This window comes from Streptomyces minutiscleroticus (genome assembly GCF_014650875.1).
Classification (GTDB): domain Bacteria; phylum Actinomycetota; class Actinomycetes; order Streptomycetales; family Streptomycetaceae; genus Streptomyces; species Streptomyces minutiscleroticus.
On record NZ_BMVU01000017.1, the window covers coordinates 57,672 to 144,997 of the forward strand.

Consider the following 87,326-nt stretch of genomic DNA (forward strand, 5'->3'; position numbering starts at 1 on the left):
GTTGTGCGGGACGGTGTGAAGCTTGGGGCGGGCGAACCCAGCGGCCGTCACCATGTCCTCGTACGCGGAGAGGGGATGCACCTGGCCCTCGGAGGTCCAGGCCAGCATCAGGGCGGAGAAGAGGTGCGGAATCGGGTCGTCGGCGGGCCGGCCGTCGCCGGTGCTGATCGCGATGGCTACGAGTTTGCCGCCGGGGCGGACGACATCGGCCATGCGCCGCAGCAGCTGTGTGGCGCGTTCGGTGGAGAAGTGGTGCAGCACGTTGGCGACGATGACGATGTCGTAGGGGCCCTCGAGCGGTGCCTCGAACATGTCGCCGGGAATGAAGTGAGCTTGGTGGGAGACGCCGAGGCGCTGTGCGTTGGCTTCGGTGACCGCGAGGACGTTCGGCCAGTCCAGGGACCAGATATGGGCGCGCGGGTCCTTGCGGGCCAGGGTGTACCCGTAGAAGCCGTGGCCGCAGGCGACGTCGAGCACCTTCACCCGGTCGTCGGAAGCATCGGACCAGGGCAGCAGTTCGTCGGCGACGAGGTCGGCCACGGGCTGGGTGTTGAGCGTGCCGAGTTCGGCGAAGTCCTCCCAGAAAGTGTAGGAAGGCGTTTCGGCGTTGGTGTTCATGACGGTGCCGCCCTGGCGCACGGCGTCGCCGAGATGCTTGATCGCGTCCCATTCGTAATCGCTGGCGGCCAGCCGGACGGCGTCGCCGTAGTACTCGGGATGAGTGCTGACGAGGATGCGTTCGGCACCGGGGGCGAGGGTGTAGAGGTCCTGATCGGCCTCCAGCAGTCCGATGGCAGCCAGGGCGTTGAGCAGGATGCGGGTGCCGCGCGGGTCTGCCGTACAGGCTGTGGCCACCGTCTCGGCGTCGGCGGGGCCGTCGGCCAGAGCGTCGAACACTTTGAGGTCGACGCCGGCACGGAGCACGCCGGTCTTACGCACGGCGGACATCATCGTGAGCAGTTGTTGTGCTGTGACGGCGGGCGCACGGTCTTCGGTCATGGACGTCTCCCGGCTTGAGGGGGCGAACGGGTCGCTTCCGGATCCTCGGCGCGGGGGCTGGGGATTTGCTTGAGCGGCGGTGGAGATGAGAGGCATATCGCCTCACGATGCGGTAGTGACGCTGGTTACCGTCCTGCGGGGCGCCCGCATTCCGGTTGATCAAATCGGCGCAGCATTACGCATGCCGACTGTTTTGCCTGCTGAATACGCGGTACTCGCGAGCAGCATGTGGCCGATTTGCGCCGCGTTGGTGATCGAGCGGTGAAACGAGTGTCGACACCGTTCGGATTCGGCCGAACAGGTTCCTGACCGGTGCTTTTGAGCATGCAGAGGTGAAGGATCACAACAGGGCCGGAAGTGGCTGACGACCGGAGGCCCGCTTGACTCATGAAACTAATCTCATGAAACTAGTCGTGCGACTCTATTGGCGATCATTCGATCAGGGGGACCAGTGAGCTCCGACAGCGACTGCACGGCGCGTCTGAGAATTCAGGTACTTGGTTCGCTGACGCTACGCACCTCACACGATGACGATCTCATCGAGCTGCTCACCGCACCCAAGCCCCGCAAGATCATCGCCTTGCTGGCGCTCCAGGCGAACCATGTCGTGACCACCGCGGCCATGGCACGCGAACTCTGGGGCGACAACCCCCCGGCGAGCATGCAGACCACCTTGCAGACCTACATACTCCAGGTCCGCAAGCTTCTCGGGCGGGCTCTGAACCGCACCTCCTCCCAAGTGGCCCAGGACGTGCTGGTGACCAAGTTCGGCGGATACCAGCTGAACCTCCGCCAAGGCGAGGTCGATGTACATGAATTCGAACGGTTGGCCGCCGATGGGCGCAAAGCTCTCGCGAACGGATGCGACAAGGAGGCCGTCCGGCTGCTTACCGCGGCGATGGAGGTGTGGAGCGGTCCGCCGTTCGTCGACATGCAGGTGGGGCCACTGCTGGACGCCGAGATCCGGCGTCTGGAGGAGAACCGGCTGACGGCACTGATGCAGCGCAACGACGCCAAGTTGCGGCTGGCGCTGCACCACGAACTGCCCGGCGAACTGGCCGGCCTGGTGTCCCAGTATCCGATGCACGAAAACCTGCACGCCCAGTACATGCTCTCCCTGTACAGGTCGGGCCGGTGCTCCGACGCCCTCGAGGTGTTCCGCAGGCTGCGCGAGCACCTGGTCGGCGAATTGGGCCTGGAGCCCTCGCTGAAGATCCAGCGGCTGCACCGCGCCATGCTCAGCGCCGACCCGATGCTCGACGGCACCGACTTCACCGAGGTGGACAGCCTCCTCGACCGCTTCGGCGTGGGGCAGCGCCGGGCCGGCTGACTGGTGCCCTCAGCCGACGGAGAGGCGCTGTCACCGCCGCTCCGCCCTGCGCCAGTACACCCCGTATCCGTCAATGGCTTGGACGGGCTCATCGATTCCGTGTCGGTTCCGGTACTCCTCGACGGCCTTCCGGCACGGCTCGATGTTGTAGTCGTCGATGACGACGAAACCTCCCGGGGACAACCGGGGATACAGACACGTGAGCGCGTCCGTCGTCGACTCGTAGAGATCTCCGTCCAGCCGCATCACGGCCAGCGGGCCGGCGGGAGCGTCCGCGAGCGTGTCACTGAACCACCCCTCCAGAAAACGTACCTGGTCATCCAGCAGCCCGTAACGGGAGAAATTCGCGGACACTTCCTCGCGTGAAACACTCAGCACCTGATTGATCCGGTGCAGCGCCATCTCGCGGTCCAGTGGGTGGCTACCGGAATGTGTGACCGGAACGCCCTCGAAGGAATCCGCCACCCACACCCGTCGGTCGCGCACTCCGTATGCCTCCAGCACTGCGCGCATAAGAATGCACACACCGCCCCGCCACACCCCCGTCTCGATGAGATCTCCGGGAATGCCGTCGCGCAGCACCCGTTCTACGCACCACCGGACGTTTTTCAGCCGTTTCAGACCGACCATCGTGTGCGCGGCGGTGGGAAGATCTCGACCTTCCGAGCGGGTGCTGGAGTCGTATCCGTCCAGGTCCCCGTACCAGCCGACTGGCGCGTCCTCATATATCACATTGGCCAGCACCCGTTCCATCAGGTCCAGGTAAAGTTCGGCGCCATGGGAGTTCATGACATTCCTCTGTTTCCGGTCACGGCGATTGTCGGGACCTCAATGTAGGGATCCCGGCTCAAGACCTGCTCAAATTCCGTCTCCCCACAAGGGTTCAAGTCCTCCTCGACCCGTCCTGAGGCCCGGCGCGATAGGCAAGTTTCCGATGTGCCCACCCGGAACCTTGTGACGGGAAAGAGGTATTCCAGTGAAGGCCCTGATCCTTTCGGGTGGCATGGGAACGCGGCTGCGTCCGCTCACCCACGCCATGCCGAAGCAACTCATCCCCCTTGCCAACAAGCCGGTGCTGTTCCACGCGCTGGAAGCCGTCCGGGACGCCGGCATCACCGACATCGGCATCATCGTGGGCGACTGGCACAAGGAGATCAGCCGAGCTGTGGGGGACGGCAGCAGATTTGACCTACGAGTCCGCTACATTCGCCAGGAGGCCCCCTTCGGCCTCGCCCACTGCGTGCTCATCGCCCGGGACTTCCTCGGCGACGACGACTTCGCCATGTACCTCGGTGACAACGTCTTCGGCGATGGCATTGCCGAGGCGGCCGACCGCTTCCGGCACAGCCGTCCCGCCGCTCAAGTCTCCGTCACCCCCGTTGGAACGCCGCAGGAGTACGGCATAGTCGAGACGGGCCCCGGCGGCCGGGTCAGCGAACTACGCGAAAAGCCCCGCCGTCCACGGAGCAACCTCGCCGTCACCGGCGCGTACTTCTTCACCCCCATCGTTCACGATGCCGTCCGCGCAATCGAACCGAGTCGGCGCGGTGAACGGGAGATCACCGATGCCCTCCAGTGGCTGGTGGACCAAGGACACGACGTACGGGCCGTCGAGGTGACCGGCTGGTGGAAGGACACCGGCCGGATCGACGACATCCTCGACGGTAACCGACTGCTGCTGGACAGCGCCGAGTCCCGCATCGAAGGCAGCATCGACGCGGCAAGCACCGCGCTGGGTCCCGTCATCGTGGCCCCGGGCGCCCGGATCATCCGCTCCCACCTGCGCGGACCGCTGATCATCGGCGAGGGCAGCATCGTGGAGGACAGCTATATCGGCCCTCATACCTCCATCGGAGCCGGATGCGTCCTCAGCGAGGCGGGCGTCTCCGGATCGATCCTGCTCGACGGGGCAGCGGTGAGCGACGTCAACGGCATCCACTGGTCCGTGATCGGCCGCTCCGCCCGCGTGGGCGCGACCCCTGCAGGCACGGCCCGCCACCGGCTCGTGGTCGGCGACCACACCGAACTCGACGTGGTCGCATGAGGCTCCTGGTGACCGGCGGTGCCGGATTCATCGGATCGCACTTCGTCCGCCGTTTGCTGAGCGGCTCCTGCCCTGGCTACGAAACAGCGCGCCTCACGGTCCTCGACAAACTGACCTATGCCGGTAACACCGGCAACCTCCCCCTGGACGATCCGCGGCTGCGTCTGGTCCGCGGCGACGTGTGCGACCGGCAACTACTGCTCGACCTGCTACCCGGACACGACGCCGTCGTCCACTTCGCCGCTGAGTCCCATGTCGACCGCTCCATCGCGGACGCCTCCCTCTTCGCCCGCACCAACGTGGTCGGCACCCAGAACCTTCTTGACAGCTGCCTGCACACCGGCGTCCCACGTGTAGTCCATGTGTCCACCGACGAGGTGTACGGCTCCATCACCGAGGGATCCTGGGACGAGGACTGCCCGCTGCTACCCAACTCGCCCTACTCCGCGTCCAAGGCCGGCTCCGACCTCATGGCCCGCGCCTACTGGCACACACACGGGCTGAACGTCTCCGTCACCCGCTGTGCCAACAATTACGGCCCCTACCAACACCCGGAGAAAATGATCCCGCGCTTCGTCACGCGCCTGCTGGCAGGCGGCTCGCTGCCGTTGTACGGCGACGGGCACCACCGTCGGGAGTGGATCCACGTCGACGACCACTGCCGCGCCGTCCAGCTCGTCCTGGAGAAGGGCGAGCCCGGCACCGTCTACAACGTCGGCGGCACGGAACTCTCCAACCGTGAGCTCACCGGCCGCCTCCTGCACCTGTGCGGAGCCGGCTGGGACCGTGTCAGCCCGGTCGTGGACCGCAAGGGACACGACCGCAGGTACTCCGTGGACGACACCCGAATCCGCGATCACCTCGGCTTCGAACCGGCGATCCCGCTCGATGCGGGTCTCGCCGAAGTCGTGCACTGGTACCGCGACCACCGATCGTGGTGGCAGCCGCTCACTGATCCGGCCGAGGAGGGCCAATGAGAAGGCGCGTCGTGGTCACCGGCCTGGGACTGGTCGCCCCCGGGGGCATCGGCGCCAAGGCCTTCTGGGAACTCGTCAGCTCCGGGAGGACGGCCACCCGGGCGATCTCCCTGTGCGACGCCTCCCCGTTCCGTTCCCGGGTCGCTGCCGAGTGCGACTTCGACCCGGTCCTGCACGGATTCACACCCCAAGAGGTCCGCCGCATGGACCGGGCCACCCAGTTCGCCGCCGCCGCCACGGATGAGGCCGTCGCCGAGGCGGGACTGCGCTTCGAGGACTTGGACCCGCACCGGACGGGCGTCACCGTGGGCAGCGCCGTGGGCTGCACCACCAGTCTGGAACGCGAATACGCCACGGTCAGCAACGGCGGGCGCGCTTGGCTGGTGGACCACACCTATGCCGTGCCCCACCTCTACGGCCACTTCGTACCGAGCTCCATGGCGGCCGAGGTGGCCTGGCGGGTGGGGGCGGAAGGACCGGTGGGTGTGGTCTCCACAGGGTGCACCTCCGGTCTTGACGCGGTGGCCCACGCACGGGAACTGATCCTTGAGGGCAGCGCGGACATCATGGTCGCTGGCGCAACCGACGCACCGATCTCGCCCATCACCCTGGCCTGCTTCGACGCCATCAAGGCCACCACCCCCCGCAATGACGACCCGGAGCACGCCTCACGCCCGTTCGACGCCACCCGCAACGGGTTCGTGCTCGGCGAGGGCGCGGCGATGTTCGTCCTGGAGGAGCACGGACACGCCGTCCGGCGCGGCGCCCGTGTCCTCGCCGAACTCAGTGGATTCGCCTCACGTTGCAACGCCTTCCACATGACCGGGCTGCGGCCCGACGGCAGGGAGATGGCCGAGGCCATCCGCGGCGCGCTGACCGAGGCGGGAGCACGTCCCGACGACATCGATTACGTCAACGCACACGGCTCCGGAACGAAGCAGAACGACCGGCACGAAACGGCAGCGTTCAAGGCCGCCCTCGGCGAGAGCGCGTACCGCACGCCGGTGAGCTCCATCAAATCGATGGTGGGCCATTCGCTCGGCGCGATCGGGGCCATCGAGATCGCCGCCTGTGTGCTCGCGCTACGCCACGGGGTGATTCCACCGACCGCCAACCTGCATGAGCCCGACCCCGAGTGCGACCTCGACTACGTGCCTCTCACCTCGCGACGAGCCGACCTGGCCACAGTGCTGACAGTCGGCAGCGGCTTCGGGGGTTTTCAGAGCGCGATGGTGCTGTCCCGTCCTGGGGAGCACGCCGCATGACGGCCGTTGCGGTCACAGGTATGGGCATCCTGGCACCCAACGGAGCCGGAACACCGGCCTACTGGGCGGCCACCTTGAGCGGCCGCAGCGGGTTGGGCGGCCTTACCCGCTTCGATCCGTCGCCCTATCCGGTCCGGCTGGCGGGCGAGATCCAGGATCTCGACGCAGCGGCGCTGCTGCCGAGCCGGCTGCGGGCGCAGACAGACGAGCTGACCAGGCTGTCGCTGGTGGCTGCGGAGTGGGCCCTGGCCGACGCCGGGCTCGACCCCGCGGATCTGCCGGAGTACGCCGTCGGCGTCGTGACGGCCAACACGGCGGGCGGCTTCGAGTTCGGCCAGCGAGAGCTGGAGAACCTGTGGTCCAAGGGCAGCGGGTACGTCAGCGCCTACCAGTCGTTCGCCTGGTTCTACGCCGTCAACACCGGCCAGATCTCCATCCGGCACGGATTGCGGGGCCCCGGCAGCGTCGTGGTCACCGACGGCGCGGGCGGCCTCGACGCGCTCGCGGCCGCCCGCCGCCTGCTGCGCCGAGGAGCCCAGGCCATGGTCACCGGCGCCGTTGACGGCTCCCTGTGCCCTTGGAGCTGGACCGCTCTGCTGGCGGAGGGCCGGCTGAGCACCCGCGAGGATCCGGACGATGCCTACCTGCCGTTCGACTCCCGGGCGGACGGGCACGTCGCCGGAGAGGGTGGCGCTCTCCTGGTCGTCGAGGACACCGAGGCGGCCCGGGCACGCGGCGCCCGGACACACGGCCTGATCGAGGGGTACGGCACGGCGTTCGATCCGGCACCCGGCTCCGGGCGGGCACCGGGACTGCGCCGGGCGGTGACACAGGCTCTCGACGAGGCCGGTTGGCGGCCGTCGGACGTCGACGTGGTGTTCGCCGACGCGGCCGGGACACCTCAACTGGACCGTCAGGAGGCAGCCGCCCTCGCGGCCGTGTTCGGCCCGGGGGGCGTGCCCGTCACGGCGCCCAAGACGATGACGGGACGGCTGGCCGCCGGCAGCGGGCCGCTGGACGTGGCGACGGCGTTGCTCGCGCTGCGCGACCAGGTCATCCCGCCGACGGTGAACGTGTCCTGCCCGAAGGAGGAGTATTGCATCGACCTGGTCACCACGGTGCGCCGGACCCGGCTGCGCCGGGCGCTGGTACTCGCACGCGGTCACGGCGGATTCAACTCGGCAGTGGCGCTGTCGGGACCGTAGCCGGCCGCCGACCGTGCCGGTCGCAGACGCTCGGCGGCACTCGCGGTGTGCCAGGCATGGAGGGGTCGAAGGTGGGATCGCAGGTCCAATGAGACGAGGCAGGAGGGACGGGCACCCCGTCCCTCCTGCCCGATCGCCGTCCGCGCCGCGCGGGTCAGAAGCCGTCGCGGGTGACCCGCCGGCTGCGGACCTGCCACTGGGAGCCCGCCGGCACCAGGACATCCCGGCAGACGCAGGAGCGGTGCAGCCGTGGCTCGCCGCCCCGCGGCGTGGCGACGACCAGGGCGTAGCAGCGCACATGGACGCTGCCGTCGTCCTGCGGCCTGATGTCCAGCATGCCGTGCCAGTGACGGTGCGTCTCGTGCGACGCCAGCCGTTCGGTGTGGGCACGGCGCGCTCCCTCGGCCAGGGCGGCACGGCCACGGGTCGGTTCCGGCCTGCCGGGGAGGGCGAAGAGGCCGTCTTCGGTGAAGGTCTCGGCCCACGCCTCGGCGTCGCCGTCGTCGAGCAGCTGCATGTGCCGGGCGTAGAACTGTTCGACACTGGCGCGCAGCAGTTCCGGCGTCGAAGTGGGAACGGACATCTGTGATTCCTCTCGGTACGTCTTCGGCACCGCGGGCCGGTTTTCAGGACGCGGTAGGAACTCCGGGACCGAACAGGTCGGTGCGCACCCGGGCCTGCGGATTGCCGTGGGCGATGAGCCGGGTGATGCGGGAGCCGACCGGAGTGCGCTGGATGAACGAGGCGAGCCGGGGCCGCACCGCACGGGCCACCCGGCCTTGCGAAAGCATCGCTTTGGCCTGGATGTGCTGCACCTTCATCACCTGGGCGATGTCGCGGGACCGTGGCTTCGCGTAGGCGGCCAGCCGATCGGCCGTGACGTCCCCGGCACGCAGTGCGGCGGTCAGCACCGGGTGCAGTAGCGCCGCGTCCTGGAGGGCGAGGTTGATGCCCTGGGCGCCGAGCGGACTGTGGGTGTGCGCGCTGTCGCCGATCAAGACCAGCCCGTCGCGTGCCCACTCCTGGGCACGGCCGGCGAAGACGTCGAGCAGGGTGAGGTCGCCGAGGGAGACGATCCGCTCGTGCACCAGGTCGGCGTAGCCGGGAATCGCCCGGCAGATCTCGTCTCTGACGTGCGCGACTCCGCGTGCGGCCAACTCCGCGTAGCCCTTGTGCGGCAAGGTCCACCCGATCTGCAGCGTGCCGGGGTACGACGGGTAGACCAGCACCGGGCTCCCGGCGGAGCGAAAGACGCGGACTTCGCGGGGGCGCGGCCGGCCGGGGGGCAGGGGCAGTTTCAGCCACAGGACGTCAAAGGCGAATGCGTCGATGCGGTCGGTCTCGATGCCGGCCAGGCGCCTGGTCTTCGAGTAGCGGCCGTCCGCGCCGACCACGCAGGCGGCGTGGACCGCACGTCGCCTGCCCCGGCCGGTGGCGACCACACCGCGCACTCCACCGTCGCCGTCGGTTACCAGTTCCGTCACCCGGTGGCCGACGAGTTCGTGAAAGGTGTCGAACCGGCGGCACTGGCCGAGCAGTTCGGCCAGTACGTGGTCCTGAGGGATGCTGAGCAATGAGGTGTGCGGAGGAGGCAGCCGCCCATAGTCGATGTCGAGCAGGACTCGGTCTGCCTCCACCAGTTGGAAGCGGTCCAGCGAGTACCCGCCGCGCGCCAGGGCACCGGTGAGGCAGCCGAGCTGGTCCATCAGGGCGAGGCCGCCCGGTTGGAGGATCTCCCCGCGGTACGCACGGTCCAAGGAGGCGGAGCGCTCGACGAGGGTGACCCGGAATCCGGTCTTCAGCAGTAGCAGCGCGAGGGTCAGACCAGCGGGGCCGCCGCCGACGACGCAGACATCGCAATGGTCGTCGGTGGTCGGAGTGTTTGCCGTATCGGTCATGGCCAAAGCTCCCGGTCGGTGAGGTAGGCATCGATGACCCGTCGGTAGTAGTCCGGGCCGAATCCCCGCTCCCGTGTGGCGGAGGGCAGAAGCCGCCGGAGCAGGACCGTCGAGACGGCTCCCTCCGGTCGGACGTCGGTCACCTGGCGATCTGCCGCAATCGCCAACCGCATCTCGATGTGGTCGACGATGTCCTCGACGGGAACCGCCCAGCCGGAAGCGAGATTGACGACCCGGCGTGACACGCCGCGCTGTAACAGGGCGTCGAGGAGAGCAACGACGTCGTCGATACCGATGAGGTCGCGACGGGCGCCACGGTGAATCCGTACCTGGCCGTTGCGGATCTGGCCGACCAGGGAGGGCAGGAACTGGTGTGGACGCTGGGCGGACCCCACGGGGTAGGCCAGGCGCAGTACGAGATGGTCGGCCCCGGAACTGCGGACGACCTCCTCCATGGCCAACTTGTGCCGGCCGTACGGGGACGAAGGCCGGACCGGGCCGTCCTCGGCAGTCGGCTGCTGTTCGGCACCGTGTCCGTACAACCCGGCGGAGGAGGTGGAGAAGTACAGCAGCCGCTGTCCGGTCCGCAGGCAGTCACGGATGGTGTCGTAGAGCAGTGCTGCCTCCCGGGAGAATTCCGCGTCGGCCGAGCCGTCACTGCGGGAGACGCCTGCGGCGAAGGCGACGGCATGTGAGTGCTGGTCTGCCAGAGCACGGAGACCGGAGGCGAGAAAACCGCGGCCAATGATGCGCATGGCCGGCCCTACGCAGCGCGGGAGGCGGCGGGCACTGCGGCGGCTGCGAGCCGGACGCCTTCCAGCAGTTCCGCCTGCCGGACGATCCGGTCGCCGTGTGCGGTGAAACCGTCACCGGCCAGGACGGCGGTGGTGAACGCAGTGACGGTGTTCGCGAAGTGGTCGTCGGCCGGAAGCCTGATTTCTTCCGAGCGGTCCTGGCTCTCCGCCCGCAGGACCGGCTGCCAGGTGGGCGGCGGGGTGAAGGCGCGCTCCAGGGTGAGTGTGCCCGTGCTGCCCGTCAGGCGGTAGGCACACCGGTAGGGGTGCACCATGCCGAACGACAAGTGCGCGACCACCGGTCCGGCGGACAGTAAGGCCGCGCCGGACACATCCGCACCGGTGTCCGGATCGGTGACCAGGACCGTTCCCTTGGGGACGAGGTCCGTGCCACAGTGAAGCTGTGCCGCGCGTACGGTGTACGCGCCGAGATCGAGCAGAGCGCCGCCGCCGAGGTCCGGCCGGTGACGAATGTCGTCCTTCGGCAGCGGCGGGATGGTGAAGGTGGCAGAGAACGAGCGTAGTTCACCGATCCGTCCGGCATCTACGAGATCCTGCACAGCACGGTGCGCCGAGTGGTGGAGAAACATGAAGCTCTCCATCAGCAACAGTCCCTGCGTACGGCTGAGGGTGACCAGCTCACGGGCTGTGGCGGCGGTCACGGTGAGCGGCTTTTCGGCGAGGACGTGCTTGCCCGCGGTGAGCGCCTTGGTGATCCACTCGGTGCGTAGTCCGGCTGGCAGAGGCACGTACACCGCGTCGATGTCCGGCCGCTCCAGGAGGCGCTCGTACCCGGTGACGGCATCGCACCCGAACTCGGAGGCGAACCGTGCGGCCTTGTCCGCCGTCCGGCTGGCCACCGCCACCACATGGGCTCGTGGGTGGGAGACCAGGGCGGGCAGCATCTTGCGCCGTGCAATCGAGGCGCAGCCCAGCACACCGAAGCTCACGCGGTCCATGTCCACCCCTGCTCCGGAGACAGTGACTGGAGACAGGCGACGAGCGTGCGCGCCTCCACATTCACGTGACCGCCGAAACTGATGAATTGTTTCAAGTGGCCGAGCGTCAACCAGCGGTGGCTGTGCGACAGGTCCTCGTCCCGGGGAAAGGCGTCGTCGGCCTCGACGATGAGGTAGAGATTGTCCCGCTGGTGGAACCGTCCTCCCTCTTCGGATTGCAGTGCCGAGTACAGGATCCTCTCCGGGGGTGCCGACAGTACGTGCTGCAGGAAGGGGGGCGGGTCGTCGAGGTCCGTGTAACCCTCTGTGACGCACTGGACGGTGGGTGCCAGCTCCACGGTGTCGAAAGTGCCGGGCTGGGCGAGCCCTTGCACGAGTACCTGCACACCGTCGGCGGCCCTGCGGACGACGAGGGCGGCAAGGCCCTGCGGGGCGGCCAGCAGCGGCTGGGTCCAGTGAGTGACTTCGCGGTTGCCGGCGACGACGGAGACAGCCAGAACACTGAGGTGACGACCCGTCGTATGCACGATCTCGTCATCGCATCGCCGCCAGCCGTCGACCCGGGACAGCGGCATACGGGTCACCGTGCGCTCGTGCCGGGTCTTGAGTTCGGTGAGCCAACTGAGACTGGCCGCGTCGGGTTGTGTCGCTGCGGGCACGGGGCCGGCCCCGCCCGGGAGCGGCAGCGACGACAGGACGGTTCGCGCGTCCATGTTGACGAGGTTGTCCATTGCCAGCAGCCGATGGATCTGGCCCAGTGTCAGCCACCGGTAGTCGGGGTGCTCCTCCACGTCATGCATGGTCTCAACGACCATGTTGCGGTTACGTTTGCCCAGGAAGCTGTCGCCCTGCTCGGACTGGAGTGCGTCGGTCAGGACTCGGCCGCGCCGCGGCCCCGTGAAATACTCGATGTAGCGCGTGCCACGGCCCTGATGAACCTTGGTGTAGTTGCTGCGCGTTGCCTGCACAGTAGGTCCTAGCTGGAACAGCCCGATGTTCCCCGGTTCCATCTTGGCCTGCATCAGGAAGTGCAGGACACCGTCGAACTCCTTGGCGAGGATGCCGAGGATCCCCGTCTCCGGCTGATTGATGATGGGCTGAACCCAGTCGGGTGCGCCCTCCCGCCGGACCCGCAGGCCCTCCACGGAGAAGAACTTTCCGGTGTCGTGCACCAGGTTGCCGGAGTCCGGTTCGAAGGACCACCGGTGAAGCCGCGTGAACGGGATGCGTCGCACCTCGCAGGTGCCGGCGCGCCGCCGTTCGGCAAGCCACTCGGGAACGTCACCGACGTCGTCGAGCCGTGCCGACTCCGCCAGGCGGCGGACGACACGGTCCACGGAGTGTTCGCGTTCGACGCGCAATGATGTCTGAGCCATCACTTCACCTGCCCGATCGCCCTGTGGGTGTGCCGCGTGGTGTGCCGGCGCATGGCCACCGAGCGTTGTCCCGGCAGGTCGAAACAGCCTCGAACCACGGTGGAGGGCCTCGCTCCACGTCGTCTCGAGGTCCCCTCCAGCGGTGCTCTGCACAGTGGCAGACACGACCCACCTGCGCGTTCCGGGAGTCCCAGGAGGAATGACAGCCATGATGACGGTGGACGATCTGATGAAGATCATGCGAGCGGCGGCCGGCCAGGACGAAAACGTCGACCTCGACGGCGACGTTCTCGATGTGCCCTTCGCCGACCTGGGATACGACTCGTTGGCCCTGCTCGAGACGGCCGTCCGGATCGAGCGCGAGTACGGCACGCGGTTGGCCGACGATCTGGCGACGACCGCGAGGACCCCTCGAGAGTTCCTCACTCTGGTCAACGACGGCATCGGGGTGGGCTGAGATGGCGAACGGCACAACGACCCCGTGGCGGGCGAAGACGGCACTGGTGGCCGGAGGCACGCGGGGTGCGGGACTGGCCATTGCCCACGCCCTGGCGGCCCGCGGCTGCCGGGTGTATCTGGGATACGCTCATGACGAGACCGCGGCGAAGGAGGCGGTGGCCGAACTTGCGTCACTGCCCGGTCCGGTTACTGCTCTGCGGGGTGACGTCACGCTGACGAGCACCTTGCCGCGGCAGATTGCCCGGCTTCGGCAGGAGCACGGCCGCTTGGACATCTTCGTCCACAGCGTCTCCTCGTTCCACCGGATGAGCGCTGTTGCCCCGAAGCCGGAGGACATCCGCGCGGACCTTGCAACCGCGCTGGCACCGCTGACGCTGGGCGCGCGATCCCTGAAACGGGCCATGTCAGGCGGCCCGGGCCGTATCCTCGTCGTGACCAGCAACGGCTCCCGACGCGTCGTGCCCGACTACGTCAGCGCCGGCCTGGCAAAAGCAGCGTTGGAGGCGCAAGTCCGCTATCTGGCAGCGGAACTGGCGCCCTGCGGGATCACGGTCAATGCGGTGTCCACGGCCAAGCTCGACAAAGGACACGCGGACACCAGCGGGAATCCGGACGCCGAGGCAGTCGGGGCAGCACTGCAGCGGCGGACCCCGGCCGGACGGCTGACGACGCCCACGGACATCGCTGACGTCGCTGCCCTGCTCTGCGCGGATGAGGCCGGTTGGATACAGGGGCAGGTGCTCACGGCCGACGGCGGTTTGAGTCTGCTCGCCTGAGGTCCTCGATGCATGGCACCGCCATAAGGGACGGAGACAGGAACCCATGAGAATCATCGATCTGTCCACACCCGTCGACGCGTCCGGCTGGGAACCGGACCCGGTCGAGCATCAGATCTTGAGCCCCGCCGAAGGTGCTAAGCACATGAGTGAGGAGATGCGCACCCACTTCGGCGTGGAATTCGACCCGGCCGATCTGCCGGACCAGGAGTTGCTGTCGATCGACACCCTGACCCTGACCTCGCACACCGGCACCCACGTCGATGCTCCGTCGCACTATGGTTCCGTTGCCCGGTACGGAGACGGTCGGCCGCGCCACATAGACGAGCTGCCTCTGGAGTGGTTCTACGCCCCGGGCATGGTGCTGGACCTGGTTGACGCTGGACCGGGCGCCGTGGACGCGTCGTTCCTTCGCACCCGGCTGGACCGCGTCGGCCGGGACCCGGACCCCGGTGACATCGTCCTGCTGCGCACGGGCGCTGACAGGCTGGCCGGTACCCCGGCCTACTTCACCGACTTCACCGGCTTGGACGCCTCGGCCACACACCTGCTGCTGGACATGGGCGTCCGTGTGATCGGCACAGACGCATTCAGCCTGGACGCGCCGTTCCGACACATGATCAACCAGTTCCATGGGACGGGTGACAGAAGCGTCCTGTGGCCCGCCCACTTCGTGGGCCGGGACCGCGAGTACTGCCAGATCGAACGCCTCTTCGGACTTGACGCGCTGCCGGGGCCGACAGGATTCACCGTTGCTTGTTTCCCGGTGAAGATCAAGGGCGCTGGGGCGGGCTGGACCAGGGCGGTAGGCATCGTCCCGTGAACCTTCTGCGGCATGTGGCAACCAAGGTGACCGGCACCGGAGCAGGTACTGAAGCTGGTAGCCACCCCAACCGTAAAAGCCGACTCACGCATCAGCACAAGACAACGTGGCACAGGCCGGCGCCAAGACCGCAGGCTTCGGCACGGATGCCCGCCCCCCGCACGAGCGGACTGTCAGGAGGCGTACAACCGTCTGCCGGGCCGGAGGCTTGTGTCAGCGGAGACGCTTACTTGGTCCTCTGGGCTGCGTACGCCTTTGGAATCACTGATTATACCGCCGTGGCCCACTGGTCACTGTGGCGTGACCGGGTTACGCACGTCCCTGGGATCTCTCCCTGAGTGGTGGACACGCTGATACTGGATCTGCTTGATCCAGGCGAAGCGGGAAAGACCGCCGGTGGCGCCGAAGGACCACTCGGACGAGTTCAAGGCCGATGCCGTGGCCCTGCACGAGTCCGCGCCCGGAGCGACGTACAAAGGCATCGCCGCCGACCTCGGCGGCGACCGACCCGGGCCTTCGGCCATTTCACCCCCAAGCCGTGCTTCGCACACGCGCCGGTTGCGCACTACGGCTTCATGGACTCCCCCGGCCCCAGGTTCGGCTTCCCCCTCGTGGAAAGCCAGGTCCGGAACAGGTCGTCCAGTGGCTGCCCGGAGATCTCCTCCGCGAGCTGAATGAAGTCGGCGGTATCCGCATTGCCGTAGCGGTGCAGCTCCGCCCAGGTCGGCAGCAGCCTGAAGAACGCCGTGTCACCGATGCGTTCGCGCAACGCCTGCAAGGTCATCGCACCGCGCTGGTAGACCGCGGAGGCGAACATCGAGTCGCGTTGCGGGTCGGCCACCTCGGTCTGCCAGAAGGCGTTGTCGGCCGGACGGGCATCGTAAGCGGCGCGGAAGGAGTCGTGGGCGGTACGGGTGCCCTGGTGCTCGGCCCACAGCCACTGGGCGTAAGTCGCGAAGCCCTCATTGAGCCAGATGTCCTTCCAGCGCTTCACCGACACCGAGTCGCCGAACCACTGATGGGCCAGCTCGTGCACGATCGTCGTCTCGTTGCGCACGGCGGAGTAGATCGGCTTCGACTGCGCCTCCAGTGAGAACCCGGCCGCCGGCATGTCGTCGACGATCGCCCCGGTCTCCTCGAACGGATACGGACCGAAGACTTGCGACCAGTAGTCGGTGGCCGCGGCGGTGACGGCGTACACGTCCACGCTGTTGCTGCCGGCCAGCTTCGGATCGATCGCGACATGGATCGGGACACCGCCGGGTGTCCTCCCGCTCCTCACATCGAACTTCCCGATGGTCACGGTCGTGAGGTAGGTGGCCATGGGCCGGCTCTCCCGCCAGTGGGTGTAGGTCGAGTCGCCCTCGTCGTACGTGGAGAGAAGCCGGCCGTTGGAGACGGCGCTCAGGCCCTTGGGGGCACGGATCCGGATGTCGTAGGTCGCCTTGTCGGAAACATGGTCGCTGGACGGGAACCAGGTGGAAGCGGCGTTGGGTTCGCACGCCACGAAGACGCCGTCGTCGGTCTTCAGCCATCCGTAGTCGGAGCCGACGATCGGGCCGGACAGGGGGTGCGGAAGGCCACCGTAGGTGACGGTGACGGTGAAGGTGCGGTTCCCGGCGAGTGATCCGTGCGGGGTGATGCGCAATTCGTCGCCATCGTGCGTGAACGGGGCGTGTCTGCCATTGACCTCGACGCCTTTGACCTTCAGCTGCTGCAGGTCCAGGTCGAAGGAGGAGAGGTCCTGGATCGCGCGTGCGGTGATTGTCGTACGGCCGTCCAGGCGGCCCGACACCGGGTCGTACGCGATGTCGAGGTCGTAGTGACGGGCATCGAATCCGCCGTTGCCCAGCTGCGGGAAGTACGAATCGCCGATGCCGTCTGCCCCAGGGGCGGGGGCCGGGGAGGCGGCGACGACGAGCGAGGAGGCCACAGCAGCGGCAGCGGCCCGTGCGCGCGCCGAGCGGAACAGTTTCATGAGTCGTCCATTCGGGTTGACGGAGACGAGAGCAACGGAGACCTTGCGCTTCAGCGACGTCCTGCTGTCGTGCCCTCGGCCCGCTGCGGCAGGTTCTCGAAGGGACGCAGCGGGTCTGCGGTCGCGGTGGCGAGCAGGGTGCGGAAGCGGTCCGCGACGCGCTGGGCGGTTGCCGGCGTGAAGAGGTCGGTGCTGTATTCGAGGCGACCGGCGTAGCGTCCCGCGGAGAGGGTGAGGCTCAAGGAGAGGTCGAGCTTCGCCGTCGCGGTGTCGCCGAGCTCGGTGGTGACCGTGCAGCCGGGCAGGACGAGCGCGGTCCGGTCGCCCTCGTGGTAGCCGAACATCAATTGGAATACCGGGTTGAAAGCGGGATCACGGGCCGGGTTCAGCTCTTCCACCAACACCTCGAACGGCAGCGCCCGGTGGGCCATCGCCTGTCTGCTCTCGTCCCGGGCCAGGTGCACCAGCTCCCGGAACGTTGGCGCTTCGGACATCCGCAGGCGGTGAACGACTGTGTTCACGTACATGCCGATCACCGCGTACTGGGTCTCCCGCTGACGGCAGGTCATCGGAGTGCCGATGACGGTCTCGTCGCCGCCGCCCTCGGCCCGGATCAAGGCGGCGAAGGCGGCGAGCAGGACAGCGAACGGGGTCGCGCGGCAGGACCGGGCCAGCAGGGCGACCCGGTCGGTCACTGCGGAGTCGACGGTGAAGCGGACGTGGCCGCCCTCGAAGCTGCGCAGGGGCGGGCGGGGACGGTCGGCCGGGAGCGTTACCGGGGTACGGATGCCCGACAGGTGCTTCAGCCAGTACTCCCGGGCGGCGAGCAGCGCGCGGTCCGTCAGGCGAGCGGTCTGGTCCTCGGCATAGTCGGCGTACTGCTCCCGCAGTGGCGGCAGTCCGGGGGGCGACCCCGCGAGCAGGGCCGTGTAGAGGGCCGACAGCTCGCGCTGGAGGATGTCCAGGGACCAGCCGTCGCAGGCGATGTGGTGGAGCGTGAGGCACAGGCGGTGGCGGCGGGGTGCCACACGCACCAGCAGCGGGCGGATCACCGGATCCGTGCTCAGGTCGAACGGCCGCCTCGCCTCAGCGGCCGTTCGCCGGTCCGCCTCGGCCTCCGGGTCGTCGTACGCCGATACGTCCGCAAGAGGGATGCGCACTGGTGTCGCGGGGCGGACGAACTGGCGCAGGGCGCCCGACCGCACCCGGTAGCCGGTGCGCAGGATCTCGTGCCGGCGAAGAAGCTCGGTCAGGGCTTGTTCCAGCAGCCCGGCCCTGAGATCGCCGTCGATCCGGTGGACCAGCGGGACGTTGTAGACGGCCGACCCCGGATGGAGCCGGTCAAGGATCCACACCTGCCGCTGGGCGCTGGAGACAGCGCGGTCGCCTGGCTCAGCAGCCACGGGACACCTCAGCAGCCAGTCGGACGACCGTGGGGTCGTAGAGGAAGTCTCCCAGTGCTACTTCGGTGGCGAACCGGTTGTTGACCTGCGACACCAGCCGCATCGCCAGCAGTGAGTGCCCGCCCAGGGCGAAGAAGTCGTCGGTGACACCCACACGGTCCAGGCCCAGCAGCTCCGCCGTGAGCTCGGCGAGTTCCCGCTCCAGGTCGGTGCGCGGCTGTACGGCGTCGGTGTCGGGCCCCTCGGGCGGTGCCGGCGGCAGTGCCGCTCGGTCGATCTTCCCCGTTGCCGTCAGGGGCAGGGCGGAATGGACCATGAACGCGGACGGGACCATCCACTCGGGAAGTCGGCCGGCGAGGAACTCGCGCAGCCCGGCCGGCCGGGTGCCGGGAACCGCGGGCACCACATGGGCCACCAGCCGGCGTTCGCCCGCCGCGCCCTCCACGACCACGGCGAGCTGTCTGATGTCGGGGTGCCGGCCCAGCGTCGCCTCCACCTCGCCCGGCTCCACCCGGTAGCCTCGGATCTTGACCTGGTCGTCGATGCGGCCGAGGAACTCCAGCATCCCGTCCGCCCGGCAGCGCACCAGGTCTCCGGTGCGGTACATGCGCGCACCGGGCTCGGTGGCGAACGGGTCGGGCAGGAAGCGCTCTCGGGTCTGCTCGGGCTGTCCGGCGTATCCGCGGGCGACTCCGGGGCCGCCGATGAACAGCTCGCCCGCCGCCCCGTCCGCGACCGGCCGCAGTCCGGAGTCGAGAACGTAGCAGCTGGTGTTCGCTATGGGGCGGCCGATCGGCACCGACGTCGCGTCGGCAGGAACCGACTCGATCGGTCCGCAGACCGCGAAAGTGGTGGTCTCCGTGGGACCGTAGCCGTTCAGGAAGCGTGCCGGGCGGAGGTCCCGGGGGCTGCCGGCCAGCCGGCGCGCCCGGGAGGCGTCGACGACGTCCCCGCCGACCAGCAGGTTGCGCAGCCCGCGGAAACTGTCGGGCCGGTCGGTCATCACCTCGGTGAACAGCGCGGACGTGAGAAACATGGTGGTGATGCGGTGGGCGGCCAGCGCCGGTCCGAGCGCACCGGGCGTCAGCACGGTCTCGGCCGGGATCACGCACAGGGTGCCCCCGTGCAGCAGCGCGCCCCACACCTCGAAGGTGAACGCGTCGAACGACGGGTCGGCCACCTGGGCGATCCGCTCGTCGGGGCCGAAGCTCACGTAGTCGGTTCGGCAGACCAGACGCAGCACCGACCGGTGCTCGACCATGACTCCCTTGGGCCGGCCGGTCGACCCGGAGGTGAACAGCACGTACGCCAGCGCGCGGGAGTCGGCGGGCAGCGGCAGGGGGGTCGACGGCCATGCCGCCGCGAGGCGCAGTTCCTCACGGCTCACCGTCACGGTGGCCTGTGCGTCGGCCAGCATCTCCCGTTGCCGTTCCCGGGGGTGGCCGGGGCCGACGGGTACGTAGGCGCCGCCGGCCTTCAACACCGCGAGGACCGCGGTGACCATCTCGTGGCCGCGGTCCAGCAGCACGCCGACCCGCGATCCGGGCCCCACGCCCTGGGCGCGCAGCAGATGGGCCAGGCGGTTGGAGCGCTCGTCCAGTTCCGCGTACGTCACCCTGTGGTCTGCGTCGACGACGGCGACGGCATCCGGGCGCCCGCGCGCCTGCTCGGTGAAGAGCAGGGGAATCGTCGAGTCCGCCGGGAAGGGCGTCGTGGGGCCATGCAGAATGCTCACTTCGTCCGCTCCTGTTCCTTATCCGTCGGGTGCGCCTGTCCCGCCTGCGTGCGGGCGTCGTCGATGAGGTCGCCGTCGTAGCGGATGCGGCCGCCGGGGCCGGCGTACCGCGGTGGTCGCCCGCTGGTGCGGCGGATCATCGTGACGCTGTTCTGCCGGAGTTTGTGGGGCTCGAGGAGGTTGAGGATCTCCAGTTCGCCCGGTCTCGACCGCTGGAGCCCGGCCAGGTAGCGCAGGATCGCCTCGCCCTCCGGGTACGTCATCAGGTAGTGCAGGACCGCCACGCCGCCCTCGGGGTTGATGCGGTCCAGGAAGTGGTCGAGGAAGTACAGGCAGTCCCACGCGTCCACCCAGGCCAGGTCGATCGGTTCGAAGTCCGGCGGCAGCGCGGCGTCGCATGCGCGCAGCGGGGCGTCGACGATCGTGACCTGGTGCGTCAGTCCGAGGTCGTCCAGCACCTGCGCCACCTGCCGCGCGGAGGACTCCGCGATGGAGCCGTCGTCGACCGCGACGAAGACCGGGCGGTACGGTTCGAGGTAGCTCGCCGGTGCCGCCAGCGGTGGCTCGGCACGCAGCCAGGCATCGTCCAGCGGGGTCTCGCTGCTCAGGTACGAGCGGGTCTTGGCGGCGAGGGCCACTGACTCCTGCCGTACTCGGCGGCTCGTTCGGTCCAGGGCCGCAGCCAGGAACGGCGTGGTATAGCCCATGCCGACCTCCAGAACCCTGCGGGGGCGGGTGATGTCGACGAGGTTGGCCAGGAAGGGAGCGATGGTTTCGGTGCCCATGCCGGGCACACGCAGTGCGGCGACCGCCGTGTCGAAGTCAGTGGTCACCTGTCGCTCCCCGGTGGCGCAGGCCGGCCAGGCGTTCCAGACCGGCCAGGACGGTGTCGGCCGGCAGGCCGAAGTCGATCAGGCAGGCCACCTCGTCCACCCCTATGCGGCGCAGGCGCTCGATCACGCGGCGGGCCTTGGCGGGGGTTCCCAGCAGTCCGCCGTGGTCGAAGTAGCGGTCGAAGGAGCGCTGGACCAGGAAGTCGACGTCGGCGGGGCGCAGTCGCGCCGGGTCGATGCCGCGTCTTCCGTCCAGCCGTGAGCCCAGGAGCAGCCCGAGGGAGTCGTGCAGATAGCGGCGGAGCGGCTCCCCGACCAGTTCTTTGACTTCGTCCTCGTCGTCGCCCAGATAGGTGTGCACCATGAGGGCCACGTGGCCGCCGCCCGCGCTCGCGGTCCGGTACTCGGCGATATTGCGGGCGAGGTCGTCGATGTCCTGGCCCAGTAGGTGGGTGAGGATGCCGGCTCCCATGGCGCCGGCCCGGCGGAAGGTCTCGGTGTGGCCGGCGCTGGTGATCCAGACCGGCAGTTCGGGCTGGACCGGCTGGGGGTGGATGCGGACGCGCTGCTCGGCGCCGGTGCCGTCGCGGACGGTCAGGGTCTCGCCCCGCCACAAGCGGCGCACCTGCTCCGCGTGGTCCAGCACCAGGCTGCGCCGGTCGGCGTACGCCTCGGGGCGCAGCGCGAAGTCCACGGCGTGCCAGCCGGAGGCGAAGGAGACGCCGGCCCGCCCGTCGGAGAGGTTGTCCACCACGGACCATTCCTCGGCGATTCGCAGCGGATGGTGGAGCGGCGCCACGACGCTGCCCGCCCGGATCGCGACGCGTTCGGTGGCGACCGCCACCGCGGCACCGGTCACCGCCGGGTTCGGGTAGAGGCCGCCGAAGGGGTGGAAGTGGCGCTCCGGGGTCCACACCGCGGCGAAGCCGTGGGCGTCGGCGAAGCGGGCGCCGTCGAGCAGGAGTCCGTAGCGGTCGCTCTTGATCTCGTCGCTGTCGCCGGCGAAGTAGAACAGGCTCAGGTCGACGTCCGTCGACGGGACGGCATGGAGTGCGGTCGGGACGGACGGGTCAGGCGGAGACGGCATCGGTGACCTCCTCGGCGAGTTCGCGCAGCGCGGCCCTGTCGGTCTTGCCGTTGGCGTTGCGGGGCAGGGAGTCGAGGTGCAGGAAGCGTCGGGGGACGAGGTGGATCGGCAGCGCGCCGCGTAGGACGCGCAGCAGCTCGCGACGGGGGACGGGCTGCCCGGTGTAACCGGCGATCAGTTCGGTGACGCCGGCCTGGGTGATGGGCGCCACGACGGCTTCGTGCACCTCGGGCAGCCGCCGCAGCGCGGCCTCCACCTCGCCCGGCTCGATCCGGAAACCCCGGATTTTCATCTGATCGTCCAGACGGCCCAGATGGACCAGGTGGCCGCCCTCCAGGCGCACCCGGTCGCCGGTGCGGTAGTAGTGCCGGGGCTCCACCGGTCCCTCGCCGTGGTGGGCCAGGAAGCGGTCGGCATCGTCCCGGGGGTCCAGGTAGCCGTCGAAGCGCTGCGCTCCGCGCATGCACAGCTCGCCCGTCTCCGCGTCGACGAGGTGTTCCAGATGCTCGTAGGGGCGGCCTATGGGAACCGTGCCGTTGGAGGTGTGAGGCCACTGCCGTGGGTCGCGTGGCAGCCGGTACTCGGTGCAGGCGACGGTGAGTTCGGTCGGTCCGTAGAGGTTGTCGAGGGTGGAGTACGGAGCGGTCGCCCGCCAGGCGGCCGCTTGTTTGTAGGTGAGGGGCTCGCCGCAGAACACGCTGTGGCGCAGTGTGGTGGCCTTCCGGCCGGCGGGCAGCAGACCGAGCCCGGCGCTCACCGACACCGCCGAGGGCACGGAGAACCAGTGGGTGAGGCGGCGGCGGGTGGCGTAGTCGACCGGGCTGAACAGCTCGGAGCGGTCCGGTACGACCAGCGTGGCCCCGCCGCCCCAGGTGACGAAGAGGTCGAACACGGACAGATCGAAGGTCAGGTCGAAGGTGTGGGACATCCGGCAGCCCGGGCCGACCCCGAACCGTGCGATGTTGTGCTGGAGGAAGGGCAGCACATTGCGGTGCCGGATCGGTATGCCCTTGGGCCGCCCGGTCGTACCGGAGGTGAACAGGACGTAGGCCAGTCGGTCCGGCTGTGCCTCGTGCGGCGGCAGGTCCTCGCGCCGTGCGGCCGTGGGCGGTGACAGGACGTCGTCGTCCGTCAGCAGCAGGACCGGGAGACCGTCCGCCCACTGTGGCCCGCCGCGCTGCCACAGCTCCTTGTCGGCCACCACCACATCGACGTCGGCCAGCTCGCGGATGCGCCGGTTGCGGGCGGCCGGGTGCTCGGGGTGGAAGGGCACCACAGCCGCGCCGAGCCGCAGAGCGCCGAGGTACCCCGCGTATGCCACTGCGCTGCGGCCGGCCAGCAGACCGACCCGTGCCACACGGTCGCCGCAGGCGTCCCGGAGCAGGGCCGCGACCGTTTCGGCGGCGCGTCGGAGGCGGCGATAGGACACGTTCCCGGCGGGCAGTTCGACGGCCGCCGCCTGCGGGTGGCGGCCGGCCGCGGTGGCGAACATCCGGTACAGGCTGTCGCTCACAGGCCACCTGCCAGGAGCTGTGTCTGGGCGCGCACCGTAGGGTGCCGGAACAGGTCGGTGGCGCGCAGGCCACCGCCGCTGGGCAGCTCGTTGAGCTGTTCCCACAGCAGCAGCAACAGCAGCGAGTTCCCTCCGGCGTCGAAGAAGCCCACGTCGAGCGGTACGACGTCCGCGTCCACGCCGAGTGTCTCGGCCCAGGCGTCCCGGACCGCGCCGAGCAGACCGTCCCGGTCGTCCTCTCTCACCACTTCTTGTCCTCCTTTCGTCTCGTGTTCCGTCACTTCATGGCCTCCTGTGAAATCACTGCCGACACCCGGGTTCGCGGGGCGGCGGTCACCGCGTCGAGCAGCCGCTCGTAGTGCGCGGCGGCTTGCGCGATCGTGGTGGCGTCGAACAGATCGCGGTCGTACTCCCAGATGAATTCGATGTCCCGTTGCCGCTGCGGCCCGCGCCCTACGGCGGTCTGTTCCGCGTACGGGATCGCGATGACGTTCAGGTCGGCCTTGGCGCTGCCGTTGGTGAGGCCGGGGGTCACAACCGCGGTGAGACCCGGCATGCTGACCGGGCGCAGGGGTGCGTCGTGGAAGGAGAACAGCACCTCGCTGAAGGGTTGCCGGCCCGGCACCCGCGGTGGACGCAGAGCAGTGACCACGCGGTCGAAAGGGATGTCCTGGTGCGCCAGGGCGCCGAACGTGGCGTCGCGGACCCGGTCGAGCAGTTCGGCGAAGGTGGGGTCGCCCCGCAGGTCGGCCCTGAGGGCCACCGTGTTGACGATCATGCCGAGCAGCCGGTGGGTCTCGGGTCGGCTCCGGCCCGCCATTCCCGACCCGACGCAGAAGTCCTTCTGTCCCGACCAGTGGTGCAGCAGCACCTCGAAGGCGGCGAGCATCACCGTGAACAGGGAGACGCGCTGCTGTCTGGCCAGGGCACGTGCCCGGTCGGCGAGGTGTGCCGGGACGGTGAACCGGGGCGCGTCGCCGAGGAAGCGGCGCTTGGGGGTGCGAGGGTGGTCGGTGGGCAGGTCGAGATACGGCGGCATACCGTCGAGCTGCCGTTTCCAGTAGGCGAGCTGTGCCTCGGCCTCGGGTCCCTCGAGCCATGCCCGCTGCCGGGCCGCGAAATCGGCGAACTGCGGTGGCGCATCGGGCATCGGCGGTGAACCGCCGGTGACGTGGGCGGCGTACAGGGCGCACAGTTCCTCGACGAAGACGTTGAACGCCCAGCCGTCGTGAATCAGATGGTGCTCCAGGTGGAGCAGGACGGTCCGGTCCTCGGCGAGCCGCAGCAGCCGCCAGCGCACCAGGGGCAGGCGGTCCACGGGCAGGTCCGTGGCGATGGCCTCGTCGATCGCCGCCCGCGCCGCCGTCTCGGGGTCGGCCGCATCGCGCAGGTCGTCGACGGGGAGTTCGACCGGGTGCGGCGGGTGCACCAGTTGCCGGGGGCCTGCGGGGCCGTCGGTGAAGGTCGTGCGGTAGATCTCGTGCCGACGCACGACGTCGGTCAGGGCACGGGCGAGAGCTGTGGTGTCGAGTCTCCCGACGAGGTCGATCCGTGCCTGGAACTGGTAGGCACGGATGCCCGGATTGAGCCGCTCGACGAACAACAGCCGCTCCTGCGAGCACGACAGAGGTGCGTGCCAGTCGCTCATGTCCGAATCCATTTCATGCTCGTGACGCCGGCACGGCCGATCACTACTGTGAGGTCTTCGTGCCGACGAAGGGTGTGTGACCTGCGTGTCCGCCAAGCAGGGAAGCGACGACGGGCAGGGAGCCGCCCGCCGTGGGGGTGTTTGGCGTGTGCCTGACTTTCAGCGGTTGTGGGCCGCGCAGTCGATCAGTGAGACGGGCACCCAGATCGGCCAGCTCGCCGTGCCGCTGCTTGCCATCGGTGCGCTGGACGCGTCCGCCACCGAGCTCGGCTTCCTCAGCGGTGCCCGCATGCTGCCGTTCCTGGTGCTCGCCCTGCCCGCGGGCGCGTTGCTGGACCGGATCCGCCGGCTGCCGGTCCTCGTGGTCTCCGATGTGTGCCGGGCGCTGCTCCTGGCGAGCGTGCCCGTGGCGTACGCCTTGGACCTGCTCACGTTCGTCCAGCTGTATCTCGCCGTCCTGCTCGTCGGCGTCTTCACCGTGGCGTTCGATGTCGCCTACCAGAGCTATCTGCCCACGCTGGTGAGGCGCGAGGACCTCGCCGACGCCAACGCCAGGCTGACCGCCAGCGCCTCGGCGGCCGAGTTGGCCGGCCCGGCCGCTGCCGGTGTCCTGGCCGGGCTGCTGGGCGCGGCCGCGACCGTGCTGCTGGACGCCCTCAGCTTCCTCGTCTCGGGCCTGCTCTGCCGTGCCGTCCGGCACCGCGAGCCCGCACCGGAGCCCTCCGCCGGGGTTCGGAGGTCGCTGCGCAAGGAGGTGGGCGAGGGACTCGGCTTCGTGCTGCGCCACCCCGTCCTGCGCGCCGTGGCGGGCTGCGCCGCCCTGCTCAACCTCGGTTCGTCGATGCTGACGGTGCTGGTGACGCTGTACATGGTGCGTGAGCTGCACTACTCCTCCACCATGGTCGGCGTGATCTTCTCCTTGGGCGGGGCGGGATTGCTGGGCGGTGCGCTGTGCGCGGGCCGCGTCATCGACCGTCTGGGCTACGGTCGTTCCATCACCCTCGGCTCCGTGCTGTGCGGTGTCGGCCTGGCGGTGATGCCGCTGGCCTCGCCGGAGCTGAGCCTTCCGTTCCTGCTCGGTGGTCAGCTTCTGTTCGGCTTCGGCGTTCCGCTTTTCAACATCGCCCAGGTGACGCTGCGGCAGGCCCTCACCCCCGATCGACTGCGTGGGCGGATGAATGCGTCCATGCGGTTCGTGATCTGGAGCGTGATCGCGGTCGGCGGTCCCGTCGCGGGTCTGCTCGCCGAGACCATCGGCATGCGCGGGGCGATCGTCGTCGCGGCGGCCACCGGTGCCCTCGCCTGGCCGGCGTTGGTGGTCTCCCCCGTTCCGGCACTGCGCCGGCTGCCGCAGGTGCCCGAGCCGACCTGACACGCTCACGGCACTGCCACCTGTCGCCAGTCGATCTCCGCGCCGGCTGCCCAGAGCTGTCCCAGCGCGGTGAGCAGAAGCTCCGGTTCCGGACGGCTCTCGAAGACGCCCGGCAGCGTCTGCACGACAGACGCCGCCGCGGGCGGCCGGTCCGGGTGCTGCAGGGCGAGTCCGGACAGTGTCCGGCCCGGTCCCAGCTCCACCAGGAGCGGTCCGGGCAGCCGCCAGATCTCGGCCGCTTGGTCGACGAACCGGATCGCCCGGCTCAGCTGCCTCGCCCAGTAGCCGGGGCTGGTCGCCTCCTCGGTGCGCAACCAGGTCCCGGTCACGCTCGACAGCAAGGGCAGTGCGGGTGGCCGCAGCGGGAGCGTGTCGAGCAGCCTCTCCAGGGGGCCGGTGAGCGGCCGGGCCATCGGCGAGTGGAACGCGTGCGTTGTGGCCAGGCGCCGGCAGGCAAGACCGTGTGCGATCAGCTCCTGTGCGGTCTGCTCGATCGCCCCGACCGGCCCCGACAGCACGGTCTGCGCGGGACCGTTCAGTGCGGCGAGCGACACCGGCCCGCGGGCGTACCGTGCGAGCTGCTCGGGTCCGGCCATGACGGCGAGCATGGCCCCAGAGGGCAGCTCCTCCATCAGCCGGGCCCGCCGGGTGACCAGCCGCAGCGCGGGCTCGAGGGGAAGCACCCCCGCGACGCCGGCCGCGGCCAGCTCGCCGATGCTGTACCCGGCCAGCGCCGCCGGAGGCGCCCCGAGCGCGCCCAGAGCGCGGGCCAGCGCGTACTGCAACGCGAACATGAGCGGTTGCGCCAGGACCGTACGGTGGATCTCCTGCGCCTCTTCACGGCGGTCGTAGAGCGCGGCGAGGCCGGCCGGAGCCGAGCCCGTGCGGGCCGGATCTGCGGATGCGTCCGGTGGGAACAGCACCGGCCGCAGGTTCAGGTCGTGTTCGGCGCTCAACAGGTCGAAGCAGCGGTCGAGTTCGCTGCGGAACGCAGGAACGCACTGGTAGAGGCCGGCACCAAGCCCGGTGTACTGGTCGCCGACGCCGGCGAACAGAAACACGCGGGACGTGCGGTCGGCAGGGCCGGTGGTGAAGACCCGACGTGGATCGCGCCTGCGCAGTCGGCGGGCCGCGTCGGTCGGTGTGCTCGCGGCGACCGTGCGGCACAGGGACCGCCGGACCACGCGCGCCGTGTCCGGGACCGCCGGTAGACGGGCGAACCCGGTGTCGTCCAGGCCCTCCAGGGTTGTCACCAGCTCGTCGGTGGCCCTCTCCAGTTCCTCATGCGTCGGCGCGGTCAGCGTGAGCAGGCGCGCCGGCCCCGTCACGGGGCCACCGCCGCGCGCACGTCCTTGGGCCAGCCGCGCGCGTCCACACCGTGTCGGCACAGGAATGCGTAGGCGAGCCGTTCCAGGCCGAACCCCGCGCAGCCGCTGAAGACGGGTTCGCCCGTCTCGCCGGTGATGGCGAACGCCTTCGCGAAGTGCTGCTCGTGGTAGTTGAACGAGCCGACGGCGACGTCGCGTCCACCGTCCGCGTCGTCCAAGGGCAGCCGCAGCTCGTACTTCAGTTTCAGCAGCCGCTGGGACCAGGAGCGCTCCGTCGTGCCTTCCCCGAGGAAGAAGGGGTCACCGGCGACTTCGCACCGGCCGCCCAGTCCGAGGGACTCCATCAGGGCGTAAGTGCGTTCCATCAGCCTGCTGCGGCAGTCGAGGACGAAGTCCACCGGGCCCAGGAACACGACCTCGCGGATCGTGAAGTCCCACAGGCGCTCCAGTGAACGGTGGTACCGGGACTCGTGCCGGAACGACTTCCCGCGCGAGGTCACCACCAGCGACGGCGCCGGCAGCGATCCGTCCGCGTACTGGTGGTATGTGTGGAAGCACATCGTCGGCGGCAGACAGTGGTCGACCCCGCCGCCGTGCGCGCGCAGGCCCTCCGACAGGGTGGCCGCACCGCGGCCGGCCCGCCCCATGGTGTCCAGGAAACCGCGATAGCTGTCCACGTCGCCGTGCAGCCGGGACACGAACATCAGCAGTTGCGGAAAGGACTCGGCGTAACCGGTACGGAGCAGCGCGTCGGCCGGGAGCAGCGTGGGATAGCGGAATTCCTGCGCCGTGAACTCTGCCGCGGCCACGTCTCTGAGCCGTGCGTCGAGATGGTCCATCAGCGACAGGACCGGTTCGCCGACGGCGATCTGTCCCGGCCCGGACTCCGTGGCGGCGCCCATGGCCAGCAGTTCGTCGAACACGTCCCGTACCGGACCGGACGCGTCGGCGTGCCAGACCACTGCCGGCGCGGTCCTGCGCTGGCCCAGCACGTCACTCGCCACGATCACGTCCAGCTTGCGGCCGAGGTCCACCGGGTCGGTGGCGCGCGCCGCCAAGGTCACGTCGACGGCCGTGACCGCATCGCCTGAGGTGACCATGGAGAAGCCGGTGATCGCGTCCGAGGTGAAGTAGATCCGCCGGGCCAGTTCGTCGGCCAGGTCCAAGGGCACCGGCGTGGCCAAGGGAATCCTGGTCATCGCGGTTCGCCTCCCGACAGTGCGCCCCGCACGCCCAGCAGTTCGGCGAGGATGCCGCGCTGGACGGCGTTGGTTCCCGCGTAGACGGGGCCGCCGAGGGCGTCCCGCAGTTCCCGTTCGATTCCGTCGTCGGCCAGGTAGCCGCGCGCTCCGTGTACGTCGACCGCTCCCATGGCCGTCTGTACCAGGCTCTCGCTGATGAAGATTTTCGCCATCGTGGCCTCCGGCAGCGCCAGCCGGCCTTCCCGCTTCAGCCACCCCACCCGGTACAGCAGCAGGCGTGCCAGCTCCAGGCGGATCTTCATGTCCGCGATCGGGTGGGAGACCGCCTGGAACGTCCCGATGCTCCGGCGGAACTGATGCCGGGAGTTGGCGTGGCGCACCGAGGTCTCCAGCAGCCGCTCCATGGCTCCCACGTGGGCGGCGAACATGAAGGACCGCTCCCACTCGATGGCCGAGGTGAAGATGTGGTATCCGGCGCCCTCCCGGCCCAGCAGGTGCGAAGCGGGCACGGGTGTGCCGTCGAACTCGACGACGCCCATGGGCGTGCTGCGCAGTCCCATCTTCGGCAGCTCGCGTGCCTTGACGACTCCGGGCATGTCGCTGGTCACCAAGAACGCCGACAGCTGGTCCTGCGCGCGGGCAGCGCCGTCTCCGGTCCGTGCGAAGGCGACGAAGACGTCGGCGACCGGTCCGTTGCTGATGAAGCACTTGCCGCCGTGCAGCCGGTAGCCGTCCCCCTCGCGCCGCGCGGTCGTGGTCATGCTGAGGACATCCGAGCCGGCCTCGGGTTCGGACAGCGCCTGGGCGCCGATGAGGGTGCCCGCACTGAGCTGCGGCAGGAAGCGGCGCTTCTGCTCCTCGGTGCCGTGCAGCAGCAGATGGATCACGCAGGCCCACAGGTGGTTGTTGACGGCGAACACCAGTCCGTTGTCGCGGCACCCGTAGCCGAGCGCCTCCAGGGCGATGATCGTGGTCAGCGGGTCCAGGCCGCGCCCGCCGTACTCCCGGGGCACCGGCCAGCCCAGCACTCCGAAGTCGGCGCACCGCCGCCAGTCCTCCCGGGGAAAGTCGGCGGAGCGGTCGTGGGCGGCCGCGTCGCGGCCGAGTTCTTCGCGGGCGAACTCGACGATCTCCTTGCGGAGTCGCTGTTGCTCCTCGGTCAGTTCGAAGTCCATGCGGCGCCTCCCGCCGAGACCCGCCGGTCCGTCACGAACGCCGTGATCGCGTTCACCGACCAGAAGTTCGTGGAGTCGAGGTCCTTGTCGTCCACCCGGAGGCCGAAGGCCCGTTCGATCCACAGCAGCATCTGCACGGCGAAGAGCGAGTTCACGTACCCGCCGGCGAACAGGTCCTCGTCGTCGTCCAGGGGTTCGCCGTGCACGTGCCTCAGGATGAAGTCGCGTATCAGGCGCTTGTCGTCCTCGATCGTGTTCTCAGCCATGGTGTGCCTCTCCGAATCCGTAGGAATGGAAGCCCTGTTCCGTCTTCCTGCCGAGCAGTCCTGCGTCGACCAGCCGGCGCAGCAGCGGGCAGGGGCGGTACTTGGGGTCGTTGAACTCCTCGTGGAGGACCTGGAGCGACAGCAGGACGGTGTCCAGCCCGATGAGGTCGGCGGTCTCCAGAGGGCCCATCGTGTGCCCGAAGCACTCCTTGAACAGCCGGTCGACGTCGCGGGGGGTGGAGACTCCTTCGTGGACCAGGAACATGGCCTCGTTGAGGGTGAGCATCGCCACCCGGTTGGTCACAAAGCCCGGGGAGTCCGCCACGACGACATGCCGCCGTCCCGCCCCCTCCAGCAGTGCCCGCGTGTGCGCCAGGGTCGCGTCCGAGGTGTGGTGGCCGCGGATCACCTCGACCGTGGGTTTGAGCGGAGCCGGGTTCATGAAGTGCGTCCCGATCACCCGGTCGGGCCGGCCGGTGGCCGAGGCGACCCGGGTGATGGGGATCGCGGAGGTGTTGACGCCGAAGGGCACCTCGGGCCGGCACAGCGCGTCGAGTTCGCCGTAGAGCGGGCGCTTGACCGCCCAGTCCTCGGTGACCATCTCGAAGACGTAATCCGCACTGCGGAGATGTTCCAGGTCGGTGGTGAACCGGATGCGGCCGAGAACTTCCTGCGGCGGGCGGGACTTGGTCCCCGGGCGGACCAGCGGTGTGAGTCGTACGCTCGTGTCGATGCCGGTGCGTGCGGACTCGAGTGCGTGCTCCGCGATGTCCACGAGAACGACCTCGTGCCCGTGCTCGGCGAAGAGCTGTGCCACGCCGCTGCCCATGGTGCCGGCGCCCACGACGCCTATGCGGTCCACCATCGGCCTCCTTTCGTTGTGATCTCCCATACGGCGCGCAGGGCCTCCTGCCGCCTTTCGCGGAAATAGAAGTGGCCGCCGGGCAGGAGCCGGGGCTCCTCCATCGGCACACTGGTGTGTGCCGCCCAGTCGCCGGCCCGGTCCGTCCACGGTTCCCGCTCGCCGGCGAGGACGGTGACCGGCAGGTCCAGGGGGTGGCCAGGGGTGTGGCAGTAGCTCTCCAGGAGTGCGAAGTCGGCCCGGTAGCAGGCCAGGGTGTGCGCCCTCAGGGCGGGGTCGTCCCGGACGTGGTCCAAGGACTCCCCCCAGCGCCGCTCGACTTCCGCGCACAGCTCGTCATCCGGCAGAGTGCTCAGTGGGGAGCGCACCGGCCGCAGAGGGGGTGCGGGGCAGGAGGAGACGATCAACCGATCCGGCTGAGCCATGCCCCGCCGGCGCAGTTCCCGTGCCGTCTCGAACGCCACGAGCGCGCCGAGGCTGTGCCCGAGGAACACGAAGGGACCATCGAAGGAGACTTCCGACACCAGGGCGTCCACCAGCGGTCCGATCCGGGTGAAGGGGGGCTCGGCCAGGCGGGTGGTGCGGCCCGGCAGGTGCATTCCCCAGACCTGTACGCCGGGCAGGTCGTCGGACCAGCGCACGTACTCGCCGGGTGAGCCGCCGGCGTGCGGGAAGCAGTAGAGCGAGACGGCCGCTTCCGGCCGCCGGTGCCGTCGCACGGCCCACCGCGTCATCGCACACCGCCCGTGGCCACGCGCTCCACCCGGTCGGCCTGCCGCGCTCCGGCCGCCCGGTCCATGCGGTCCTCGATCAGAGCGGCGAGCCGGGATGCGGTGGGCGCCTCGAAGAGCGTGCGTGCCACGAGGTCCACCGGGAAGATCTCACGCGCCCGTGCCACGAACCGGGTGGCGATCAGCGAGTCGCCTCCGAGGTCGAAGAAGCTCTCGTCCGGCTCCACCTCGGGCAGGTGCAGGATCTCGGCGAACAGGGCGGTCACCACCTTCAGGGTCGCCGCGCCGTCGGGCAGGGCCGGCGCGGCGGAGGTGGGGGCTGCGGGTCCCGCTGCCGGTGCCTTCGTCGCCACGGTGTGCCGTTGTCTTTCGAAGGGGTACGTCGGCAGGGCGACCCGGCCGGGGCGATGCCCCTCGACCAGCGCCGACCAGTCGATGCGGGCGCCCGACAGCCACAGGCTGCCGAGTGTGCGAAGGATGTGCCGGTCCGTGTCCGGGATTCCGACCGTCTCCAGGTCCACCACGATCCGATCGGGTTCGTCCCGTGGGAGGGAGCCGGGCTGCTGGTCGCCGGTCATGGCCTGCCGCAGGTACGCGGCCCAGAACTCCGGATCCACCGCTTGGACCGGCGATGTGCTCCGCGCCCGGCCCACTCTCAGAGGCATCGCGGGAACGCGTGGGCCGGCCTGCCGCACCAGGGACGCCAGTTGTCGGGCTTCCGCCCCGTCGGCGGCCGCCGCCACCAGCAGGGCGGCGTCGGTCGGCCGGAACACTCCTGCCACGGCCGCCGCCGCCAGCGCGCCGACGCCCTCGCCCTCGACGGCGTCCGGCTGGACACCGCAGCGCTGCCACAGGCGCGCGGCGTGGTAGAGGCGCTCGAACCGGCGTCCCGTGCCGTCTTTCGTGAGCCGTTCGCCCGCCGCCGGGAATCTGAAGGTCACCGGTTCGGGGCGGGCCTCGGCCGGGGCGGTGACGAGCCGGTCCGGTTCTGCGCCCTCGAGCACGCGTATGGAGTCGGCGTGTCCCTGCACGAGCGCGAAGCGCCGGTGGCCGTGCTCCGGGCGTCCCGTCTGCAGGGTCCAGGCCACGTCCGCGAGTGGTGTCCGGGGCCTGGCGCGCAGGTGCTCGGCCAGACGATCGGTGACAGCGGCCAGGGCCTGGGGGGTTCTGGCCGACAGCGGCAGCAGGTACCAGGAGCCCGGCGGCGGTGTGGGCCGGCGGGGCGTGGGAGTCTGTTCCAGGATCACGTGCGCGTTGGTGCCGCCCACGCTGAACGAGCTGACACCCGCGCGGCGCGGCAGGCCGTCCGGCGGCCGCCACCGCTGTGTCCGGGTGACCACCCGGAACGGGCTCGCCGCGAAGTCGATCTGTGGGTTGGGCGTCTCGAAGTGCAGGCTGGGCGGAAGGACGCCGTGCTTCAGCGCGAGGACCGTCTTGATCAGTCCCGCCACGCCCGCTGCTGCATCGGTGTGGCCGATGTTGGTTTTCACCGACCCGATCCAGCAGAAGCCGCGGCGGTCGGTGTCTCGTCGGAAGGCCTGGGTCAGCGCTTCGATCTCGACCGGATCGCCCAGCGGCGTGCCCGTCCCGTGGGCCTCCACGTAGGTGCAGGTGCCCGCGTCCACACCGGCGGCGCGCTGGGCGTTTGTGATCACAGCCGCCTGTCCGTCGACGCCGGGCGCGGTGAAGCCGATGCGGTCGGCTCCGTCGTTGTTCACCGCCGAGCCACGGATGACCGCGTCCACGCGGTCGCCGTCGGCTATCGCGTCCGCCAGTCGCTTGAGCACCACGATGCCCACGCCGTCGCCGCTCACAAGTCCTCGGGCGTTGGCGTCGAAGGTCCGGCAGACGCCGTCCGGGGCCTGGATTCCCACGTCGTCGGACGGATCCGCCGGGGCCGGGTGCCTCACCGTGACACCGCCGGCCAGCGCGAGGTCGCACTCCCCGTTCAGCAGCCCCTGGACCGCGAGATGGACGGCGACCAGCGAGGTGGCGCAGGCGGCCTGCACCGCGACGGTGGGACCGCGCAGTCCCAGCCGGTGGGCGACCCGGCCGCAGAGGAAGTCAGGCCCGTTGGCCACCCGGATCTCCCAGTCGGACACGGTGGACAGCGGTCCGCGTCCGGCCGCGTCCGACGCGCGCAGGTCTCTGGTGAGTTGGGCGTACGCGTTCTCGCCGGCACCTGCGTACACGCCGACGGCGCCGCCGTGGCGCGCGGGGTCGTACCCGGCGTTCTCCAGCGCCTCCACGGCACACTCCAGGAACACCCGGTGCTGCGGGTTGATCAGTCGGGCCTCCCGGGGCGACAGGCCGAAGTAGTCCGCGTCGAAGTGCTCCGGGTCCGCCAGCAGTCCACGGGCGATCATGCCTTGCGGGGTGGTGGAGCGCGCGATCGAGTCGATCCCGCCCGTCAGGTTCTGCCAGAACTCGTCCGCGTTCCGCGCCCCGGGGAAGCGGCAGGCCAGGCCGATCACGGCCACCTGGGAGGGGATCCCGCCGTCCCGTCCCGCTTCCCGGCCCGTCGCCGTCGTCATCACGCTGAACTCGGACACATTGCCACCTCACCTGCGAAAAGATGGGAACACCGGCCCGTCGGGCCGGATCGCACCGACTGCCCCGGGCGGACCGGGGTCCGCGGACCGACGGCCCTTCCGGGCCGGCGTTTCGTCAGAACGACGTCAGTGCGTCGCCTCGTGTGGGCGCCGCGCACCTCGGTGCCCGAAGTGCCCCGGCCAGGCGCCGTACCGCCTCGGCGAGGACGTCGGGTGGCCGGGTGTACGGCAGTCGGACGTGGTCGTCCGGCGAGCCGCCCGCGACGTTGAAGTGCGGCTCCGCGGCCAGTCGTACGCCGTGCCGTCCGGCGGCGTCGGCCACCTCACGGGCGGAGATGCCTCCGGTCCTGGCCCATAGCGCGAGCCCGCCGGCGGGCACCCGGAAGGTCCAGGCCGGCAGCTCTTGGCGCAGCAGGGCCACGAGCGTGTCGCGCCCCGCGCGGGCCCGCTCCCGCTGGAAGTCCAGCACCTCGGCCTGCACGCCCGGGTCGCCCAGCAGCCGGGCGAGCACCAGTTGGTCGATGACCGGGCAGGAGACGTCGAGTCCCAGACGCTGCTCGGCCAGGTGGCGCACGGTCGGCGCATCGGCCCGGATCCAGCCGATGCGCAGTCCGCTCCAGTACGCCTTGCTCGCCGAACCGACGGTGATCACCGCTCCGGATTCGTCCGAGGCGTCGTAGGCGGCCAGTGGAGGCGGGAGCGCCGCCTTTAGCGACAGCTCGGCCACGGTCTCGTCGGCCACGAGCGTCACCCCGGCCGCCCGGGCGAGCGCGACGAGGTCACGCCGCTGCTCGTGCGGCATCAGCAGACCGGTCGGCGCGTGGAAGTCGGGGGTGAGGCAGGCCATGGAGGACTGCGTCATGTGCAGCGTCTCTCGCCACGCGGCGAGGTCCCAGCCGTCCTCGCGCAGCCGCACGGGAACCGGGCGGATCCCGGCCAGCCGTAGCGACCGCAGCATCCCCGGATGCGTCGGCGCCTCCACGACCATCCGATCACCCGGCGCGCCGAACCGCCGTGCCAGCAGTGTGAAGGCGCCGGTCGCGCCGTTGGTGACCATGATCTGCCCAGCGTCGGTGGGCAGGCCGCGCTCTGTGTAGCGGGCGGCGATGGCGACGCGCAGCTCCCACAGCCCTGCCGGGAACGCGCCGTGTCCGTCGGTGTAGGTGGAGAGCTCCGCCGCGGCACGGGCCGTTGCGCGGGACAGCCACGGCTCGGGGGCAGACATCGCGGCGACACTCAGATCGATCGGCTCCACAGCCGACGCACTGCGCGGTGCCCTGTCGGGGGCGACGAAGCTGCCCACTCCTCTTCGGCTGATCAGCCTGCCTTCGGCTCGCAGTAGCTCGTAGGCCGAGGCCACCGTTGTACGGCTCACCGCCAACGCGTCCGCCAGGTCACGTTCGGCGGGCAGCCGGCTCGTCACGGACAGCCGCCCGTCCCGCACCAGCCTCCACAGGGATGCGGCCAGCGCCCGGTAGGCGCTGTGGCCATCCGCACGCCATTCGCCGAGGAGCTCGCTCAGCTGGTGTGTGTCGATCCGGGTCCCTGCCCGCGACGGCTCCCGCCGCTCCATCTTCTCCACCTCCTCGGTACCGGCCGGGATGCTCACGCGCCGAGCGAGCCGATCTCGTCGGCCCTGTCCATGTCGGACATCTCCTCGACGTACTGCTCGAGGTCGTCGGCGAGCAGCCGCCACACCCCGGCGTATCCCTGGGCGAGCCGGGCCAGGGGCTCCTTGCAGTGCGCGGGCACTGTCGCGGCGATCCTTCGGCGTTCCCGGGCCACCAGTGCGCAGGCGTCGAGCAGACGCAGCAGGGAGCGTCCCGATTCGCTGAGGCGGAGCGAGGGGTCGCGGCGCAGCGCGTCGGTGATCCGTGCGACGTCGTCAGCAGCCACGGTCGCCGCCTTGGGCCCGGTGGGCACACGCCGCAGCGAACCGGGCCGCCTGCCGGGTACGCCGCCGGCGGGCTCCTGCCCCCGGGGCACGCCGTCCGTCGCAACGGTCGTCCGCGCCTCACCGACTGTGGACACCGCAGCCGCACCGCCTCCGGCCTCAGGCGCGGATCCCGTGCCCACCTCGACCGCAGGTACTCGGATCGCTTCTGGCCCGGCCACGTGCACGGGCCCCCTGGCCGGGGACACGCGTGCCGGGCCCGCCGGTCCCTGGCCCCGGTTCGGCACCGGGCTCTCACCGCGGCGGATACGGTTGCGTACGTCGGCGACGGTCGCCGGGGCCAGGCCCACCTCCGCCGCGATCTGCCGCAGAGAGGCGTCGGGGTTGCTGCGCAGCAGCTCGCCCGCCCGTTCCCGGCTGTGCGAGGAGTCGACAGGCCGTACCCTGCCGTCCCGCCCGACCCTGCGGTCCGACGGAGGGAGGGTCGTTTCTCTGCGTAGACGTGCGACTCGCTGCGGGGACAGGCCGGCGACGGCTGCCACGGCCCGGTCCGCCCATGTCGGACGCGAAGCCAGAATGCGTAGCGCCGCTGCCGTCCGGTCGGCTGCGGACAAGGGGCGGCCGTGTGCGGTGTTGGTCACCACCGCGAGCAGTCGGGCGTCGTCCGGCTCTCCGTCGAAGAACCGCACCGCGATACGGTCCTGTCCTCGCAGTTCGGCCACGCGCAGCCGGTGGGCGCCGTCGATGACGGTCATGCTCGCGCGATGGACCAGGATGGGCGGGAGTTCATCGGACGTCTCCGCCAGGTTGCGAATGTGCTCGGCGTCCTCACCGTGGACTCGCGGGGAGAAGCCGGTCGTGAGCATGTTGACGGGAATGTGTTCTACGGGCTGTTCCTTGGACAAGGAGTCACGCAATCGAAGCAGGTACTCCGCTTCTTCTCGCTCCATGGCCTTCCCCCTGGACGAAGCCGATTCGGTTCACGAGAAGCGGTGCTCACTGCCAGCCGTGATCTTCTTCGCCGTCCGAGAACGTGGCGGTCACGCTGATGCTCGCCTGATTCCCCTGCGGCCGGCCTTCGGCATACGCGGCCTGGGCGGTGAACCCATTCGTCACCGTGAAGAAAGCGGCGGCCACGAGTGCACCTCGTACGGCATTACGAGAAATCGAGCGGACCATTGCTCCTGCCTTTCCTCGGTAGCATTTCCTGACGGGAAAGAGATTGCCGTCTGTGGAAGTCGAGCGAAAGAGGAGTCACCGGGGTCAAACCGGCCGTGGCCTACTCAGGACATCGCACCGCCGGCCGCCGGCCCGGCCGGACCTCACGGTCCGGGGTCGGGCCGCAGCAGCGGCACCTCGGCGCGCACCAGCTCCCACTCCTCCAACTGGGGCACGAAGGAGGCCGCGTGACGCCACAGGGAGTCGGCCGCCGCCTCGGCCTCCACCAGCGAAGCGGCTCGCAGATAAAAGCCCAGGACCGGATGGGGCCGCACGTCAACGTGCACGCTGACGTGCTCGAAGCCGCTCCGACCGGTGCAGACACGGGCGATGGCCCCCGCGGCCGAAGGCGACAGCACCGCGCCGAGCGAGCGGGGCCGGAGGGATACATGGACTAGATACATGGGCGGGCCTGATTCACGTCGAACGAAAGGGACTCATTTGGACGAATCATCCATCCGTGCGACAATTTACGTTAATAGGAATATGCGCTAGACAAGGAAGATACGAATCGATTCGGTTCATTGCGACCGTCCTCTTGCTGAGTGACATCACCATCGCATAGCGTCAACCAGCCGTTTGGGCTCTCAGGCATTCCGGAGCCCGAGCTGGATGATGGACTGGGAGTTGGAGCACCTCGTAATGCTGAATTCGCTCGGACTTGACCCGGTAGCCGAATCCGTCTACCGCGCCATGCTGAACAAGCCGCAGGGGGTGGCTGATATATGCCGCTGGCTGGACCTGTCTGAGGAAGAAGTACGCAGCGCACTCGATCGCCTCAGCGCGTTGGCCCTCGTCCGCGCGTCCACCGAGGATCCTCACCAATTGCATGCGGTGAGCCCTCATGTGGGCATGGAGCTGCTGATCGCCCAGCAGCAGGCCGAACTGGCGGAACAGCAGCGGAGATTAGAGGTGAGCCGGGCGGAGGTAGCCAGATTCATTCTGGATTACGACGGGCGTCATCAGCCCGAGTCGGCTGATGCGGGCGTCACGTACCTGAAGGGTCTGGACTGCATCCGGGACCACTTGGCCATGCTCAACAGCAGAGTGTCGACCGAGCTCCTCACCTTCGCCCCAGGCGGTCCGCAGACGCCGGAGAACATGAAGGCGTCCCGGCCGCTCAACCAGCAGCTGCTCGAGCGTGGTGTGCGGATGCGCACCGTCTATCTGGACAGCATCCGGGGCGACCGTGCGACCGTGGACCACGCGCACTGGCTCGTCGAACAGGGGTGCCAGGTGCGCACGGCACCGTCCCTGCCGAACCGGATGATCATCTATGACGGGCAGTTCGCCGTGATCGCCTCCAACGCCAATGACACCGCCGCTGGAGCGGTGCAATTGAGTTCGCCGGGGATGATCACGGTGTTGCAGGCCCTGTTCGAGAGCGTATGGCAGTCCGCCGCACCGCTGGGGGAGCCTGCCCATCCGGGTCCCGGGGGCCTGACACGCCAGCAGACCGAGGCACTCAGGCTTTTGGCGCTCGGTCACACCGATGAGGCTATCGCCAAGCGGCTCGGCGTGTCACCACGCACCGCTCGTCGCATCGCCTCCGGCCTGATGACGTACTTGAACGCGCGCAGTCGCTTCCAGGCCGGAGTGTTCGCCGTACAGAAAGGATTCCTTTCCTCCCCCGTGGAGTGATGGCCCCCGGCGTACGGCGTTTCCCCGGCCCGGCTGTGCGCTCGTCACCCCACCGCCGCCGGCTCAAGGTGCGCGACGTCGTGTTGCAGGACCCCGTTCCCGGCCCCCAGCAAGCAAAGCGCCTCCTCGGCCGTCTCCGCGACCTGGATCAGCCGACGCTCGTGCACAGCGAGGAAGCCCTCGACGACCAGGTGGTCGAGCATCGCGAGCATGGGATCGTAGAATCCGTGCCGGTTGAGGACCACCACCGGCTTGGCCAGCAGCGACAGCTGGTTCCAGGTGGCGACCTCCATGAGTTCGTCCAGCGTGCCCAGGCCGCCCGGCAGCACAGCGAACCCTGAGGCCAGCCGGTACATGAGCGCCTTGCGTTCATGCATGGTGCGCACCAGGAAGACGGCGCCGGGCGCGTGGTCGGCCCGCTCGCGTTCGTGCAGGTCGCGCGGGATGACTCCGGTGACGTCTCCGCCGTGTTCGAGCACACCGTCGGCGACCGCTCGCATGATGCCCACACCACCGGCGCCGTAGACGAGGCCCAGGCCGTGGCGGGCGAGCGAGGTGCCGAAGTCCCGTGCGAAGTCGAGGTGCTCCTGCCGGGTGCCCGGGCGGGCGCCGCAGAAGACGGCGATGCTGCGGTTCTTCCTGGTCGGGTTCACAGCGTCTCCTGCGGTCCGGCCGTGCGCAGTGCGGTGCGCAGCAGCACCCGTGCCCCGGCCGCCAGGTCCTCGGGGGCGGTGTTCTCCTGCGGCACATGGCTGACGCCGCCGATGCTCGGCACGAAGATCATGCCGATTGGTGTGATGCCGGCCATGAACTGGGCGTCGTGCCCGGCCCCGCTCGGCAGTTTCTCGTGGGGCAGGCCGAGCTCGTCGGCACTGCGGACGATCGTCTCGCGCAGCCGGGGATCGGTGAAGACCGGGTCGGACCTCGTCTCGGCCACCACCTCTATCCGGGTTCCGGTCGCTTCGGCGATGTCGTGCAGCATTGCGCGCAGCGTCTCCTCGGCGTCTCCCGCGCGCCAGACGTCGGTGTCCCTCAGGTCCACCGTCATCCGCACTGCGCCGGCGATGGTGTTCGGGGTGTTCGGATAGGGGTCGAGCCGGCCCACGGTGGCCACCCGGCACAATTTCCTCTGCCGGGCGATGTGCTCCGCCGCCAGCACCACACGGGCGGCCGCGCCCAGTGCGTCGCAGCGAGCGTCCATCGGAGTGGTTCCTGAGTGCCCGGCCGCGCCCTGGATCTCCAGAGTGAGCACGATCCGTCCGGTGATCGCCTCCACGACGCCGATCCGGCTGCCGCTGCGCTCCAGTACCGGGCCCTGCTCCACATGGAGTTCGAGGTAGGCCGCCACGGACTGCTCCGGCCAGCAGGCACTGCCCAGAGCGTCGAGGTCGCCGCCGGCGAGGCGCAGCGCGTTGCGCAGCGGTCGCCCCTGGTGGTCGCACGGTTCCTCGGGAAGGTCGGTTATCCGTCCGGCAGCGGCCATGGAGCCCCAGAACGGCTGCGGGAAGAGCGCGCCCTCCTCGTTGGCGAAGGCGACCGCCACAGGTTCGTGTCGTAGGCCGACGCCGGACTCGACGAGAGTCTGGAGCACCTCCAGAGCCGCGAGCACGCCGTAGGCGCCGTCCAGCCGACCGCCGTCGACCACGGTGTCCAGGTGCGAGCCCATCATCAGCACCTGCCGGTCGGCCGTGTGCTGACCGGTGTGCCGCCGGCGCACAACGATGTTCCCCGCCGCGTCCACGGCCGGGAACAGGCCGGCGGCCCGGGCCTCGTCCATCAGATAGGCACGGGCTTCGCGGTCGGCCGCGCTGAATCCTGTGCGGGTGATGCCGCCGGTGGCGGGGTCCGCTCCTATCCGCCCCAGTTCCTCGATGCGGCGCAGCAGCCGCTCGGCGTCGATGTCGAGGGCCAGGGAACTGGCCCGTTCGACCACTGTGTGGCTCATGTGTCTTCCTCTCCCTTCCCGTAGGCGGAGTTCAGCCCAGCAGCGAGAACCGGGCTTCCGGTGGGATGTACAGACGGTCCGTCTCGGTGACGTCGAAGGCCTCGTAGAACGCGGGGATGTGGCCGAGGACGCCGTTGCAGCGGAACTCCGGCGGTGCGTGGAAGTCGTGCGCGAGCCGTTCCAGCATGCGGCCCCGGGTGCGTCCGGCCCGCCACATGGTGGCCCACGCCAAAAAGAACCGCCGCATCTGGCGCCGGTGGGGCTCCCCGCTGACGCCCAGCGATCCGAGGTGTGCGGCGAAGGCCTGCTGGGCGACAGCCAGGCCGGTGATGTCCGCGATGTTCTCGCCGAGTGTGCGTGCCCCGTTGACCCGGGCGCCGTCGGCTCCGCCGGGGGTGTATCCGTCGTACTGCCGCACCAGCAGGGCGCTGCGACGCTCGAACTCGGCTCGGTCCTCGGCCGCCCACCAGCCGTGGCGCCGACCGTGTCCGTCGTAGTGGGATCCGCGGTGGTCGAAGGCGTGCGACATTTCGTGGCAGACGATCGAGCCCAGTACGGCGATGTTGCGGAGCCGGTCGCCCGCGGCGTCGAACACCGGTGGCCGCAGCAGGGCCGCGGGGATCACCACCTGGTTCAGGCTGTGCCGGTAGTAGGCGGTGACCGACTGCGGCAGGACCTTCCAGTCCGAGTGGTCGACCGGCCCGCCCAGGCGGTTCAGTTCGCGGGCGATGTGCCAGGCGCGGGAGCGCTTGACGTTGCCCAGCAGGTCTGTGGGATCCGTGCGCAGATCCGCGCAGCCGGCCGGGACCGCCGGGGCGCCGATGTCGAATCGCATGGCGTCGAGCTTGGCCAGCGCCGCCCGCCGGGTGTCGGGCCGCATCCACTGGGCGCCCTGCAGGCAGCGGCGGTAGGTGCCGACGAGGTCGTTCACCAGGTGCCGTGCGGCGGTGAGTGTCCCGGGGGTCAGGTGTTCGCGCAGGTAGCGGTCTCCGACGACTTCTCCGAGGGCCGTCTGCACGAAGGCGCTGGCCCGCCGTGCGCGCGGCCATGGCCGCCGGGCGCCGGTGAGTTCACGCCAGTACCAGCGGAAGTGCTCGGCGAAGACCGCGCGCGGACCGAAGGGCGCCATCTCGTGCACGTACCGCCAGGCGAGCCAGAGCCGCAGCGTGTGCAGGTCCGTGCCGGCCCACCAGTCCTCGAGCGCCACCAGGAACCCCGCCGGCCGCACCCGCGCGATCGCCTCCGGGGCCGGCTCCCCCAGCCCCCGCAGCCAGTCCGCCCAGGGAAATCCGCGGTCGCGGGCGCGGAGTTCACCGACCGAGCGCTGACATTCCTCAGCGGCTCGCGGGGATGCGGGGACCGGCGAGCTGGTGTGCGGCGCTGCGCTGTCGGCGGCCGGGGCCGACGGGCGCGCGCCGGCGCCCGCGACGCCCGTGGCGGGGGGTGAGGGGGTGGCGGCTTCGGACATGTCCGCGGCCCCGTGTGCACGCATGTGGAGGTGGGCCAGGGCCGTTTCCGCGCGGACGACGTGCTCGGCGGCCTCGGCGGAGGCGGGCAGGCCGGCATGGGCGAGCATGGTGCGCACGTGCCGGGCGTAGCCGCTCAGGAGCCGTCGGTCGCCGTCGGCGCGGTAGAGCTCGGGGCGCGGCAGGCCCAGGCCGGACGCGGTCAGTGTCAGGGCGTAGCGGGAGCCGTCGGCCGGATCCACGAAGACGGAGGGCTCCAGCGCGCCGCGCACGCCCTGCGCCTGCAGCCGGCCCAGGACGAGGGCCAGCGCCCGCCGGTCGGGCGCGGTGCGGATGCCGGCCAGGTCCTCGGCCAGGGGATCCGCCTGGGACGCCTCGATGGCCTCCTCGTCCATGAAGCTCGTGTACAGGTCCGCGACCGCACGCGAGGCGCGGTCGGCGTCGTTGCCGCCTGCGGACGCGGCCCGTCGGATGAGCCGGGCGACGTCGTCCTCGACCTCCTCGGCCAGCAGCGACAGCAGCGTCGCCTCGGCGCGGTCCTCCGGCAGCACGAACGCGTCCGACCAGGGGCCGTTGGCGTATCGGTGGAAGTCGTCCTGGGGTCTCACCGAGGGATCGGTCACCAGGTCGCCGAGGCGCGGCTGCGCGCTCTCGGCCGTCGGGCGGCCGAGAGCGCAGGTGGGCCGCATCGCCCCGGTCGTCGCGTACACGGTGCTCAGGCCCCCGTCTGGCTCACGGCCTGCAGGACGCCGAGGCGGGCGAGCTGCCAGGCCGCGCGGACGGAACGGTCCTCAGGAGCGTCGGCGAGGAACTTGCCGGCCGGCAGCGAACCGCCGCGCTCCAGTGCGCGCAGGGTGTCGGCGACGGCGTCGGGCACGGCCAGCCGATGGCCGTTGACCAGCAAGGAGGTCTTGCCGTCGAGGCTCGGTCCGAGTTCGACCGGGGCCTCGGTGCGTCGCACCCGCGCCTGGGCGGTGAGAGCGTCCAGGCCGGCCAGCCGCGTGAACTCCCGCGGCCGGCCCGCACCGGCGCGGGCCCGTCCGGCCGCGGCCAGCCGCGTGGTCTCCTCGTCGGGCCGCAGCGCAGTGAGGCGGGCGCACAGGTCGGCGACCTTCTCGCGGTACCGCTCCGCCACCCGGTCGTGGTGGCCGTCGGCCGCGTCCGCGGCGGTGGTGTCGCCGAGGAACGGAACGTCGTGGAACGCCTCGTCGCGCACGAGCTCCTGGACCGTCTCCACCAGCAGGTCGCGCCAGCGCCGTGGGGCGACGGTGACCGACAGGTGCAGGGAGACCTGTTCCCTGGCGGCTGCGGCATGCGGCGTCCCGTAGGGCAGGTAGAGCATGTCTCCGGGGCGCAGCGTGGTACGCAGCGCGGGTTCACCGAGCCGGTCGGCCGGGTAGTGGACGCTGTCTCCGCGCCGGTCGGCGGGCGGCTGCCAGACCTGCCAGTCCTTTGTTCCCTCGATCTGGATGACGAAGACGTCCACCGGGTCGTGGTGCGGGGCGTACCCGTCGTGACCGGCCGGTGTCAGGAAGCCGACGATCTCGGCGGGGCAGGCGAAGGTGTCGGAGAAGGCGTCCGCGAGGTGCCGGGCCGAGGGCAGGAGGTGCTCGAGGTGGTTCCAGGAGACGGTCGCGCCGGAGCGGAACAGCTCGTAGACGCGTTCCGGTACGACGGTTTCGGCGAGTCCCGTCCCGTGGTCGCCCGTGGTGCGGGTGTAGGCCTTGCTGGAGACGCCCTGGCCGTTCCTGGCGAGGCGCACGTACGCCGGCGAAACGGCCTGCAGGGCGATGACGTCGTCGAGCTGGTCGACCGTGACCAGGTCGCGGGTCCGGTGTGCGAGCGCTCCGCGGCGCAGCAGCGGCTGTCGGTCGAAGTGCTGTGCGAAGAAGCTCTCGGTGTCGCCGACGAGGGACGCGAAGGTCCAGTCGGCAGCGGTGATCCCCACGTTCTCCGCCTCCCACGGGCGTCGGGCCGGCTCGGTCGTGTCCGGCGGGCAGTGTGTGCGCTGTCCCCGCTCGCTCCAGCGGGCCGAGAAGAAGGACTCTTCTCGGCCCGCTCAACGCGCGGTTGGGGGCGTGTGGCCGCGGCGCCGAACGTCCGGCTCGTGCCGCCCCCGGGCTGGGGGGCGGCGTTTCAGGGCGCCGCCCCCCATGCTGTACCGGGAATTACTGGATGTTGACGTAGTACGAGGTGGCCAGCAGGTCGGCGGAGGTCTCGATGAACTCGATGTCGTCGAAGCTGCGCTCCATTTTGAACTCCTTTTCTCGGTTTCTCCGGGATGTTTCCCGGCGGTGATGTAATAGTGGCCCATTTCCGGGGGGCGAGGCAATCCCTGCCGGGTGTTCAACCCCCTTTCCCGATGCGACGAATGCGGGAAGTCGATTTCTCGGGTGTTCAACTGACGCCGGGGAACGGTCGAACACCCTTTCCACGACGAAAAGGCCGTTTTTCTCCGCGCCGGCGCGGAGAAAAACGGCCTTTTCGTCGTGGAAAGGGGGGCGCGGGTCAGACGCCGACGGTTCCGTCGATGCCCTCGCGCAGGAAGTCGGCGTGCCCGTTGTGCCTGGCGTACTCGTGGATCATGTGGAGCATGACCATGCGCAGCGACACCGTCTGGTCCTTGCGGCGGTCGTGCGCGATGACGTCCAGGGACTCGGCCGCGGCCTCGATCCGCCGGGCGTGCTCGATCTCCGTCCGCCAGGCGTCGAATGCCTCCTGCCGGTCCGCCTCGCGGGCGTCGTAGGCGACTTGGAAGTCGAAGTCGTCCGACCACACGAGCGGGATGTCCTCGCCGTTGATGATCCTGCGGAACCAGGACCGCTCCACCTCGGCCATGTGCCGTACCAGGCCGAGCAGCGAGAGCGTCGAGGGCGGCATCGACTGCCGGCGCAGCTCCTCATCGGTGAGGCCCTCGCACTTCAGGGCGAGCGTCGCCCGGTGGAAGTCGAGGTAGCCACGGAGCATGTCGCGCTCGTCGGCGATCGCGGGAGGGCCAATGCGTTCGGTTGTCACTGTGATCCTTGCGTTGCTCGTCGTGTCATCGTGTCCGCCGCGTCCCCGCGGGACGCGCGTACGGCCCCACCGCACGGTGGGGCCGTACGACTGCCGTGTCCGCGGGCGGCGTACCGATCCGTACTATGCCGCCACCACTTCCAGAAGGCCGAGCCGCGCCAGGCCCTGGGCCGTCCTGGCCGCACGGGCCGGCTCCGCGCCGGGGAAGACGTCCGAGGCGATGATGTGGTCGCCCGCGCTCATTCCGGCGAGGGTTTCGGCGACCGGTGCGGGAATGGCGACCTTGTGTCCGTTGACCGTCACCTGGACGCGTCCGTCCTGATTCGCGCCGAACTCCACGTCGACGTCGGTGAGCCGGAGGGCCGAGCCCGCATCCAACGCGTCGAGTTCCGCCGTCGTCTGAAACGTACTGCCCATGGAATTGCCGGGCATGCGGCGGCCGAGGTCGGCCAGCCGGTCGAGTTCGGCCGCCGGTTCGACCGTCTCGAACCGGGTCATGAGAGCGCGCACCTTCTCCTTGAAGACTTCCTCCACGGAGTTGTCCCGGGATTCGCCGATGTACGGGAATTCGTTGAACTCCGGGGCGGCGGCGAGCTCGTCGAAGGTCTGCCGCAGCAGGTCCTTCCACATCCGCGGCCGGATCATGATGGACAGGTGGACGGAGGCGAGTTCCTCCGCCGCCGCCGCGTGCGGGGTGTCGTACGGGAGGTAGAGCACGTCGCCGGGCTCCAGCAGTACGTCGATCACCGGCTCGCCGAGCTGCTCGGCCGTGTAGGACGCGGCCTGCGCCCGGCGCACCTGCGGCGGGTTCCACAGCCGCCAGCGCTTGGTGCCTTCCGTCTGCACGATGAAGAGGTCGACCGGGTCGTGGTGCGGGGAGAAGCCCTGCTTGCCGGCCGGCGTCAGGAAGGCCACGCAGTCGGTCCGGGCGCCGAACTTGTCGCTGATCACCTGGGTGAAGCGGCGCAGCGAGGAGTCGACGTGGTTGAGGGAGCTCCACACGATGGTGGCGCCGGCGCGGAAGAGCTCGTACACCTTCTGCGCATCGACCGTGTCGGTCACGTCCGTGCCCTGCACGGTGACGGTCTTGGTGTAGCCCTTTTCGGGCACGCCCTGGCCCTTGAGGTTGACCCGCAGGTAGGGCGGCCGGATGATCTCCAGCTGGACCAGCTCGTCCAGCCTGCGCAGCGACAGCACCCCCTTGGGGTCCTTCAGGGCGCCCTTGCGCAGCAGCGGCTTCTTGTTGAAGTACTCGGCGAAGAAGACCTTCTCGTCCCCTACGAGGTCGGCGAACGTGTAGTTCGTCATGCGCTGTCCCCTCTCTCTGATGCGTGTCGGGATGTCTGCGGGTGGCGGCCGGTCGGCGTCCGGGGCACCGATGCCGTGTCCGTGGCGCCCATCAGGCGGTGCGGCGCGGCGGAGCGCCCACGGTGAAGGCGGTGCCCGGGCCGTTGTCCTGGATGAACTCCTCCAGGCTGTGCGCGAAGCCGGGGTCCTGAGCGGCCACGCGCTCCGCCAGCAGCCGGACCCGGTTCGGGGTGAAGGTCTCCGGATCGGCGAGGAGTTGCGGGGTGCCCGTCATCAGCAGCAGGGCGGCCTCCGTGTAGCCGCGCTCCAGCCAGGAGTTCCACAGCGCGTCGCGGTCCGCCTCCTGCTCGGCGAAGTAGTGCTCCGCGCGGGGCCGCGGCCGGGCCGGCACCGGCCTTTGTGCTTCCTGTGCCTGGTGCAGGACGACCCGGCGTCCGCCGAGGTAGGCGATCCGGATTCCCTTGCGGATGCAGAAGGTGAGGGCCTCGGCGGCGGTGTCGACGATCGGCTCGCCCTTGTCGTTGAGCGAGGTGTTGCACACGATCGGCACCCCGGTCGCCGCGCGGAACGCGTCGATCGCCCGGTACAGCAGGGGGTTGGCCTGTTCGGTGAGCGTCTGGTGCCGGGCCGTGCCGTCCAGGTGGAGGATGGCGGGCACCTTGTCGCGCAGTTCCGCGCGGACGACGGCCGCCTCCAGCATGTACGGCGACAGCCGGTTCTGCTCGAACCACTCGTGCGCGTGCTCGGCGAGCACGATCGGTGCGACCGGCCGCCACCACTGCCGCTGCTTGTACTCGTTGAGCAGGTCCTTGACCTTCTCCGAGCGCGGGTCCCCGAGCAGACTGCGATGTCCGAGCGCCCGAGGCCCCATCTCCGCAGCGCCGTCTGCCCACACCACCACGTCGTCGGTGAGGTCCTGCACGAACCGGTCGGCCGAGAAGTCCGACACCTCCTCGATCCACGGGGCGAACTCGGTGAGCGCCTCGTCCACGTCCGCCAGGTCGTTGCCGTGGTACGCGTGGTCGATGCGCAGATCCGCCCCGTCCAGGGCGCCGGTGCCGTACAGGCCCAGCAGCCCGAGACCGAGGGCCACCCCGGAGTCGTTGGCGCACGGCGGTGTGAGCAGGCCGCGGAACCCGAAGCGGTCCAGGACCAGGGTGTTCGCCTGGACGTTCAGCCCGAAGCCGCCGCTGACGGACAGGTAGCAGTCCTCGGTGCGGACACCGCCCAGTTCCCTCAGCTTCTCGACGTTCCGGATGATGATCAGTTCACAGCATTCCTGGATCACCTTCATCACCGCGCTCTGCAGGTTCTCCTCGGCGGTGAACCTGGAGTCCGGCGTGGGGTCTCCGGCCAGCCGGCGCCCGGCCTCGGCGATGACCTTCTTCACCAGCCCGAAGGAGGCGGCCCAGGGCTGCACCCGGCCGCCGAGGAGCTCCAGCTCGGCGACGGCGGCGGCCGCGTCGTACCCGATGGCGGTACGGCAGGCCGACGCCAGCGCCATCAGCGTGCCCGGTTCCTTGCCGAACAGGCGGTCGGCCGCATGGTAGAGCGGGGCCGGTGACTCCACCGGGGCGAAGGTGATCCGTCCCTTCACGGACACGCAGCCGGCGTAGTAGTAGGGCGGGAGCTTGTCCTCCAGGACCAGGTCCGGGGCGGCGTCGACGGCCATCCCGATGATGTTCTCCTCCCGGAAGATCCTGCTGTCCATCAGGATCCCGCTGAACAGGTGCGCGAGGCTGTGCACGGGGAGTTCCTCGGCTCCGGCCGGGACCGGTACGGGGGCGTAGCCCGGCAGTCCGGGCGTGCCCCAGCTGGCGCTCAGGTCCGCCGTCGACAGTCCCTCCGTGGCCAGCAGCTTGTTGAGCAGGGCCTCGGTGCGCTCCGTGGTGAACAACGGCCAAGCGTGGTGCTTCTGTCCGCTGATCCGCTCCAGCTCCCAGTGTCGGACGAGTTCGACGGAGCCGGTGGAGCGCCGCCACAGGGAGACGTTGTGGTCGTGTCGCGGGGAGATGACCGAGCGCTCGCCCGGCGGGGTCAGATAAGTGGAGAGAAAGTACTCGCCGGCGCTGGAATCCGTCACCGTCGCCTACCTCATTTCTGATCGAGTCGCTGGCTGCACGAGCTGAGTCGGCCCCGATGCCGTGCACCGCGTCAGCGATCAACGTTGCGTCGGCGCGGTCGGGGCCGGGGAGGACGGCCGGGTCACAGGTGGCGGGCCCACCACTCCAGAATCGCCTCGTACCGCGCCACCCGGTGGCTGGGCAGGCCGGTGCGTGACATGTCATGGCCCTCGCCGGGGAACAGCAGCATCTCGGCGGGCACACCACGGGTGCGCAGGGCCACGAACATCCGCTGGGCCTGCTCCATCGGTGTGTGCCTGTCCTCCTCCGACTGGATCAGCAGCATCGGGATCCTGATCCGGTCGGCGTGGGTGAGCGGGCTGATCTCCGCCCACCGTTCCTGGTCCGCGCCGTACAGTGCGATGGAGTTGTTGACTCCGTCGTCGGCGGATCCGAAGTGGCTGTCGATCGCGTAGCAGCCGCGCTCGCCCATGGCGGCCCGGAATCTTTCTCCGTGGTGCGCCGCCATCCACGCCGCCATGTAGCCGCCGAACGACCCGCCCTGGACCCCGACCCGTGTCTCGTCCAGGTCCGGTGCCTCGAGGGCGGCGTCCAGCAGGGCCAGCAGGTCGGTGGCCGTGCGGCGCGCCAGGTCGCTCGCCGCGTACCGGCCGTGCGCCTGGCCGTATCCGGACGTGCCGCGCGGGTTGCCGAGTACGACGGCGTAGCCGGCGCTCGCGTAGACCTGGGCTTCCTCGAAGGACGCCGGACCGTTGAGGGTGTACCCCCACTGTGTGAAGGGGCCGCCCTTGATCTGAAGCAGCACCGGGTGCGGACCGGGGCCGGCCGGGCGGACCGTCCAGCCGTGCAGGACGTAGCCGTCCTCGGCCTTGGCGGTGAACTCCTCCACCGGCAACAGGCCGGCACGGGCACGCAGTTCGGCTCCGAAGGGGGTGAGTTCCCGCTCCTCGCCGCCGCGCAGCGCCACCAGGTCGCCCGCGCTCCCGGCGTCGGAGAGCACGGCGGCGATCGTGGTGCCCTCCGGTCCCTCGGCGATCGCGTATCCGTTGACCTGCCGGGGACCGGTGATGACGGGCTCGGGTTCGCCGCCGTCGTAGGGCACGAGGATGAGGTGGACTTCGCCGCGGTAGTCGTTGGCGAAGTACACGCCGTCGGAGGCGGGCGCGATCATCTGGCTCGCGAAGCTCAGGTGGTACGGCTCCGGGTCGGTGAGCCGGCGCGGCGGTGCCGAACCGTCGACGGCCACCGACCAGAGGCCGTAGCTGTTGGCTCCGCTGGCGCGGTTGTGCTCGTCCAGTGTCTCGGCGGCGAAGCACACGACCGTGCCGTCGCCCGAGAAGCGCGGGCAGCCCAGCTCCAGGCCGCCGTCGGTCAGCGCCCGCAGTCCGGTGCCGTCCGGGGCGCAGACCCAGATGTCACGGCGCAGGTCGTCGGCGTGCGTCTCGTGGCGGCCGGAGATGAACGTCAGCAGCTGCCCGTCCGGGCTCCATGCCACGTCGTAACTGCCGTGCTCCCCGCTGGTGACCTGCGTCGTCACCGGTGTCCTTGAGAACGGGTCGGTGACGAAGATCTGGTGCGGCCGGTCGAAGGTGAACCCGATGCCGTCCGACATGTAGCGAAGGGTGGTGATGCGGCGGGGCCGCTCCTTGCGCGGCGGCACCCCGGGCAGGTACCTGCCCGGCTCGGCGACACGCGCGGCGAAGGCGATCCGGCGCGAGTCCGGGCTCCACACCGGCTGGCCCGCTCCCAGCGGCAGGTCGGTCACTGCGAACGGTTCGCCGCCGTCCATCGGCAGCAGGTGCAGCTGCGCGGGTCCGGCGGGTCCGGGGCGCAGGAAGGCCAGCCAGCGCCCGTCGGGTGAGAAAGCCGGCGCGCCGTCGTTCGAGCCCTGGGTGAGGCGACGGGCCGGGGAGGACCCGTCCGTCTGGGCCACCCACAGCTCGCTGGCGTTCTCATCGGCGTCCACATCCGGTCGGAAAACACTCACGACCGCGTAACGGCCGTCGCCCGACAAAGTGGGCCGGCCAAGCACGGGAAGCAGGTTGATGTCGGTGGGAAGCATGTCTGCGACGCTAGAAGGCCGATATTCGGCATGTCAACGAAGGCAATTCCGGATGCGTTCGGCACGTGTATGAGTGCGGTGTTCGACCGCACCTCGTCATCAGTTGAACAGTCGGCCTGAGCAGTGCTCCGCGGCATCCAATGCCTGTACCATGCAGGCGAGTTGCTGGACTCCGCTTGACGAATGACACCCCGGAGGGCCCTCCCGGCGAGGGAGGCATGAAAGGGCGAGAGGGACTTATGAGACTTTCACTGAAAGGCCCGCTGGCAAATCCGGGATTCCGCCGTCTATGGATTTCCGGATTCATTTCGGAGACGGGCGACTGGATGTTTATGGTCGCCATGCCGGTCTACGTGTATCAGCTCACCGGTTCGGTGGGAGCGACCGCGACGAACTTCCTCGTGGAGCTGCTGCCGGCCCTGCTGCTCTCGCCCGTGGCGGGTGTGCTGGCCGACCGGTGGGACCGGCGCCGGACGATGATGTGGGTGAGCCTCGCACAGGTGGCGGCACTGCTGCCACTGATCGCGGTGCACGGACCCGACCAGGTCTTCATCGTCAACATCGTCACCGCTGTGCAGGCCGCACTGTCCACCGTGTTCCAGCCGGCCAAGTACGCCCTGCTGCCCTCCCTCGTCGAGCGCCAGGATGTGCCCGCCGCGAACGGGCTCGTCAGCATCAACGGCAACCTGGCCAGGCTCGGCGGTGCCTCTCTGGGCGGCTTCGTCCTGGGCTGGTTCGGCCTGGCCGGCATCCTCGTCGCCGACGCCGCCTCCTTCCTGCTGGCGATCGTGCTGTTGCTGCGGCCCTTCGGCGTCTCCCGCGAGGTACCGATCCACCAGACGGCCTGGCGTGCCTACCTGGAGGGACTCCGGGAGATCAGGACACGCCCCGGGCTGCGGGCCATGGTGGTGACGGTGGGCCTGATGGGTCTGGCGCAGGGCCTGTTCGCGGTCCTGTTCGTGGTGTTCGTGACGGACCGGTTGGGCGGCGGAGAGAGCGACACCGGTCTGCTGCGCGGTGTGCAGGCCATCGGCGGCATGGTCGGTGGCGGGCTCGTCGGCATGCTGGCCCGGCGCACCGAACCGGGGAGACTGCTCGGCTGGTCCCTGGTCGTGTTCTCCGTGATGACCGCGGCGACCTGGAACAGTGCCTATCTCACCACCTCCATGGCTTGGTTCGTCGGTCTGTTCTCTGTACTGGGAGCCCCGGGGATCGCGGCCTTCGCGGGCCGGATGTCCGTGACCCAGATGCACACGCAGGACGCGACCCGCGGTCGCGTCATGGCCAGCCTCCAGAGCGTCTTCGACGCATCCCAGGCTCTGGGCCTGATCTGCGCCGGCACCCTGGTGGCCTGGATCAGCCTTCCCCTGGCCCTGGACGTCCAGGCGGCCCTGCTGGCCGTAGCCGGTCTGCTGGCGCTCTGGAACGTCCGCCAGGTGGTGGAGGTGGCCGAGGAACCCGAGCGCGCCCTGGACACGGCCCGCACGTGATGTCCGCTTCCCGGGCGGAGACCTCGACGGCTCTCCGCGCCGGTCGGCTGGGGCCCCGGCCCGGCCGGCGCCCGGGGCGGCCTCCGAGCGACCAGGACGTGCCTGCCGCTGCGCTGGACCGAGTAGGCCAAGGCCGGTTTGTCCGCTCGGGCATCCCTTCCCGCAGACCAGAACGTTGCGCAGACTTTCTGTCACCGAATTCGACCGGGGGGGAGGACAGCATGTCTTCGCAGCTGTCGCATGGCAGGGTCCGCGGTACGGTCCCGGCCGGCGCCCTCGTCCTCGCCGCACCGGGACAAGCCGCCGCACACACCGATGCGGACCGCGGAATGTTGTCTCCGCCCGTCACGGGCCGGCTCGCCGCGCTCCCGGGGACACACTCCGACGACCTCGGCCGAAGGTGACGCCCATGGCCTCAGGGAGTGCGCCCCGTCCGGCCGGGTTCCCGGGCGGCGCGGCCACCGGCTCTTCCGTGGAGCGAGTCAGCGCCCACCGCGTCACCGCCGGCTCCGCTCTGCAGACGGACGGCGAGGACCGCGACCACGTGCGCACCCGCTCCGATGCCTCACTGCAGCATGTTGCCGCCGAGGCCGACCCGGCACCGGCCACCGTCGCCGATGTGCGCGACAGGACCGCCGCGGCGAACACCCCGTGCCGGGCCGCGGCTCCCGGTCCGCGAAGGCGTGCCCTCCTCCCGCCGCCTTCGCGGACCGGGCTCTGTCCGCGGTCCGCCGCCCGTGGACGGCCTTCGAAGCCGTCCCGTCACTGCCCGGCCGGCTGCTGCGCGGTCCGCGGTCGCCGCGTGGTGATCCTTCGCTGCGGCCCGGCGGGCCGGCCGCGGCGTCCTGCGCATGCTCGGTGTCCCTACGACGGTGGCCCGAGGCCCGGGAGCGGATCACGGCCCCACGACCGGTGCACGGCAAGCAATCCATGGCACAGCTCGCGCAGGGGCCTGCCCGGCTGTGGACGCAACTCGCGCACGAACTGGACGCCGGGAACGACCCGGCCGTGATGAGCAGCTGAGCGACGACAAGGAAGGCCGGTTATGCAGGAGCAGGCTCCCCGACCGATATCCGGGATCGTGGACGCGGTGGTCACCACCTCCCAGGACACCGACGGCGTACTGGCCTTCCATCTGATGGTCGGTCCTCCCGACCGGCCTCACGAGTGCGACCGCATCGAGTTCACCCTCGACCCCGAGCACGCACGTGCGCTGTTCGGGGATACCGCGCGGACCTCCGCCGTCCAGGTGCCCTGCCGGGTCGGTGTCGAGTTCGGCGGCACACCGTCGGCGCAGCACTGCTGAGGGCCGATGGCTGCGGCGGCGTCCGGGACGGCGCCGCCGCCGGCGACCGGGGACGCGGTGTGAACGGGGTCGAAGGGCCGGTCAGCGGAGACGGTCGATCGCTTGCAGTGTGCGAAGGGGCGCTTCCTGGGGCGGAGCGGCCCGCCCGATAAGTGCGGCTCCTGAGGGACCTGCGGCCCGCCCTTCGCGTGCACGCGTCGTGGGGGGGGGGACCGGATGTGGTCCGACACCGCACGACGCAGGACGGCACGGGGCGGAAACGGCCTGGTACGGACCGCCGCACCCTTCCTTATTGATCATAGGGAAGGAAGGACGTCCTGAGGGACCGACCTCATTGACGTGAAGTACATGAGGTGCGGCTGGCGGAACGCCTCAGGTTGCGCGCCGCAGCTCTACCACGACGTTCTCACCGGTGGCCTTGGGGCTGAGCCGGTAGTACTTGATGTGGGCGAGACGGTCGGACTCCTCCAGCCACCCGGCCTCGACGACCTGCCGTCGGGTGCGGGAGAACACCGACGGGGACATGCCGACCAGCTCCGCGAGGTTGACGGCGGTCTCGATGACCGCCCCGGCCCGGTCGGTGGGGTGCAGGGCGTACAGCATGACCACCAGACGCTGGTTGGCACTCATACCGGCCGTGCGCTGCAGCAGGTCCAGATTCCTGTGCTTGTCCTCGTTGATCACTGAGCCTCCCACCGAGCAGGGGTGTTGTCGTCGAATCCCGGAATGTCCGGCGGATTGCAGGTCTTCACCGCTTCGCGCTGCTCGGCCCCGGTCCCGTGGAAGGAGATGTACGGGCTGATGCGGTAGAAATTATAGTTGCCGATGCGCCCTCTGACGATCAGGATGCGGTGCTTGGCCAGCTTCCTGTTGATCTTCCCGACGGCGTCGGCGGACATGCCCACGCGTTTGGCGATGTCCGCTCCGGTGGCCCGCAAAGGCTCCAGGCCTTCCGGAGAGACCCCGATCCACCACAGGACGAGAAACTTCTGACTGGGCGTGAACGCCGTGCTCACTGTGATCGCTTCGACACGCGCCTTGTCCACCTGGGTGTGCCGCCCGGAGAAGGCGTACGGCACATAGGGGACGACCTCGCCGGTGTCGGCGTCCACCAGTCTGCGTGCTGCTCCCAAGAGGCCCCCGCACATATCGGATCCGTAGCACGTCGATAACGGCCTGTAAGCCGATCACATGAACTTAACGTACATGTGCAAGAAGTCAATCTGCTCAGCTTGACCGCCGTGTCAATTGCTCATCCGGACACGACGCGGGGCCGCAATGGCCGATTCACACCCCCCTGCTCATGTACGTCACGTCAATCTAGTGCTGTTCTGCGACAGCAGTGCCCAGATCTCACAGCCGTGGTGGCAGATCCTGCAGCCTCGGTGCCACGACCTCAGGAACTGGGCACTCCGGTTCTCTGATCGTGCTCCGCGTTCCAGCGATCTGGGTGCCAGATCGTACGGTCTTGGTCTCACAGATCATCTCCGCAGGTCACAGGGGTGATGAGGGTGGCGCTCTCTTACATCTCCAACCCGCGCCGCTCCTCCCACGGGGCCGGACGTCGCAGCTGCCGTAGGGACGTTGCCGGTCCGGCCGACCCATGGACCCGGTCCCCTTCCCGCCCGGCAGCTCGGTCGGCACCACCAGCCCCAGCGGACACGTCACGCACCATCGCGTCCGTCTCCGAGCTTCACTCCAACGGGCCAACACGATCGGCACACACTCCCCCGGCACGCACGGACGCCGGCTTCGGCACAACGCATCCGTGCCTGGACTCGACGGAAGCGGCAAAGGTCGCAGCGGTTGCCCGGCATCTTCCTCAGCCCTCACGGCGCCGGTTCTCCACCCGCGCCCCCGAAAGTCAGCCACGACGATGCCTCGGCCTTGCGATGATCAGGCGCGCGTGTGCCACGGCAACCCGGTTCCGGGCTCACCCGGGTATCGGCATTGAAAACCTCAACGGGCCCGTCAGCCGCCGACGGCGGCCGGCCACCCCGGCGGGGCACCGCAAGCCCGCCAGGGCTGAGGAGCTACCGGCCCCCGGCGCAGATGCCGGAGAGCGCCGTCTCGCGGCGTTCCTCGACCGGAGAAGAAGACGATCATTGAGTGACAGCGCTTGAACCAGATGGCACCCAAACCATGGCCTTGACGCACTTCAGCAGCGCCAGCAGCGCCAGCAGCGCGCGGTGTCCGTAGCCGGCTTCGACGGCTTCTTGGGCCATGTGCCGGGCGGCACCGTGAGAGGGACCACTCCCCACGGCGCCGCCTTTTCGGACCGTCCCGGTCCGTCATCGGGACAAAGCGCCGGATCTTCCGGCCCGCACAGCCTCTGTGTTGACGCACCCGGCCCCATGCGAAGTGTCAGCGGCCCGCCCCCGGTCAAGGTCCCCGGCTACGCCAAGCGCCCGCCCAAACCGGGCAAGGGCGGCCTGCACGCGGTCGCCTGAAAAACAGACGTTTCAGGCACGCATCAGATGGTCGCTGCCGTCAGAAGGCCGTTCCGCGTGCGGTACGGTCCGGTGGCGTAGGTAAAGCCGTGGACGCGGCCGGGCCTGGGTATAGTGCAAGCAACCTTTTACTCAGGCACAGGGGCCCCGCCGGGCATCGGCGGGGCCCCTGTTTTTGCCGCTTCACGCGACGTGCAGGTCCGGCCGGCCTTGCGCCGGGGGTACGGCGGCATAGGCGGGGAGCTTGAGGTGGGGCAGGTCACCGGCCTTGATGCGGGCGATGGTGGTGCGGAAGGCGGCCTCCATGTCCTGCGTGCTGGCGTACTTCGCGGCCAACGGGTGCAGTCGGTAGGAGTTGCCCTTGCTGCCGTCCTCGTTCTTCGGGCGCAGCACGATGTTCAGCTCGCACAAGGGTGCGATGAGGTTGCTCACCGCCTGGGGGGTGACGCGGTACTCGGCGGCCATCTGCTTCTGCCGTACGGGCAGCTGGCCGCCGAAGTCGCTGCGGTAGAGCAGGTACTGCAGGAACTTCACCGCCGCCGGGGAGACCGGCAGGGCCCAGATGCGTTCGGACACGACCGGCGACATGACCTCAGCCATGGGCGTTCCTTTCTGATGACGAGCAGCGGTGCGATCGAGGGAGGGGTATCACCCGGTGCGCCTCTCACGCTGGTCGCGGTACGGAGCGACGCCGAGGTCCAGTTCCTCTTGGTGGGCTTCGGGGCCGATGCCGTGGGGGAAGGCCTCGGGGTCGTGGTCGTGCTGGACGGCGAGGTGTTCCAGGACCTGGTGCTGGGCGGTGCTGGTGCCGTGGAACCACAGGCGCACATTGAGCTGTACGCGGCCGTTGCCGAGCTGTTCGACCCACTTGTAGCCCACCAGCGCTTTGATGGCGCGGTTGACGGTGGACCGGGTGATCATCTTGCCGCCCTTTTGGGCGGCGAGCTTGTTCAGCCCGTCCGTGATCTCCTGCTGGGTGTACTGGGCGATGCCGGTGCCGCGTTCCTGGCCTCCGGCGACGTACAGGAACACACACAGCTGGGACTTGGTGATGCTGTTGGCGACGGCGAGCTGGGCGAGCAGCTGGGTGAACCAGTTGGAGGCCAGGCTGTAACCGGCGTTGCCGGCCATGTCGTGGACGGCCGTATGGTGCGCCTCGTACTCGAGGACGACGTTCTTGAGTTTGCGCCCGTTGCGCGGATCGCCGCCCTGGGTGCTCCGGCCGAGCTGTTCGCCGAGGATCTGCAGCAGGTCGTCGAAGCCTGCGTCGTCGGACGTGGTGGCAGCAACGGCGCGGGGCCGGCGCCGTGCCGGTGGATCTGATGTCACAGGACCTCCTTGTTACTCAGGCGCCCATGAGACTAGCCCAAAAATCAACCTGGGCTTGTCTTTTGATGCGATGGCGCGCCATCGGGGCCGACAACCGGGGAGTACAGCGCCGGGACGCCTCAGAAATCCACCGCAGCTTGATTTTCTGAACGCGCGAGAGCGATACATCAAGCAGGAGTTGATTTCCTGTGCTGCGATGACAGCACATCTCGCGGGTCCGGACTTCCGCTCGCGGGCGCCACTCGGCGCATCGGTCGCGGTCGTGACCTGCGGGTTTGTCATCCACCAGGACCCTCGCAGGAAATCAAGCGCAGCTTGATTTCCTGGGTCAAGTGTGTCCGCCACATTGACATTCCGTCTCGGCAAATGTGCCCCACGGGACAACATCAGTTCGGCAAAACTGCAGGTCAGGACCTTGCATACGGCGCGCGTCTCTTCTTAAAGAGCACCCCCTCAGGCCCCTGGACATTCCCATGGCCGCATCCGCATCCGTACTTGCTCCATGCGATGCATCCGATGCCCCGCACTCAGCCCATCTTCGACCGCCACCCCGGAACGGCACCCCTACGGCGCCGCACCCGACCGGGGGCGGGCGGAGGCCACCCGTACCCCCACTCGCATCGCCCCCGTCTTTCATCTTTGAACCGTCACGGCAGAAACCACCCGAGACGCGGCAGCGCTGGTGCCGACCACTGCCCGCACTCGAGTACGGCGCGGCACGCGAAGCGAGCGCAACCAGCGATCGTCCAGGGGCGAGGAGGATCAGACCTCGCTGTAGGCGACCACCACGACGATGCGCAGTGCGGTCGCGAAGTACAAGAACCGCGCCGGGTACCGTGCTGGGCACGTATCCGGGCGTCCCGCCCACTCGTCGACGGAGAAATCGCGCACTTGTCACACGCACTCCGGGCAGGATGCCGCTGTGCATCACATCCTGTGCGGGCTCGCCGCCAATCCGGCCCTGTCGTCCGAGTCGGTCGACTGGTTGATATCCATCGCGGATGACGACATCGCCACGGTTCTCGCGGGCCGCGCGGACCTCAGCCATGCACAAGCGGTCCCGTTGGCCGAGCGCGTCCACGAGAGCGCTGTGCAACTCGCGTACGAGGGCCGGCTGCTCGGCGCCGACGTGGATCCCTCCGTCCGGCCGGATGCCGCCCTTGCCCTGCTCGACCGAGGTGTCTGCCGCCCGCAGTGGGCGCGTCTCCTCGCGGCGGATCCGGCCGGTGAGCGCCGGGAGAGGCTGGCGGCCTGCCCCGGTCTCCCGTCCGCCGTGGTGGACACGCTCGAGGCGGACCCGGACGTACGTGTCGTCGCCGAGCTGGCGCTGTGGGCCACTGCGGACGTGGCCTCGAGGCTGGCGGCGCATCCGCATGCCGAGGTCCGCCGTGCGGTGGCGGGCAACGAAGCGACACCTGCGGCCACACTGTCAGGGTTGATGACAGGGGAAGGGCTGCCCGCGGCGCGGCGCTGCCTGGTCTGTGACCGCGAGAAGACCCCCTTCGTTCACGATCGGCAGTGCCCACGACTGGACTGCGACCTGCCCCCGGGCGCCTCCTGCGACGGCTCGCACGAATCCACCGTCCACGACATGCAGCAGGCGGCACTCCGTAACCCCGCCACCCCCATCGAAGCCGTCATCAGCTTTGTGGACCATCCGTCGATGCTGTTGCGCTCGGCGCTCGCCACCCGCCAGGACCTGCCCCAGCAGGCATGCGCACGACTCGCCGCGGACCCCGCTCCCGGTGTCCGCGCCGACCTCGCCGGAAATCCCACGATCGACGATGCCCTGATCCGTGCGCTGGCCGGCGACCGCGACCCCGACGTACGTCGCAAGCTGGCCCACCATCCACGTGTGCCACTCGACGTGCTCACCCGCCTGGCCCGAACCACCAAGATCGGTGCCACCCTTCTGCCCCGTGTCGCCGCCGCCCGCCCCGCCGAGGTCGAAGAACTGGCCACGTCACCGGACCCGGCTGCCCGCATGCTCGTGGCCCACCACCGCGACCTGCCGCCGCAGATACGCGACCGGCTGGCCGACGACCCCGACGCGAAAGTCGTCAAGGCCCTCGCTGCGCACCCCGGCCTCACCGAAGCGCAGCTGCGCGCCATGGCCGACCGACACGGCGTCCGTGTCCTGGCCAAAGTGGCAACCAACCCGGATGCGCCCCGGCGCTGCTGGAGGACCTGGTCCGGCACAAACCGACAGTGCGGAAGGTGCTCCGTGAGGTTGCCCGGCACCGCAGGGCAACAGCCTCGGCGCTGCTCGTCTGCCTGGCGGACCGACGAACAAGACCCGTGGCCGCCGACCACCCGGCACTCCCGCCACCGCTCATCGCAGAGCTGCTGGCTGACACGGACGGGGAGGTGGCGGAGGCAGCAGCGGCCAACCCGTCCCTGCCGGTTGCCGTGATCGCGGATCTGATGTGCCAGCAGTGAATACCCCGCCCGCCGAGTCGACTGCCGGCTCGCCGAGCGAAGCGTTCCGTCACCGCGGCGGCCGTGCCGACCGGAACCGACATCCCGAGTAGCGCGTCACGCTACTGCTGGGCGAGCCGGCCGGGGCGATGGCGAAGGGGAAGGGCTCGGTGACTGTGGTGACATGGCCCGCCGTCGCTCCGCGTCGGCGACGACGATGTCAGGGGGCACCAGCCCGTCGGGCACGACCACGTTCACCGCCTCCAGCACCTCCTCCAGGCGCCACCGGCTGCCTCCACCGCGTTCTGCAGGAGCACGGCGAGGCGGTCGGAGGCGCCCTGGTGCACGACGCCGCTGCAAAGACTCATCGCTTCGAACATGAACCGTTGTGAATCCGATGGCGGCCCGGACGTGCCCTGGGCTGGGAATGTGTCCGAGGCGTCACCGGCATCCCGGCTGCCGGGTGGTGAAGGAGGTCCCCTCTCTCGGTTCGTTTGTTTCCGGTCGGGTGTTCGCGGTCCTGCCCGACCGCGCCAGTTCCGCGCGAGCGGTCGTGAGGTCCCGCAGTGTTCGCGTCTGCCAGGTCGGCAGGTCCAGTGCAGTCCACCACTGCAGCGAGCGGTTCAGATGGTCGATTGCGTGCTGCGGGCGGCCTGTCGCAAGGTCGAGTTCGCCCAGTGTGCGCAGCGTCAGGGCTTGGCCGAAGCCGTCCTGCATTTCGTTGCAGGTTCGCAGGCACTCCAGCAGTTCGTGGCGCATGGTGTCGCCGAGCCCCTGGCGAATGCGGACCTTGGCCAGGGCCTGGATCGCGTAGGCGTACATGAGGCGGTCGCCCAGGTCGTGCAGGATCCCGACGGCGGCTTCGGCGTGCTCGGCTGCCTCGGTGAGGCGGCCGGCGGCCCGGTGGACGATGGATACCGACCGGAGCGTGATGGCCTCCCCGCGCCGGTCGCCGAGGCGCCGGTAGAGCTGCAGGGCGTGCACGCATTCGCTCAGGGCCTGCTCGAGTTCACCCTGTTCGGTGAGGACGCGGCCGAGGCCGTGGGCCGCCTGCGCGATGTGGGCCGGCTGTTCCAGCCAGGGAAGGGCCGAGTCGATCGAGGATCGTGCCCGCGCCAGTTCACCGCGTTCTCGTTGCACGGTGCTCAGCGACAGCAGGGTGGTCGCTTCCCCGTGGCGGTCGCCGCTGTCGCGGAACGCCTTGATGGCCTGGTCGTAGTAGGTCTGTGCCTCGTCGAACCGGTCCTGTTCGTATCGCAGCCATCCCAGGCCGGACAGCAGCCGGGCTTCGCCCGCGCGGTCACCGGCTCGGCGAGCGGCTGCCAGTGCGGCCGCGTGGGTGCGCCACCACTGGGTGAACTGGTTGCGGACGGAGAAGTGGGATGCGCACAGGCCGGCTGCCAGCCGTGTGGCCATGTCCGTCAGGTTCAGTTCGCTGATCCGTTCCACGATGCCGATCAGCGTGGTCTGCTCGGCATCGAACCATGCCTCGGGGTCGGCCAGCAGTTCGGTGACGGCGCAGTCGTCGACGAAGGGGTCGGTGTCGGCTCTGGTCGGCTGGTCGAAGCCGGCGTGCGGGATGCTTCGGCCGGCCAGTTCCGTCAGGGCCAGGCAGGTCTGTGCGGCCCGGGTGCAGGCCGCCAGTACTTCGTCCTCTGTCTCTTCCGCCTCGCCTTGCTGTCGTGCGAACACGCGGGTCAGATCGTGCAGGCGGTAGCGCAGGAAACCGCCTTCTTCCCCGATGAGGGTCACCAGTTGGGCGTCGACCAGTCGTTCCACGATCTCTTCGGCGTCGGTCGGCGAACAGCCGAGCAGCGGGGCGACGAGCCAGCCGCCGAAGGTGCTGACGTCGAGCAGTCCCAGCCGCCGCAGGGCCGTGCGTTCGCGCCGTGCCAGGCCGTCGTAGCTGAAGGCCAGACTGCTGCGCACTTCCAGGTCGCCGAGGGTGAGTTCCTGCAGCGTCCGGCACTGTACTCTCAGGCGCTCCGCGAGCCGTGACAGTTGCCACTGCGGTCTGGCGGCCAGTCGGGCGCCCGCGATGCGCACGGCGAGTGGCAATTGCCCGCACAGTCGTACGATTTCCTCGGCCGCACGGGGTTCTGCCGCCACGCGTTCGTCACCGACCACGCGATTGAGCAGTTCCAGAGCTTCGTCGTCGTCCAGCACGGGCAGGTGCGTGTGGACGGCTCCGTCCAGGGCGCCCATGCGCTCACGGCTGGAGACCAGTACCGCGCACGAGTTGCCGCCGGGCAGCAGCGGGCGGACCTGGCGTTCGTCTCGTGCGTCGTCCAGCAGGACCAGTACACGGCGTTCGGCCAGCAGCGAGCGGTAGAGCCGGGCGCGTTCGTCGGTGTCGTCGGGGATCGCTGTTTTGGCCACTCCCAGGGCGCGCAGGAATCCGGCGAGCACTTCACCGGTGTCCGCGGGTACGGCGTGGACACCGCGCAGGTTCGCATACAGCTGCCCGTCGCGAAAGTGGGTGCGTACGGCGTGTGCGACGTGGGTGGTCAGGGTGGACTTGCCCGCGCCGGGTTGGCCGAAGACCGCGCAGACCCGCAGTGTGTCGGATGTCTCGGTCAGCTGTCGCACCAGGTGCCCGGCCTGTGCTGTCCGTCCGGTGAAATCGGCTATGTTGCGCGGAAGCTGGCTGGGACGGGATGCGGTCTCGGCCGGGACGCGGGCCGGGCTCTTCGGCTCGGTGCGCAGGATGCGCTCGTGAACGGATCGCAGGGCGGGGCCGGGGTCCACGCCCAGGTCCTCGAGCAGCGCCTGTCGGCCCTCGTGGTAACAGGCCAGCGCTTCCGCCTGGCGGCCTGTGTGGTGCAGCGCGAGCATGAGCTGGCCGCGCAACCGCTCTCTGAGCGGGTGCTCACCGACCGCCGCCGTCAGTGCGGGAATGACGGCTTCGCCGCGTTCCATCGCCAGGTGGGCCTCGGCCCAGTCCTCCAGGGCGGTCAGCTGTGACTGCCGCAGCCGGGCGCGCTCGCCCTCGGCCCAGGTTCCGCGCGCTCCGCCCAGTGCCGGGCCGCGCCACAGGGCGAGCGCCGCGGTGAGCCGGGAGGCGGCCTCCTCGAGATCGCCGTCCGCGAGCGCTGCCCGGCCTGCGGCCGCATCGCGCGTGAACACGTGCAGGTCGACCTGGTCCTCGGGGGCCGCGAGCTGGTAACCGCCGCTGCTGCGGCGCAGTGACGCGGCACCGCCCGCGATGGCCCGTCTGAGCGCCGATATGTGGGTGTAGAGGGAGCTGCGCGCCTGCTCCGGCGGGTCCTCGTCCCACAGGGCGTCCACCAGCTCGTCCAGCGAGACGGTCCGGTCCGTGTACATGGCCAGGATGGCGAGCAGTGTGCACGCCTTGGGTCCCTTGATGGCAATCGGGCGTCCGTCGATCACGGCTTCGACCGGCCCTAATATGCGGATCTCCATGCCACCCCCCGCGGTCGCCTCAATGTAACCCGGGTGGGGTGAAAGCCAGGTGTGGCTGGTGGGCCAAAACAAGACACCTTCGTGCCGGGCACGCAGCGGCGCTGCGTGCCCGGCACGAAGGTGTGAGCTGTCGGCTCCGGCTCCGTGGACGGGGTGTTCCCGCGGGTGGACGCGTGAAGGGGCCCGGCCGGTCGGGTGCCGGCCGAGCCCCTTCGGAGGGTCAGGACAGGTCGAATCCGGAAACGTTGGACGTCTGGTACCAGGGACCGTCGTAGGCGCCGGTCTTCAGGTACAGGCTGCCGTTCTGGATCATGCCGATCCTGTCGCCGCTGACTTCGAAGTCACCGATCGGGCCGTTGGCGACGGTCTTCCAGGTGCTCTGCGGGCCGTCCTCCTGCAGGACGAGCTTGCCGTTGTGCTCGGCGAGGATGCGGTTGCCGGACACGGAGAACCGGGAGATGCCGTCGGTGTCGTACCAGCGCTCCTTCAGACCGCCGTCCTTGACCGACAGCTTGCTGCCGCGCAGCACGCCGATCCGGCCGCCGTCGAGGTCGAAGGACGACACGCCCTCGGTGAGGTGCTGCCACGAGGCGTCCAGGCTGCCCTCCTGGACCATGAACTTGCCGTCCGTGGTCGTCACGCCGACCCGGTTCGTGTCCAGGTCGAACGCGGTGACCCCGTTGGTGGTGTGCCACTTGGCGTCGAGCGAGCCCGTCTTGGTGTGCAGCACGTTGCCCGGCTGCAGCACGCCGACCACGTCGCCGTCGAGGTCGAAGTCGACCACGTCGTCCGCGATCTTCTTCCATTCGGCCTTCAGGCCGCCTTCCTTGACGAGCAGCTGGTCGTTCTGGTTGATCACGCCGATGCGGTCGCTGGTGGCCTTGTACGCCTTGACGTTCTCCGTCAGCGAGGTCCAGCTGGTCTGCGGACCGCCTTCCTGGGCGTACAGGACACCGTTCTGCACGGCCAGGACGCGGGGGGTGGGCGGAGCGGGAACGTCCTGTTCCAGACCCACCGGGGACACGAAGGCACTGATGGTCTGGCCGAAGATGCTGCTGCCGACCTGACCGTAGCCCTTGCTGTACGACACCGTCGAGGTGGCGGCGTTGCTGCCGCCGAAGTTGCCGTTGGTGACCTGGATGGTCCGGTCGGCGTACACCTGCACGACCACTCCGACGTGATCGGCCCTGCCTCCGCCGAGGTAGTTGAACACCACGGCGTCGCCGACCTTGGGCACATAGCTCTTGTCGGTGTGAAGGGTGCCCTTGTTCTGCCCGTACAGGAAGAAGCTGCCGGCCGCCGGTGTCAGGCCGTCGACCTGGGCTCCCGTCTTGGCCCACAGCCACTTGGCGTAGTCCGCGCACCACGCCTCGGGGGAGCCGCCGGCTCCCGTGCAGCTGCTGTAGAAGCCGACCTCGCCGTGGCTGTTCGTGCTGCAGGCGTTCTTGGCGAAGTTGGCCTGGTTGAGCTTCACCAGGTCCTGTGCGGTGGCGGCGGAGGCGGTCGACGTCGCGGTCATCATGAGGGCGGAGCTCGCGGTCAGCAGGAGCGCAGTGCGGGCGGTCTTGGCGAACATGGCGGTCTTCTCCCTGGGCCGGGTGGTACACAACGGATCGGGCTGTCGTCCTGTGCCGCCGGTTGGGAGAGTGGCCTGTGCACCGTGCGCTCGCACCGCGGTGAAGCGTGACGTGTGCGAAGCCTTGGCGCCGAGCCCGTGGCGAGCCGGTGCCTTCCCCTGCGCCGGCCGGTCGGCTGGACGGGAAGAACACTGGCAGCGGGGTCCAAAAGGAACCTCAAGACGCCGTTTGAGGAATTCTTCAGCTGTGTCCCGGACCTGTTGAAGGCGCTGGTGAAGCTGTTGGACATGTCTGTGGGCGATGAGGCGGACGGCGAGTTTGCGGAGCACTTCGTGGGTGTCGTCGCGCCGGTCCCGGCAGATGCGCGGGCGCGGCGCAAGGACATCGGTGACCGCGGTGCCGAAGCCGCGGACCGAAGCGACTTCGATCCCGAGTTCCCGAGTTGTCGAGTTGTCGAGCGTGGGCGGCGAGGCTGTCGGCGAGGGCGCGCTGTGCGGCAAGCGCCGCGTCCTCCGGCAGCCGCAGACGCAGCCGCTCTGCGAGCCGGGCGCGACCGGGGCGCGTGGCTGAGCAACCAGGGCGTCCCGGGGCCAGAGGTGCTCGATCGGCACTCCAGTGATGCGGCTGCCTGCCCGGTAATCGGTGTCGTCCGCGGTGTGCCCGCCGTTCAGCTGTCCGCCGCGGAGTCCGCGGCCGGACCGCGCGGCAGGGTGCGGCAGGCGGCGGGCGAAGCGGTGGGGAAAGGTCGCACAGCGGATCGTGCCGCACGGCCTCGAGCCCGACGTCCTGCGTCAGGAACTCATCGGGCCCGGAGACGCGTTCCGTTCGCGACGGCACCGCTTCGCCTTTCGGGCACCGCGCAGCACTACGTGGTGATCGGCTCGGGAGATTGAGATGGTACTGGGCGGACTCAATACCCGAGCTGGATGAACGGCCGCTTCGCGACCGTGGCAGGCGCCGTCGCTGTCACCATGGTCCTCCCCTCCCCCGCGTTGATCGTCAGCACAGAACCTACCGATTCGTCAGCGTCTCCAGCCGTCCCGTGCTCGTCCCGTCATCAGCACCCGGTTCGTCGACGGGCAGCCTGCGGAGTGAGTGTTGTGGTTCTGTCAGCGTTGCGCTGCGGCTTCGGGAGGGCAGTGCCCGATTGAGCGGCGCAGTCCTCCCGCCGACTACGGAGGAGTCTCGGTACCCTCTCCACTCATTAGAAGCAGGGCTAACAACGTCTATTGCTACGGAGCGATGTTGCGCATCACGATCACCATCGAAGAACCCAGCGGCGACTTCCAGGACCGGCTTCTCGCCCTCCTCCAGGAGTACGCCGCCCACGTGGAGATCGACACGACGTGGACCATCGACCGTGCCCTGCAGTACTACCGGACGCTTCCACAGCGGGCCCAAGACATCGTCCTCGGTGCCGTGTCCAACTCAGGGTTCGTCAGTGATGAAGAACTCCGTACGGACGGTGGGAGTCTGCGAGGGCACAGCGGCGCCCTGAAGCGAGTACTGGAGCGGGGCGTACGGGAGGGCTGGTGGCCGGCCGGTATGCAGGCGCCGATCCGGGCACAGGGGCCCGGCTTCGGAAAGGTGCAGGGGTACTCCATGCCGAGTCACCTCGTGGAGACCTTCTTCGCCGCTATCGACCGCTACAACAAACAGAAGTGAGAGCATCCGCCATGGCAAGGTCATGCCCGAGCGGCAGTACGAACAAGCGGTGGCAGTCCGGAGGGCTGTCTTCCATGCCCGGCTCTCCCCCACTCCCCCACTCCCCCGGCTCGGAGGCTGCCGGTCTTCAGCCCCACGGATGGCCGAAAGCGCATCGGTACTGCGCTGCTGACATAGGCAGCACGCAGCATCGGGCTGAGCATCACTCCCCGGTTTGTTGTCCGCGGACAACGAGCCGACTGAGCCGTCTGGCAGTTGAGGGAACAACGAGGAAAGCGACACCGCCTGCTGACCGGACACCATCTTTGTTGTCCGCGGACAACGAAGCCCCACCAGGCTCTCCCATGCCGACAGCATCAGGTTGCACCCTTCCGGCAGTGCACCGCTCATGTTGTCCGCGGACAACGAACCGGCCGATACAGCGGCAAGCAGACACAGCGACGGGGAGCGGCGTACAACCACACCCGATCAGATGCCGATGGTGTTGTCCGCGGACAACAAACCAGAGGAACCTGCGCCGCCTGCTTCTCTGCCTCCATCACCTAGCGGAGAGCCTGGGCCGGGGGAAGTTGTCGCCAGAAGCAGAGCAGTCCGATCCGCAGACCATACGAGGGCCTGGTCGTCCTGCCGTTCCCTGCGCAGGATGACCAGGCCCTCATGTGCTGTCGATCAGGTCGACTGCTGCTCAGGCTGTGCCAGATCCTGCAGCAGAGCGTTGTACTCCTCAGGGTGGTTCTCACGCAGCAGCTGCATCCATACACGCGCGCCCTGGGTGAATACGTCAGCATCCATCTTCCGGTACAGGTGGTGGACGACGTACGGGGCGTTGTCGTACGGCAGCCTCTTCGGCTGGCCGGATGCCGCCTGCTCACCCTTGGAGTCCGCCTCATCGGCACTCTGCGGAGCAGGCGTGATCGCCTCGGGGTTGCGCTGCTGCTTGGGGAGAGCAGCGTCCTGCTGGGCGTCACCGCCTTCGTTGTTGTCCGCGGACAACGAACCGGACGATGCGGCGACGGCCGGGGGAGTAGCGGCGGAAGATCCGTCGTCAGCCGGTCGAAGGGGAGTGTTGTTGTCCGCGGACAACGTACCGGGGGAGTCCGCATCGTCTGCTGCACGGGGTGCCGCAGGCTCTGCCGCCGTCGCAGGCTCCGCTGCCGCCGGAGGTTCCGCGTCCGGTGCTTCGTTGTCCGCGGACAACGAGCCGCGCTCGTCCTCGGTCCGGCGCAAGGCCTGCAACTGTGCGCGTTCATCCGCCTTCGCCCGGGCAGCGGCCTCCTTCACGGACTTCAGGTGCTCCAAAAGCCCCGCAGCGTCCAGGCCGGGGTTGTCCTTGGCGTAGCGGGCCAACGCACGCCCGTCACGCTCGGGCAGGCTGCCGGCGCTGAGCATCGCCTGGATCTCGTCCGGCAGTTCCAGCAGCGCCAGCTGATTGGTCACCCACGATCGGTCCTTGCCCAGCCGCTCCGCCGCGCGAGCCCGCGCACCACGCCCGGCCTGTTCCGAGCACACCTCCACGAGTTGCTGCACACCACGAGCGCGCTCGATCACGTCGAAGTCCTCGCGTTCGAGGTTCTCCTGCAGGAGGTAGTTGATGAACTCCTCCCGTGTCTTGGCGAGGTCGTCGCGGACAACGAAGTCCAGTGCCTCCAGGCCCACGTGGGAAGCGCTGTGGTACCGGCGCTCACCGTTGACCAGGACATGGGCCGCGTTCCCGATCCGGTCCGCATGCTCGGGCCACAGCGCCAGATAGGCATCGCGGGAGACCGCCACGCAGGCCGCGAGCTGCACATGGCGCAGCTCCTCGCCGAAGCGGGTCTTCTCCTCGTCCGTACCGAAATTGCGGCGAGGATTGAGGGGAGTGGGGGAGACCTCGTTCAAGTGCAGACGCACCAGCTCGTAGGCGGGAACGTCTCCTTGGGTGATCGCCTTGGCCCGGCCCCGGGCGCTGCGTCCCCGGGGGGCGTGACTGAAGGACGATCCGGTTCCCAGCCGGTCGGCGACGCTCATCCGCTGATCCTCCGTGCAATGGTGCGCATTACTTCTGCCTGCTCGCCGTAGGCGGCATGGACCAGCAGTGGTTGCTTCACGCGGACGGCCTCGCGCTGGTCCTTCAACTCCGGGACGATGGCCAGCACCGGCGGCTCACCGAACTTCTGCCATTCCTCGAGGGAGGACGTGGCCACGTAGCCCTTGCGGCTGTCGTACATGTTGACGACGAAACCGAGCAGGGCGATGTCGATCTCCATGTCCTCGACCAGGTCCTGGATCTGGTCGTAGAGCATGTCGTAGGCGTCCGCGGAGGAGTCCTCCGCCAGCACGGGGATGACGATGCCCGACGTGCTCTCCTCTTCGCCTTCTCGCGTTCGGCAGTAGTACAGGGCGGTGTCCATGCTGTAGCCCAGGCTCGGAGGACAGTCGACCAGGATGTAGTCGAAGTCCTGCTCCAGCGCTTCAAGCGCCTTCTCCAGAGCGGTCTCCTTGATGCGCACGGTTCGGCTCGTGGCGAGCTTCGCGTCCAGGAGGAAGGCGTCCTTGCAGGCCGGCAGCAGCCAGAGGTGGTCCTCGAAGTCGCCGCCCTTTATCGGCACCAGCAGCTCGGCCAATTCTCCCTTGGCCTCGCCGAGCATGTGCTTGGCGAGGCTGGGAGCGTCGATGTCGAACAGCGGGTGTCCCAGCTGCTTGGTCAGGTGGCCCTGCGGGTCGAAGTCGATCAGGAGGGTGCGGTGGCCGGACTCGGCGAGAGCCTGCGCGGTTCCGGCGGAGACCGAGGTCTTGCCGACCCCGCCCTTCTGGTTGCCGAAGACGATGCGCCGGGCCCCCGTCACGCGTGCCGGCTTCGGACGCGGCGAGGGATGCTTGTCCAACCACAGCCGGATCGCCTGAGCGATGCCCTGGTTGTACGAGAGGCCGCGGGCTTTGCAGTCCTTCTTGAGCTTGTCATACAGCCCGGTCGGCAGGTAGGTGGCGAAGGACGTCCCACCGGCGGTGTCGACGGCGGGGCGGTTCTTCGCCTTGCGCCAGGCCTCGACGCCTTGGGTGACGGCGTCCTGGATATCCGTGTCTACTTCGGCGGCGCGGACCTTGAGCTCTCGTCGGAGGTCAGAGGGTAGCTTGGCTACTACCTTTTCCCGCTCGCTCGGGTTGTACGGGGCAGTCATGGCGCTACCTTACTCACCTTGCCAGGTGTAGGAGGCGCATAGAGGGCATGTCTGCTGTGTTTTGTTGTCCGCGGACAACGAAGAAGCGAGTGGTTGGCGGCACCTGTGCCGAGTGCTGGAGTTGTTGTCCGCGGACAACAACTGAACACGCGCTCCTGGCCGGTATCACCATGGACGGCTCGTGGTGTTGGCCGTCGGCAGGCGGCTTACGCTCACATTCCGAGCCACCCGATCCTGGGTACGAGGACCGCCGGTGCGACCTGTCCAGGGCTCATCGCCGACACGCCGCGAGTCGTTCCGGCCGGCCCGCCGACGTCCGGGGCCCGCATGACCTGAGACGGGCGGCACGTCATGTCAGGGCCCCGGAGCCGTTCCCTGCTCGATCGGCCTCATGTCCATGTCGGCCTCATGTCCATGGATCGGTGAACGACCGTCCGGGTACCGGCTTGGCGATGAGCGCTACGCGGACCCGTCGGGGCCTCCGCGGTGATCGAACGTGCTTCCATCGTCGTCTCCTCCACATCACGCACGGCCTGCCGCTTGTCACACGGGCCGGTCGGCTTCCGTCACCGCACTGACGGATCACGACGCGAGGATGTGACAGGTGAGCGAGAACGAATCTCTGGCCCGGCGCTTCGAGGAGCACCGCTCCCATCTGCGGGCGGTGGCCTACCGGATGCTCGGTTCGCTCGGTGAGTCCGACGATGCAGTGCAGGAAGCGTGGTTGAGACTGAGCCGCTCCGACGTCACGGCCATTCAGAATCTGGGGGGCTGGCTCACCACGGTGGTCGGCCGGATATGCCTGGACATGCTGCGCTCCCGCACCACGAGACGAGAGGAGCCGCTGCACGACCAGGCCGGACAGGTCCGTCTGCCCGACCCGATCATCAGCAGCCCGGTATGACTCAAGCCCCGAACACGCGGTGCTCGTCGCCGACTCGGTCGGTATCGCGCTCATGGTCGTTCTGGAGACCCTTACTCCCGCCGAGCGCTTGGCGTTCGTCATGCACGACCTGTTCGCCATACCCTTCGACGAGATCGCGCCTGTTCTCGGCCGCACGTACGCCTCCACCCGGCAGTTGGCGAGCCGCGCCCGCCGCCGGGTCAACGGTGCCGCGCCCCCTCCTGATACGGATCCGACCCGTCGGCGCGAGATCGTGGACGCCTTCCTCACCGCCTCCCGCGGCGGCGACTTCGACGCCCTCCTGGCTGTCCTGGACCCCGATGTGGTGGCCCGCTCCGACGGCGGCAGGCAGCGTCCCGGCCTGGTCCGCCGCGGTGCGGCCGATGTCGCTTCCCAGGCGATCACTTTCGCCCGCTCCGCGCAGACCGGACAGGCTGTGCTGGTCAACGACGCGCCCGGCATGGTCGCGGTCGCGGACGGCCGCGTGGTGTCGGTCATGGCGTTCACGATCCAGGGCGGAAGAATCACGGCCATCGACATACTCAACGACCCCGGGCGCCTCGCACGCATCGATCCGAGCGTCCTGGGCGGTTGAGGTGCCGGGTGTACGACGGCTCTGTCCTGCTCCTCGCTGTTCCTCGGTGCGTGAGGCACCGTTGTCATGATCGGTGGCAGTGTCGACGGACAGGGGGAGCGAGGCGCCGTCGTCTCCGCTGTCCCGGGTTCGCACAGGGAGGGGACGACGCTGCATCCGTCAGTGTGAACCCGAGGCGCACGATCGGCGGCTCCGGCTGCCTGAAGTCGGCCTCAGGCAGCGGTCGGGGGCGGGAGAGTGCTTACCGGCGGGTTGAGGCGGGCGAAGCCTTCCTGGCGCTGGTAGGGGAAGTACGGGTAGGGCGCGGCCTTGCCGCTGGCCGCGTCGAGTGTCGCCATCTGGTCGGGTGTGAGTGCCCAGCCGACGGCACCGAGGTTCTGACGGAGCTGCTCCTCATTGCGTGCGCCGATGATGACGGAGGACACGGTCGGTTTCTGCAGCAGCCAGTTGAGGGCGATCTGCGGAACGGCCTTGCCGGTCTCCTGCGCGATCTCGTCGAGGGCGTCGACCACCTGGTAGAGGTGCTCGTCGTCGACCGGCGGGCCGTAGTCGGCGGTGTGGTGCAGCCGGCTGCCGGCGGGGAGCGGTTGGTTGCGGCGGACTTTTCCGGTGAGCCGTCCCCAGCCGAGCGGGCTCCAGACGAGTGCGCCCAGGCCCTGGTCGATGCCGAGAGGCATCAGTTCCCACTCGTAGTCACGGCCGATGAGGGAGTAGTAGACCTGATGGGCGATGTAGCGCGGGTGGCCGTACCTTTCCGCGATCGCGAGGGACTTCATCGCCTGCCAGCCGGAGAAGTTGGAGACTCCCAGGTAGCGGACCTTTCCTGCACGTACGAGATCGTCGAGCGCGGACAGGGTTTCCTCGATCGGCGTACCGGCGTCGAAGGCGTGCAGCTGGAACAGGTCGATGTAGTCGGTGCCGAGCCGGCGCAGCGCGTCCTCGCACGCGGTGATCAGGCGGGAGCGGGAGGAGCCCGCATCGCCGGGGCCGTCACCCATCGGCAGGCCGGTCTTGGTGGACACGATCACCTGGTCCCTGCGGCCTTTGATCGCTTCGCCCAGCACCTCCTCGGACGCGCCGCCGGAGTAGACGTCGGCGGTGTCGAACATCGTGATCCCGGCGTCCAGGCAGATGTCCACGAGACGGCGTGCTTCTCGCGTATCGGTGGTGCCCCAGGCGCCGAACAGGGGGCCTCGGCCTCCGAAGGTGCCGGCGCCGAAGCTCAGCGCGGGGACCTTGAGCCCGGACGCACCCAGTCGCCTGTATTCCATGGCCGCTCCTCGTCTTCTCCGCCGACCAACTAACGGTTCTATAGTCCCGTTAACATGGGGTCCTCAAGGTAGCAGGCGCGAGCGATTAATGAAACTGGAGTTCCGTTATGGGTTCGGATGGTGCGGAGCCGGGAAGCGTCCGGCCGGGAGGGCGCACGGCGCGGGTACGGACCGCGGTGCTGCGGGCGGCCGGCGACGCCCTGGCCGAGCGGGGCTTTGCCCACTTGGACCTCGCCGACATCGCGCGCCGCGCCGAAGTGGGCAAGACGACCGTCTACCGCCGCTGGGGAACGGCGACCGGCCTGGTGGCCGACCTGCTGGCGGACATGGCCGAGCAGTCCCTGCCCCGTACCGAGACCGGCTCGCTGCTCGGCGATCTCAGGGCCAACGCCCGGCTCGTGCAGCGCACCTTGGCCGATCCCCGGCAGGGGGCGCTGTTCAAGGCCGTGATCGCGGCCGCCACCTGCGAGGCGAAGACAGCCGAGGCCCTGCACCACTTCTACGACGTCCGCGTCACGGAGTGGGCCCCCTGCGTCCAGCAGGCCATCGACCGGGGCGAGGTACCCGAAGGCACCGACACCCATGAGGTGATCCGCGCGGTCTCCGCACCCCTCTACTACCGCCTCCTGACCAGCGGCGGTCCCCTCGACGAAGACGCCGCGGACCAAGCCGCCGCGGCCGCCGCGACCGCCGCGGCGGCGGGAGCCTACCTGCGGGGCAAAGAGCTTGGATGACCGCTCCTCGTCCACCGCTGCGTCCGGACCACTGCGCAGGATCCCCGGCGGCGAAGTGGTGTCAGGTTCCCCAGGGGCTGGCGGGGGAGTGCACGGTCGTGAGCCGGCCGGCGTGGCGGCGGGAAAGAGCCGGACTCTCATGGGTCCTGCTTCTTCCTTCGGGCCGCCACTGCGACAACGACCCACGACGCGGCAGTGCTGTCGCCGACCGCTGCCCGCAGTCGGGCGTCCCCGCTGTCTCGCAGACGGGCGCGGCAGCCCGTCCTGCCGATGCGTGACGGGACTGACGGGACCGTCTTCCTCGGTTGCCCCACCTCACAGGCGGGCGGGACCGAAGCGACGGCGCCCGTTTCGGTCCCGTTCAGTCCCGTGGGACAAAACAGCAGGTCAGACGGTATATCGATGCAGACCACGGGACTGACGGGACTGACCCTGCTAGTTATGTCCATCAGGCGCGCGCATATGCGCGCGTGAAGGTATGACCGTAGGACCAGTGCTGTGCAGCTCATAACTGGCGCCTTCGGTCCCGTCAGTCCCGTACTTCCTGACCGATAAGACTCTGACCTGCGGTTTCTTTGGACGGGACCGAACGGGACCGAAGCAGAGCGCGGGACTGAAGCCGCCGCCCGGCTCCGCCGAGCCGCCCCCGGCAGGTACGAAGGGGCCGACGGGACCGAACTTCCAACACGCACGACGGGCGTACCGTTCGCGGCGAACCCCGGTGCGCTAATCTCTGTGCCGCAAGTGAAAATCTCAGTCCCGTCAGTCCCGTCAGCCGCGGACCCGACCTGGTCGCCGCCGCGGTGAAGGGGCTGAGCAGGACGGCGGTGAAAGACCCGAAGGACGCCTAGTGCCCGGCCCGGTTGCGACTCGTTCCACGGCCCCGACGGGGCCTGTGAGCAGCCATGCCGTGGCCCGCTGGTGCGCCCGCAACGGTTGGCCCGTCCACCCGTTGGCCGCCGGGCACAAGACTCCCGTTGCCAACTGCGAGCCCTGTCGGCAACAGCGGCACGCTCCCGCCGACTGCCCGTGCATCCCGGCCGGAAGATGGTGCCACGGGTTCCATGCCGCGACCGTCTCGGACGAGCGCATCGACGCGTGGTGGTCCGCGCACCCCGGCTGGGGAGTGGGGGTGTCCTGCGGGCCGGCGGACCTGGTCGTCATCGACGTGGACGCGCACGCGGCCGAGGTTCCCGACCGCTCCCGCCTGCTGCCGGGCATCCCGATCGGACAGCAGGTCGACCTCACCGGACTGGCCACCGGCTTCGACACCCTGGCGCTGCTGGCCGCGCTGCGCGGCCGCCCCAGCCCGGCCGAGGACGAGCGGACGCTGCGCGTGCGTACGCCGTCCGGAGGCATGCACATCTGGTACCGCAATCCCCACCCGGAGATCCGTTACCGCTCCTCCACCGGTTCCAGTCCCAAGGTGGCGCTGGCCTGGCAGGTCGACGTGCGCTCCGACAACGGCTATATCGTCGCCCCCACCACCCGCACCACTGCCGGTACCTACACCCCGATCGGCACAGCCCGCCGCGCTGCGGACCTCCCGCAGTGGCTGGCCGCCGAACTCGCCCGCACCGGCCATGTCCCCACCTCTGTGCCCGCAGAGCCCTCCCCGTCCGGGCCCACGCCCGGCGGCCGGGCCCGACGCCGGGCTCCCAAGGCCGCAGGACGCGTTCTGGAGCCCCTGCTGGCCGAGGTCGCCGCCTGCGCAGTGGTCGCAGAAGGCGCGGGTTTCACAGAGAAGCTCAACCGCGCCGCCTTCACCGCCGGAGGGCTCCTGCCCGGCGGTCACCTCGGCGAGCAGGAGGCGCGGGAGCTGCTGCTGCAGGCAGCCCAGAGGGCGCGGCCGCACCAGCAACGCCGTAACGCCGAGATCATCGAGTCCGCTCTGTCCGCCGGCGCCCAGCGCCCGTTCCATCCCAAAGGACGCTCATGAGCAGCCCCGAGCCCGCCCGCTTCGACGCGGTGGCCGCCGCCGAGCAGATCCATCAGCAGCAGAGCCTCGACCTCGGTCCCGCCCCGGCCGCCGGCCAGCCGTCCTTCCCCACCCGGCCCCTCCAGGTGGTCGAGCCTGCCGCCCCGGCAGGCCGGGCAGCGGGTCTGCTGCCCGGGGAGCTCACCGACCGGGGCAACGCCCGCTTGTTCGCGCGCCTGTACAGCGACCGTTTCCGGCACATCGAAGGTCTGGGCTGGTACTGCTGGGACCAGTACCGCTGGCGGCGCACCGGCGGCGAGAAGGCCGCGGTGTGGGCGGCAGGCGACATGGCCGAGCAGATGCCCCGTACCGATGTGACCGGTGTCTTCTCCGACCGGGAGCTGGCCGCCCACCGCCGGCGCACCCAGTCCACCGCCGGGATGAAGGCCCTGCTGCAGCAGGCTCAGGCCGCCCCCGGCCTGAGCCTGGACCCGGACGTCCTCGACGGCGACATCTACGCCCTGTGCACCCCCAGCGGCGTCGTCGATCTGAGGACCGGCGAGCTGCGCAAACCCGACCCGCTCACCGACATGCACTCGCGCGCCACCACCGTGGGCCCGCTGCCCATGCCCATCCCCCGGTGGGAGGCATTTCTGCGGGACACCTTCGGCGACGACGACAAGGGCCGGGAGACCACCGGCTTTCTGCACCTGCTGCTGGGCTACTCCGTCACCGGCGACGTCGGCGCGCAGATCCTGCCCTTCCTCTACGGCTCCGGCGCCAACGGCAAGAGCGTCCTGCTGGACGTGATGATGCAGGTCCTGGGCGAGTACGCCAACGCCGCCCCGCCCGGCTTCCTGATGGAGAAGGGCAAGTTCACCGAGCACTCCACCGAGCTGACCGAGCTGCACGGCCGGCGCATCGTGGTGTGCAGCGAGCTCAAGCCCAACGACAAGTTCAACGAGTCCCGCGTCAAGCTCCTCACCGGCGGTGACGCGATCACCGCCCGGCGGATGCGGCAGGACTTCTTCACCTTCACCCCCACCCACAAACTCTGGCTCCTGGGCAACCACCGCCCCGAGGTCGGCACCGGCGGCTACGCGTTCTGGCGCCGCATGCGCCTGATCCCCTTCGAGCGCAAGGTCCCCGACGACCGCAAGATCGACAACCTGGCCGCCGAACTGGTCCGCGACGAAGGACCGGGCATCCTGCACTGGCTGATCGAGGGCGCCCGCCGCTACCTGGCCACCCGCGACCCCCTCACGGGCCCCGCCTCCGTCCGCCTGGCCACCGAGGCGTACGAGAAGACCGAGGACCACATCGGCCGGTTCATCACCGAGCGCTGCACCCGCGGCGGCAACGGGCACTCCAATCCCGACCTGCGGGTCGAGCAGAAACTGCTGTACGAGACCTACGGCCGCTGGTGCTCGGACGAGGGCATCCGCCCGGCCACCTCCCGCGCCTTCGCCAGCCGAGTCCGCCAGGAACTCGGCCTGGCCTCCCCTGCCGAAATGATCAAGAACAACGACAAGAAGCTCTACCCCGGCCTGGCCCTGCTCGCCGACACCGCCCCGCAGGAGACCGGGACAGGACTCGCCACGACGCCCCCGGGCAGGCCCGTATGACGGCGTGGAGCAGCCTGGGGTACCCGGGCAACGAGCCTTACGATAAAAATCACGGCCTCGCACCGCGCCCCACGTGGCACGACCCGAGCGGTGCGCACTGTGCACCCGCAGGCCGGAGGCCGGCCGAAGCGAACCAGGGAGGTCTGCGGCCATGAGCTCGTTGCTGAGCGACAGCCAGCTCACCGATGAAGCAGAAGTCGTCTGGCTGGAGGACCCGGGCAGGCTCGACTACGTCCGTCAGGCCTTGGACAAGGTCAACACCCGGCGCGGCAAGCCGCGCTACGAACGCGACGGCCGCATCATCGGCTACACCAACCTCGCCGCCGACGCCGACCGCGACCCCGACAGCGGTCTCTTCGCCCGCCGTACCTTCTTCCTCCTGCCGCACGACCGCCCCAACGACCCCACGGGTCCCTACGTCGTCGGCGCTCCCGGGGAAGCCGTCGACCCCCGCACCATCGAACCCGGCAAGGTCGGCGCCAAGACCCCCCGCTCCCAGAAGGGCCATGCGGCGGACATAGCTCCTGCCGGTCGTTGAGCTGATCCCTGCGGCTTTCCGGGCCGGGAGGCCGTTCTTGGCTGCGCCCGCCGCAGGGTCCGGGCGGCTTCAGGGTCTCGCCCGCCGTTGCCGGCGGCGGACTGCGACGTCTTTATCCGTGGTCGCGCAGGAACGCCGGGATCTCGTCGCGGGTCGGGAAGTCAGGCAGGGGCGCCGGCTCGTCCTGAAGGAACGCGGTGATGACGGCGGCGGCCCGGTCGTTGTTGTCGTCGAGGCCGTTCCACATGTGGTGTCCGACCCGGGGCATGTATTGCGTGCGCCGGATCGCGGGGTCATGGGCGAGGACGGCGGTCGCCCAGTGACGGACCTGGGACGAGCACTCGGCGATCATCAGCATCGCGGGGGTGCGGGAGCGCCTCAGGTGCGGGGCGATGGAGGGGGAGTCCTTGACCGTCTGCTGGATGCGGAGGCCGGCGGCGGGGCTGAAGGAGAAGTTCTCCGCGGTGTCCTCGACGGGGATGCGGTGCGCGTCGCGCGCGCAGTAGGCGGAAGCGGTGTCGCTGCCGAGGTCCGCGGCGGTGAAGGCGTTGTCGCCTTCGGCCTGTCCGATCAGTCCGGTGTCGGGGGAGAGGAGGCCGAGTCTCATGAGGCCGAACGCCACGGCATACCGGGGAACGTGCGTCGAACGCGGTCCGGACACGGCCGGCGCGAGGCCGCGCGCGGATTCCCGGCCCTTGTGCCCGGTGATGCGCGCGGTGGGTCCGTCCATGGGACCGGGCTCGGCGATGATCGCCCGGTGCAGGCGTGCGGCGATACGCGGGTCGGCCAGGGCCCGGGTGAGCAGGACCCCGCCCGAGGAGAAACCGAGGACGTCGACCCTTCCCTTGTCCAGGCGGTCGACGAAGGCGGCGAGGTCGCGGACCGACCTGGAGATCGTGTACTGCCTCATGGGGAGCAGATCGCTTCGTCCGCCTCCGGCCTGTTCGTAGGCGTAGACGTCGTGGCCCTGGCGTGCCAGGAGTTGCAGAAACCGGTGATCGAGGATCGAGATGCCACGGACGGGTCCGCCGTTGAGGTACACGAACGGGATGGAATGCCGGGTGCTGGGGTCCGTGGGCGGGTAGTGGTACACCGCCACCTGGCTGCCTGTGGCCAGGCGCCAGTGCTGCGTGGCCACGAACGGCAGGGCGGACGGTTAGCTCCGGGCCGTCGGCGCGGTCGGGACACAGACCGTCGCCGTCAACGCTGCTGCAACCATCACCGGTAGAAGCGGTACGAGCCGCGCCGGCCAAGCGTGGCGGCGACCCCGCCGCATCGCGAGGACAGTCCCGACCCCGAAGGTCGTCGACCATGCGGCGAGTCCCGAGCCCGCTCCGTCCGTGAGGGCGATCAGTACGAGAAAGACGACGACCAGCGCCGTGACGGCGGCCAGGGCCAGGGACAAGCGGGTGATGAAGCGGACGGGACGGATGGCGTACGTGGGCACGGCGGACCTCCGACAGTTTCAGAACTCTGTTTCAAAACGACGTTATCAAAGAGGGTAGACTGCCGGCCGTGGGTAGGCCCAGAACGAACGACGAGACCGTCAAAGAGCGGCTTGTGGTGTGCGCGACCGAGATGCTCGCCACCCGTCCACGGGAGTCGGTCACCGTCCGCGCCGTGGCCGCCGCCGCCGAGGCGTCGACGACGGCGGTGTACTCCTTGTTCGGCGGCAAGGACGGGCTGATCGGTGCGGTGCGCGACAGAGCCGTCGCCGGCCTGTTCCAGGAGCTGTCGGCAGTGCCGACCTCCGCGGACCCTCTCGCCGACCTCTACGCACTGGCCGTCGCCTACCGTCAGTGGGGGCGCGAGCACAGCCATCTGTACACGGTGCTGTTCGGTGGTGTGCAGTCCTTCGACCCGTCGGGGGAGGTCGGTGCCAGCGATCCGATGCGTCCGCACCTCGCAGCGATCGATCGCGCCTTGGCGGCGTCCGTCCTCACCGGCGAAGCGACGTCGATCGCCCTGTCGATCTGGGCGACCCTGCACGGACTCGTCACCCTCGAACTGGCCGGGGCGCTCGGCGCCGCCACGGCCGAGACCGCATTCCGCTCGACGATCCATGCCACGCTGCGCGGATGGACGACCCCCGCGGTGTTCCGCAGCCTTCGGCAAACCGAATCCGCGCTACCACCCGACTTCGCCTGAGCCGTCCCGGCCGTGACACCTCTGGTCCGGAAACAAGGATCAGCACTGCCGCGGTCGGTTCACAGACTGTGAACCGAGCGAGGTTGCTGCGCCGGGCGGTTTTCGGCGTCGCGCTGAGCCAGTTTGCGCAGGCGGCGTATCTCCCGGCGGCAGGTCGTGAAAAAGGTTTGGCGTCCAGGTGCGCGGCCTCGCCGGCGTGGTGGCGGCGCACCGTGCCACTCAGGGCGTAGGCGTGCTGTAGAGCGTCGGTGTCGGCGACGAGCTGTGGGAATGCCTTCGCATGTCCCGGGTACGCCGTAGGGGGCTTTGCGCAGGAAATGATCAAAGGATCGAACACAGCCCTGGCGGACATGAGCAAGAACGCCGGTTCAGTGATCGTCAGTCTGGACTTGGCCAGCCCACCGGATTCCGGTACTCGCGCAGAGCTACCTCCTGACCTGGGCCAAGCGGCTCGTCCGGCAACCGGCCGAGGCACCGGCGGACCTCCACGTCGAAACCCTGGTCGACATCCAAGCGTAGGCGGCGGCGAACTCCGCCAGCGGCACCGCCTCCTGCCCCTGCCGGCCGAACTCCAGCAGGGCCTGGCCGAGAGCGAACTTGTAGGTGCGTGCATGGGCGCCCATCGACACCGCCAGCCGCCACGAGGCGCGCGCCGAGGCGTCCTGGGGGTAGAACTCCGCTCCGCTCACCGCTCCTCCTTGCGCAGCGCGACCGTCTGCCACACACCTCGGCGCGCCCGAAACGAACCTCAGCTCGGCGGTTGCACGAATCAGTAATGAAACGGGACATCGCGCCCGAATGCTCTCGCTGACACTCGTCGTTGGCCCGTGATCGCGGTCCCGCATACTTCTCGGATGGACACCCCCAGGGCTTCTTGGCGCAACACGACTCACGACTGGGCCGGCACCGTCGACCTCGACCATCTTGAGTACATCCGCCAGAACTCAGCCGCCTTCGCCCCCGGCGGCATCCTGCACCTGACCCTGGAAGTCGTCGCCTATGTGGCGGACGAGGCCGAATCCGGCCACGGCGGCCTCTGCCGGATCACCCTCCACTCAGACGGCTCGGTGGCCGTCGCCGACAACGGACGGGGCACCGACACACGCCTCGATGAGCTTGGGCACATCGTGAAGAAGCCGGTCATGGCAACGAAGGACCTCCGGTTCTTCGACAACCCCGATGCGCCGTCCCTCCCCGACACACACATTCGCCGTGGTATGTCTGTCGTCGCCGCTCTCAGCACGTGGCTCGTCCACACCAACCGCCGCCTCAACGGCTCCTGGACCCAGCGGTACGAACACGGCGTGCCCACTACTGACCTGCGACCGATCGCCGATGACCTCACGACCGGGACCACCGTGCACTTTCTCCCGGACGAGCCATTGCGTACCGCCGGCAGCACCACGTTCGACGACCTGGCACGGCTGACCCAGTCGTGGCAACACCTCTCCATCGAAATAGACGACCGTCGAGGTACGTAAAGCGGTCACTTCTCGGGCGGCGGAGTGTGGCTGCACCACACCGTGCGCGCCGACCCGAGCGGCGCCCGCGACGCCCTGACTCCGGTCGTGCCGTGCGCCTGCGGTGCGGGGTACGTCGACATCCTGCTCGACACCGAGGACGACCTGCTGGAGACGCTCGCGGAGCTGCGGCCCACCGGCGGCCGCTCCCTGCACGATGCGGGTCTGCTCGACTGCCGGAGCATCCGCATGGCTGACCCGCGGGACGGCGGACTCCAGGGCGGGCCGGGGCGGCCGGAGCAGAAAGCTCAGGCACAGGCGGCCGCCCCTGGCGCTGCCGTCCTCCGTCACGAGACGCCAGCACTGCCCAGCATGCCCGGCTCTCCGGAGCGGGGCCAGACAAAGGATGGCAAAGCAAGAGGCGCACCTCATCGGTACGGCAGCCGGAGGTGCGCCTCTTTCGTCTCCCCGCCCCAAGGGGCGAGACGGGAGATTCAACCATGTCCACCGCTCGCCTCTGGCGGAACCGTCCTGCTTGAGGGCCGCCGAGCAGTAGGTCACCGTGTTCAACGCTCCGGCCGCGCAACTGGCAAAAAGAAGACGAAGCCGGCGGACAGGCCGCTTCATTCCGCCCCGTGCGCCCCTCATGTCCGCCCTTGGACCACGGGGGGCACTTTGCGTGCGCCTCGCTGCGCTCTTGCAGCCCGCCCTCGTCCGCCTGAGCGTGGACTGTCGGGCTCGCGCGGCTGTGACCTTCAGGGGGTGCCGTGAAAACGAAGCTGAACGACGTCGTCGGCCGGCTGCTCCTCGCCGCAGCAGTGACGATCGAACGTCAGGTGACGAGCAGGGCGGGGAAGCGGCGGATGCTGGAGCGCAGGAACCGTGCGCCTCGGGCGGCGGCCAAGTGCGGTATCGAGGCGCCGGTGTCGGCGAAGCGGGTCGCTGAGCGGATGCTGTGCAGGAGGGTGCGCCGGCGAAGGAAGGGCAGGACAAACGACCCTGCGCCCACGCCACGGGGCGGGACGCAGACCCGGATGGCGCCGGTGACGGGGAAGACCGCGGGGACGGCCAGGTCACCGAGGTCACCGACGCGCTGGAGCGCACGCGTTCCACGAAGTACGACGCCAACCACAACATCGACACCGCCACCGACGCGATGGGCTCGGGCACCACCCCGGGCAACGTCACCGACTACGGTTTCAACACCCGTAACAACGTGGAGACGGTGACCGCGCCCACCGGCGGCAGGACGGTCAACAACTGGCAGACCATCGCCGGCGCCGACGTGCCCGAGGACTCCACCAACGCCGACGGCGAGAAGACGGAGTTCACCTACGACACGGCCGGCAACACCATGTCGGTGGCGCAGGCCGGCACCGGCGGCGGCGACGTCTCCTACACCTACAACAAGTCCACCCCCGAGTGCGGCGGCTTCGAGGGCCAGCGCTGCACCCAGAAGACGAAGATGACCAGCTCCAAGACGGTCACCACGTCCTTCACCTACGACGACAAGGGCAACCTCAAGAGGGTCAAGGCCCCTTCGCCGCTGGGGGAGACGACCTACACCTACGACGCGCTGGGCCGCACCGAGACCATCACCGACGCCCGCGGCATCAAGAAGGTGTACGTCTACGACAACCGTGACCGCATCACGACGGTGTCCTCCACCAACGACACGGTGCGCTACTGGTACGACGGCGACGGCAACCTGGTGCAGCGCACCGACGGCACGGGCACGGTGAAGTACGACTTCGACCCGCTGCAGCGCGAGACCGTCCGCCACCTCCAGGACGGCTCGCAGACCCTGCTGGCCTACACCGCGGCCGGCAACGTCGACTACTACCAGGACCCGGCCGGCAGGACCGACTACACCTGGAACGAGGTCAACAAGCTCACCGAGCTGAAGGACCCCCAGGGCGCGGTGACGACGTACAAGTACAACAACAACGACGTACGCACCACGACCACCTACCCCGGCGGCACGGTGCAGAAGGTCGACGTCGACGACTCCAGCCGCCCGAAGAGCATCAAGGTCACCTCCGACCAGGGCATCCTGGTCGACCTGGCCTACGGCTACGGCTACGGCTACGGCACCAAGACCGACGGCTCCAAGATCCGCACCAGCACCGACCACGTCACCGGCCGCGAGCGGGCCTACAGCCACGACGGCGCGGGCCGCTTCTCCTACGCCAAGGAGGAGAAGGACGGCGCGGTCGTCGACTCCTGGCGTTGCAGGCAAATCTCCACCCGGCTGACGCAGAGATGCTGGGAGGCATGGAGCTCATCCGGGCTGCGATGCGTCGTGCAGCGCGACAGTCGGGGTGGCGGGTGCGGGCCGTGGGCCACGCCCGAGAACGCCTCGTCCTGGTGATTGTCCAGGCTATCCGTGAGGAGTCCGCCGAGGTCTCGGAGGCTCTGGGGAAGGGCCTCATCCGCAAAGGCCAAGAGATGATCAAGCGCATGTCGGCAGACGGGGACAAGGAGGCGCTGAGCAGGTAGGGGCCCTCTCCTGTCGAGCGGCAGACGCAAGCGTTCCTAGATGCCGTCCGGTTGGCGATCGCGACGTATCCCCGTGCGTGGCGCTGGAGGCTGACCGGCGAAGTCAGTCCCGGACGACCTCGCGCGCCACCGCCGGTGCCGCGAGGTCTGCCCGTTCAGTGCCTGTACGCGACAGGACGAGGTTACGTCCGCCGAGGACGACGATTCCGTCGGGCCCGGACCGCACCGGCGCGTCCGCTCCCGGAACGGCCGGCGCCGAGACGAGCGCGGCTCGCCAATCGTGACTGGGTTCCTCCGTCGCCGCGCCGACACCCTGACGGATGCCGTGCGCACCTACGACGCGCAGCCGTGCCGTGATCTCGGCGGCGGTGCAGCGGGGCCCGCCGCGCTCTCACGTGGCGGGCCCCGCCATCGGCCGTCCGTGCTGACGGGCGGCTGCGCTGCAGGATCAGAAGGTGCCGCGGCGACCGGTCAGGTCGGCTTCCTCGCAGGTGACCGAGCCGATCAGGCAGGTCACGTTGGCGTACTTGCGCTTGTAGACGTTCGTGACCTTCCCGCCGTCGTAGATGTAGATGTAGTGGTTCGGCATCAGGCGGTGCTTGCCGGAGCGGATGGTGTAGTTGCCGCTCTTGGTCAGCTGCATGGTCAGCGCGCCGTCGATGGCGCCCTTGACTCCGCCCAGGCCCTTGCAGAAGGGGTTGGTGGCGTGGGTGACCATCCGCACGTCCACGTAGTTCGAGCCCGAGCCCAGCTTCTTGGCGCTCATGTTCTTGGCGCTGGCGGTCTTCGTCGCGACCTTCTTGCCGGTGCTCTTCTTGTACACCGTGGTGGCGCCGATGGACGCGTTGCCGGCGACCTTCTTGGAGCTCCAGGTGACGGTCGCGTGCAGCGCGGTACGGTACTTGCTCGACTTCCAGTCGAAGTCAGCGTGGCCGTCGCCGCCGAACTGGTACCCGCTGCCGTAGTCGCATCCCGTCGCGGGAGCGTTGATCTTCTTCTGCGGGATGAAGGTGATCCAGGACAGCGTGGTCGTCTTCGCCGCGGCCGCCGCGCTCGCCTGCGCCACGGCCTGCTGCTGCAGCCGCGCCAGCGAACCGGACTCCGGAACGGACGCCTTCACGCCCCACAACCGGGCCCGTGCGTCGCCCTCCTCGGGCAGGACCGGCACCACCTGGTAGTCGTATTCCGCTCCCGGCTCCACCTGCGTGTCGCGGAACGATTCCACACCCGCATCGAGGGCGGCCACCTGCGCGCCGTCCCGGAGAACCACGTAGCGGGCGTCCGGCGCGTAGGCCTTCCAGGACAGGTCCACGAACGAGTCACCGTAGGCGACGGTGACTCCCTGCTGCTCCATGGAGGTGTCGACGACCGCGGTCTCGCCCGAGTCGGCCCGCATCACGGCGAAGCCCTGCGTGTCCAGGACCTGGTTCGTGGCGCTTCTGGTGCTTACCCCCGTGACGTCCTCGACGTCGCCGTCGGACAGCGCGGATATGGAGAACACCGCGGCTTCCGGCCGGATGTCGTCATCGGAAGCCGCCGCCGTCGGCAGTCCGGTCGCCAGCAGTGCCAACGGCACTGCAGCCAGAGAAGCCGCCTGCACCACAGACAGTCGCTTCATGTTTCCTCCCGTTGTGTAGTTACACGTGTACGTGGACCACTTGCGCTGATCAGCAGCGACGAGTGTCCGTACGGGCCGGTCGGCTCGTACGGCATGCGAGGTGCGATCATTGGTCAAGGGGGAGCCGCTTTCACGCAAGCCCTTTGCATGTGCCGATGACGACGAACAGCTGAGGACCACCATGACCACCGGAGCCACGGACAGCCCCGCCGCCCTGTACGGAAACGCCTCATTGGTGTTCGGCGTCCTGGGCCTGATCACCGCGGTGATCGTCGGCTACGTCGGTCTCGCCTTCCCGGTGCTGTTCGGCGCCCTCGGCGTCACCTTCGGCGCCCTCGGTCTCGCCAAGCGCCTTCACCGGGCGCGATGCGTGACCGGACTGACGACCGGCGCGCTGGCGCTGCTCTACCTCGTCTTCCTTCTCTTCACCTTCGGCGGCTGACCCCGCCGCTCGGCCCGGCACTGCGGGCCGGGCCGTCGGGCGAGACGCCACCGGACCGGCTCGAGGGGCCGTTCCCTTGCAGACCAGGACCGGATGGTGCGCGTGTAAAGACCGTCCGAAATGGCCGGCAGCTTGGCCCTCGCTCCTGGCCGCGTCGGCAGCCGAGCTGCGGGCCGGTCGACGAGTCGAGGTACGCCCCGGTGAGCGTCAGCGCCCCGGCTGCGTCCCGCCGGTCGCAGTGGCGGTCGCGGCGGACGCCGCGTTGAAAGGCTTAAGCGCAGAAGCCTTCATATTTCCCCCTATATGCAAAATTTTGCGTGGTCGTCCAAGATCGTAACCGACGTGGCGCCTGATTGCGACCCCTTTGTTTTGCGAGCGGAAATTGCACGGAAGCGGAAGTTCTTCATTGGATTCGCAATGGGTGCTGAAGGGCGCAAAGGGTGATTCATCTGATCAATGGTGGCAATCCAGGCGAGAGGGTGAAATCCTCCAGGTAATCTTTTTTGCGAATATCGTGATCTATGGGACATGACGAAGCTCTGTACGGGCACTGCCGGCCGTCACGGCGCACGCGGCGCTGACAGTGCCTACAACGTGCCCTCTTCCCATCACCCTCGTCACAGCGCTCGCCTTCCCATGATCGCTCTCGACAGAGATGCTGACCGTTACCGCGGGCAGGCGGGAAGCTCAGCAGGAAGAGCCCGTATAGGGCTGTGAGCCGGGAAACCTTGTTGCCCGCTGACGTGTTGGGTTGTGCTGACACATCCATCGGTTCCGGTACTGGGTACCGTGGAGTGCTACTAGGCAGAGCGGAACCTCTACCCATTCCGTCCCGGCGCACGGCATCAGGGCCTGGACATTCATCAGAAGCTGCGGTGCACCTTCCGCCTCACCGAGCGTGGCCTGCTCGCGCGGCCGCGCCCCGACTTATCCTTTCCGGCCCTTCCGGCGGGCCAAGCACCAATGGCGCAGCCACCTCTGCAACCGACATGACCGAGTGAACGGCCCGCTGCTTCCGCTAAGCGCCTATCCAGAAGTTCTGTCGGTAACTGGTCGGGAATCACGGGCTGGTCCAGGGGGGGCTGCGGTGGTCAGGAGTTGGCTGGGTGAGTGGGTGCGGAAGAAGGTGTGCACCTGTCGTCGGCGGCCGGGCCGGATGGTGGCGGTGTTGGCGAGGAACGCCTTGAGCGCGGCCCAGGCACATTCGGTGGGGTTGTCGTGCGGGCTGGAGTGGGCGCCGTACCACGGGTGCGGCCCGGGCAGGTGGCGACGAAGTCGCGGATCACGTGGGTGTGGTGGATGGAGTCGTTGTCGCACAGCACCACCACCGCCGGGGCGGTGGGGAAGGCCGCCAGCGGGGGCTGGAGCAGGGCCAGGAAGTCGGCCGCGCTGCGGCGGCCGAGCCGGTAGCGGAAGGCTCCGGATGTGACGTCAGCGTGCCCAGCGCGGTGAGCTGGCGGTTCTTGCCCGGGGTGGTGATGTGCGGGCGCTGGGCGAACGTCGTCCAGTTGGAGCGCAGGTGCGGCAGCAGGTGC

Annotated in this window: 70 protein-coding genes and 3 pseudogenes (1 of these 73 only partly in view); 24 read left to right on the forward strand and 49 right to left on the reverse strand. The window is 69.4% G+C overall.

Translation table 11 applies throughout. The annotated features are described in order from the left end of the window. Positions 1-999 carry the 5' portion of a class I SAM-dependent methyltransferase gene (locus IE271_RS18465; protein WP_190191448.1) on the reverse strand. Its footprint begins 33 nt before the window's first position, so the window shows 999 of its 1,032 coding nt (coding positions 1-999); its start codon is at positions 997-999; its stop codon lies off the left edge, out of view. Positions 1,000-1,114: 115 nt separating this feature from the next. On the opposite strand from IE271_RS18465, the gene IE271_RS18470 reads away from it, so the two are divergent. Together IE271_RS18470 and IE271_RS18475 are read left to right on the forward strand one after the other, a co-directional pair. Next, positions 1,115-1,264, forward strand: a complete 150-nt coding sequence (locus IE271_RS18470) for a hypothetical protein (RefSeq protein WP_190191449.1) — start codon at positions 1,115-1,117, stop codon at positions 1,262-1,264. A gap of 186 nt (positions 1,265-1,450) precedes the next feature. Beyond that, complete coding sequence (locus IE271_RS18475; protein ID WP_229919403.1) at positions 1,451-2,329, forward strand: AfsR/SARP family transcriptional regulator; 879 nt, start codon at positions 1,451-1,453, stop codon at positions 2,327-2,329. Positions 2,330-2,359: 30 nt separating this feature from the next. Here the strand turns inward: IE271_RS18475 and IE271_RS18480 are convergent, their stop codons facing one another. Beyond that, a complete protein-coding gene (locus tag IE271_RS18480; RefSeq protein ID WP_190191450.1) occupies positions 2,360-3,118 on the reverse strand; it encodes a TylF/MycF family methyltransferase in 759 nt (252 codons plus the stop codon). 187 nt (positions 3,119-3,305) lie between these two features. Here IE271_RS18480 and IE271_RS18485 point away from each other — a divergent pair, with 187 nt between their 5' ends. The 4 genes from IE271_RS18485 to IE271_RS18500 are packed head-to-tail and all read left to right on the forward strand — an operon-like array spanning position 3,306 to position 7,820. Continuing rightward, a complete protein-coding gene (locus IE271_RS18485) occupies positions 3,306-4,373 on the forward strand; it encodes a glucose-1-phosphate thymidylyltransferase (RefSeq protein ID WP_190191451.1) in 1,068 nt (355 codons plus the stop codon). Continuing rightward, positions 4,370-5,350 (forward strand): dTDP-glucose 4,6-dehydratase, encoded by a 981-nt coding sequence (gene rfbB / locus IE271_RS18490; RefSeq protein WP_190191452.1) that lies wholly within the window; start codon positions 4,370-4,372, stop codon positions 5,348-5,350. The genes IE271_RS18485 and rfbB overlap by 4 nt, the downstream gene beginning before the upstream one ends. Next, a complete protein-coding gene (locus IE271_RS18495) occupies positions 5,347-6,615 on the forward strand; it encodes a beta-ketoacyl-[acyl-carrier-protein] synthase family protein (protein ID WP_190191453.1) in 1,269 nt (422 codons plus the stop codon). Before rfbB ends, IE271_RS18495 begins: the two co-directional genes overlap by 4 nt. Next, entirely contained in the window at positions 6,612-7,820 is a 1,209-nt protein-coding gene (locus IE271_RS18500) for a ketosynthase chain-length factor (protein ID WP_190191454.1), read from the forward strand. Before IE271_RS18495 ends, IE271_RS18500 begins: the two co-directional genes overlap by 4 nt. A gap of 154 nt (positions 7,821-7,974) precedes the next feature. Here IE271_RS18500 and IE271_RS18505 read toward each other — a convergent pair whose 3' ends face one another. Genes IE271_RS18505 through IE271_RS18525 form a run of 5 tightly spaced genes read right to left on the reverse strand, consistent with a single transcriptional unit; the run spans position 7,975 to position 12,847 of the window. Further along, positions 7,975-8,403 (reverse strand): nuclear transport factor 2 family protein, encoded by a 429-nt coding sequence (locus tag IE271_RS18505; protein ID WP_190191455.1) that lies wholly within the window; start codon positions 8,401-8,403, stop codon positions 7,975-7,977. A gap of 43 nt (positions 8,404-8,446) precedes the next feature. Next, complete coding sequence (locus IE271_RS18510) at positions 8,447-9,718, reverse strand: FAD-dependent monooxygenase (protein ID WP_190191456.1); 1,272 nt, start codon at positions 9,716-9,718, stop codon at positions 8,447-8,449. Beyond that, positions 9,715-10,473 carry an NAD-dependent epimerase/dehydratase family protein gene (locus tag IE271_RS18515; RefSeq protein WP_190191457.1) on the reverse strand — a complete coding sequence of 253 codons (759 nt, stop codon included), beginning with the start codon at positions 10,471-10,473 and terminating at the stop codon, positions 9,715-9,717. The genes IE271_RS18510 and IE271_RS18515 overlap by 4 nt, the downstream gene beginning before the upstream one ends. A gap of 8 nt (positions 10,474-10,481) precedes the next feature. Then, positions 10,482-11,471, reverse strand: coding sequence for a Gfo/Idh/MocA family protein (locus tag IE271_RS18520; RefSeq protein WP_190191458.1), 990 nt, complete (start codon positions 11,469-11,471; stop codon positions 10,482-10,484). Then, complete coding sequence (locus tag IE271_RS18525) at positions 11,459-12,847, reverse strand: NDP-hexose 2,3-dehydratase family protein (RefSeq protein ID WP_190191459.1); 1,389 nt, start codon at positions 12,845-12,847, stop codon at positions 11,459-11,461. The genes IE271_RS18520 and IE271_RS18525 overlap by 13 nt, the downstream gene beginning before the upstream one ends. A 199-nt stretch (positions 12,848-13,046) precedes the next feature. On the opposite strand from IE271_RS18525, the gene IE271_RS18530 reads away from it, so the two are divergent. Genes IE271_RS18530 through IE271_RS18540 form a run of 3 tightly spaced genes read left to right on the forward strand, consistent with a single transcriptional unit; the run spans position 13,047 to position 14,905 of the window. Continuing rightward, positions 13,047-13,304, forward strand: a complete 258-nt coding sequence (locus tag IE271_RS18530) for an acyl carrier protein (RefSeq protein ID WP_190191460.1) — start codon at positions 13,047-13,049, stop codon at positions 13,302-13,304. A gap of 1 nt (position 13,305) precedes the next feature. Next, positions 13,306-14,082 (forward strand): SDR family oxidoreductase, encoded by a 777-nt coding sequence (locus IE271_RS18535; protein ID WP_190191461.1) that lies wholly within the window; start codon positions 13,306-13,308, stop codon positions 14,080-14,082. A gap of 46 nt (positions 14,083-14,128) precedes the next feature. Beyond that, positions 14,129-14,905, forward strand: a complete 777-nt coding sequence (locus tag IE271_RS18540; RefSeq protein ID WP_190191462.1) for a cyclase family protein — start codon at positions 14,129-14,131, stop codon at positions 14,903-14,905. Between the two features lie 565 nt (positions 14,906-15,470). On the opposite strand, the gene IE271_RS18545 is transcribed toward IE271_RS18540, so the two are convergent. Genes IE271_RS18545 through IE271_RS18580 form a run of 8 tightly spaced genes read right to left on the reverse strand, consistent with a single transcriptional unit; the run spans position 15,471 to position 25,102 of the window. Next, positions 15,471-16,883, reverse strand: a complete 1,413-nt coding sequence (locus tag IE271_RS18545; RefSeq protein WP_190191463.1) for a M1 family metallopeptidase — start codon at positions 16,881-16,883, stop codon at positions 15,471-15,473. Between the two features lie 50 nt (positions 16,884-16,933). Further along, entirely contained in the window at positions 16,934-18,286 is a 1,353-nt protein-coding gene (locus tag IE271_RS18550; RefSeq protein ID WP_190191464.1) for a condensation domain-containing protein, read from the reverse strand. Further along, positions 18,276-20,021 (reverse strand): non-ribosomal peptide synthetase, encoded by a 1,746-nt coding sequence (locus tag IE271_RS18555; protein ID WP_190191465.1) that lies wholly within the window; start codon positions 20,019-20,021, stop codon positions 18,276-18,278. The genes IE271_RS18550 and IE271_RS18555 overlap by 11 nt, the downstream gene beginning before the upstream one ends. Then, positions 20,018-20,854 carry an O-methyltransferase gene (locus IE271_RS18560; RefSeq protein ID WP_229919404.1) on the reverse strand — a complete coding sequence of 279 codons (837 nt, stop codon included), beginning with the start codon at positions 20,852-20,854 and terminating at the stop codon, positions 20,018-20,020. Before IE271_RS18560 ends, IE271_RS18555 begins: the two co-directional genes overlap by 4 nt. Next, positions 20,844-21,941: a MupA/Atu3671 family FMN-dependent luciferase-like monooxygenase gene (locus IE271_RS18565; protein ID WP_190191466.1), complete on the reverse strand. Its 1,098-nt coding sequence runs from the start codon at positions 21,939-21,941 to the stop codon at positions 20,844-20,846. Before IE271_RS18565 ends, IE271_RS18560 begins: the two co-directional genes overlap by 11 nt. Next, complete coding sequence (locus IE271_RS18570) at positions 21,925-23,454, reverse strand: amino acid adenylation domain-containing protein (protein ID WP_229919405.1); 1,530 nt, start codon at positions 23,452-23,454, stop codon at positions 21,925-21,927. The genes IE271_RS18565 and IE271_RS18570 overlap by 17 nt, the downstream gene beginning before the upstream one ends. Then, a complete protein-coding gene (locus IE271_RS18575; RefSeq protein WP_229919406.1) occupies positions 23,451-23,699 on the reverse strand; it encodes an acyl carrier protein in 249 nt (82 codons plus the stop codon). Before IE271_RS18575 ends, IE271_RS18570 begins: the two co-directional genes overlap by 4 nt. Positions 23,700-23,731: 32 nt before the next feature. Then, positions 23,732-25,102 (reverse strand): condensation domain-containing protein, encoded by a 1,371-nt coding sequence (locus tag IE271_RS18580; protein ID WP_190191468.1) that lies wholly within the window; start codon positions 25,100-25,102, stop codon positions 23,732-23,734. 148 nt (positions 25,103-25,250) lie between these two features. On the opposite strand from IE271_RS18580, the gene IE271_RS18585 reads away from it, so the two are divergent. Beyond that, positions 25,251-26,474, forward strand: a complete 1,224-nt coding sequence (locus IE271_RS18585; RefSeq protein WP_190191469.1) for an MFS transporter — start codon at positions 25,251-25,253, stop codon at positions 26,472-26,474. Positions 26,475-26,479: 5 nt separating this feature from the next. Here the strand turns inward: IE271_RS18585 and IE271_RS18590 are convergent, their stop codons facing one another. The 11 genes from IE271_RS18590 to IE271_RS18640 form a co-directional block, all read right to left on the reverse strand. Continuing rightward, the gene (locus IE271_RS18590; protein ID WP_190191470.1) at positions 26,480-27,802 is read right to left on the reverse strand and encodes an acyltransferase domain-containing protein; all 1,323 of its coding nucleotides are present in this window, start codon (positions 27,800-27,802) and stop codon (positions 26,480-26,482) included. Then, positions 27,799-29,001: a class-II aminoacyl-tRNA synthetase family protein gene (locus tag IE271_RS18595; RefSeq protein ID WP_190191471.1), complete on the reverse strand. Its 1,203-nt coding sequence runs from the start codon at positions 28,999-29,001 to the stop codon at positions 27,799-27,801. Before IE271_RS18595 ends, IE271_RS18590 begins: the two co-directional genes overlap by 4 nt. Then, a complete protein-coding gene (locus tag IE271_RS18600; protein ID WP_190191472.1) occupies positions 28,998-30,179 on the reverse strand; it encodes an acyl-CoA dehydrogenase family protein in 1,182 nt (393 codons plus the stop codon). Before IE271_RS18600 ends, IE271_RS18595 begins: the two co-directional genes overlap by 4 nt. After that, positions 30,164-30,445 carry a phosphopantetheine-binding protein gene (locus IE271_RS18605; RefSeq protein ID WP_190191473.1) on the reverse strand — a complete coding sequence of 94 codons (282 nt, stop codon included), beginning with the start codon at positions 30,443-30,445 and terminating at the stop codon, positions 30,164-30,166. Before IE271_RS18605 ends, IE271_RS18600 begins: the two co-directional genes overlap by 16 nt. Beyond that, positions 30,438-31,310 carry a 3-hydroxyacyl-CoA dehydrogenase family protein gene (locus tag IE271_RS18610; RefSeq protein ID WP_190191474.1) on the reverse strand — a complete coding sequence of 291 codons (873 nt, stop codon included), beginning with the start codon at positions 31,308-31,310 and terminating at the stop codon, positions 30,438-30,440. Before IE271_RS18610 ends, IE271_RS18605 begins: the two co-directional genes overlap by 8 nt. After that, complete coding sequence (locus IE271_RS18615; protein ID WP_190191475.1) at positions 31,295-32,026, reverse strand: thioesterase II family protein; 732 nt, start codon at positions 32,024-32,026, stop codon at positions 31,295-31,297. Before IE271_RS18615 ends, IE271_RS18610 begins: the two co-directional genes overlap by 16 nt. Before the next feature lie 11 nt (positions 32,027-32,037). Next, on the reverse strand, positions 32,038-34,590 hold the full coding sequence (locus IE271_RS43340) for a type I polyketide synthase (RefSeq protein WP_190191476.1): 2,553 nt from the start codon (positions 34,588-34,590) through the stop codon (positions 32,038-32,040). Between the two features lie 115 nt (positions 34,591-34,705). Beyond that, positions 34,706-36,199 (reverse strand): MocR-like transcription factor YczR, encoded by a 1,494-nt coding sequence (gene yczR, locus IE271_RS18625; protein WP_190191477.1) that lies wholly within the window; start codon positions 36,197-36,199, stop codon positions 34,706-34,708. Beyond that, positions 36,196-37,434, reverse strand: a complete 1,239-nt coding sequence (locus tag IE271_RS18630; protein WP_190191478.1) for a ParB/RepB/Spo0J family partition protein — start codon at positions 37,432-37,434, stop codon at positions 36,196-36,198. The genes yczR and IE271_RS18630 overlap by 4 nt, the downstream gene beginning before the upstream one ends. Positions 37,435-37,480: 46 nt before the next feature. After that, positions 37,481-37,621, reverse strand: coding sequence for a hypothetical protein (locus tag IE271_RS18635; RefSeq protein WP_190191479.1), 141 nt, complete (start codon positions 37,619-37,621; stop codon positions 37,481-37,483). A gap of 185 nt (positions 37,622-37,806) precedes the next feature. Beyond that, positions 37,807-37,989: a hypothetical protein gene (locus IE271_RS18640; RefSeq protein WP_190191480.1), complete on the reverse strand. Its 183-nt coding sequence runs from the start codon at positions 37,987-37,989 to the stop codon at positions 37,807-37,809. 325 nt (positions 37,990-38,314) lie between these two features. Here IE271_RS18640 and IE271_RS18645 point away from each other — a divergent pair, with 325 nt between their 5' ends. Continuing rightward, a complete protein-coding gene (locus tag IE271_RS18645; RefSeq protein ID WP_308435187.1) occupies positions 38,315-39,343 on the forward strand; it encodes a LuxR C-terminal-related transcriptional regulator in 1,029 nt (342 codons plus the stop codon). Between the two features lie 44 nt (positions 39,344-39,387). Here the strand turns inward: IE271_RS18645 and IE271_RS18650 are convergent, their stop codons facing one another. From IE271_RS18650 to IE271_RS18685, 8 genes are all read right to left on the reverse strand, one after another. Then, the gene (locus IE271_RS18650; protein ID WP_190191481.1) at positions 39,388-39,996 is read right to left on the reverse strand and encodes an LOG family protein; all 609 of its coding nucleotides are present in this window, start codon (positions 39,994-39,996) and stop codon (positions 39,388-39,390) included. Next, positions 39,993-41,288 carry a Zn-dependent hydrolase gene (locus tag IE271_RS18655; RefSeq protein ID WP_229919407.1) on the reverse strand — a complete coding sequence of 432 codons (1,296 nt, stop codon included), beginning with the start codon at positions 41,286-41,288 and terminating at the stop codon, positions 39,993-39,995. Before IE271_RS18655 ends, IE271_RS18650 begins: the two co-directional genes overlap by 4 nt. Positions 41,289-41,319: 31 nt before the next feature. Further along, the gene (locus IE271_RS18660; RefSeq protein ID WP_190191482.1) at positions 41,320-43,464 is read right to left on the reverse strand and encodes a M13-type metalloendopeptidase; all 2,145 of its coding nucleotides are present in this window, start codon (positions 43,462-43,464) and stop codon (positions 41,320-41,322) included. 5 nt (positions 43,465-43,469) lie between these two features. Further along, a complete protein-coding gene (locus IE271_RS18665) occupies positions 43,470-44,702 on the reverse strand; it encodes a JmjC domain-containing protein (RefSeq protein WP_190191483.1) in 1,233 nt (410 codons plus the stop codon). 560 nt (positions 44,703-45,262) lie between these two features. Beyond that, positions 45,263-45,769, reverse strand: a complete 507-nt coding sequence (locus IE271_RS18670; protein ID WP_190191484.1) for a DinB family protein — start codon at positions 45,767-45,769, stop codon at positions 45,263-45,265. A gap of 123 nt (positions 45,770-45,892) precedes the next feature. Beyond that, on the reverse strand, positions 45,893-47,077 hold the full coding sequence (locus tag IE271_RS18675) for a cupin domain-containing protein (protein WP_190191485.1): 1,185 nt from the start codon (positions 47,075-47,077) through the stop codon (positions 45,893-45,895). A gap of 91 nt (positions 47,078-47,168) precedes the next feature. Then, a complete protein-coding gene (locus tag IE271_RS18680) occupies positions 47,169-49,160 on the reverse strand; it encodes a carbamoyltransferase C-terminal domain-containing protein (RefSeq protein WP_190191486.1) in 1,992 nt (663 codons plus the stop codon). 122 nt (positions 49,161-49,282) lie between these two features. Continuing rightward, complete coding sequence (locus IE271_RS18685) at positions 49,283-51,127, reverse strand: S9 family peptidase (RefSeq protein WP_229919408.1); 1,845 nt, start codon at positions 51,125-51,127, stop codon at positions 49,283-49,285. Positions 51,128-51,462: 335 nt separating this feature from the next. Between IE271_RS18685 and IE271_RS18690 the strand changes: the two genes are divergently transcribed. Further along, a complete protein-coding gene (locus IE271_RS18690) occupies positions 51,463-52,713 on the forward strand; it encodes an MFS transporter (RefSeq protein ID WP_190191488.1) in 1,251 nt (416 codons plus the stop codon). 1,045 nt (positions 52,714-53,758) lie between these two features. Then, a complete protein-coding gene (locus IE271_RS18695) occupies positions 53,759-54,019 on the forward strand; it encodes a hypothetical protein (RefSeq protein WP_190191489.1) in 261 nt (86 codons plus the stop codon). A 372-nt stretch (positions 54,020-54,391) separates the two neighbouring features. Here the strand turns inward: IE271_RS18695 and IE271_RS18700 are convergent, their stop codons facing one another. The 6 genes from IE271_RS18700 to IE271_RS43350 all read right to left on the reverse strand — a co-directional run bounded on the left by IE271_RS18700 (position 54,392) and on the right by IE271_RS43350 (position 58,689). Then, positions 54,392-54,649, reverse strand: a complete 258-nt coding sequence (locus IE271_RS18700; RefSeq protein WP_373308790.1) for a cyclic nucleotide-binding domain-containing protein — start codon at positions 54,647-54,649, stop codon at positions 54,392-54,394. Positions 54,650-54,699: 50 nt separating this feature from the next. Beyond that, entirely contained in the window at positions 54,700-55,152 is a 453-nt protein-coding gene (locus IE271_RS18705; RefSeq protein ID WP_190191491.1) for a MarR family transcriptional regulator, read from the reverse strand. Positions 55,153-56,121: 969 nt separating this feature from the next. After that, positions 56,122-56,244: a hypothetical protein gene (locus IE271_RS43345; protein ID WP_268256201.1), complete on the reverse strand. Its 123-nt coding sequence runs from the start codon at positions 56,242-56,244 to the stop codon at positions 56,122-56,124. A gap of 408 nt (positions 56,245-56,652) precedes the next feature. Then, the gene (locus tag IE271_RS18710) at positions 56,653-57,069 is read right to left on the reverse strand and encodes a hypothetical protein (RefSeq protein WP_190191492.1); all 417 of its coding nucleotides are present in this window, start codon (positions 57,067-57,069) and stop codon (positions 56,653-56,655) included. 48 nt (positions 57,070-57,117) lie between these two features. Beyond that, the gene (locus IE271_RS18715; RefSeq protein WP_190191493.1) at positions 57,118-57,798 is read right to left on the reverse strand and encodes a hypothetical protein; all 681 of its coding nucleotides are present in this window, start codon (positions 57,796-57,798) and stop codon (positions 57,118-57,120) included. A 762-nt stretch (positions 57,799-58,560) separates the two neighbouring features. Further along, entirely contained in the window at positions 58,561-58,689 is a 129-nt protein-coding gene (locus tag IE271_RS43350; RefSeq protein WP_268256202.1) for a hypothetical protein, read from the reverse strand. Between the two features lie 31 nt (positions 58,690-58,720). Between IE271_RS43350 and IE271_RS18720 the strand changes: the two are divergent. Continuing rightward, positions 58,721-60,237 (forward strand): annotated as a pseudogene (locus IE271_RS18720) (hypothetical protein). 420 nt (positions 60,238-60,657) lie between these two features. Here the strand turns inward: IE271_RS18720 and IE271_RS18725 are convergent. Then, complete coding sequence (locus tag IE271_RS18725) at positions 60,658-63,639, reverse strand: AfsR/SARP family transcriptional regulator (protein ID WP_190191494.1); 2,982 nt, start codon at positions 63,637-63,639, stop codon at positions 60,658-60,660. 220 nt (positions 63,640-63,859) lie between these two features. Further along, on the reverse strand, positions 63,860-65,215 hold the full coding sequence (locus IE271_RS18730; protein WP_190191495.1) for a CHAP domain-containing protein: 1,356 nt from the start codon (positions 65,213-65,215) through the stop codon (positions 63,860-63,862). Between the two features lie 1,243 nt (positions 65,216-66,458). Between IE271_RS18730 and IE271_RS18735 the strand changes: the two genes are divergently transcribed. Further along, positions 66,459-66,881, forward strand: a complete 423-nt coding sequence (locus tag IE271_RS18735) for a hypothetical protein (protein WP_229919409.1) — start codon at positions 66,459-66,461, stop codon at positions 66,879-66,881. A gap of 669 nt (positions 66,882-67,550) precedes the next feature. On the opposite strand, the gene IE271_RS18740 is transcribed toward IE271_RS18735, so the two are convergent. After that, positions 67,551-68,888 carry a ParB/RepB/Spo0J family partition protein gene (locus IE271_RS18740; RefSeq protein ID WP_190191496.1) on the reverse strand — a complete coding sequence of 446 codons (1,338 nt, stop codon included), beginning with the start codon at positions 68,886-68,888 and terminating at the stop codon, positions 67,551-67,553. Next, entirely contained in the window at positions 68,885-70,039 is a 1,155-nt protein-coding gene (locus IE271_RS18745; protein ID WP_190191497.1) for a ParA family protein, read from the reverse strand. The genes IE271_RS18740 and IE271_RS18745 overlap by 4 nt, the downstream gene beginning before the upstream one ends. Before the next feature lie 604 nt (positions 70,040-70,643). Here IE271_RS18745 and IE271_RS18750 point away from each other — a divergent pair. After that, positions 70,644-71,538: pseudogene (locus tag IE271_RS18750) on the forward strand (sigma-70 family RNA polymerase sigma factor). Positions 71,539-71,750: 212 nt separating this feature from the next. Here the strand turns inward: IE271_RS18750 and IE271_RS18755 are convergent. Further along, a complete protein-coding gene (locus IE271_RS18755; RefSeq protein ID WP_190191498.1) occupies positions 71,751-72,809 on the reverse strand; it encodes an aldo/keto reductase in 1,059 nt (352 codons plus the stop codon). Positions 72,810-72,916: 107 nt separating this feature from the next. Between IE271_RS18755 and IE271_RS18760 the strand changes: the two genes are divergently transcribed. The 4 genes from IE271_RS18760 to IE271_RS18775 all read left to right on the forward strand — a co-directional run bounded on the left by IE271_RS18760 (position 72,917) and on the right by IE271_RS18775 (position 77,624). Further along, positions 72,917-73,543: a TetR/AcrR family transcriptional regulator gene (locus tag IE271_RS18760; protein ID WP_190191499.1), complete on the forward strand. Its 627-nt coding sequence runs from the start codon at positions 72,917-72,919 to the stop codon at positions 73,541-73,543. 910 nt (positions 73,544-74,453) lie between these two features. Beyond that, positions 74,454-75,482, forward strand: a complete 1,029-nt coding sequence (locus tag IE271_RS18765) for a bifunctional DNA primase/polymerase (RefSeq protein WP_190191518.1) — start codon at positions 74,454-74,456, stop codon at positions 75,480-75,482. Further along, the gene (locus tag IE271_RS18770; RefSeq protein ID WP_190191500.1) at positions 75,479-77,086 is read left to right on the forward strand and encodes a DNA primase family protein; all 1,608 of its coding nucleotides are present in this window, start codon (positions 75,479-75,481) and stop codon (positions 77,084-77,086) included. The genes IE271_RS18765 and IE271_RS18770 overlap by 4 nt, the downstream gene beginning before the upstream one ends. A 151-nt stretch (positions 77,087-77,237) precedes the next feature. Next, entirely contained in the window at positions 77,238-77,624 is a 387-nt protein-coding gene (locus tag IE271_RS18775) for a DUF6009 family protein (RefSeq protein ID WP_190191501.1), read from the forward strand. A gap of 112 nt (positions 77,625-77,736) precedes the next feature. Here the strand turns inward: IE271_RS18775 and IE271_RS18780 are convergent, their stop codons facing one another. Continuing rightward, a complete protein-coding gene (locus tag IE271_RS18780; RefSeq protein WP_229919410.1) occupies positions 77,737-78,762 on the reverse strand; it encodes an alpha/beta fold hydrolase in 1,026 nt (341 codons plus the stop codon). A gap of 377 nt (positions 78,763-79,139) precedes the next feature. Between IE271_RS18780 and IE271_RS18785 the strand changes: the two genes are divergently transcribed. Then, entirely contained in the window at positions 79,140-79,772 is a 633-nt protein-coding gene (locus IE271_RS18785) for a TetR/AcrR family transcriptional regulator (RefSeq protein WP_190191502.1), read from the forward strand. A gap of 425 nt (positions 79,773-80,197) precedes the next feature. On the opposite strand, the gene IE271_RS18790 is transcribed toward IE271_RS18785, so the two are convergent. Further along, the gene (locus IE271_RS18790) at positions 80,198-80,461 is read right to left on the reverse strand and encodes a hypothetical protein (protein WP_190191503.1); all 264 of its coding nucleotides are present in this window, start codon (positions 80,459-80,461) and stop codon (positions 80,198-80,200) included. Between the two features lie 165 nt (positions 80,462-80,626). Between IE271_RS18790 and IE271_RS18795 the strand changes: the two genes are divergently transcribed. After that, a complete protein-coding gene (locus IE271_RS18795; protein WP_229919411.1) occupies positions 80,627-81,253 on the forward strand; it encodes an ATP-binding protein in 627 nt (208 codons plus the stop codon). Positions 81,254-82,187: 934 nt separating this feature from the next. Beyond that, positions 82,188-83,603 carry an RHS repeat domain-containing protein gene (locus tag IE271_RS18800; protein ID WP_190191504.1) on the forward strand — a complete coding sequence of 472 codons (1,416 nt, stop codon included), beginning with the start codon at positions 82,188-82,190 and terminating at the stop codon, positions 83,601-83,603. A 576-nt stretch (positions 83,604-84,179) separates the two neighbouring features. Here the strand turns inward: IE271_RS18800 and IE271_RS18805 are convergent. Next, positions 84,180-85,349, reverse strand: coding sequence for a hypothetical protein (locus IE271_RS18805; protein ID WP_190191505.1), 1,170 nt, complete (start codon positions 85,347-85,349; stop codon positions 84,180-84,182). 181 nt (positions 85,350-85,530) lie between these two features. On the opposite strand from IE271_RS18805, the gene IE271_RS18810 reads away from it, so the two are divergent. Continuing rightward, on the forward strand, positions 85,531-85,791 hold the full coding sequence (locus tag IE271_RS18810; RefSeq protein WP_190191506.1) for a hypothetical protein: 261 nt from the start codon (positions 85,531-85,533) through the stop codon (positions 85,789-85,791). A gap of 1,060 nt (positions 85,792-86,851) precedes the next feature. On the opposite strand, the pseudogene IE271_RS43590 reads toward IE271_RS18810, so the two are convergent. Continuing rightward, positions 86,852-87,326: pseudogene (locus IE271_RS43590) on the reverse strand (transposase); the annotation flags it as partial.

Bases quoted from the DNA above. Each gene is read 5' to 3' on its own strand.
- IE271_RS18770 (WP_190191500.1), top strand. From the start codon at position 75,479: ATGAGCAGCCCCGAGCCCGCCCGCTTCGACGCGGTGGCCGCCGCCGAG.
- IE271_RS18500 (WP_190191454.1), top strand. From the start codon at position 6,612: ATGACGGCCGTTGCGGTCACAGGTATGGGCATCCTGGCACCCAACGGA.
- IE271_RS18745 (WP_190191497.1), bottom strand. From the start codon at position 70,039: ATGACTGCCCCGTACAACCCGAGCGAGCGGGAAAAGGTAGTAGCCAAG.
- IE271_RS18510 (WP_190191456.1), bottom strand. From the start codon at position 9,718: ATGACCGATACGGCAAACACTCCGACCACCGACGACCATTGCGATGTC.
- IE271_RS18605 (WP_190191473.1), bottom strand. From the start codon at position 30,445: ATGGCTGAGAACACGATCGAGGACGACAAGCGCCTGATACGCGACTTC.
- IE271_RS18565 (WP_190191466.1), bottom strand. From the start codon at position 21,941: ATGCCGTCTCCGCCTGACCCGTCCGTCCCGACCGCACTCCATGCCGTC.
- IE271_RS18775 (WP_190191501.1), top strand. From the start codon at position 77,238: ATGAGCTCGTTGCTGAGCGACAGCCAGCTCACCGATGAAGCAGAAGTC.
- IE271_RS18545 (WP_190191463.1), bottom strand. From the start codon at position 16,883: ATGAAACTGTTCCGCTCGGCGCGCGCACGGGCCGCTGCCGCTGCTGTG.
- IE271_RS43345 (WP_268256201.1), bottom strand. From the start codon at position 56,244: ATGGCCCAAGAAGCCGTCGAAGCCGGCTACGGACACCGCGCGCTGCTG.
- IE271_RS18690 (WP_190191488.1), top strand. From the start codon at position 51,463: ATGAGACTTTCACTGAAAGGCCCGCTGGCAAATCCGGGATTCCGCCGT.
- IE271_RS18600 (WP_190191472.1), bottom strand. From the start codon at position 30,179: ATGGACTTCGAACTGACCGAGGAGCAACAGCGACTCCGCAAGGAGATC.
- IE271_RS18730 (WP_190191495.1), bottom strand. From the start codon at position 65,215: ATGTTCGCCAAGACCGCCCGCACTGCGCTCCTGCTGACCGCGAGCTCC.
- IE271_RS18580 (WP_190191468.1), bottom strand. From the start codon at position 25,102: ATGAGCGACTGGCACGCACCTCTGTCGTGCTCGCAGGAGCGGCTGTTG.
- IE271_RS18700 (WP_373308790.1), bottom strand. From the start codon at position 54,649: ATGAGTGCCAACCAGCGTCTGGTGGTCATGCTGTACGCCCTGCACCCC.
- IE271_RS18755 (WP_190191498.1), bottom strand. From the start codon at position 72,809: ATGGAATACAGGCGACTGGGTGCGTCCGGGCTCAAGGTCCCCGCGCTG.
- IE271_RS18655 (WP_229919407.1), bottom strand. From the start codon at position 41,288: ATGAGCCACACAGTGGTCGAACGGGCCAGTTCCCTGGCCCTCGACATC.
- IE271_RS18505 (WP_190191455.1), bottom strand. From the start codon at position 8,403: ATGTCCGTTCCCACTTCGACGCCGGAACTGCTGCGCGCCAGTGTCGAA.
- IE271_RS18760 (WP_190191499.1), top strand. From the start codon at position 72,917: ATGGGTTCGGATGGTGCGGAGCCGGGAAGCGTCCGGCCGGGAGGGCGC.
- IE271_RS18540 (WP_190191462.1), top strand. From the start codon at position 14,129: ATGAGAATCATCGATCTGTCCACACCCGTCGACGCGTCCGGCTGGGAA.
- IE271_RS18630 (WP_190191478.1), bottom strand. From the start codon at position 37,434: ATGGAGCGAGAAGAAGCGGAGTACCTGCTTCGATTGCGTGACTCCTTG.
- IE271_RS18535 (WP_190191461.1), top strand. From the start codon at position 13,306: ATGGCGAACGGCACAACGACCCCGTGGCGGGCGAAGACGGCACTGGTG.
- IE271_RS18595 (WP_190191471.1), bottom strand. From the start codon at position 29,001: ATGACCAGGATTCCCTTGGCCACGCCGGTGCCCTTGGACCTGGCCGAC.
- IE271_RS18525 (WP_190191459.1), bottom strand. From the start codon at position 12,847: ATGGCTCAGACATCATTGCGCGTCGAACGCGAACACTCCGTGGACCGT.
- IE271_RS18530 (WP_190191460.1), top strand. From the start codon at position 13,047: ATGACAGCCATGATGACGGTGGACGATCTGATGAAGATCATGCGAGCG.
- IE271_RS18735 (WP_229919409.1), top strand. From the start codon at position 66,459: ATGTTGCGCATCACGATCACCATCGAAGAACCCAGCGGCGACTTCCAG.
- IE271_RS18645 (WP_308435187.1), top strand. From the start codon at position 38,315: ATGATGGACTGGGAGTTGGAGCACCTCGTAATGCTGAATTCGCTCGGA.
- IE271_RS18675 (WP_190191485.1), bottom strand. From the start codon at position 47,077: ATGACGAACTACACGTTCGCCGACCTCGTAGGGGACGAGAAGGTCTTC.
- IE271_RS18795 (WP_229919411.1), top strand. From the start codon at position 80,627: ATGGACACCCCCAGGGCTTCTTGGCGCAACACGACTCACGACTGGGCC.
- IE271_RS18515 (WP_190191457.1), bottom strand. From the start codon at position 10,473: ATGCGCATCATTGGCCGCGGTTTTCTCGCCTCCGGTCTCCGTGCTCTG.
- IE271_RS18740 (WP_190191496.1), bottom strand. From the start codon at position 68,888: ATGAGCGTCGCCGACCGGCTGGGAACCGGATCGTCCTTCAGTCACGCC.
- IE271_RS18810 (WP_190191506.1), top strand. From the start codon at position 85,531: ATGACCACCGGAGCCACGGACAGCCCCGCCGCCCTGTACGGAAACGCC.
- IE271_RS18805 (WP_190191505.1), bottom strand. From the start codon at position 85,349: ATGAAGCGACTGTCTGTGGTGCAGGCGGCTTCTCTGGCTGCAGTGCCG.
- IE271_RS18495 (WP_190191453.1), top strand. From the start codon at position 5,347: ATGAGAAGGCGCGTCGTGGTCACCGGCCTGGGACTGGTCGCCCCCGGG.
- IE271_RS18480 (WP_190191450.1), bottom strand. From the start codon at position 3,118: ATGAACTCCCATGGCGCCGAACTTTACCTGGACCTGATGGAACGGGTG.
- IE271_RS18725 (WP_190191494.1), bottom strand. From the start codon at position 63,639: ATGGAGATCCGCATATTAGGGCCGGTCGAAGCCGTGATCGACGGACGC.
- IE271_RS18710 (WP_190191492.1), bottom strand. From the start codon at position 57,069: ATGGCTGAGGTCATGTCGCCGGTCGTGTCCGAACGCATCTGGGCCCTG.
- IE271_RS18695 (WP_190191489.1), top strand. From the start codon at position 53,759: ATGCAGGAGCAGGCTCCCCGACCGATATCCGGGATCGTGGACGCGGTG.
- IE271_RS18520 (WP_190191458.1), bottom strand. From the start codon at position 11,471: ATGGACCGCGTGAGCTTCGGTGTGCTGGGCTGCGCCTCGATTGCACGG.
- IE271_RS18610 (WP_190191474.1), bottom strand. From the start codon at position 31,310: ATGGTGGACCGCATAGGCGTCGTGGGCGCCGGCACCATGGGCAGCGGC.
- rfbB (WP_190191452.1), top strand. From the start codon at position 4,370: ATGAGGCTCCTGGTGACCGGCGGTGCCGGATTCATCGGATCGCACTTC.